This window comes from Gemella sp. zg-570 (assembly GCF_018866345.1).
Lineage (GTDB): Bacteria > Bacillota > Bacilli > Staphylococcales > Gemellaceae > Gemelliphila.
This window is the reverse complement of record NZ_CP076443.1, coordinates 1,185,583-1,300,925: the sequence shown is the minus strand read 5'-3', so window position 1 is coordinate 1,300,925 and position 115,343 is coordinate 1,185,583. Positions and strand designations below refer to the sequence as shown.

Sequence of the window (115,343 nt, the reverse complement as noted above, 5' to 3'; positions counted from 1 at the left end):
AAGAAGTTCGAGCTTGGACTTTTAGAAAAGGAATGCTTGCTCCAGAATGTGCAGGAATTATTCACTCAGACTTTGAGAGAGGCTTTATCCGTGCTGAAACTATAAGCTATGATGATTTACTAGAATACGGCTCTATGCTAAAAGCAAAAGAAGCTGGCAAAGTTCGCCTTGAAGGCAAAGAATACGAAGTAAAAGACGGAGATATAATGTTATTTAGATTTAATGTTTAAAAATTTATTAGTTAAAAAGATTTTTTCTGTAATATTTACTAGAAAAATCACTAAAAAATATATTCTTAAAATTTTAAAATTTCTTTTTATAATAATCGCCCCTATCTAAGGCTAAACAATTAACATCAAAATTAAATTTGTCCACAATATAGTCTAATAAGGACACATAAGGCAGACTATCGTCTAAATTTCTGCTGGGTCTAATAAATAAGCTTACAATAAAATTGTGTTTATCATGCACGTAAGTCTGGGCTAAGTCTATAAATTCTTTTCTTTATGAAGCCATACTAATAACAACTTTCTGGATTAGTCCTACTTTCTTTACTGCTTTTAGAGATAATTTTATGAGTCTAGTTAAAAAGTTTTTTTCAATAGATTCTCGTTGGCCCTTTGAGTGATTTTCTTTATAGGCATAGTTTTCTAGCCCCTTTTTCTTTTCTCTATTATAGCTCTTTTAAGTGTCTTATCGTATCAGATATTGTAATCTAATTATTAGCCTGCCATGACTCCTCTACACCTGGCTAAGCCCTACTACTTAAGGCCTGATAAAAAAAGACTGTTGACACTTTAATTTGTCAACAGTCTCAACTTTCTATAAAATCATACAACTTTATAGAAATTATTATTTTCTTTTAAATAAGGATTTTAAAGAAAGAAATGGTACATTTTTGACTATTTTATCATTACCTAAATATTCACGCATAATTTTTAATGCTTTACCAGCATCTTTGACGACAAAGTTAAAACTACCATTTTTCTTAGTGTCAACGAAAAAACCGCGAATATAACGATTATTGAAGTAAAGTTGAGCTCTTACCTTATCAATTTCTTGCCACGGAATTTGCACAAAATCATTCGGATTTTTTTCATAATAAAACTCAATTGCTTTATCACCAATTAAAATGGAACCATTTTTAGCTGTAATGCCACTGTGAAAAGAATTTGCTTTTGTTTTAAAATCTACTTTTGTATTTTGTGATGCCACCATTTCATATTATCCCTTCAGTCCTATAAAATACCTACTAAATGTCCTAAGATACCCACAATAAATAATCCGAAGATGATAATAATTGGGTTTACTTTTTTCTTCAATAACCACATACATAAGAAAGTTAATAATAAGGCTGCAAAACCTGGAACTAACTGATTCAAGTTATCTTGTAATGTTGTTACTTTTTCTGGAGAAATTGCTTTTCCGCTTGCCACTTCTCCTAAAATTCGTTGTAATTGCTCACTAGAAACGTTACCTTCTGGGAAATTCACATAGGCTCCTTCAGATAATGTTACTTTTGATATTACCGTTGGGAAGTTAATAGACGTCCAACGTTGTACTAAAATCCCCATAACAAACATCCCTAAAATAGATGCTCCTTTTGTAATAGTTTGCAATAAGCCACCAGATAAATCTTTTGTGATTTCTGAACCTTGCTTATATCCAAATTCTTGTGTATACCATAAGAATGATACACGAATAACATTCCATACAACAAAGAAGAATAATGGAGCAATAATAGAACCACCAATGGCCAATGATGCTGCAATCGCACCTAAAATTGGACGTACCGTAAACCAGAATACTGGGTCCCCAATACCTGCTAAAGGTCCCATCATACCGACTTTAACCCCTTGAATAGCAGAATCATTAATATTTGCACCATTTGCACGTTCTTCTTCTAGTGCTAATGTTACCCCTAAAATTGGAGCTGCAATATATGGATGTGTATTGAAAAATTCTAAGTGTCGTTCTAAAGCTGCTGAACGTTCTTCTTTTGAGGTATATAATTTTTTCAAGGCAGGGATTAAAGCATAGGCCCAACCACCATTTTGCATACGTTCATAGTTCCAAGAACCTTGTAAAAGTTGTGAACGAAGCATAACACTACGACGATCTTTTTTTGTTAATATTACTTTATTTTCTGTCATACTCTTACCCCTCTTAATAATCATTCAAAATATCGCCTAAAGGATCACCAGAAGCTTGTGAGCCACCTGAGCCATTTCCACCCTTTTTAGATAAATTCAAGTAGATAACAGCTAGTGCTAAACCGATAATACCTGTTGCAATCAAAGTTAATTCGTTTAACGGTGCTAATGCAAATCCTAGGAAGAAGAATGGCCATACTTCTTTTGTTGCCATTAAGTGGATAACCATTGCATAACCTACGGCTACAACAAATCCTCCACCTATTGCCATACCTTCAGTAAACCATGCAGGAAGTGAACCTAATATATTTTTTACTGTTTCAGAAGGTACAAACAGTAGTAATCCTGACGGTACCATTACACGTAATCCTTGACCTGCTAAGGCAACCAAATGCCACATTGTTACGCCTCTAAAATCACCATTTCTTGCAGCCTTATCCGCTTGATGAACAAGTCCAACAGAAACAGTTCTCATCACCATTGTCAGCACCAGTCCAACTGTTGCTAATGTAATCGCCGAAGCAATCGCTACTTGGCGTCCTGCTAAATCAAAAACACCTGCTTTTACATAAATAATTGCTGAAGCAACAGAAGCAAAGGCTGCGTCTGGTGCAATAGCAGCACCAATATTAGACCATCCCAATGCAATAAGTTGTAATGCTCCACCCAAAATAATACACTCAATTAAATGTCCCGTTGCTAATCCAACTAATGAACATGCAATAATCGGTTGATGAAATTGAAATTGGTCTAAAATACCTTCCATACCCGCTAAAAACGCTACAACGAGTACTAAAATTATTGAAATTAAATTAAAATCCATAAATTCCTCCTATTATAATGATAAGCCTTCAGATGCTTTATCAGAAATCAATTTAAATAAATCTGCTTGTTTATCTGCTGGGACTTTTCTAACATCAAATTTAACCCCTAAATCAGCTAATTTTTTATAGGTGTTGACATCTTCCTGATCAACTGATAAGGAACTACTAATAAGCACTTTTCCAACAGAGTGTGCCATAGACCCAATGTTTAATTCTTTAATATTAACACCTTGTTCAACAACCTCTAGCACATCTTGTGGATTTTCAAATAATAATAATGCCTTTGTATCACCAAAACGTGTATCTTTTGTAACTTCTACTAATTTTTTCAATGGAATAACATGTGATTTTACACCCGGAGGAGTAGCTTGTTCAATCAGCTTTTTGCGTAACTCATCTTGGGATACCTTATCAGAGACAACAATAATACGATCAGGGTTCGTTGTTTTTGTCCATGTTGTTGCAACTTGTCCATGTAATAAACGTGTATCGACACGAGCAAGGACAAATTTAATATTTCCATCACCTAGCACCGTTCCTTCAGGAATAGATCCTAGACCTTCTTCTTTTTGTGCTACTATTTGTTGTTCAACAACTGGTTGTAGTTTTTCAGGTGTTACTTTTACAGATTCTTGAGATTTTAAAAGAATCGCTTTAGCAATATCATGGGCTTTTGTCATTGTAAGACGACTTGCATAAATTTCGATCAACATGGGTAAATTTATTCCTGAAATAATCGCCCTTGTTTCTGGGGATTCTTCAAGCAAAATATTTGCCTGATTAAATGGACTACCACCCCATAAATCCACTAAAAATAATACCTCTTCAGTACCAAATTTAGCAATTGCTTTATGAAGTTTTCTCTTTAAATCTTCAGGACCCTCGTTGGGCATAAATGTAACTGCTTCGACTTTTTCTTGTTCACCAAAAATCATTGCCGCAGATTTTTTTATTCCTAATGCAAAATCCCCATGGCTTGCAATAATAATACCTACCATCAAAATACCTCCTTTAATTTTTCTTCTGAAATCATAAATAATTTCTATATTTATAATATCAAAAAAAAATATAAATGTAAATGCTTTTTTAGAAATTTGATCTTCTAAAATGCTAAAAGATGAGATAAAAATAAGAGAGCAACATAAAATCACTATAAAAATGGATTCAGAAAATGCTTGTTTTTATTTTCTGCAAAGTTGATATATTAAAATTCTATTAAATCAAGCTTTTATCCATTTTTTTCAAATTCTATTTTCAAAAAATCTTTATCTAGTAAAAATCCCTTTTAGTCTAAATGTGCCATTTTTAAATATATCTATGTATTTATAGCAAAAAAGCAAGTAGTTTTAACCTACTCGCCTATTTGGTTTGGATGCAATTAGTTCTAAATCTCCAGTCAATATAATTTTTTGTGTGCCAAATGGTAAAATAAATGAATGAGCTAAAGAGAGCTGATACTCTCTCTTATTTATTCTCATTTTTCCTGCTCCTTTTATTACAGTTACCAAATAATAGCCCTCGTCTAAGCAAATGGACATTTGTCCAGCTACTTGCCACTTCCAAAGACTAAAATAATCATTGCTCAAATAATGGTGGACATAGCCATCTTCTATATCCTGTCTAGTGTCTTTCAAAACAGGATATTGATGTGGAAATCGTGTTACATCTAAGGCTTGTTGAATATGTAAATCCCTTTTACGCCCCTGTTTATCCAGCCTGTCATAGTCATATACACGATAGGTTGTATCTGAATTTTGCTGTGTTTCTAATATCACAATACCTTTTCCAATTGCGTGAATGGTACCATGAGGCACATCAAAAAAATCACCAGCTTGAACAGGCATTTCAATAAATAAATCCTTCCATTCTTGTTTTTCAACTTTTTCTTTAAACTCTTCTTGTGTCTTAGCTGTATGGCCATAAATGATTTTGGATCCTTCTTCTGCTGAAATCACATACCAGCATTCTGTTTTTCCTAATTCTCCCTCATGTTTCAAGCCATAAACATCGTCGGGGTGGACTTGAACAGATAAGTCATCACTAGCATCTAAAATTTTTGTAAGCAGGGGGAAAGGCTCCTCTACCTTACCACCAAAATAATCTGGATATGTTTGATAAAATTTATCCAATCCCATGCCTTCAAACATTTTTGGGTAGCTAATTATTGACACGCCCTTCGGATGGGTGCTAATGCTCCATGATTCTCCTATTTTTTGACTAGGCAAGTTGAGACCAAACTCTGTTTCTAATTTGTTCCCGCCCCATATTTTTTCCTGTAAGACAGGCTTTAAAAAAATTACTTCCTTATTATCTACCATAAAGACCTCCACCTTTTTCTAATAATTTTTTGTAATAGCCTTTCCTCATCTTTACCCAAGTAATTATATCATTCCCAAGCTTTTTTCAAAAGTATTTTTATCTTAAAATGACAAAAGAAAGTAATTACTAGCCATATTTAGTAGTTTCTACTAAAGTATTATAAAGAGTATGAGCTTAAATTAATTACAATATTTATCTATTTAGCACAAAAATCTCTAAATTAGCTAGTGTTAAAATGCTTTTCAATAATAAATCCATGTGCTATATTATACTTAGCCCTAGTAGAAAAAATTAAATTCGAGAAAATAAAGTAACAACCAAGGAATTAAGAAATAATGAAAAGATATAAAAAATATAAGCAAGTAAATTTGCCCTGGTTAAAGGAAGTGCCAGAGCATTGGGAGATTAAAAAGGTGAAATTTTATTTTGAAATTACACGAGGAAGAGTAATTTCAAAAGATGAATTAGACGAAAACGGTAAGTATCCTGTATTTTCCTCTCAAACTGAAAACAACGGAATTATGGGATATTTAAATACTTATGATTTTGATGAAGTAAATTGTATAACATGGACAACTGATGGAGAAAATGCAGGAACAACTTTTTTAAGAAGTGGTAAATATAATTGCACAAATATATGTGGTATTCTATTTATAAAAAAAGAAAAAATTGAAGAAATAAACTTAGGCTATTGTAATTATATTATTGGTTTAGGAAATAAACATACCCGAAGAAAAGATATTAATGGCTATAAAATAATGAATAATGAAATGAAAAGAAATATTATTCTTATACCTCCATTACAAGAACAAACTCAAATATCTAATTTCCTTGATTGGAAGATAGGGGAGATTGATAGGTTGGTGGGGTTGGAGAAAGAAAAGTTATCAAAAATAAAATTAACTAAAAATAAAATTATAGATAGATTTATAAACTTAGAAAAAACAAAATCTATAAAGTTAAAATTTATTGGTTCTTTTATTAAAGGTAAAGGAATTTCTAGAGAAAATTTAGATAAAGAAGGAGAATATCCTGTAATTCTTTATGGTGATATATATACTAAATATAATTTTTCATTTTCTCAAATATCAAATAAAATTAATTATGATATATATAATATGTCAACAAAAATTTCTAAAAACACATTATTGTTTACCACAAGTGGAGAAACTAGGGAAGATATAGGAAAAACTGTACTTTATAGCGGGAAAGATAATGTCGCAATAGGTGGAGATATTCTTTCTTTTGTAGTCAATAATAAAGAAATTGATTCTAAATATCTAATGTATTATTTAAATTCTACTAAATCTCTTGAATATAAGTATATATATGGTAGAGGCGATATTATAGTTCATATTTCTGAACAAAAACTAAAAGAGATTAAAATCAAATATCCTAATATTGATATTCAAAGAAAAGTTGTTAATTTGATAGATAAAAAACTATCAGACATTGATAAATTTATTCTAAAAACCACTCAGCAAATAAATTACCTACAAGAACTAAAACAAAGCCTAATATCTGATGTAGTTACAGGTAAAATAGACATAAGAGATATAGAAATACCAGAGAAATATAGGAGGGACTAAAGAAAAATAAAAAGAATTTTAGAAATGTAAAAAGAAGTATAAACTTGAAAATTTTAAAATTAAAAAATAAGAAAAAACACACTAAATAATTATTATACTATTTTTAAGTTTTTTTTGTTATAATTAGAGAAATTTTAATTTTAGGAGGAATATATGTCTGAACTACTTAGAAAAGATATTAAATTAGAAGAAACATGGGACTTAACAAATATCTATGCCACAGACGAAGATTTTTGGCAAGTCTTTAAAGAAGCGGAAGAGGCTTTAGTAAATATAAAAAATAATCAAAATAAATTAAAAAATAGTGCGGCAGACTTACTAGAAGTTTTAAAAGAAAATGAAGCCTATAGCCTGCGTATTCAAACCCTATTTATTTATGCCCACTTAAAACACGACCAGGATACTACAAATCCAGTTTATAAGGAAATGTATGCCAAAACTTATGACTTGTATGTGAGAACAGATACAGAGTGGTCATTTTTAAGTCCAGAAATAATGGAAGTTGCAGAAGAAAGATTAAATTCTTATGTAGATGAATTAGGAGAACTAGAACTTTATAAATTCACTTTGGAAAAATTAAATAAAAAAAGACCCCACACTCTAGACAAGGAATTAGAAAGAATTATCTCTATGGCAGGGAGTGCCTTGTCAGCTTCGCCAGAAACTTTTTCAGCCTTAAATAATACGGATGTAGATTTTGGAAGTGTCGAAGATAAAGACGGCAAAGTTTTACCCCTGAATTTTGGAACTTACGGCAAATTTATGGAAAGTAAAGACAGAGTCTTGCGTGAAAATTCATTTAGGGCAATGTATAAATTCTATAAAGCCCATATCAACACCTTAGCTTCTACCCTGTCTGGTACCTTGAAAGCTAATAAGTATTATGCAGATACCCACAATTACAAGTCAACACGCCATGCAGCCCTGTCAAATAACCACATACCAGAAGAAGTTTATGACAACTTAGTGGCAAGTGTAAATGATAGTTTAGAAGTCTTGCACAAGTACCACAGATTGCAGAAAAAAGTTGCCAAAACAGAAGACTTTAGGCTATATGACAGGTCGGTATCCATGATAGAGGGAGAACCACCAGTTTTCACATTTGAAGAGGCAAAAAATATAGTTTTAGAAGCTGTCAAACCTATGGGTCAAGATTATGTAAATGATATGAAAAAAGCATTCGATGAACGTTGGATTGATATAAGACCTAACAAGGGCAAACGTTCAGGCGCTTACTCATCTGGAGGCTATGCTACAAGACCCTATATTTTATTAAACTATGACGACACATTAAACTATGTCTATACCCTAATTCATGAGTTGGGGCATTCAATGCACTCCTACTACACAAGAAAACACCAGCCCCAAACTTATGGAAGTTATTCTATATTCGTAGCCGAAGTTGCATCTACTTGCAACGAAGCCCTCTTGTCAGACTACCTATACAAAAAATTCAAAAATGAAGGTAATCGTGATGCCATGTTGGCAGTTTTAAATCAAGAACTATCTAACTATGTAGGAACACTTTACAGACAAGTAATGTTTGCAGAGTTTGAACATTTTATGAATAAGACTTTACAAGAGGGAGGAGTATTAACAGCAGAATTATTAAATGAAAACTACCTAGCCCTAGTTAAAAAATATCACGGCGACGCCTTTGAATATGACGATGAAATTCAATACGAATGGTCAAGAGTACCACATTTCTACTATAACTACTACGTTTACCAATATGCAACTGGTTTTTCGGCAGCCCAAGCCCTGTCTAGTCTAATCTTAGAAGATAATAAAAATGCAGCCCGATATATTGAAGAATTTTTATCAAAAGGAAATTCTAACTATCCAATAGAAGTATTAAAAAATGCTGGAGTAGATATGTCTAAGCCAGAACCTATCCAAAGAGCAATTAAAGATTTTGCTAAAAAAATTGATGAATTTGAAAAAATTTATTTTGAAAAATAAAAAAAGAGCTACAAAATTTTGTAGCTCTTTTTTACTTGAAAATTATTTTATTATTCTTTTTATGCTATAATTTTATAAAAACAGGAGAAAAAAATTATGCCAGAATTGCCAGAAGTAGAAAATATAAAAATAGGATTAAAACCAAGCGTTGTAAATAAAAAAATAAGGGATATAGAATTTTCTGATCTTGTAAAAATTTCTCATGAGCAGGGGAAAAAAGCAATAGTAAAAGATGAATTAGAATATTTTAAAGAAAAAATAAGGGGAAAGGAAATTCTAAATTTAGAGCGTAGGGGAAAATATATTTATTTTACTTTAAATAAGGGATATATGCTTACACACTTTGGGATGACGGGAGCTTATTTTCTAGTAAATGATTTATCAGAAATTACAAATAAAAATTATTACAAGCACAGACATATAATATTTTATTTCAATAGCGGTGAAAAAATGGTCTTTAGTGATATTCGACGTTTCGGAGAAGTTAGGTATCTAGAAGACATATCTTCTTTCAAACCATTTGTTAATTTAGCACCAGAACCTTTTCATAAAAAGGCCCTAGAATATTTTTTAGAAAAATTAGATAGTAAGAGATATAGGGAACAAAAAATAAAGGCCTTATTGCTACAAGGAAGTGTATTTTGTGGTTGCGGCAATATTTATGCCTGTGAAGTTCTTTACAAAGAAAAAATCAATCCCGAGAAGTTGGCAAAAGATTTAGGCTTAGATGAAAAAATAAGCTTATTTAATAGCCTAGTTCATATATTAAAATTTAGTATTAGTCAGGGGGGAAGCACCGTATCTGATTATGTCCATACTGACGGAGCTAAAGGAAATATGCAGAACTTTTTACAGATATACGGGAAAAAAGTTTGTCCCCTAGGTCATACAACAGAAAACATAAGCATTAAAACTAGGTCGACATATTTTTGTCCAATTTGTCAAAAATAATGATAAAAAACTATTTTACTGTATAAAAAATAATAGTAAAGCAATTAAAAATATAACAGCTAAAGTAACAGATAATAAAATAGGAACCAGTCCTTAGAAGGCTTGCTAAAATACCTTTTCCCAAATTTTACAACCCCTTTACAAGTTTTTTCATAGATTTAATTAATAGAAAAGAGGAAATTACATATATATATCAGCTTTTTTGTCTTAGTTGTTATAGATTATTAGTTCACAAAAAATTCACATTTCTCTTTTACTAGTTATTGAAATGTGTACTTGTTTGATGTACACTTAAAGTGCAAAATAAAAAATAAAGGAGTGTGACAAAACAATGTCAACAACAACAAAAACTAAAAAAGCTTTTCTTGGTGGTCTTTGGGAAACAGAAGTAAACTTAGTAGATTTCATTAAATCTAACTACACAGAATATCGAGGAGATTCTTCTTTCTTAGCTGGACCGACAGAAAATACTAAGGTATTAGTAGAAAAGTTCAACGAATTAATGAAACAAGAACGCCTTGCAGGCGGAACTCTTGATATGGATACATCTATTCCATCAACAATTCTTTCTCACGGAGTAGGCTACATCGATAAGGACCGTGAAAAAATAGTGGGTCTACAAACAGACAAACCACTCAAACGTGCTCTTATGACTTTCGGTGGTATTAATATGGCTGTTGCTTCTTGCAAGGCTTACGGATACGAAGTTGATGAAGAGGTAATAAAAATCTTTACCGACTACCGTAAAACTCATAACCAAGGGGTATTCGATGCTTACACTCCAGAAATGAGAGCAGTTCGTAAATCGGGTGTTATCACTGGCTTGCCAGACGCTTACGGACGCGGTCGTATAATTGGCGACTACCGCCGTGTTGCCCTATACGGTGTAGATAAATTAATCGAATTTAAAAAAGCTGATTTAGCCTCTATCGGTGCAGACGGAATTATGACTGAACACATTATCCGTGACCGTGAAGAAGTAAACGAACAAATCAGAGCCTTGGGTCAATTAAAAGAAATGGCTAAAATTTACGGATTTGATATTTCCGAACCAGCTAAAGATGCTCGTGAAGCAGTTCAATGGCTATACTTCGGTTACCTAGCAGCAATCAAACAACAAAATGGTGCTGCCATGTCAATCGGTAACATTGCTACCTTCTTAGACATCTACATTGAAAGAGACCTACAAGACGGTACTCTTACAGAAGACGAAGCCCAAGAATTAATCGACCACTTAGTCTTGAAATTACGTTGCGTTAAATTCGCTCGTACACCCGACTACAACCAACTATTCTCTGGAGACCCAATCTGGGCAACTTTAATCGTTGGTGAAATGCTAGATAAAGAAAAATCACTAGTAACAAAAACAGACTTCCGTTTTATCCACACACTAGACAACATGGGTAACTCACCAGAGCCCAACTTAACAATTCTTTGGTCAACAAAATTACCTCGTGGATTTAAAGAATTCTGTGCCGAATCATCAATCAACCACAGTGCCATCCAATACGAAAGTGATGAATTATTAGCAGACTTCTTACAGACTTGTGATAAGTCAATAGCTTGCTGTGTATCTGGTATGACTACTGGTAAAGATATGCAATTCTTCGGAGCCCGTGCTAACTTAGCAAAAGCCTTACTATACACTATCAACGGTGGACGTGATGAAATCTCTGGAGCACAGGTTGGTCCAAAAACTGAACCAATCCGTGGTGAACTTAAATACGAAGAAGTTATGGAAAAATTTGATGTCTTTATGGAATGGTTATGTAAACTATACATCAATACATTAAACGTTATCCACTACATGCACGATAAATATTCTTACGAATCATTAGAAATGGCCCTACACGATACAGATGTAAGAAGATTTATGGCAACTGGTATCGCTGGCTTCTCAGTAGCAGTCGACTCATTATCAGCTATTAAATATGCTAAAGTTACACCAATCGTAGACGAAGAAACAGGCTTAGCCGTAGACTACAAAGTTGAAGGTGAATTCCCTACATTTGGTAACGACGATGATCGTGTAGATGCAATCGCAGTTGAATTATTAAAAGAATTCATGACAAAACTTAAAAAACATCCAGTTTACCGTGCAAATGAAACTACAACTTCAATTTTAACAATTACTTCAAACGTAGTTTACGGTAAGAAAACAGGTAATACTCCTGACGGACGTCGTGCTGGAGAACCATTCTCACCAGGAGCTAACCCAATGAACGGACGTGACCAATCTGGAGCCTTAGCTTGCTTAAACTCAGTAGCTAAATTACCATATGAATACAGCCGTGATGGAATTTCACTAACTGCCGCCTTTACACCAAATTCACTAGGTAAAAACCACGAAGACAGAATTACCAACCTAGTAGCAATGATGGACGGCTACTTCTTACAAGGGGGATATCACTTAAATACTAACGTATTTAACAAGGAAACCCTGCTTAAAGTTATCGAAGCACCAGAAGAATATCCAAACTTCACAATCCGTGTATCAGGCTATGCAGTGCGTCTAATCAGCTTAACACCAGAACAACAACGTGATGTATTAAGCCGTACAATGCACCAATTCCGCTAATTAATTATTGAAAAATTAAGGAAGGCTATTAAATCGAGCCTTCCTTTTTAAATAAATTTTTATTAGACATGTGAATTTTAGTTAATTATCTTAGTAAAAACTTATTTAAAATATAATTAATGCATGAGGAGGCTAATTTATGACACTTACAGAAAGGACAGAAATAAAAGAGTTAACAGGTCTGGTCCATTCCATAGAATCATTTGGTAATGTTGACGGCCCTGGTATAAGATTTGTAATATTTTTTCAAGGCTGCATGTTACGCTGTAAATATTGCCACAATCCCGACACTTGGAAATTACATAATGACAAGGCAACTAAATATACAGTAAAGGACTTAGTAAAAAAAATAGTTAGGTATCGCCCCTTTTTTGAAGCTAGTGAAGGTGGCGGAGTTACGGTAAGTGGTGGCGAATCTCTACTACAATTAGACTTTATTTTAGAATTATTTAGAGAATTAAAAGCAATAGGTATAAATACTTGTGTTGATACCTGTGGGGGATTTTATGTGAATGCAGCTTCCATGAATAAAAAAATATTAGAACTCATATCTCTTACAGACTTATTTTTAATGGATTTAAAACATATAGATGATGAAGTCCATACTAGATTAACCAAGAGAACCAATAAAAATATTATTCAGTTTACTAATTTTCTAAGTGATAATGGGGCAAAAATGTGGATAAGGCACGTACTAGTTCCTGAGTGGACAGACTTTGATGACGACTTGCAAAAGCTTAGAGATTATATAGATACGCTAAAGGGGGTAGAACGTGTCGAGGTATTACCCTATCACGATATGGCCAAGTACAAATATAAGGAACTAGGAATTGTATATGAGATAGACCACATCGAGCCACCTAGCCAGGATAGAATAGAGAATGCAATTAAAATTTTGGGTGCAAGATATGATTTAAAATAAAATATTTTAGCAAGCTACTTTATAAAAAAATAGTTAGTGAAAATTTCACTAACTATTTTTTTATTACTATTGTTGTTGTCTTGGTTGGATTTTTCCTGCAAGCATATTTGAGATGTAATTTTTAAGGTCTTCAGTGTTTCCTTTTACGTCATACTCTTCAAATAATTTTTTAAGTGCGTCCGTATAAACTTTTGAATCTGCTGAAATTGTTGCAACAGCAAGTTTTTCAACTAATTCAGATTTCATTTCCTCGTAGGTTAATTCTTTTGTATCTAGAACTTTAATAATGTGATAACCGAATGATGTTTTAACTACATCTGAAACCTCTCCTTTTTTAAGTGAGTAGGCAACATTTGCAAATTCAGTTACGAATGATGTGCTAGATTTAGAAGACCAACCAAGCTCTCCGCCTTTTGCGGCACTTGCCGTGTCTGTAGAATTTTCCTTTGCAAGTGTTGCAAAGTCTTCTCCAGCATTTATTTTAGCCTTTATTTCATCAGCTTTTGCTTTTGCTTCTTCATCGCTTAAACCGTTAGGAGCTGTTTCGCTTTTTACAGCAATAAGTATGTGAGCAATATTGTATTGTAATTTTTCTTTTTCGTATTCAGCTTTTATTTGGTCTTCGGTTACGGCTTTGAAGTCGTTAATCATATAAGCTTGGGCAAGGCTGAAATTTATTTCTTCCTTATATTTGTCAAGTGTGTAGCCTTGTTGTTTTAGGTATTCTTCAAATTTTTCTTTGCCACCGTATTGGGCTTGGATAGCGGCTACTTTTTTCTCTACATAAGACTTATCTAGCTTACCCCTATATTTTTCTAGTAATATTTTTTTTGTAGCAAGGCTAGTAGCGGCCTTAGATACTTGTTGACCGCCTATATAGTCAATTACATCTTTTTGGTTTACGTTACCAGCTTTTGTTGTAACGTATGTGTCTCCACCACCAGCTGAACAAGCAGTAAGACCAAGTAGGGACACCGATAGTGCTACTGGCAATATTACCTTTTTTAAGTTTTTCATTTTTTAAGTTTCCTCCTAAATTTAACTACATCTAAATATAACATATTTCATTAGTAAAGACAATAAAAAGTTATAATATGGGTGATATTAATTGAGCTATGGCTTCTTTCATTTTAATTGCTATACTGCGATTTTTATACTTTTCCTTTGTTAGCAGTTTTGATTTTTCCATGTCTTGTAAAAATAAATTTTTAAATTCTTTTGTTGTTTTCTTGTCAAAAATAAAACTATTAATTTCAAAGTTTAATCTAAAACTTCTGTTGTCAAAATTGGCGCTGCCCACACTGGTTACTTCGTCGTCAATTATTATTGATTTGGCATGTAAAAATCCGTCGGCATATTCGTAAATCCTAGCACCAATTTTTGCTAATTTTCCGACATGGGCATAGTTAGCCCAGTGAACGAACATGTGGTCGGGTTTTTCTGGTATCATTATTCTAACATCTATACCCGACAAAATAGCCATGGTTAGGGCGTCCATCATACTTTCATCTGGAATAAAGTAGGGGGACTGAATATAAATATATTTTTCTGCCCGATTTATCATGTGCAAATAGCCGTACTTAATTTGGTCTAGCTGGTCATCGGGTCCGCTGGTAACTATCTGCATGGCAACAGTCTTGTCTAATTTTTCATACTCAACAATCTTATAGTCATCAAGATTAAGATATTCATGTTTTTCATTTTTTAAAACTTGGGAGTTCCAGTCATCGATAAATCTTAAATTTAAAGATGAAACAGCCTGACCCACAATTCTAAGATGCCTATCCCGCCAATTACCAAATTTTTTGTCCCGTCCCAAATACTCATCTCCCACGTTAAAGCCCCCAGTATAACCAACTTTTCCGTCAATAACAACTATTTTTCTGTGGTTGCGATAGTTCATACGAAAATTTATTAGGGAGAAATTAGCCTTGAAAAAACTTTTTGTTTTTGCGCCTGCGTCTATTAATTTTTTAAGGGTGTATTTGTTTAAGGTTCTAGAACCTATATCGTCATAAAGAATATAAACCTTGACGCCCTCATTTAATTTTTTTATGAGTAGGTTAAATAATTCTTTGCCTATCTTATCTTTTTTCAAAATGTAGTATTGAATGTGGATATATTTTTTAGCATTTTCAATATCTTCGAATAATAATTTAAATTTTTCTTTTCCATTTGAAATTATTCTTATTTCATTATTGGTTGATAAAAAGGCCTGGTCTGATTGGTAATTAAGTTCTATTAAATTTCTGTTATTATAGGTTACAGGGTCGTCTTTTGTAATCTTGTAGGCTTCTTTCCGATTAAATAATTTTTTTTGAAATTCAATTTTTTCTTCTTTTGAATAGGGGAATATTTTTTCCCTATAAATTGGACGCCCCAGTAAAAGGTATAGAATAAATCCCAAGTAGGGGATTAGTAATAAAACTAAAATCCAAGACCAAGAAGAAGTGGCTCTTTCAAACTCTAAAAATATAATTGCAAATACAATGGCAATATTTAAGATATAAAAAAATGCTAAGGCGTTAAAACCACTGAAAAAATTAGTGAAGTTAGAAAAATACTCACCAAAACTTATATGTAGTGAATTTACATATGCCATAATGCTACCAACCCTTCCTTAAGTAAACTATAATTGCCTAAGCTACTTACAATTTTATAAAAAATATAGAAATTTAGCAAGTTTTATAATATAATAGTAATTAAGCAAAACAAAGGAGCAGATATGACTACTAATATTTTAGAAGAATTAAAAAATAAATTTGAAAATTTTGCCAGGGAATTAGAAAGTATTGAAGCAGAAAACCTAGATTTAAAAGAGATTGATAGACTAATAGAATTAGTTGAAGAATTGGACAATGAAATAAAGACAATAAAATAATTTTGATGAATTGAAGATTCTAAATGTTTTTTATTAAACTTTTGAATCTTTTTATTTGTAAATAATTGTAAAATTATATTTGAAAAAGGAGAATGCATGGCTAGAAAAATTTTATTAACAATAAAAAAAATAGGAATTAATGGCGAGGGTATCGGCTATTACAAAAAGAAAATAACTTTTGTAAAAGGAGCCTTGCCAAATGAAGTGGTTAATTGTGAAATTGAGGAGGAGACTCCAAAATATATTAGGGCAAAATTATTGAGTATCAAGGAAAAAAGTCCAGACAGGCTTGAGGCTGTGCGTCCTGAATTTTTAGAAAGTGGAGCCTACGGTCTAGTCCATGTAAATTATGCCAAGCAGTTAGACTTTAAGCGTGAAATTGTTATTGATGCCTTTAATAAATACCTAAATATAAAAAATCCAGAAAATATAATTAAGCAAGTCTTACCAAGCCCTAAACAGTATCACTATCGCAATAAAAATCAGTTTCCAGTGGCCATAAATAAAGATGGAAGAGTTGTAGCTGGTCTATACAAAGAGGGAACAAACGAACTTGTGGATATTAAGGATTGTATAGTTCAGCATGAAGACAGTAATAGGATTATAGAAGTCTGTAAAAAATATATAGCAAGATTTAAAATTCCCGTATCAATTTCAAAACGTTTTGAGGGTATAAAATATATTTCAACAAGAGTATCATTTTCCAATGGAGATATGCAGGTAATATTTGTTGCCAATACAAAAAATATTGCTGGTTTAGACAAGTTGGTAAGGGAATTAAAAAGAGAGCGCATTGTTAAAAGTATAGTTTTGAATATAAGAAATGAAAAAAGTCATTTGCTTATGGGAGAAGAAAATATAGTTCTTTACGGTCAAGACCACATCACAGAAAAAATAGGAGATATTGAATATAAACTGTCGGCTAATTCTTTCTTCCAATTAAATCCACTGCAAACTAAAAATCTTTATGACAAGGTAGTAGAATTTGCTGATTTGAAGAAAAATGAACTGGTCTTAGACGCTTTTTGTGGTGTAGGAAGTATAGGACAGTATGTGAGTAAATATTGCAAGGAAGTTTACGGCATAGATATAGTAGAAGAAGCCATAAAAAATGCCAAAGAAAATGCAGAATTAAATAATTTAAAAAACTGTTATTACGAGCTAGGTCATGTTGGCAAAGTTATGCCAAAATTGAAAAAAGAAGGTCATAAATTTGATGTAGCTATTGTAGACCCACCCAGAGCGGGGCTGGGTAATTTAGCCAAATATTTATTGACTGCAAATGCCAAGCGTATAGTTTATGTGAGCTGCAATCCATCGACACTGGCAAAAGATTTAAAAATATTGCTGAAAAAATACAAGTTGGAAAAAGTTCAACCTGTGGACATGTTCCCCCAAACAGCGAGTGTTGAAGTAGTAACCTTATTGACTAAAAGAAAGATATAAAAAACCTTATAAAATTTATTTTAAAGACAAGTTAAAATAGCCTACTTGTCTTTTTTATTAGTGGAAAGTCTTAAATTAAAAATGTTTTGAATATTTTTTTAAAGGAAGACCACATAAAAAGCAAGAACTATTAAAATAAATTATAAAATAAAAGAAACTTAAAAACATTAGCAATATTTTAATTTAGGCTGAAAATCTTGACAAAATCGGGGGGGGGGGTAGAATATAACTAAAACTACTAAATTTTTATACTATTTAAACGAATAAAATAAATAATTAGAAGAAATAAACATATATTTTGAAAAAATCATAGGAGGATATAATGTATCACAAGAAAAAAGACAGGTTTTCAATACGTAAATTCAAGATAGGAGTAGGTTCAATTTTCCTTGGATCTTTCCTCTTAGTTACGCCACAAGTTTTTGCCAGTGAAAAGGAAAATCCAGATACTCTAACAAGTGTCCAGCCCCTAGAAGAAGCAAGTGGGCCAGAAAATCCAACAAGCCCAAAAGCAGGACAGGCAAGAGCTAAAGAGGATAAGAAAGAGGACAAACAAGAAGACAAGGAAAAAGCAAGCGCCCTGCCAAGTGGGGCAGAAGCCAAGACAGGAGACCAGGCCTTAGAAAAGGGGGAGAGTCTGGAGTCGACTGCAGAAAAAAGCCCAGCCAATTTAGGCTCTGAAAATAAAAAAGCTGAGGCTGGAAAAGCTGAAAATAAAAAAGCTGAAGATAGAGAAGCAAGAGAAGAAAAAACAGAGGAAAAAGCAGAAGAAAAAGAGAGGCACATCACCATTGAAGACTTCAAAAACATGGAGCCTGAAGACTTAAAAAAGCTAACACTTAAAGACTTTGAAGACCTAAAGCCTAGTCAAGAGGTGGTAGACAGCCTATCAGATGAGCAACAAAAGGCTCTGCAAGAATCTGTAGCCTACCAGGAATACAAAAAGGCCAACAAGCCCCTAAAAAGAAGTAGAAGGCAGGCTAGTCCAGCTCCAAATAATAATGTTACGAATATTCGTGGGCATGAGTTTAGAAATAATGCGACTACTCTTCCTCAAGATCGTGAAAAAAGCAAGAAAGAACGTCATGGTTCATTTGTTAATGGGAACTTAGACAATCTTCCTGCCTCCCTGAATAACCTGGTTATGCCCAGTCGAGGAACTGGTAATGCTTATGCCGAAAGAGGTGGACAGGCCAAATATCTTGATATTAAGCCTAGTGATTTGACAGAAGACCAGAGGAATGCATTTGGCTGGAAACCCATAGCCCAAGATGGTTATGTAACTGTTATGGAAAACTACATGCAGTCAGCTTTTGATGGGGTATCGGTAAAACCCAATACAAAATACCTATCTCTTGGAAAATTTGCTGAATATTTTAAAAAACAAAATGCCCGTCGAGAAGTAGGTTATGAGGGATTTTATCAGGATGTTGATGTAAATCCAGGTTCAAAGTTTGTTTTTGGTTTTGAGGTAGCCGACTCAGCAAATTTAGTCATTGGTTCTAGTAATACGAGACATCCAGTACATATTAGTATACATTCTGTGGACGCCATGGGAAATGAGCAGGATGCAATTGTTCAGGATACAAAAATAAATCGTGGTAATCAAATAAAATTTGTTTCTATACCTGATAATGTTAATAAAATACGTATTAAAATGTGGGACGACTACTCTGCGGCTGATTGGACTCATAAGTATTCAACCATGCTAGCACGTAATTTTAGAGTTGTAAACCCTGGGGGAGTAACTACGGACTATGTCCCTACAACCAAGTATGCTGTTTCTGGTGGGGCGGCACATAAGGCGACATTCAACGGCGTAAGTGTTAAAGCCTTTGCCGAAGATGCTCCAACCAGGCTTGAAGGTTGGGTTGTTACGGCACCAAATAGTTCTGGATTAAGCTTTGCCGAAGCTGGTCCAAATAATAATAATAATAATGAGTGGAATTCTTGGACTCTTTCTGGGTCTAAGGGAGTAGCGAAAGGAACTCTTACACATGAAAATCCCAAGACTCTGAAGTTTGCAGTAAGTGTTCCTGATAATATTACGGAAAAGAAAGAGTATGAATTGAAGGGAACTCTAAAATATAAAACTTCAGCTACAGATTTTTCTGGTGTTACAGACGCTATAACTGATGTCGACCTTGACCCGGGTTTATTGGTAGTCCTACCCCAAGCCCTGCCAACTACGACTAAGAAGACCGTAGCAAAAAATGCAAGTCTTGGTAATCCAGAAGATTTTATTAGCAATAGAAGTGCTATCGAAGCAGATTCTATGAACAGGACGATCATAAATTACGCTTGGCAAACAGCCCCTGACACAGCAAATGCTGGCACTAACAAGACGGCTAGGATAGTCGTAACCTATAACTTTCCAGATGGTACTAGTGATACCGTAACTAAAAGTATTACTTATGACGTAACAGATAAGGACGACTTAATAGCAAAGGTAACAGAAGGAGATAATCTTAAAAGTCAAACTAAGTACACTTCAGCACATGAAAGTTTTAGGAATGCCTTCGACCAAGCCCTGCAAAATGCTAAACAAATTAAGGATAAACCAGATGCGAGTCAAACAGAGGTAAATGTGGCGGTAACAGCATTAGAAAATGCCAAAAATGCACTTAATGGTGAGAGCGTAAACACAGCAGTACAAGAGCTAGGACAAGCCCAAACAAATGCAGACACTGAAATAGACGGCAAAGCTGGCCTAGAAGACCAAGACAAACAAAAAGCTAAAGACGCAGTAGCTACGGCAACAAATGCAGCCATACTAGCAGCAGGGGCTGCAACAACAGATGCAGACTTAAACACAGCAAAAACAACAGGAACAGACAAAGTAAATGCAATAAAAGCCCTGGCAGAAAAACAAAACGAAGTCAATGAAGCAATAAACAACAACCCAGACCTAAGACCAGAAGACAAATTAGCAGCAAAAGAAAAAGTAGCAGCCGCAACAGCAGCCGCAATGGATGCAGTAAACAATGCAGCAAACACAAACGAAATAAACGCAGCTAAAACCCTAGGAGAAAACAAGGCAGACGCCCTAAAAGACCTAGCAGACAAACAAGGACAAGCAAATAAAGCAATAGACGGCAGTCAACACGTAGGTCCTGCAGACAAAGACTTAGCTAAACAAGCCATAGCAGCAGCAACAGCAGATGCAATGGGAGCAGTAAACGCAGCAGCAGATACAAACGGCATAAACGCAGCAAAACAAACAGCAACACCAGGAATAGACCTGGCCAAAGCCAAAGCAGCCGCAATAGAAGAAGTAGAACTAGCCAGATCAGACGCCAAAGCAGCAATTGAGCAAAATAACCACCTAAGCCCAGAACAGCAGCAAGCAGCCAAAGACGAAGTAGACCAAGCAGCAACTGATGCAATAAGAGACATCAACGCAGCAACAGACAACAACGGAATAAACACAGCCAAAGCAAGCGGCTTAACAGGAATAGACCTAGCCAAAACAAAAGCAGATGCAATAGATGCAGTAGAGGCAGCAGTAGAAGCAGCACAAGCAGATATAGACGGTGATGATCTCTTAAATACTGATGAAAAAGAACAAGTCCTAAATGCAGTAAAAGCAGAAGCAGCAAGAGTAGTAAATAGCATAAAAGCTCAAACAGACAAAAATAATATACCAGATGTAAAAGATGCAGGAATAGAAGATATTGTACTGAAAAAAGCAAAAGAATTAGCTAAAAAACGTGTAGAAAAAACAGCAGAAAACAAAGAACAAGCAATAAGAACCTCAAAAATGACAGACAGCGAAAAACAAGCTGCATTAAGAGATGTAAGACAAGCTAAACAAGATGCAATAGATGCAATAGATAATACACATACAAACACTGAAGGTGCAGCTAAACAAGCAGGAAAACTAGGTGAAACAAACATAAACAACGTCTCAACAGACTCAAGAGCAAAAACAGATGCTAAAAATGCAATAGATCAAAGTAAAGCTGACAAACTAAGAGATATAGACGGTCCAGGAAACAACCAAACAGCTGAAGAAAAAGCAGCGACAAAAGCAGAAGTAGAAAGACTGGCAAGAGAGGCAAAAGCCAATATCGACGCTGCAACTACAGACAGAGATGTAGAAATTGCTAAAACAAATGGAACAAGAGTTATAGAAGGCGTTCCAACAAACTCAGCTAAAAAAGACACAGCAGTACAAGAGCTAGGACAAGCCCAAACAAATGCAGACACTGAAATAGACGGCAAAGCTGGCCTAGAAGACCAAGACAAACAAAAAGCTAAAGACGCAGTAGCTACGGCAACAAATGCAGCCATACTAGCAGCAGGGGCTGCAACAACAGATGCAGACTTAAACACAGCAAAAACAACAGGAACAGACAAAGTAAATGCAATAAAAGCCCTGGCAGAAAAACAAAACGAAGTCAATGAAGCAATAAACAACAACCCAGACCTAAGACCAGAAGACAAATTAGCAGCAAAAGAAAAAGTAGCAGCCGCAACAGCAGCCGCAATGGATGCAGTAAACAATGCAGCAAACACAAACGAAATAAACGCAGCTAAAACCCTAGGAGAAAACAAGGCAGACGCCCTAAAAGACCTAGCAGACAAACAAGGACAAGCAAATAAAGCAATAGACGGCAGTCAACACGTAGGTCCTGCAGACAAAGACTTAGCTAAACAAGCCATAGCAGCAGCAACAGCAGATGCAATGGGAGCAGTAAACGCAGCAGCAGATACAAACGGCATAAACGCAGCAAAACAAACAGCAACACCAGGAATAGACCTGGCCAAAGCCAAAGCAGCCGCAATAGAAGAAGTAGAACTAGCCAGATCAGACGCCAAAGCAGCAATTGAGCAAAATAACCACCTAAGCCCAGAACAGCAGCAAGCAGCCAAAGACGAAGTAGACCAAGCAGCAACTGATGCAATAAGAGACATCAACGCAGCAACAGACAACAACGGAATAGACACAGCCAAAGCAAGCGGCTTAACAGGAATAGACCTAGCCAAAACAAAAGCAGATGCAATAGATGCAGTAGAGGCAGCAGTAGAAGCAGCACAAGCAGATATAGACGGTGATGATCTCTTAAATACTGATGAAAAAGAACAAGTCCTAAATGCAGTAAAAGCAGAAGCAGCAAGAGTAGTAAATAGCATAAAAGCTCAAACAGACAAAAATAATATACCAGATGTAAAAGATGCAGGAATAGAAGATATTGTACTGAAAAAAGCAAAAGAATTAGCTAAAAAACGTGTAGAAAAAACAGCAGAAAACAAAGAACAAGCAATAAGAACCTCAAAAATGACAGACAGCGAAAAACAAGCTGCATTAAGAGATGTAAGACAAGCTAAACAAGATGCAATAGATGCAATAGATAATACACATACAAACACTGAAGGTGCAGCTAAACAAGCAGGAAAACTAGGTGAAACAAACATAAACAACGTCTCAACAGACTCAAGAGCAAAAACAGATGCTAAAAATGCAATAGATCAAAGTAAAGCTGACAAACTAAGAGATATAGACGGTCCAGGAAACAACCAAACAGCTGAAGAAAAAGCAGCGACAAAAGCAGAAGTAGAAAGACTGGCAAGAGAGGCAAAAGCCAATATCGACGCTGCAACTACAGACAGAGATGTAGAAATTGCTAAAACAAATGGAACAAGAGTTATAGAAGGCGTTCCAACAAACTCAGCTAAAAAAGACACAGCAGTACAAGAGCTAGGACAAGCCCAAACAAATGCAGACACTGAAATAGACGGCAAAGCTGGCCTAGAAGACCAAGACAAACAAAAAGCTAAAGACGCAGTAGCTACGGCAACAAATGCAGCCATACTAGCAGCAGGGGCTGCAACAACAGATGCAGACTTAAACACAGCAAAAACAACAGGAACAGACAAAGTAAATGCAATAAAAGCCCTGGCAGAAAAACAAAACGAAGTCAATGAAGCAATAAACAACAACCCAGACCTAAGACCAGAAGACAAATTAGCAGCAAAAGAAAAAGTAGCAGCCGCAACAGCAGCCGCAATGGATGCAGTAAACAATGCAGCAAACACAAACGAAATAAACGCAGCTAAAACCCTAGGAGAAAACAAGGCAGACGCCCTAAAAGACCTAGCAGACAAACAAGGACAAGCAAATAAAGCAATAGACGGCAGTCAACACGTAGGTCCTGCAGACAAAGACTTAGCTAAACAAGCCATAGCAGCAGCAACAGCAGATGCAATGGGAGCAGTAAACGCAGCAGCAGATACAAACGGCATAAACGCAGCAAAACAAACAGCAACACCAGGAATAGACCTGGCCAAAGCCAAAGCAGCCGCAATAGAAGAAGTAGAACTAGCCAGATCAGACGCCAAAGCAGCAATTGAGCAAAATAACCACCTAAGCCCAGAACAGCAGCAAAGAGCCAAAGACGAAGTAGACCAAGCAGCAACTGATGCAATAAGAGACATCAACGCAGCAACAGACAACAACGGAATAGACACAGCCAAAGCAAGCGGCTTAACAGGAATAGAACTAGCCCAAACAAAAGCAGATGCAATAAGTGAAGTAGAAGCAGAAAAAGCCCAAGCTCACCAAGACATAGACAACACACCAGGCTTAAGCGACAAACAAAAAGCAGACGCCAAAGCAAAAGTAGACGCAGCCGCTAAAGAAGCAGAAGCCAACATCAACGCTGCGCCAGACACAAATGCAATAACACAACCAAAAGAAAATGGTAAAACAAAAGTTGAGCTAGAAAAAGAAAAAGCAGACGCAATAGGTAAAATAGAAGTAGAAAAACAAGCATCAAACGACGCAATAGAAGCTGACAACAACCTAGACAGAGATCAAAAAGACGCAGCAAAAGACAAGATAACAAAAGCTGCTAAAGAAGCAGAAGACAACATCAACGCTGCGCCAGACAAAGACGGAATAACACAACCAAAAGAAAATGGTTTAGAAAAAGTCAAACTAGAAAAGCCAAAGCAGATGCAATAAGTGAAGTAGAAGCAGAAAAAGCCCAAGCTCACCAAGACATAGACAACACACCAGGCTTAAGCGACAAACAAAAAGCAGACGCCAAAGCAAAAGTAGACGCAGCCGCTAAAGAAGCAGAGAAGCCAACATCAACGCTGCGCCAGACACAAATGCAATAACACAACCAAAAGAAAATGGTAAAACAAAAGTTGAGCTAGAAAAAGAAAAAGCAGACGCAATAGGTAAAATAGAAGTAGAAAAACAAGCATCAAACGACGCAATAGAAGCTGACAACAACCTAGACAGAGATCAAAAAGACGCAGCAAAAGACAAGATAACAAAAGCTGCTAAAGAAGCAGAAGACAACATCAACGCTGCGCCAGACAAAGACGGAATAACACAACCAAAAGAAAATGGTTTAGAAAAAGTCAAACTAGAAAAAGCCAAAGCAGATGCAATAAGTGAAGTAGAAGCAGAAAAAGCCCAAGCTCACCAAGACATAGACAACACACCAGGCTTAAGCGACAAACAAAAAGCAGACGCCAAAGCAAAAGTAGACGCAGCCGCAACAGAAGCAGAAAACAACATCAACGCTGCGCCAGACACAAATGCAATAACACAACCAAAAGAAAATGGTAAAACAAAAGTTGAGCTAGAAAAAGAAAAAGCAGACGCAATAGGTAAAATAGAAGTAGAAAAACAAGCATCAAACGACGCAATAGAAGCTGACAACAACCTAGACAGAGATCAAAAAGACGCAGCAAAAGACAAGATAACAAAAGCTGCTAAAGAAGCAGAAGACAACATCAACGCTGCGCCAGACAAAGACGGAATAACACAACCAAAAGAAAATGGTTTAGAAAAAGTCAAACTAGAAAAAGCCAAAGCAGATGCAATAAGTGAAGTAGAAGCAGAAAAAGCCAAAGCTCACCAAGACATAGACAACAAACCAGGCTTAAGCGACAAACAAAAAGCAGACGCCAAAGCAAAAGTAGACGCAGCCGCTAAAGAAGCAGAAGACAACATCAACGGAGCAGCAGACACAGACGCAATAAGACAACCAAAAGAAAATGGTAAAACAAAAGTTGAGCTAGAAAAAGAAAAAGCAGATGCAATAAGCAAAATAGAAGTAGAAAAACAAGCCTCACACGAAGCAATAGAAGCTGACAACAACCTAGACAGAGATCAAAAAGACGCAGCAAAAGACAAGATAACAAAAGCTGCTAAAGAAGCAGAAGACAACATCAACGCTGCGCCAGACAAAGACGGAATAAGACAACCAAAAGAAAATGGTTTAGAAAAAGTCAAACTAGAAAAAGCCAAAGCAGATGCAATAAGTGAAATAGAAGCAGAAAAAGCCAAAGCTCACCAAGACATAGACAACAAACCAGGCTTAAGCGACAAACAAAAAGCAGACGCCAAAGCAAAAGTAGACGCAGCCGCTAAAGAAGCAGAAGACAACATCAACGGAGCAGCAGACACAGACGCAATAAGACAACCAAAAGAAAATGGTTTAGAAAAAGTCAAACTAGAAAAAGCCAAAGCAGATGCAATAAGTGAAATAGAAGCAGAAAAAGCCAAAGCCCACCAAGACATAGACAACAAACCAGGCTTAAGCGACAAACAAAAAGCAGACGCCAAAGCAAAAGTAGACGCAGCCGCTAAAGAAGCAGAAGCTAACATCAACGCTGCAGCAGACACAGAGGCAATAAACGCGGCTAAAGCAACAGGAACAAGTAAGATAGTTGCAATAGAGGCTTTAGCAGAAAAACAAAACCAAGTAAATAAGGTGGTAGACAGCAATAACAACCTGGATGACAATCAAAAAGCGACGATAAAAGCAAAAGTAGCTGAAGCAACAGCGGCAGCAATGGATGCAGTAAATGATGCAGCAAACACAAACGAAATAAACGCAGCTAAAAACCTAGGAGAAAACAAGGCAGACGCCCTAAAAGACCTAGTAGACAAGCAAGGACAAGCAAATGCGGAAATAGACGCTAATACAAACGTAAGCCAAGCAGACAGAAACAAAGCCAAAGCAAAAGTAGCTGAAGCAACAGCAGCTGCAATGGATTCAGTAAATGATGCAGCAAACACAAACGAAATAAACGCAGCTAAAAACCTAGGAGAAAACAAGGCAGACGCCCTAAAAGACCTAGTAGACAAACAAGGACAAGCAAATAAAGCAATAGATGGCAGTCAACACGTAGACGGTGCAGACAAAAACTTAGCTAAACAAGCCATAGCAGCGGCAACAACAGCAGCAATGGATGCAGTAAATGCAGCAACAAACACAAACGAAATAAACGTAGCAAAAGCAACAGGAACAAGTAAGATAGCTGCAATAGAGGCTTTAGCAGAAAAACAAAACGAAGTAAATAAGGCGGTAGACGGCAATGGTTTATTAAATGCTGATCAAAAAGATCTAATAAAAACTAAAGTGTTTGCGGCTGTAAGCTATGCAATGAGCGACATAAACAAAGTAGATGAAATAGAAGAAATAGAGAAATCGAAAACTGCAGGTATGTCAAAAGTTGAACTAGAAAAAGCCAAAGCAGATGCAATAAGTGAAATAGAAGCAGAAAAAGCCAAAGCCCACCAAGACATAGACAAGAACACTAGCCTAACTCCTGATCAAAAAGACGCAGCAAAAGACAAGATAACAAAAGCAGCCAAAGAAGCAGAAGATAGCATCAACGGAGCAGCGAGTATAGAAGAAGTTAGGGCCGAACTAAATAAAGCTAAAGAAAAAGTTGAACTAGCCAAAAAAGAAGAAGAAGCCAAGGCGGCAGGAGAAAACGTAGCTAAAGCAATAAACAAGGCAGGTCTACTTGGCAATCCAGGACTAGGAGAACCTGAATTTAACATAGGAGCTGCAGCCCAACCTGAAGAAGAAGCAAATAACTTAGAACTTAAACCAGAAAATAACAATGCAAACCAAGCAAACGCCCAAGAAATAAAAGAAGGCAAGCTTGAAACAAATATTGACAATCTAGGATATGCTTCTACAGAAGAAAAAGAAGCTAAAAAACTTACTAAAGCAGAGCATAAAGGAAAACATGCAAGTAAGAAACTAACAAAAACAGGAGAGGCAGAGAAAAATACAGTAGTTTATTCAACTACAGCCCTAGGATTAGCCTTAATGCTTGCAGCATTAAGAAGAAGAATTGACAAAGAGTCAAAATAAAGTCTAGGAGAGCTAGGATTTAATAGGGTCATAAAATAATAAAATAATTATGACCACAAATAAAAATAAGAAGCCAATATATTGGCTTCTTATTTGCTATTTAGGCAAAAATTTTATTAAATTAAATATAAGTTTTTATAGAAAATATGAATTTTTATTTATTCTCCTCTTGCATTTTTCTTGCTTAATTCTTATTTTTTTAATAATTATTAGCTAATAATAGGACTAGATATAAGTTATCTAAACTTGGACATGTTAATTAATGTTTATAATATTATTTTTCATTAATATTTGACTAATATGTATTACTCTATTTTTATTATATAAAATAGTTATATTTTATTAGAAAGATAAGAAAGTTTTTTAAAAGAACTTATGAAAATTCAGTTAAAAAACAGCTTTAGTAAAAACCAAAGCTGTTTTTTATTTTATTTTAATTTTCTTCTTAAAGCATAAGCTCCTGCTAGCATAGATAAAACTAATAGGGGATAAGTTGAATTTTCTATACCTGTTTTAGTTAGTTTTTTACTTATTTTACTTATTTGTCTTCCTTGCCTGTTAGAAGTATTATTATCAGATAAATTTGAATTATCAGCCATATTTAAATTATTAGATAAGTTTGAATTAGCAGTTGGATCTAATTTACCCTCATTATTAACAGTACTATTATTTGCATATACTAAGGCGTACTTAGATAAGTGGTTGGTAGTGAAAGTTATAGTATCCTTATCTTGACTTGTAATAACTTTTTCTTCTAATTCTCCATTATCTCCTACATAGTAAACTTTTTCTATAGTTTTACCTTGTTTTTTAGGTGCTGTTATATTAATCTCGCCTAAAACATTTATTTTTGAATTGTTGTCTTTATTTTGAATTTCTATATCGTATAAATCATATTCCATATCAGAAATTTTTTCTATTTTTTCATCTAATTTTTTAACATGTAGTTTAGAATTTTTTGGTATTTTGTCCCCCCTAATAGTTACATTATTTACTTCATCTTTTATTGTTATGCCGTCTTCTTTTTCAAGATTTTCTTGTTCAACATTATATTTTTTAAAGTAGAATATAGGGAGTGCATCCTGATAACCTATTTCCTGATTTATAGATGCCATTACTGGCACAAAAACATTTATTCTAGTTTTTAATTTTCCATCAGCCTCAATATCATTTTTATCAAGAGGATAGCTAATTACTTTTGGATAAGCATTTCTACTTGGGAATGCCTTTTTATATATATCAATAAAGTTATCTATTTCATTTTCTGAGTAGTAGCTTAATATTGTTCCCTGCTTTTTACTTCCATTTTTATCATAGTAATAAAGATTTCCTAGGTAGCCTTGCTGTCCTGCAAATCTAAGTGGAGTAAATGTTAGCTCAACATGATACTCTCCATTTTTCACTACCAACTTAGCAGGTTTATTAACCGCTCCATTGGCCATAGATATTTTATCAGGAGAATAGTAGTTGAAGATAGTAAAATCTAAATTATATTCTCCGTCTGGAAGATTTTTAAAGTCAGATGTATAAATATTATTACTACTTGCTTCAGGCTCATAAGTATTGTTAATTAGTCTTGATATGTTGTAAATATCAATATCTGAAGTAGTATTTTTTTCTATTTGAGTTTTGATAACAAGTCTTGCTTGGGGTTTGGCTCCTCCCATGCCGTCATTACCTAGACGAACTACATATTTTTGTTTTGCATCCTTTTCTAATTCAATAATTAGTTTTTTGTCAAATAGGGCTGGCTTACCATTTAGCCCAGTATCTTCAAATTTACCTAGACTATACACATTTAATTCTTCTTCATCTAGTTTATCTTTAAAGATATCTAAATCAGTAAGATGGGCACGTATATTAAAAATAGTCATCGTTTTTAAGTTTACTTCTAAATATGTTTTATCTGGAGCAAAGATTAAACGAGCATTTTTATTGTCAAAGACCCCGCTAGCCATAGATTCTACTCCTGGGCGTGAGTAGTTTTCTATCATGTAGTCAATATCTTGTGTTTTATATTTGTATTCTAAATTGCTTAATTCCTCGTCTAAATTATATAATAGTTCCTGTAATTTTTCATTATTATCTAAGTTGTTATTGATTTCTGATTTTAAGGCTAATAATTTATTATATTTTTCTTGTGTTAATAATTTTTTTAAGATATCCTGGTCAAGTATTTCATTATTTGTAGCTATTTTTCTTTTTAAAAAGATGGTATTAGATTTGGCATTTTCAAGATTTTTTATTGCTCTGTCTATGTTTTGACCAGCTTTTATTAGATTGTATAATTTTATAAATTTTCTATTAAGTAGATTTTCTGCTTTTTCAATTTCTTGATTTAGTCTTATTCTTTCTTTGGAAATACTAGCACTTTCTAAAATTTGTTTAGCTTCTTCAACGCGTTTAGTTAATTTTTCTTTTTCTTTATCTAGGAGTTGCTTATTGTTAGCAGTAGCTATAATATATATGCCTTCTTGCTGGTTTACACTAAAGGAAAACTTAGTACTTGTTACTACTGTCGGAACAAGATTTAAGCTGCCATCTTCAGAATTATATAGATAAACTTGCTTATTAACATCTGAACTATAATTAGAAATATCTACTTTAAGCAGTGGATTTTTATCCTCTAACCAACCTCTTGGATAATCTGGTGTGTAAGGTTTCCCATCTTTTAGTAAAGAAATTTTTGTATAAGTAACATCATTTAAGGCAAGTTGAGCGATCTTGTCTTTTAGCTTCTCTTTTAAATAATCAGCTTTTTCACTTTGTACACTCACTTCATTAGTAAGAACATAGTTGACGTCAGATGATAACTTAGCATCAAAAGTCTTATCTGCTATATTTAATTTAAAAGGAATTTCATCTATGTAATGTTTAGAAAAAGGAAAGGTATAAGTTTGTGTATCTGATACTGGATTACCTTTAGCATTAAAGGCTTTTACTTTTAATGTTACATCTCCGCCATTTTCACTGAAATTTTTTATATCAGCAAGAGGCTCAATGAATATTCTATATAGACTAGATGGAAGAGTTAAATCGGAACTTTGTGAACGCAAATCAGCACTTGAAGAAGAATTTGTTGGTTCGCTACCGTCTAATGTATATTTTAAATATCTTATATCTGTATTTTGAATGTCTGGTCTTTCAAAATTTAATTCTAAAGAAAATCTACCGTCGGCTAATTTGAATTTTGTTCCTTGCTCAGCTGTATAGGGAGAAAAAAGTCTATCACCTTTTTTATAGTCAAATGGTAATTTTTTTTCTGAAAAATCTTTTTCAAAAGCTCCGAATTGACTTGCTCTTAAAAGTTTTGGACTATTATTTTTTGTACTTGCTAAGCTAGTGTCGCCATTTATATTTACTATGGCATATGTAACTTGTGTAGTTCCTGTATAGGCATTTAGTTGTGTTTCTCCAAAAATGTATATTGGCTTATCTTCATTAATAGGGATAGCAAGCTCTGATACTTTATAATGGTCGCCACTTTCTATAATTTTAGATGTCAATTTAGTCCTATTTTGACTGCCATCATAGTTATACCAAACATTCATTAGGCCGTTATCGTAAATATGGTTTACTCCCCATTTTTGCTGGCTATAGTATGTCAGGATTAATTCTTTTTTTCCATTATTTTTTTTGATTTTTCCTATTTTTTCAATAGCTCTCCTAGTAGCTGTTTTAAGAGGGGACTCATCACTTATTTTTAATGATACAAACTTTTCATTTTCACTACTTCGGCTAGCTGTATTAGCTTTATTTATAGCAAGATTAGAAAAATCAAAGTCAATAAGGGCGTCTTGCTCTCCATATTTGCCCATAACAGGCACATAAACGCCTATTTTACTGGTTAATTTTCCATCGGATTTTATAGCTGTTTTATCAATAGGAAATTCAAATTCTTTTGGATAGCCACTTCTATTTTGATACTTTTTTTTGTATTCATCAAAACCTGAATCTTTTTCTTCTGGTGAATAAAATGTTAGGGCACTTGCAGGACTTTTTTTATTTGCTGTATCGTAATAGAATAAATCGCCCAAGTATCCTTTTAGATTACTCACTTCTATAGGTTGAAATTTAATTTTAACCTTGTATTGTCCCTTGCTAACCGTTAATTTTGCTGGTTTTATCATAGCGTCATCAGCCATTGATAGCTGGTTAGAATTACTGGCATTTTTAACTGAGAATGTTAAATCATACTCTCCGTCTTTTAGTGTCTTATAATCTTTTACAAGACTTGAACTTTCTGTTGCGTAGGCAGTATTATATTTGGCTATCTGTGCTGAATAAAGACCAGTAGAAAATAACAAGGCACTAGCGAGGCTTAAAGATATTATTTTATGTTTTTTCATTATAAACTCCTTAAATTTATTTTTATTTTATAATAGAAATTTGAACTGAAAGTACTATTGAGAATAAGTCTCAATGTTTATTTTATCAAAAATGCAAATCTTGTTCAATTATTTTTTATTAAATTACCAACTAATTACAGCTTTTTCTTTTTCTGAAATATTAATTTCTAGTCCGTATAATTCGGATAAGAAATTTTCATCGTAAAAATTACTAGCCTTATCATTTTTTATAACTTTTCCATCTGCTATGGCTATGATATTATCACTATATTTCAAAGCTTGGTTTACATCATGCAGAACCATTACTATCGTTTTTTCATATTCTTTATTAAGTTTTTTTATGAGTTTCATTATTTCTTTTTGATATTTTATATCTAAGTAACTGGTTGGTTCATCTAGTAAAAGTATTTCTGTATCCTGAGCAAGTGCCATGGCTATAAAGACACGCTGTATTTGCCCGCCTGATAAATTTTCTACTAATTCATCTTTTAAATCTATTAAGTCAGTAGCTATCAAAGCCCTATTAATTTTTTCTAAATCAATTTTTGTGTTTTGGCTAAAAATATTTTTTTTGTGGGTCAGTCTACCATAACTTACAGTTTCATATACACTTAGTTGACTGGGTGCTATATTTTTTTGAAAGACAAGAGAAATTTTTTTTGCCAGTTCTTTTCTAGAAAAATCTTTAATATTTTTTTTATCAATTAATATTTGACCGGTAAAATTATTTTTACTTGCTGCAATTATTTCTAGCAAGGTACTTTTGCCACAAGCATTTCTTCCGATTATACTTGTTATTTTATTTTTTTCTATTTCTGTGGAAATATTTTTTAGAATACTTTTATTTTTTTTATAGGAGAAAGAAAGATTTTTAATTTCTATAATATTATTCATATTTCCCTCCTGTTTTTATTAAAATTAAAAAGCATGGTCCACCGACTACCAACATTAATATATCAGCTGGGATTTCTATGGGATTAAATATGCTACGTCCCAGAGTATCAAAACCTAAAAATATTAAAGCACCCACCAAGGCAGAAAAGGGTAGGGAATATATGTGATTTTTTCCGACGATTATTTTGGCAATGTGGGGAGCGATTAAAGATAAAAATGCTAGGACACCGACCACACTTGTTGCAATGGAAGCTAAAATTACAGCAAGTAGTGATATAGTAAATCTTAGTAGGTTTATATTAAGGCCAAGAGAGGCAATAACCTTATCATCTAAAAAGAAAATATTACAAACTTTTGCTAATAATAGGGCTATTACTATTGTTATTGGTATCCATATTAGTAGGAGTTTTACATCTTCCCAACTTTTAATACCTAAACTTGCTCTTGCTAGAGACTTGCTTGTGTTTTCTAAAAAACTTAAACTTGTTAAAAGTCCTGTAAAAAATGAACTTATGGCAATACCTATAAGTATAATACTAACATTATTTTTTATATTTCTAGCAAAAGCAAATATAAGTAGATAACCAACAATTCCACCGACAATTGCAAAAAATGATTTATATATTATGGCACTCGGACTTACTAAAAGCCCCAGATATAAAATAAGATTTGCACCGCCAGAAACGCCGACTAAGCTCGGGTCTATTAGGGGATTTTTTAAAGTCGTTTGTAGGAGTAAACCACTAACTGCCAAGGCTGCACCTACTAAGATAGCAATTATTATTCTAGGAAATCGCAAGTCTAATATGGCTAGAGTGCTGTTACTTGTCTTATTAAATATTAAATTAAAAATTTCTAAAGGACTAGCTTTTATATTACCAGTATTTATGGCTATAAAAATTGTTATAACCAATAATATTGTTGTGCTAACAAAAGCAAGACTTATTTTTTTGTTCATTGTGTTTTTCCTATTTATAGAATATTTTTTCTAAATCTTCTAAAGCGTCTGTATAATCAAAAGAAGCCGTCATACCAAAAATTTTTGAATTTAAGTCTATTACCTTATTATTTTTAACTGCGTAAAAATGTTGCCAAGCTGAATTATTTTTAAATTCTTCTTCAAACATTTGGTTTACAACTTCTGGTATGGCGTGGGCAGTTCTTAATATGTAATCTGGATTTTTTCCTAGAATATATTCTAAATTTACTTGTTCAAATTCTTTGTCGCTTGTGATAATATTTTCAGCCCCAGCTAGTTCTATTAAATTTCCCACATAAGAATTTTTTGTCGCAACAATATAAGAAGCAGGTAGCCCCATTAATACTAAAACTTTCGGTTTAGTTTTATTACTTATTTTTTTATTATATTCTATAAAAAATTTTTCTTTCTCTTCTTTTAAGATATTATATTTTTCTAGTTTCTTAAATTCTGTTGCTAATTCTTTTGTTACGGAGTAAAGACTGTCAACACTTCGTAAGTTGACATACTTGTGAGGTATTTTATGCTTTTCAAGTCCTTCGTCTAGCCAATCTTTCAAGCTATCAGGTGAATATAAGATGGTAGGATTAATTGTTTTGACAACTTCCATATTAGGATTCATTGCTATTCCTATTTGGTATATATGCTTATATCTTTCTGGCATTTTTCCTAGTCTTGTTGTTGGTACTCCAGCAAGTTTTATATCTAGTTTTGCCGCTATATTGGCCAGGGCAACAGAATTCATTATAATTTTTTTGCCTTGTTCTTCTTCTGATTTTTTACCACTATTAATTCCTTTTAGGTCTATACTTTCTTCAAAGGCTTTGTCAGCCGCATCTTTTTGCATAGCTTGATTATTTGTTTTATTGGAACATGATGTCAGGATTAAGCTAAAAATTATTAGTAGATAAATAAAAATATTTTTTTTCATTATTCTTTACCTATATTTTTCTTTTTACTTCTTAAAACATAAGCAAGTAGTAAAATAATAATTGCAAAAACACCTACGACTATATAGTAGATATTATTATTTTTTTCTTCGATAGCTTTCATTCCATCTACGCCACCTTTTTGAATAGTATCCGGATTTACTTCAACAAAGAAGCGAACAGGTCTGTTCATAGGTTCAACAAACATTTGCACCATTGCAGAAAAATTTTCTCTTGGCACTTCAAATGTGTAGTCGGCATAACTATCCTTGTATTGTTCAATGTGTGAACTTGTTTCTTTGGATTCTACTAACTTGTATTCGCCATTTTCCTGTAATACTTTAATAAAGGGTCCTTGTTCTTTATTGCGAGTTACCCAGTTTATTAAATGTATTCTTACGGTTGCGTATAATTTTCCGTCTTTTGTACGTTGTAGTTGGGCTTTTGACCAACGTTTTTCGCCTCCCGATTTTTGATTTTTTATGGCTTCTTCTAAATTTCCTGAATTATTATTTATGGGAGAAATAACTCCTTGGCTCATTCCCTGACCAATTTCTATATTCTTAGTTCCACCATCAGCAGTTACTCCAGTTAAGGGATTTAGGTATTGAGCAGTAATGTCAATCTTATAAAGTCCAACTTCTTTTGTTTTTACATCATTTTTGAAAAAGTCTGCCACTTGTTTTTTAGTAAATTCTGTTTTTGTTTCTTCTTTTTGTTTTTCTTCATCACTAGCTTTTTCTTCATCACTAGCTTTTTTTTCATCATCAGATTTTTCTTCTTGGCTAGTTTGATTTTTTTCTTCTACTGTATTTTCTACTATTTTATTTTCTCCACTATTTTTTTCTACGACTTTTGTTTCTTCATAGCTAGCTTCTTCTTCAGAACCTGATATTAAACTTGCCGCCTTCCAGTTAAATTTTAAAATTGCTTTTTGTGATGCGTCCCCTCCAATGATTTCATTCATAGCGTCGACACTGACCGAAACTCCGATTTTATCTTCTTTTTGTGCAGATCTGTAAAATTGTAGCAGGGCAGGGAAGGTGCTGACACCGCCACTCAAGTCTGTATCTTGATAGCTGCTTATAACACTAGCTTGACTTAAGCCACCAGCAAATAAAGGCCCTGAATAAACTGACATGCTTAAGAGATGACCCTTCAAATTCATAAAGTGCATTGGTATAAATTCTACAGTGTAGATTGAACCCTTGGCATTTTCTTCTACCTGGGCTATACTTGCAAGAGCATTGTTGCCCATGGATAATCTTCCTGAATTTTCAGCATGCCAAAGTTGCACAGGAACTTGGTAAATTTTTGAACTTGCACTAACTTTTTTTTCTGCTTGAAAGTTGAATAAATTTATTAGCAATAAGACTACTATTATTAATTTTAAATAAATATTTTTTTTCATTTGCCCTCCATATTAATTGATAATAATTTTCACTTATTAATTTTATTATAATACAAAATATATTAAATTGAAATAGTTTTCTAAAAAAGAAAAAATAATTCCTTATTGCTAAAGAATTATTTTTTCTTTTTCTTGAGATATATAATATTAAATAGAATAAAAATAAAAATTGTTAGAAAGTATATTAGATAGAATAGGAAAAATATGTGGATAACAAGAAATAATTTTTGAGAAAAATTTATAAAAAAGTAGTGGCTAATTAAAAATAATATGTATAATAAGCTAACTACAATAATTTTTTTCTTAAATGTTTTTGCAAATTCTTTGAATTTTTTTATTTTTTCTTTGGGATTTATTTCAAAATTTTCTTGCATAATATTTTCTCCGATTTTATTTTCAGCTGAATTATAGCAGAGAAAAAATATTTTTTCAAATTTAATTAAGTAAAAGTGAGTAATTATATTAATTTTCTGTTAAATTTAACTTTTGAAATAGCTAGTTTTTATTTTTTTTGTTATAATAAATACTGAATAAGTATGATTTGGAGATTATATGTTCTATACTGTAGATTTTGTAATAGGAAAACTAAAAGAAGATTTGCCCGAATTAGAAATTTTTGTCAGCAAGCAAAATGATAATAATTACTATATTTTAGATTTTAAGGGTTACAAGGCAAAAGTAAATATAGAAAATTTTTTGTTAAGACTAGATAATGAGCAAACAGAAAATAGTGATAGAAAACTCAATGATTTTTTATTAACTATCAAGAAAAATTTAATTTTACAAAGTCAGTTTGATGAAAAAGGTCTAACTAAAAAAGAAATTCTCAGCAGAGTTTATCCTGTACTTAGGGCTAGAAGTTTTGGCAAAAATAGTAAGCAAGATTTTTATACAAAAGAGCATACCAACGAAAGCAAAATTTTTTATTCTTTGGATTTTGAGGATAGCTATAAGATTTTAACAAAAGACTTGTTAAAAAAATTTGTCATATCATCAAAGGAACTTGAAGAAAGTGCCAGGGCTAATTTGGTAAAATTACCACTTAATTACAATACGGATATTGTGGCAGATAATATTTTTTATTTTTTAAATTCTAAGGACGGCTATGACGGTTCAAGGCTACTTGATGAGAAAGTTTTAAATTATTTTTATCAAAAAATCGGTGGTGATTTTTATATCGGATTGCCCCATCAAGACAGCCTAATTATAGCCCATATTAAAAATAAAAAAGGTTTAGAAATCTTGCAAAAAATGATGGTAGACTTTTTTACAGAAGGCCGTGTACCAATCACAACAATTACTTTTAAATATGACGGAAAAAATTTAGAAAGTTTATTTATATTTGTAGAATAGGAGAAGAAAATGTTATTTTTTTATAATAAGGAAATGTTGGGGCAAACACTATTAGTAACAATTAAAAATTCGGAGCAAGTATTTTACGAAAACAAGAAAAATATGGTCTTAATTCGTGATGAAAATAATAGTTTGGTCGGTTTGAATATTTTTAATGTTGAAAACTTAAATTTGACAGGAAGCGGCAATATAGATTTGACAGAAGACCAAAAAGAAAAATTACAGACACGTTTAGAAAAAAACGGAATAAAAATTGACCTAGAGGCCAACAATGATGAATTTTTTGTTGTGGGGCAGGTGCTAACAAAAGAAAAACACCCAGACGCAGATAAATTGTCTGTAAGTAGCGTAAAAATTTCCGAAGACCAAGTCTTACAAATAGTTTGCGGTGCTAGTAATGTCGCTGTCGGGCAAAAAGTTGTCGTTGCGACTACAGGTGCCATGATGCCGAGTGGTTTATTAATAAAAAAATCAAAACTTAGAGGCGTTGAATCAAATGGCATGCTTTGTTCTAAACGTGAACTAGGCTTACCTTATGAAGAGAGTGTCAAAGGAATACTGCTTCTTGATGACAATATAGAAGTAGGAAGAAAATTTAAAGAATTGAATTTATAAGTGGCGGTGAAAGTATGGTAAAATGGAAAAAGTTTTTTTTAGAAAATGACGAAAAAGAACATGAAGAAAATAAAAATATTGAAATAACAGAAGATATTGAAAAATCTGATGAAGATTTTGAAATTTCTGGTCAAGTAGAAGATATTTCAGAAGAAAATAAAACAGAAGAAAATGAAAATATAGAAGAAGATAAAAAAGAAATAGAAAAAAAAGAAGAGCCAGAGGGGCTTCTTGCAAAATTTGTAAATCTATTCTTAACACCAAAAGAAGACAAGGTAAAAGCTAGGGCAGAGGATAAGCCAGAAGACTATAAAACTTATTTTGAACGTCAAAAGAAAGAGCAAGTAGCCAAGGAAGAAATAGAAAATTCTCCTGCTGAAAATTCTCCTAAACTAGATGAAGTTAAAGAAGTAAAAAAGCAGCAAGAAACATCAGAAAAAACGGATATAGACTACTCAAAACTAGATTTACAAGATAGTTATGAAGGCTATGAAGATGACCTATTTGATGATTTTGAAGATGAAGAAATTTTAGAAGAACCTAAAAAGAAATCTATTATTGGCTATTTTAAGGCTAAATTATCCGCCTTTACCCAGTACGGCCTAAAAAAAGATGATGACACAGAACTTTTAGAAGAAGACAAAGCAGAAGAAGTAAGTAGCAAAAAAGAAAGTAAATTTTCTAAACTCATGACAAAAATGACAATTTCTAAAAAAGATGTTGAAGAACTTGATGATGAAGATGAGGACTTTGACCTCTTTGAAGAATTGGATAGGGTAGAAGAAAAAGAATTTTCACAAGAAAAAATTTCAAATGAAGCCATCCAAGAAAAATTAAAATCTATGGGTATAACTTCAAATGACGTTAAAGATGTTGACCTATTTTCAAAAAGAGAAGTTATAAGAGAACATCCAACCCTAGCCTCTGTAAAGGTACGTCGTATATTACAAGAGCATGAAATTGATAATTTAGAAAAAGATGTAATACTCGAGGAAAATAAAGACAGATTTACCAAAGAAACCTTTGAACAAAAGCAGGATTTTGAAATAGAAAAAGAAGAAGAAAAATCAGAACACAAGTCAAAAAATTTAGAAGAAATAGCAAGACTAAATAAGGACTTTAATCAACTTAATAGAAAAGAAGACAAGAAATCATTAGCCCAAAATCACCTAAAAGTAGAAAGTGATAATATTGATAGTGCAATAAATGAAATTAAAAAACAAGAACAACTAGCCTCAACTGACAACAAGGACTATACAATAGTTGTTGAAGAATGCGACTCGGAAAAAGAACGCCGTGATAAATTAAAATACACAAGTATTGATGATATTCTTGACGGTAGGGACGACTTGTTTGAAACGGATATAGAAAGAGCGGCTAAAAAGATAGTTGACACTAGAGTAGACGAAGAAGTTGCTGAAGAAGTAGAAAAATTTAGGCAAGATGTTCACAAGGAGAAAAGTTCAGAAGACTTAGTTGCTGACAAGGACAATAAAACGGCCTTAGATGAATTGATTTTAGAAACAAAACTTGTTGAAAAGAAAAAAGACAAAGAAGAAAATGAAGAAATAAGAAAATTAGAAAAAAATCTGGAAATACTAAAAGAAGAAAATGAATTTAAAGCACAGTTAGCTGCAGAATTTGAAGAAGAAATTTCTATCGAGCAAGTAGCAAGAGAAAGTGAATATAAATTTGAAGCTTATGACGACTTGAAACAAGAGCCAGAAGAAGATGATAAATTATCAGGCTACAGCGATTATAATTTAGACCCAGAAGAAATAGAAGCACTAACTATTCAAAATAAAATTGAAAGTGAAACAGAAAACACAAATATTGAAACACTTAATAAAGAAGTCAACACAGAAAGAGCCAGAAGAAAAATAAGTTTAAATATAGATGAATTTATAAAAGAAACTTCACCGGCAAAAGAAAATATACTTATTAGTCGAGGTGCTAAAAAAGAAGTAAAAAGAGAACCTAAAAAACAAATAGTTGACATTCAAAAAATAAATGGCGACAAAGAAAATTCAAGAAAAAATAGGACAAAACTATATACAGAAGATATGGATCTACATATTGATGGCAGAAATGCTATAATTGCTGGTGAGTATAGAACTAGGGATAGGGGTTATAGACCTGTTAGCAAGGAACAGATAGAGGGGAATATCCGCAAACTAGATGCCATATTTGAAAAATATTCTCATATAAAAATGCCGAGTGCAAGTTCGAAAAAAACAACCGATTTTGCAAAATTAAAGGCTGATGCTACGGCAAGCAAGTATAAGCCAACCCAATTTGTATCAGCCGTACATGGAACTAACATTCCGCAGAACACAAGCTACAACCTAGAAAGAAAAAAAAGAAGAGAGGCTTCAAAATACTTTAAAGAAATAGCATCTCAAGAAGAAACGGTTTGGAATATTGACGTTAGTAGTAGGGCAACAAAGGCAAAACCAAAAGTCAGAAGAACTAGAAGAACAAAAGCTAAAGAAGAATAAAAAGTATATCAATAACAAATAGGAAGCAGTAAAGAAAAATACTAAACAAGGCTAAAAAATAAAAAAACACCAAATTTGGTGTTTTTTATTTGGAAAATTCAATAAAATTCTATTTTATGATACAATAAGAAAAAAGACAGAAAGGAAAAACCATGGCAAACATATCACAACAAAAAAGACAGAAAATGCTAGACTTTTTAAATAAACTAAAAGGGGAACATCAAGATGATGATAGTTTAAGAGCTTTGGGTCAAATTGAAACAGCACTTAACGAGAAAAAATACGGTCTAGTCTGGGAAAAACACACAGAAAAAGTAGATGAAATGTTAGAACACAACATACCCCTATTCTGTGAAGATGAGAATAGAAAAATCACAGCAAAAGAAAATGAAGTTTACAATTTTTTATTAGAGGGGGACAATCTCCACTCCCTAAAACTTCTTGAAAAAACACACAAGGGTAAAATTGATGTTATCTATATCGATCCACCTTATAATACTGGGAATAAAGACTTCATTTATAACGACAGCTTTGTTGATAAAACAGACGGTTATTCACATAGCAAATGGCTATCCTTTATGCAACAAAGACTTGAAATTGCCAGAGAGCTTTTAAGTGATGAGGGTGTTATTTTCATCTCTATTGATGATAATGAACAAGCACAACTAAAATTACTTTGTGATGAGGTGTTTGGGGAAGAAAATTATGTAGGACACTTTATTTGGGTCAGAAAGAAAAAAGGTTCTTTTCTTAATAAAAAAATTAGAAAAATGACAGAATATGTACTATGTTATACCTCTAATGAAAGAATAAAATTTTTTGGAGAAGATGCGTATTCTAATAAAATGCAACCTATTGTAAAAAGAACTAATTCATTAAAAATGCTTAAATTTTCTAAATACACCATAAAAACAAAGTTAAAAGATGGTGAATACAAAAAGGGAAAATATACTAGTGGTAACACAGGAGTTGAATTTTTAAATGATTTTATAGTAAAAGATAGTATTGTTATAAGTGAGTTGTTAGTGAATGGTCGGTTTGTGTGGACGCAAGATTTTTTAGATAACGAATTAAATCAAGGAACATTTGTAGAGTTATCTTCTAAATTTGGATTTAATGTATTACGACATAATCAAGATGAAAAATTTAAAACTCCATCAAGTCTGATAAATTCTGATAATGGGGTTGGTACAAATGAAGATGCAAGTGATGAGTTATCTAAGTTACTTAATTTGGAATTAGAAGATGTATTTAACTATTCTAAGCCAACATCACTAATAAAATATTTAATAAGTTTTATTAAAAAAGAATTCATTAATGCAACCATCCTCGACTTTTTCGCAGGTTCTGGCACAACGGGGCATGCAGTAATGCAACTAAATAAAGAAGACGGAGGAAATCGTAAATATATTCTTTGCACCAATAATGAAAATAATATTTGCGAGGAAGTAACCTACCAAAGATTAAAAAATATTCAAGAAGACTTACCCCATAACTTAAAATACTTTAAAACAGAATTTATTGCTAAATATGAAAGTGATGAAGATGAAAAAACCATCTCTGAAAAAATGCTAGAACATATTAAAGAACTAATTGAACTTGAACATCATATTGAAATAGACAATAAAAAATATATTATTTTAGATGATGAAGATAAACTTGATGAAATAGTTAATACTATAAAAGAATATGGAAAACTATTTATTTCATCGGGTATCTTCTTATCAAGAAGCCATCAAAGAATATTAGACGAAAAAAAGATAAGCATAACAGAAATTCCAGAATATTACTACAGAAGTGAACTTAAGGAGGTTGGAGAGATATGATTGGATTAAAACTTAAAAACTTTCAAGCATAAATTAAGTTCTAAGAAAAGAGATCGAAGAAACAGGGCAAGCAGGGGAATTAGGCGACAAAAATCGAACCTAACAGATTAAGAAAAGAATACATAGAAAACTTAATTAAAATCTTAATATGCAATATAAAATAAGTATTACTAAAAAAAAGCTAGAAGACTATAAAATCTTCTAGCTCCTTTTTGTTTACAAATATTAAATTGCACTATAATTTATTGGCATATTTTTTACTAAGAATTTTCTTTAAAATTATGAGTAATACAAAATAAATTATTAGGCTAATTACTATACTTGCAACTAGGAAAAAGAAAAAATTTTCTGGAAACATTTTTATTAGATTTGACTCGGCAGGGTCTAGTAGCCATAGGTCATTGCTAAATAAAATTTCATGGAAACTTATCCAAAATTTAGTAAAATTTATACTTATGTATAGAGCTAGGCTAAAAATAAGTAGCATAAAAATTGCTAGCAGCCTATTAAATAATTTACTAATAATTTTTAAATAATTTTTTTTAAAAATAAATATATTGCTTATTGTCAAAATTATAAATATAAAAAATAGTAGATACATAATCTTGCTACTGATTAAGTAAAGATTTCTCACATCGACCATGTGGAGAATATCCTTATTAGTAAACCAGCTACTATCAAGGCTTGTATTATTTTTTAAATAGGCAAAAAGATTTTCAGTATAATTTAATAATTGCTCATTACTGACACCAAGCTTATGAGCTAAATTATTTTTCAAATAAAAACTTTTGTAGATAGGAAAGTAAAATGAAATTTTTAAAATAAAAAATAAAATACTGGCTAGGAATAAAGAAAATAATTGAAGAAGAACAAGCAAATTTTTTATAAAATTTTTCATAAACACCTCCTGGATTGTAACTATATAATAGCAAATTTTTACTACAAAATAAATTTTTTTATATTAATTTTAGGAAATATAGAAATCTATTAAAAAGGCTTAACTATTCTTGTAAAACTTGCCAAAAAACACAAGCTACTAAGCCTTGCAGACAATACTTTTATGAAACCCATCTATCAAAAATCCCCTGAATAAATTTCAGGGGATTTTATTTTTAAACTTAAAAATTTACTTGCCCAGCTAAAAAATTATAGTAAGTTCAGCAGAGAATAACATAGCCTATTTAAGCTATTTATAGTATAATTAAAAGTAAATTTTACAATGCCAAAATTTAAAAACATAAAGAAAGTAGAGGAAAACATATGTTAAGTAATACAAGCTACAACGCCCTAAAATCATTTATTTGGGGGATAGCAAATGACTGTTTAGTAGATGTATACGACCTAGGAGATTACCGAAAGATAATACTACCTATGTTTGTAATAAGAAGACTAGACGCAGTCTTAGAAGAAAAACACGAAGAAGTAATAAAAAAGAAAAAAGAACTAATTAACTTAGGCGTAAAAGACAATATGGATGCAGCCCTATTTCAAGTTGCAGGACAAAACTTTGTAAACAAGGCAGACTTCACCCTAAAAGACCTAAAAGGAGTTAGCAGAAGCAAAACACTCAAAGACGACTTTATAGCCTACTTAGATGGCTTTTCATCAAATGTTCAAGTAATCATTGACAAATTTCATATAAGAAATGAAATTGAAAGATTATCTCAGCAAGATAGGCTGGGCATGCTCATAGAAAAATTTGTAGATCCAAAATACAACTTTAACAACAAACCCGTTTTAAATGAAGACGGCACAGTAAAAATTGAAGCCCTAGACAATCATTCCATGGGAACCCTATTTGAAGAAGTAATAAGAATGTTCAATGAAGAAACCAATGTAACAGATGCTGGAAGACACTTTACACCAAGAGATATAGTAGAACTTATTGCCGACTTAGCCTTTATCCCTATTCAAGATAAAATCGACTCAACATCCTATAGAATATACGACGGGGCAGCAGGTACTGGTGGTATGCTGACAGTGGGAGAACAAAGAATATTAGAACTTGCTAGGAAGATAGACAAAAATGTTAATATAAACTTATTCGGTCAGGAAAACTCTGATGAAACCTATGCCATTGCCAAGGCGGATATGCTGGTAAAGGGTGAGGGTATACAGGCTGATAATATCCGATTCGGTTCTACAATATCACAAGATAGGTTTGCAGGAGAAACTTTTGACTTTATGCTATCTAATCCCCCCTTTGGGACTGCCTGGAGGTCAGACTTAAAAACATACGGAGTTAATAAAAAAGAAGAAATAATAGACAGTAGATTTGTTATTAACTATGATGAAAATCCAAGTTTTTCATTCCTGCCTGATATAGGAGACCCCCAAATGTTATTTTTAGCCAATAATATTAGTAAGATGAAAACAGAAACCAGGCTTGGAAGTAGGATTGTAGAAGTTCACAACGGTTCTTCCTTATTTACAGGAAGGGCAGGACAGGGGGCAAGTAATTTAAGAAGATATTTTTTGAACAAGACTTACTAGAAGCTATAGTCGCATTACCAGAAAATCTTTTCTACAATACGGGTATCGGAACATATCTTTGGATTTTATCCAATAAAAAAGAAGATAGGAGAAAGGGCAAAGTCCAGCTAATTGATGCAAGAAATATGAAAGAAGCCTTAAGAAAAAATCTTGGAAGTAAAAATTGTGAAATTCCAGGAGATATTAGAAAAGAAATAGTTAAACTTTATCTGGATTTTGATAAGGCTGATAAGGAAAAAAGCCTTGTCTTTGATAATAAGGACTTTGGTCATATTGCCATAGATGTACTTGTGCCATTAAGACTTAAAATGCTTGTTAGTGATGAAGCCCTAAATAGCTTAAAAGATTTTGACAAGTCCTTATATGAAATTGTAGTAAAAGTATTAGAAATAGAAAGTTCTAGCTTTAACAACTTTATGCAATTAGTAGAAGAAGAAGTTAAAAGTTCTAAACTTAAGTTGCCAGCAAAGGCTAAAAGGCTTATTCGTGATTTATTGACACAGGTAAGTGAAGATGGTGAAATAGTCCTTGATAGTAAGGGAAATCCAGAAAGTAATAAAGAGCTGAAAGATAGTGAAATAATTCCCCTTAATTATGAAGGGGGGATTGAAGCCTATCTTGAAAATGAAATACTGCCATATAAGAAAGATGCCTTTTTTGATATGAAATCAAAACAAATAGGCTATGAAATAAGTTTTACTAAGTATTTTTATAAGCCTAAAGAATTAAGAAATATTGATGAAATTATTAAAGATATTGAAGAAATAGAAAAGAATACTAAGGGATTACTTTCATCTATCTTGGAGGGGATTAGATGAAAAGATATAAAAAGTATAAGCAAGTAAATTTGCCCTGGTTAAGAGAAGTACCAGAGCATTGGGGAACAGAAAAAATTAAAAGATTATTTTATATCAGTAAAGATTTATCAACTAAAGAAAATCCAGTTATTTTATCATTAGCAAGGGATAAGGTAAAGGTAAGGGATATTTCAAATAATAAAGGACAAATAGCTGTTGATTATTCAAATTACAATAAAGTTGAAAAAGGAGATTTACTTTTAAATCCAATGGATTTATACAGTGGGGCTAATTGTAATATTTCTTATATAGAGGGAGTTATTAGCCCAGCATATATAAATTTAAGAAATAAAGTTAAATTAAATAAAAAATATTATGATTATTGGTTTAAAGCACAATACACTTCATTAGCTTTACAATCAGTAGGTAAAGGAGTGTCTAAAGATAATAGATGGACACTAACAAATGAAACTTTATTAAATTATGTTACTTTAACTCCCCCCCTATCTGAACAAAGCCAAATAGCTAACTTTCTTGATTGGAAGATAGGTGAAATTGATAGGTTGGTGGGGCTGGAGAAGAGGAAAGTTGAGAGATTGGGGGAGTTATATAGAAAAATATTAAATAATATATTTGATAATATTATTGGTGAAAAAAAACGATTAAAATATATTTTTAGTTTTGGTAAGGGTTTAGGCATAACTAAAGAGAACTTAGGAGAATATGGGTATAGATGTATTAATTATGGGGAGATACATGGCAAATTAAAGTTTTCTTTTAGTTCTAAAGATAAATTGTTAAAAGGTCTTTCAAATGTAGAAGGAATAACTATAACAGAATTTGCGAATCTTTCTAAGGGGGATTTCATTTTTGCTGATACATCAGAAGATTTAATAGGAAGTGGGAATTTCACTTTTTTAGAATGGTTAGAGAGTGAAGTATATGCAGGATATCATACTATTGTATGTAAACCAAAAATAAAATTCAATAGCAGATTTTTAGCTTATCAATTAGAAAGCGATTTATGGAGAACACAAATAAGAAAAGCAGTAAATGGGATTAAAGTATATAGTATAACTCAACAAATTTTAAAACAAACATCTGTAGTATTTCCTGACTTATCAATACAAGAAAACATAGTATCAAAATTAGATGGAATACAAGATAAGCTAATTGATATGAAAAGATGTACTGAAACCCAAATCACCTACCTTGAGCAACTAAAACAAAGTTTAATATCTGATGTTGTTACTGGTAAAATGGATGTAAGAGAAATAGAAATACCAGAGAAATATAGGAGGGAAAGTTGATTATTAGTATATCAAATAAAAATACTGATAAATTAATATATACACAAAATAAGAAGTGCAACCTAAAATTTTAGGTTGCACTTCTTTACTAATAATTTAAAAATTATTTAGCAGTTAGGGCTGCCATTGTAATGTAGTTGTAGGGTTTGTTGAAGTGTGGTAAGAAGAAGATATCTAATAGGGCTAAACGCTCAATTGTAACTTTTTCTTGAATGGCAAGAGAGAACATGTGGATACCCATTGACATATCTTCTTTACTTGCAATTTGACAACCCAAGACGACTCTTGTATTTTTATCATAAACTATTTTAATAGTTACATCGTGGTTATCATGTTCAATAAAGTCGGGTTTTTGCAAGTCAGAAAATTCTGTAACTACTGCATCATATCCAGCTCTTAGAGCTTTTTCTAGTGTTAATCCAGTTGATACCATTTTTAAGTCGTAGATGCAGATACCATTTGAACCTTGTATTCCGATTGTTTCCAGTGGCTTACCACATACATTGTGGGCTGCTACAAGCCCTGAACGCACAGCATTTGATGCTAAAGCGATGTAGTTAATCGCATCATCTCCTAATGAGTTGTCATAAACTGTGGCACAATCTCCTATAGCATAGACATCTTTTACGCTAGTTTCTTGATGGCGATTTATAACATAAGCACCATTTCTAAATAATTCTAACTTATCTTTTCCTAATTCATTATTCGGTCTAAATCCTACTGCTAGAATTACCATATCCACATCAAAACTTTCTTTATCAGTAACCAATCTTTCTACTTTTCCATTTCCTTGAATTTCAGTTACTGTTTGTCCGAATGCTAATTTAATGTTGTGGTCAGATAAATTTTTATTCATTAACTCTGTTAAGTCTTTGTCGTAGTAACCAGACAAGCAAGTTTCTGCAACGTCAACTAAGACAACCTCTTTGCCAATTCTTTCAAAGGCTTCAGCTAACTCTACCCCAATATATCCAGCACCAACTACTGCAACACGTTGAATTTCAGGATTTTCCAATTTATCAATTACTTCTTGAGCATTTTGGAATAATTTTACAAATTGAACATTTTCTAATTCTACACCTTTGATTGGGGGTATTATTGGTTTAGAACCAGTAGCCAATATTAATTTGTCATAGCCTTCTACATGTTTTCTTCCGTCTTTTAATACAACATGGACTTCTTTTTTGTCATAATCAATACTTTGCACGTCGGCTTCCATATTTACTTTAGCACCAGCTGCTTCTAATGTTTCTTTATTAGAATAGAATAATCCATCAGCCCCGGCAATTTGCTTACCAATCCATAATGCCATACCGCATCCTAAGAATGAAATATTGTTATTTTTATCAAAAACAACCACTTCATTTTCTTTTCCGTAATTACCTAATATTGTATTGATACACGCTGTTCCAGCGTGATTAGCTCCAACAACTACAATTTTTGCCATTGTTATAATCCTCCTATAAGTTATAATTATAATTATAATAAAAAAAATATAAAAAGTAAACAGAAAAAGCTTAAAAATAAACCTTAATTTGAGTTATTATTTTAATTTAAAAATTTTATATGAATTAAATATTTTTTAAAAAATTAAATATTATTCTTATTAAAATTAAATATTCTGATATGATATAATGCTTCAGAATTTATTTTAACAGTAAATTTATCTATTTAGTAAAATATTAAAGTAAAAATTTTAATAAGATTTTTTTATTAATTATCTTACTAAAAATTTAATTCTATAAAATCAGTGTGTTGAGCATTTGATTTTTTCTTAAAATACTTCTAAATATAATTTTATAAAAATAAAAATTTTTAATGCAATATTTATTAAAACTAAATAATCTGAATCTAAAAATAAAAATAAACCCTGGGAACTTGTCCTAAGGTTTTGAAATTTATATTTAAAAGAAGGCTATATACATAAAGTGGGCCAAGACACCTGCCACAAGACCGCCTATTGTATGTGAAATTATTGCTTTAGAAGATAATTTTCTTGCTCCTAATGCGTCCATCATACCGATATGCGTACTTAAGTATCCACTCCAGCACATACCCATTGCTGTAAATACTGCTATTTCGTTACCGCCTATTAAGCCTCTTTCTAAGAGACCAGGTACTAATGACATAGCTCCACCTACGGCTCCAAGGGAAGTTATTGGAAAGGCGATAGCTTCTGCACTTTGGAAACCGAAAAGTGGCTCTACAATAAATGAAATTTTATCTCCTATCCAGGGTAAGAGTTTAATCCCCTCATAAGCCGCACCTGTATAACCAGTTTTACCTGGACCAAAAGTTAGCATCATAACCATGGTACAAATTATAAGGACACCAGGAATAATTGCAAGTCCCAGCTCCACTCCTAACCTACCACCTTCTAAAAGGGTGTCAAGAACACGTTGAAAAATATTTCCTTCACGGACTTCACGATAATTAGCAGGGTCTTCATTAGCTTCTACTACTTCATCAATAAATGCTTCTTCCGCTTCCTCTCCATAATATTTTTTAGTTTGAATTAACATCAAGCGTACACTGACAATACTTCCTAAGATTGCTCCCAAGTCCCCTATTAGAGCAGGACCCCAAAAACCTGGACCTTGTGTTGCCATAAAGACTGTAACTATAAGCCCCATTCCAAATGTTGTTCCTAAGTTACATAAGGCTGGCACTTGATACTTTTTAAAAAATACTGTGAATTTTTTATCTTTTGCAAAAGGAATAATAGCAGGATTATCTGATAAATAGGTTGCTATTGCTCCTGTTACACTGGCACCAGGCAGTCCCCAAAGTGGTTTCATGAGTGGTGCGAATAATTTATTTATGAGAGCTATTACCCCAAATTCTGATAGTAGCATACTTAATGCTCCTGTTACTACGGCCATGGCCATGATGTAAAATACGGTATTTAGTAGTAAGTCATGAGCTGTTGCCATCATACTTTTGAACATATTTCCTAGACCCATTACATAGCTCATACCAGCAAATATTACAACTATAAGCCCAATAAATACAAATGTTTCGGTGCTTATAGCTTTCTTTTTCTTGACTTTTATAATCTTTGACATTTCAATATCCCCCTTTTTGAATGCATTATTAGAGAAATTATTACTTATTATATCACAAATAAAACAAATTGCAATTTTTATAGAACAATAAATTAATTGTATTATTTTTAAATCATTTTCAAATTACGGCACACTTAAAAAGCATGATTTTTATTGCTTAAATTAATCTTCTTTTTGGAATTGTAAAGCAACTTTTGTTTTAATTTATTTTTATTTATTAAAAAAAGGATATATCTAAGATATATCCTTTTTATTATTAACGTACTTCTTTAATACGAGCTGCTTTACCACGTAGGTTACGTAAGTAATACAATTTAGCACGTCTAACTCTACCTTTACGTACTACTTCAATTCTTTCTACTTTTGGTGTGTGAACTGGGAATGTTCTTTCAACCCCAACACCGTTAGAAATTTTACGCACAGTGTATGTAGCAGATATTCCACCGCCACGACGTTTAACTACAACACCTTCAAATTGTTGGATACGTTCACGTCCACCTTCGATAATTCTAACATGTACTCTTACAGTATCTCCTGCTTTAAACTGAGGAATGTCAGTTCTTAATTGTGATTTTGTAATCTCTGCGATTAATTTGTTCATTGTTTTCTCCTTTTTACAAAATGCTCGTTATTAACTCTTGTCAACAGAGGAACATCGTAATTAATGCCATAGCATCTTTAAAATTATAACACTTTTAAGAAGTTATTACAATAGCTTTTTATATTTTTTAAGAATATTTATTAAAATTTTTCTTTTTTAAAGTGTATAGTAAATAAAAAAATAAATTAAATAATTTTTTATTTCAAAATATTTTTTAAAAATTTTCAGGTAAAATATTTTTTAATAGTTTTTTATTCTTATAGAAAATCAAGATAATAAAAAATTATAATCTATAATTTCAAACAAAAATTTATAATTTAATTACTATCTTTTATATTAATTTTCAGCATCATTAAATGAATAGTTTTTACCATAATTATCCCTAACCATCATTTTATAATCTATTAGGTATCTTCTAATTAGAGAGTAGTCTGGATAAATTTCTTTTATGGCTTCATTTAATTCTTTTTCTGTAAAGGTTTCCTGCTTATTTTTTAAAAAGTCTTTTATTATTTCTAATACTAAAATTTTATTTTTTTCTTTTTTAGGTATTGTTGTTAGTTTTTTATCTTTAAAATATTTTATTTTTATCTCTTCCATTTGACTTGACCTTTCCTAATAAATAAGTTATTTGTAAATTTACTTTATTATAATATAAATAAAAATTTTTTCAACTAGGTAAAATAATTAATCTTATCTAGCATATTTTTTTTATAAAAATGATAAAACTTGATTTTATTTTTTTATATGATATAATAACAAAAGAATGTTTATTTCGGTAAATTTTTTTAATCTTAATTGGACTTAAAATGACCGTTAAGGTCGAAAAACGACCAACAAACTTTCTATTACTTAAGGAGCAAAGGAATGGATATTTTACAATTACTACATTTGCAAAGTAAACTTATTCCAGACTTGTTCGAAAAATTTAATAAGAGATATGAGTTGTTAATTTCTATTAAGGTTCACCAACCTATTGGTCGTAAATCTTTAATGGAAATAGTTGGGCTTACGGAAAGACAGTTGCGGACTGAATGTGAAATTTTGGCAAAACTGGGACTCATATCTAAAAGCACTACTGGTATGACTATTACGCCCGAGTGTGATGAATTTTTAGATGAATTAAAGGGAATATTTGCAGAAGACCCTTTTAAACGTGCTAGAAAAATTATTAGAGAACATTTCGGGATAAAAGATATTTTTGTAGTCAAGGGAGATTTTTCAAAAAGTGAAGTTACCAGACAAGAAATGGTACAATTACTTTTTGACAAGGTCAATAGAATTATCAGTAAGGATTGTGTAATTGGTGTTAGTGGTGGTAGCACAATGCAGTACCTAGCTAGCAAGGTTGATAAAACTTTTGGCTATGATAAGAATATAATGATTACGCCAATAAGAGGAGCTTTGACAATATCCAATACTGGTTATCAGTCTAATGATATTGCTACCCAAATGGCAGTTAATTCAAATCATAGATACCAATTATTACATGCACCGGATAATATCGGAAGTAGGACATTAGATGAGCTTTCTAAAGAGCCGATAATGATGCAGGTTCTCGATATTATAAGTAAAACATCTATTATTATTCATAGTATAGGTGAGGCTTATGAAATGGCTAACCGTAGAAAACTTGCCAAAGAAACTATTGAAATTTTAAAAACAAGTAATGCACTTAGTGAAACTTTTGGAAGTTTTTATGACAAGGGCGGAAAAATTATTTATAGCACCCACACAATAGGTATGAATATAGAAGATGTAGAGAAAGTGGCAGATATATTCACAATAGTAGGTGGTAAAGAAAAAGCCGAAGCTGTTTATAGTTATTTAAACAGTAGACCGGCTAATTCAACCCTTATTATTGATGAAGCAATTTGTAAAAAAATTTTAAAAAAATTAAATTATTTTTAGGAGGACTAAATAATATGACAGTAAAAGTAGCAATTAACGGTTTTGGACGTATAGGAAGATTAGCTTTCAGAAGAATACAAGAAGTAGAAGGAATTGAGGTAGTTGCAATAAATGACCTAACTCCAGTTAGACAATTGGTTCATTTATTAAAATATGATACAACTCAAGGACGTTTCAAAGGTGAAGCTTCAGAAGGCGAAGGATTTATCCTAGTAAATGGTAAAGAAGTTAAGGCATTTGCTCAAGCAAATCCTGCTGAATTACCATGGGGAGAATTAGATGTTGATGTAGTTTTAGAATGTACAGGTTTCTTTACTTCTAAAGCAAAAGCAGAAGCACACATCAAGGCTGGGGCTAAAAAAGTTGTTATTTCTGCACCAGGTGGAAATGACATAAAAACTATTGTTTACAACGTAAACCACGAAACATTAGACGGAAGTGAAACAGTTATTTCTGGTGCTTCTTGTACAACAAACTGTTTAGCTCCAATGGCAAAAGCATTACACGACAACTTCGGAGTAGTTCAAGGATTAATGACAACAATTCATGCTTATACAGGAGACCAAAATACACTAGACGCACCACACCGCGGAGGAGATTTACGCCGTGCTCGTGCCGCAGCTGAAAATATTATTCCTAACACAACAGGAGCTGCAAAAGCTATCGGTCTAGTGATTCCTGAATTAAATGGAAAATTAGACGGAGCGGCACAACGAGTTCCTGTATCAACTGGGTCAATTACTGAATTAGTAGCTACACTAGAAAAAAATGTAACTGCTGAGGAAGTTAATGCTGCAATGAAAGCTGCTGCAACTGAATCATTTGGCTACAACACTGATGAAATAGTATCTTCTGATATCGTAGGAAGTGAATTTGGTTCAATCTTTGATGCAACTCAAACAAAAGTTTTAACTGTTGGAGATAAACAATTAGTAAAAGTTGTATCTTGGTATGACAATGAAATGTCTTACACTTCACAATTAGTAAGAACATTAAAACATTTTGCAGGATTAATTAAATAATTAATTAAAAAACTTGATAAGATATAAGCTAAATGCTTATATCTTATCCCATATTATTTTAAAAAAGGAGCCCTTTTGATGAAAAAATCAATCAAAGACTTAGGAAATCTACAGGGGAAAAAAGTTTTAATCCGTGTTGATTTTAACGTGCCATTAAAAGATGGTGTTATTACAAATGATAATAGAATTACAGCTGCTATACCAACAATAAATTATGCCTTGGAGCAAGGGGCAAAAGTAGTAGTATTTTCTCATTTAGGACGTGTTAAAGAAGAGACCGATAAAGCAACAAAATCATTAGCACCAGTAGCGGCTAGACTAGCAGAAGTATTGGGGCAAGTTGTAAAATTCATTCCAACAACAAGAGGAGAAGACCTAGATGAGGCTGTTAAATCTTTAAAAAATGGTGAAATTTTAATGTTTGAAAATACACGTTTTGAAGATCTTGACGGTAAAAAAGAATCTAAAAACGATGAAGAGCTAGGAAAATATTGGGCATCACTCGGAGATGTTTTTGTAAATGACGCTTTTGGAACTGCCCACCGTGCTCACGCTTCAAACAAGGGAATTGCCTCCAACATAGGGGCAGGTAATTCAGCTTTCGGTTTCCTTATTGAAAAAGAATTGAAATTTATTGGAGGAGCTGTTGATAATCCAGTAAGACCTCTAGTTGCAATTATTGGTGGAGCAAAAGTTTCTGACAAAATTGGGGTTATTGAAAACCTATTAGAAAAAGCGGACAAGGTAATTATTGGTGGAGGAATGGCATACACATTCCTAAAAGCAACAGGAAGAAGTATAGGAATTTCACTTTGTGAAGATGATAAAGTAGAATACGCTAGCCAGTTACTAGAAAAAGCAGGAGATAAAATTGTCTTACCTGTTGATACGGTAGCAGTAAAAGAATTTTCTAATGAAGCACCTAGTCGTATAGCAACTGACGATATACAAGAAGATGAAGAGGGTGTAGATATTGGACCAAAATCTGTAGAATTATTCTCAGAAGTATTAAAAGATGCAAAAACAGTTATTTGGAATGGCCCTATGGGTGTATTTGAAATGCCAAATTTTGCAAAAGGAACTATTGGAGTATGTGAAAGTATAGCTAACTTAGAAGACGCTACTACTATTATCGGTGGTGGAGATTCTGCAACAGCAGCTATTCAACTAGGGTATGCAGATAAATTTTCTCATATTTCAACAGGTGGAGGAGCATCTTTAGAATACTTAGAAGGAAAAATATTACCAGGTATAGAATCGTTATCTGATAAATAAAAATTAGGAGAAATATGATGACAAGATTACCATTTATCGCAGGAAACTGGAAAATGAACTTAACTGTTAAAGAAGCAAGAGAATTTGCCAAAGAAGTAGCAGACAAAATACCAGCTACTGATAAGGTAGAAGCTGCTATTTGTGCTCCAGCAACTCACTTAGAAGCCCTAGTTTCTTTAACTGAAAATTCAAACCTAAATATTGGGGCAGAAAATTGCCACTTTGAAAAATCAGGTGCATTCACAGGAGAAATATCTCCTCTGACACTAGCTGATTTAGGTGTAAAATATGTTATATTAGGTCATTCAGAAAGAAGAGAATACTTTTTTGAAAGTGATGAACTAATCAATAAAAAAGCTAAAGCAGCATTTGAGCATGGTCTAGTACCTATTGTCTGCTGCGGAGAAACATTGGAACAATACGAAGCATCTCAAGCAGTAGATGTAATTACAAAACAATTAAAAGTAGATATAGCAGGACTGGAAAAAGACCAAGCAGAAAAACTTGTTATAGCCTATGAACCAATCTGGGCAATAGGAACTGGTAAATCAGCTACAAAAGAAGATGCACAAAAAATGTGTAAAGCAGTGCGTGATGTTGTAGCAGATATTTATGGTCAAGATGTTGCAGATAAAGTTCGTATTCAATACGGCGGTTCTGTAAATCCAACTAATATAGCAGAATACATGGCTTGTCCAGATGTTGACGGGGCTTTAGTAGGTGGAGCGTCATTGAAAGTAGATTCATTTGTTGCCTTACTTGAAGGTGGAAAATTAGCTTAATAAAATTATAAAAATAAAAATTATAGTATAAAAAATAAGGAGAACATATAATGTTACAAAAAAATTTCGATTTTATTTCAGAAGTTTATGCAAGAGAAGTATTAGATTCACGAGGTAATCCTACTGTTGAAGTAGAAGTTACAACAGAATCAGGAGCTTTTGGGCGTGCTTTAGTACCATCAGGAGCATCAACAGGGCAATATGAAGCTGTTGAATTACGTGACGGAGATAAAGAACGTTATTTAGGTAAAGGAGTTTCTAAAGCAGTAGATAATGTAAATGAAGAAATAGCTCCTTTACTAGAAGGAAATTTTGATGTATTTGAACAAGTAGCTATTGACCGTGCTATGATTGAACTTGACGGAACTGAAAACAAGGGTCGTCTAGGAGCTAATGCAATCTTAGGTGTTTCTTTAGCAGTAGCTCATGCCGCAGCTGACTCACTAGGACTACCTTTATATCGTTACCTAGGTGGACTAAATGCAAAAGAATTACCAGTGCCAATGATGAATATCGTAAACGGTGGTTCTCACTCTGATGCACCAATAGCATTCCAAGAATTTATGATTTTACCAGTAGGAGCTCCATCATTCAAAGAAGCCCTACGTTGGGGAGCAGAAATCTTCCACAATCTTGCTAAATTATTAAAAGCTCGTGGCTTAGCTACAGCAGTAGGAGATGAAGGTGGATTTGCACCTAAGTTCGACGGAACAGAAGACGCAGTAGAAACAATTTTAGAAGCTATTAAAAAAGTAGGTTTAGAACCTGGTAAAGATGTATTCTTAGGATTTGACTGTGCAGCTTCAGAATTTTACACTGACGGGCTATATGACTACACTAAATTTGAAGGTGAAGGCGGAGCAAAACGTACTTCGGCTGAACAAGTAGACTACTTAGAAGAATTAGTAAACAAATACCCAATCTTAACTATCGAAGATGGTATGGATGAAAATGACTGGGTGGGATGGAAATTATTAACTGAAAGAATTGGTGACCGTGTTCAATTAGTTGGAGATGATTTATTCGTAACTAATACTACAAAACTTTCTCAAGGAATTGAAAAAGGAGTAGGAAATTCAATCCTAATCAAAGTAAACCAAATCGGTACTTTAACAGAAACATTAGAAGCTATCGAAATGGCAAAACGTGCTAGATATACAGCAGTTATTTCTCACCGCTCTGGAGAAACTGAAGACTCAACAATAGCTGACATTGCAGTTGCAACAAATGCAGGGCAAATTAAAACAGGTTCTCTTAGCCGTACAGACCGTATCGCAAAATACAACCAATTATTACGCATAGCTGATGAACTAAAGGAAACACAAGTTTACGCTGGTAAATCAGTATTCTATAATGTAAGATAAAAAATAAAAATCCCCTAGTATACTTGATATGCTAGGGATTTTTTGCAATATCAGCATTGATAATATTCAAGAAAAATTTTAACAAAACAAGCAAATAAAAATTATATCAAAAAAATATAAGAAAATAAAATTTTTAATGCTTGACTACTAACAAAATAAAAAAGACAAGCAGAGAAGATTTTTTCAATAATCAAGAAAGGAAGAAAAAGGAATATATAATATTTATTGTGTATAAAAAATAGCTACTTAATATTTTTTAATTTTTATAAGAAATTATACTACAAAAATATATTATAAAACTTTGAAAAAATTTAAAAATTAAATCTTAATATAAAATAAAAAAATTAATTTTATAGAAATAAAATTTTTTAAAAATAAGGAATAAAAAATTTTTAAGATTCCTAATAGAATAAAAAGCAATTATTAAAATATAAAGTTAAAATAAAATCTAGCCAATAACTAGTTTATAAAAAATTTTTCTATACACATTTATAAAAACAAGGTTAAAACAAATTCAACCTAGCGTTCTGCACGCTGGGTATTTTTTATTTCCAATTTGACAAAAATTTTTTTGCCATACTTGCTCTTGTTTATAGTTAGCTTATAAATTATAATTTTTAATATATCATATTAAAATAAATTAAAGGAGATACTTATTATGAGTAACAAAAACAATAGCCTAATAGAATAAAAAGCAATTATTAAAATATAAAGTTAAAATAAAATCTAGCCAATAACTAGTTTATAAAAAATTTTTCTATACATATTTATAAAAACAAGGTTAAAACAAATTCAACCTAGCGTTCTGCACGCTGGGTATTTTTTATTTCCAATTTGACAAAAATTTTTTTGCCATACTTGCTCTTGTTTATAGTTAGCTTATAAATTATAATTTTTAATATATCATATTAAAATAAATTAAAGGAGATACTTATTATGAGTAACAAAAACAATAGCCTTAAAGTTTTCGTTCAAAAAATAGGAACTGCACTTTCTGGTATGGTTATGCCAAATATAGGTGCTTTTATTGCTTGGGGACTTATTACGGCTTTATTTATTAAAACAGGTTGGGTACCAAATGAAAATTTAGCTAAATTAGTTGAGCCAATGATTATTTATTTATTACCTTTATTGATAGCTTACACAGCTGGATATAATATTCACAAGCAACGTGGTGGAGTAGTAGCAGCTATATCTACTATGGGGGTAATAGTTGGTACAGGTTCAGTAATGTTCTTGGGTGCTATGTTAATGGGACCTTTAGCAGCATGGCTTATGAAAAAATTTGATGACGCTGTGCAACCAAAAATAAAAACTGGTTTTGAAATGTTAGTAAATAATTTTTCTGCTGGATTTTTAGGTTTCTTCTTATCAATAGCAGGATATTATGCAATAGGACCAGTCGTTAAAGTTTTAAATGACACTTTAGCTGCAGGAGTAAATGCAATAGTTAATGCTCACTTAATTCCACTAGCTAATATTTTTATAGAACCAGCTAAAATCTTGTTCTTAAATAATGCGATTAATCACGGAATTTTAACACCACTAGGAACACAAGCATCAAAAGAAACAGGAAAATCTATTCTATTCTTACTAGAAGCTAATCCAGGTGTTGGTTTAGGAATTTTAGCAGCCTATGTTATTTTTGGAAAAGGCGCCGCTAAGTCATCAGCTTTTGGTGCGGGAATTATTCATTTCTTCGGTGGTATTCATGAAATCTACTTCCCATATATTCTAATGAAACCAGCTCTAATTATTGCGGCTATCTGTGGTGGTGTTTCTGGGACAGCAACAATTCAATTCTTTAATGCAGGTCTTAAAGCTCCAGCTTCACCAGGTTCTATTATTGCAATTTTAGGTCTGACTGCTCAAGATTCTTATATTGGAGTTATTGCTGGTGTTACAGTTGCAGCAGTAGTAACATTTATAATTGCATCAATTATTTTAAGACGTGATACTAATATGACAGGAGATTTAGCAGCTGCTCAAGCTCAAGTTGCAGGAATGAAAGCAGAATCTAAGGGGCAAGAAGTTTCAAGTTCTAATGCACAATCAATTTCTTATGACCAAGTTGAAAAAGTAATTTTTGCTTGTGATGCAGGTATGGGTTCTTCAGCAATGGGTGCTTCTATACTAAGAGATAAATTTAAAAAGGCTGGACTTGATTTACCAGTAACAAATATGGCTATCAGAAATCTACAAGATGGAGAAAAAGCTCTGATAATCACTCAAAACGAATTAACAGCTCGTGCAAAAGGTATGAACTCTTCAGCCCTTCATGTATCAGTAGATAATTTCTTATCAAGTCCACGCTATGATGAAGTGGTAGAGCAACTTAAAAAATAGTAAGACTACATAAAAACTTTTTGGAAAGTTATCAAAAATAATTTTAGTAAATAAAATTTGTCAAGCTAGAAAATATTTACTAATTTTAATCTGAAAAGTTTTAGTCTTGTAATAAAAATGCTAGCTCTTATTTCTGAAAAAGAATTTACTTCTCGAGTTCAAGAAAAAATCAGCAGGCTAGTCATATATCATTATCCAATTTTTATAAACTTGGTAAAAAGTTAAAATAATTTCTAAAGAGAGGGTTTATAGCCTTCTCTTATTGCATTAAATTTATAATGAAATCTTAGAATTTAACTAAGTATATTTAATATGTTAGTATGTAAGTAGTTGAAACTATAATTTATAATTTTAGTAAGTTGAGAAATATTTTATGATATTAACAGAAAAAGAAAAAATAATTTTAAATATTTTCCTTAAAGAAAATAAGGAATATAGTATTAAAGACTTAGTAGCTTTAACAAAAATAAAAGAGCGTACTCTCTACAGAGAAATAAAAAATTTAGAGAAGTCTTTGGAAAATTTGCAGGTAAAACTATTAAAAGAAAAATCAAAATACAGATTGGTTGGAGACTTATCAAGTATTGATTTGTCAATTTTAGATAGTAGTATAGAGCAAATTTATTCCCATGATTTGAAAATTAATTTAATACTCTATAATTTGCTGATAAATGAAGAAATTTCTATTAAGGAAATATCCGAAAAATTATTTATAAGCTATAACACAGTCTTGTCAACCCTAAATACCATAGAAAAAATTTTATCAGACTATAAGCTAGTCTTGCTTAGAAAAAAGGGGCAGGGTCTAACTTTAGAGGGTAGCATAGAAGATAAGAAGATACTATTAATATCTATTTTTTGTAATGAAATAGATGATAATGAATTTTTTTATGTTGTTAATAATGATAATGATTATAGTAGGAATTTATTTATCAAGTTTTTAGATATAGATTTTTTAAGAACTTTATTTAATGAGAATAGGCAATTAGAAATATTTAAACTTTATACAGATTCTAGTATAAAAAAATTATTAATAGCTGTTGATGTAGCTGTAAAAATAGATAATTATAATATTATTGACAAGGAAATATTATCTGAAAATGAAAAAGATAATATTAATACTTTATTAGCTCTTATTTCTAAGTATAGATTGATAAATGACAAGGAAAATTTTATAAATCATATGGCAAAAATTTTAAAAACTTGTAAACTAATAGAGCAGGTTACCTATGTTAATGACAAGTATTCCTACACCTTAATTTATAAGGTGCATAGCCTGATAAGAAATGTTAGTAATAAGAGCCATATTGATTTTTCAAAGGATACAAACTTGGCAAATGGTTTAATAGCCCATATTGAATCAGCCATTAAAAGACATCAATTAAGACTTGTAGAAGAGAATACAGAATTATTAGATTTTGTACTGAAAAATTATAATGAACTTTATTTAATTATTAAGTCTGAATTATTAAAAGTCTTTGATGAAATAAATTTTAGTAGTGCAGAACTTAGTTATATAGTTATTCATTTTGCTTCTAGTTATGAACAAATATATCGTGAGAATTTTATTCGTGCCTTGGTGGTTTGTTCTAGTGGTATAGGTAGTTCAAGGATAGTGGGAAGTTTAATCAGAAAAAATATTCCTGAAATTAAAAATATTGAATATTCTACACCGGCAAAATTAAGAGAAGATAGCAAGAAAAATTTTGATATAATTATTTCAACCATAAGATTAGACGATGATATTGATTATGTTTTGATACCTACTATTTTAAGAGAAGAAGATGTAGCTAAAATCAGAAGTAAATTATTAGAAGCTCGCAGTTTTAAAAGTATTGCTTATGAAGAAGATGATGTATCGGCTATTAATTTTATAGAAAAATTAATGCCTAATATTTATCAAGCTGAATACAGTAAAAAAATAGAAAATATTAAAGACGCTTTGGGTAATATGCTGGCTTCACTAGCCTATACAGATAGGGTCAAATTAGGAATTTTAAATAATTTAGTAGATAGGCACATAAAAAGTTCTGTTGTAATACCTGAAACTAAGATTGTCCTATTTCACACCTTAGATAATAGTATTGAAGAACCTTTTATAAAAATAGTAAATTTAAAACAAGGTTTAGAAATGAATAATGCCCTTTACAAGACAGAAAATGTAGAATTATTTTTTATTATGGTCAGCCCAAATATTAGTGATTATACTGACTTGTTAGGGCAACTAAGTATAGCTATTTTAGAAGATGAAGTTTTTAAGTCAGCCCTATTTAGTAGAAATATAGAATTTATTAAAACAAAAATAGAATTAATACTGATGAAGTATATTGCAAGTAATAATTAATTTAACAAAGGAGATTAGAAAATGTTATTAAAAGAACAAGATATATTATTAGGTCAAGAATTTGCAACAAAAGAAGAAGCTATTAGAAAAGCAGGAGAAGTTTTAGTAGCAAATGGTTATGTAGATAGTGAGTATGTAGATGCTATGTTAGAGCGTGAAAATATTGTATCAACATATATGGGGAATTTTATAGCCATACCTCATGGAACAGATGACGCTAAAAAATCAATTAAGAATACAGGAATTTCAGTCTTGCAGATACCTGGTGGAGTTTCTTTTGCCAGTCCAGAAGACACAGAAGACAAGTTAGTATTTATTATTTTTGGTCTTGCAGGTAAAGACGGCGAACACTTAGAATTACTTTCTAAGATTGCAATTTTCTGTTCTGACCAAGAAAATGTTGTAAAATTATTTAGTGCAAAAACAAAAGAAGAAGTTATAAATTTACTTTCTGAGTAGGAGATATAGATATGAAAAACTTACATTTTGGAGCAGGAAATATTGGTAGAGGTTTTATAGGAGAATTACTAAATAAATCTGGCTACCATGTAACATTTGTTGATATTAATGAAGAAGTAGTAGAAAATTTAAAAAATCGTGATACTTATAAAATAAAAGTTTTAGATAATAAGGTAGAAGAAGTTATTATTGATAATTTTTACGGTCTAAATATTGCAACAGAAAAAGAAAAGTTAGTAGAATATGTAGGGAATGTAGAATTAATTACAACGTCTATAGGTCCTAATGTGCTACCTATTATAGCTAAAGATATAGCAGCTGGACTTAGTAAAAAATACAAGGATAATAATACAAAATTTTTAGACATAGTTGCTTGTGAAAATATGATAGAAGGAAGTAACTTTTTAAAAAATGAAATCTTTAAAAATTTAAGTTCAGAAGAAATTTCATTTGTTGAAAAATATGTAGGTTTTCCTAATTCTGCTGTGGATAGAATAGTGCCAGCCCAAAAACATGATGATGTTTTACTGGTAGAAGTAGAAAAATTCTGTGAATGGGTTGTTGAAGTTGATAAAATAAAAGTTCAAGCAAATAAAAATATTCAAGGTGTAAACTATGTAAAAGACTTAAATCCTTTTATCGAAAGAAAATTATTCACAGTAAATACAGGTCATGCTGCCCTGTCTTATATAGCTAGTTACAAGGGCATAAATTTAGTTTCTGATGCTGCTCAAGCTGAAGAAGTAAGAGAAAGTTTTATTAAAGTTTTAGAAGAAACAAGTGCCTTATTAGTTGCAAAATGGAATTTTGATACGGAAGATATGGACAAGTATCGTAAAAAAACAATCAAACGTTTTGAAAATAAATTAATTGTGGATAATGTAGCCCGTATCTGCCGTACACCTATAAGAAAATTAGGAGAAAATGAAAGATTTATAAAACCTATTAAAGAGTGTATCGAAAGAAACTTAGAATTTGAAAACTTAGCAAAAACTTGTGCTTATATCCTAAAATTTAAGGCTGAAGATGATGAACAAGCTCTAAAATTACAAAATCTATTAGCTAAAAAATCAGTAAAAGAAACTATAAAAGAAATAACAAATTTTGATAATGAACAATTTTTAAATATAATCGAAACTACTTACAAAAATTTATAATAGCAAAACATAAGAATATTATTCTTATGTTTTTATTTTTGGTAAAATTTTTAAATAGCAATATATTTATAAATAAAAAAATGGTATAATGTAAGTAAATAAGAAAAAGGATTTTAATAATGATTGAAAAGAAAATATTAATAGAAAAATTAATGGCTTTGACCTTTGCCGGTTTAACAATTTTTTATACTATTTATGCAATTTTACCATTTGCTATAACTTTATATTATCTTTATAAGTTAATGTATATTAGTGAATATATGAGAATAGAAGTAAAAACTGACCAGATAATTAAATTATTAAAAATAGATTATGTACTAACACCCATAGCATTTTTATTATTAATTTTTTTACTTGGAGTAAATAATCACTTAGAACCTGTGAATAATTTGTTTTATAGTCCCTTACTTTTAATTATAATTGCCTTAATATATATTGATTTGTATAGAAAAAAATTAATTAAAAAATCTACAAAAACTAGATAGGAAAGGAGTTAAAAAATATGACTTTAAAAAAATATTATCTTATACAAGCAGTAAGTGTTTTAACTATGATTATAATATTTGCTTATAATTTTCAAAATTTTGTTGAAAGACCAAAATATTTATTTATTATGCTATTTCCTTTATTCTTACTTAGTTCTTATGTAGCCTATAAGATAGACGTATTAAGAAGTGATGTAGCTAGCCATAAACTATCTAAACTAATATTGTTGGAGAAGTTTAGTTTAATCATAATTATTATACCGATATTTCTGATGAGTAGTAGTAAAGCAGTTACGAGCTATATTGTAGAAAATGGTATTCTTTTATATATTTTCTATGGCTTATTTGTTATATTATTATTTACTATATCTTACTTAAGAAAAAAGGAAGAAAAATTTTTAAGAAGACAACTTATGAAAAAGTTGTAACCTGTAGTAATATTAGATATAAAACAATTATCAAAAATTAGGCTAGGAAACACACAATATCTAGTGCTAGGACTTTATATTATTAGGAATAATCTTACTAACAAGAAAAATACAAAAATAATAAAAACTAGATTAATCTAGTTCTTTTTTTAATAATGTAAATGGTATAGAAGTATATTAATATAATTTTTAAATTTATGTAGATTTAATATTGATAAACTATTTTTTATTGAACTATTTCTTAATTGTTAATAAAATAAAAAACACTCCAACTTATAAAAATTAAGTTGGAGTGTTTAAATTATATTCTAATTAAAATATTATTTAGAATAGTTAGGTGATTCTTTTGTGATTTGTACGTCGTGTGGGTGTGATTCAATAAGTCCAGCAGCGGTCATTTTTATAAATTGTGCTTTTTCTCTTAATTCTTCTAAATTTTTAGAACCTGTATAACCCATACCTGCACGCAGACCACCTACTAGTTGGTAGATTGTTTCGCTTAAGGCGCCCTTGTATGGCGTACGTCCTTCTATTCCCTCTGGAACTAATTTTTTTCCGTCCTCTTGGAAGTATCTATCCTTGGAACCTTTTTCCATAGCAGCTAGTGAACCCATACCCCTATATGTTTTAAATCTTCTTCCTTGGAAAATTTCAAAATCGCCAGGTGATTCATCACAACCTGCCAGCATAGAACCGAGCATAACGACATGACCACCAGCAGCCAGTGCTTTAACAATATCACCAGAATATTTGATACCACCATCAGCTATAATGGCTTTTCCGTATTCTCTAGCAACACTTGCACAGTCATAGATGGCAGTTATTTGTGGGACACCTACACCAGCAATAACACGAGTTGTACAGATAGAACCAGGGCCGATACCAACTTTAACTACGTCAGCACCAGCTTCGAACAAGGCACGAGCAGCTTCTCCAGTAGCGACGTTACCTGCAATTATAGCTAGGTCTGTATAGTTAGTTCTCAATGCTTTTACTAGATTGATCACACCTTTTGAATGACCATGAGCAGTGTCTACGACGATAGCATCTACTCCGGCGGCAACAAGGGCTTCAACCCTGTCGAATGTATCGCCAGTAATACCTACTGAAGCGGCTACTAATAAACGACCGAAGCTATCTTTGGCAGAGTTTGGATATTTTGCTAATTTTTCTATATCCTTAATTGTGATAAGTCCAGATAATTTTCCCTTATCATCTATTAAAGGTAATTTTTCTATTTTATGACTTCTAAGAATGTAGCTTGCTTCGTCTAGGCTTGTTTTAGCTGGAGCAGTTATCAAATCTTCTCTTGTCATCACTTCTGAAATTGGTGTAGAAAAATCTGTCAAAAATCTTAAATCACGGTTGGTTAAGATACCTACTAATTCTTTATCTTCAATATTATTTACGATTGGAACACCAGAAATACGGTAACGTTGCATCAAGTCTTCAGCATCTTCTACCAGATGCTCTGGCGTTAAGAAAAATGGATTAGTTATAACGCCACTTTCTGAACGTTTAACCTTTATTACTTCTTCTGCTTGGTCCTGGATAGACATATTTTTGTGAATTACGCCTAAACCTCCCTCACGAGCTATGGCGATTGCCATTTTATGTTCTGTTACTGTATCCATAGCAGCCGATAAAATCGGAATAGATAATTTTAAATTTCTTGTTAAATTTACTTTTAAATCTACTTTTTTAGGTAGAATTTCACTGTGTGCAGGCACTAGTAATACATCATCAAATGTTAAGCCTTCTTTTTGGAATTTTGTTTCCCACATAATATTTTCTCCTATCTTTTATTTTTCATCATCAGCTAAATTAAATTTAATTTCTTCATTTTCTAAAGATGACAAGCGACATAGCGAACAAACATCAATATTTTCTTCTTCTAATAATTTACGCCCGTCTTGAAAACTTTTTTCTATTAATATGCCAGCACCAACTAATTGAGCTTCAGCTTGAGCTACTAATTTTGCTAAACCTAAAACAGCTTGCCCCTTAGCCAAGAAGTCATCAATAATAAGCACCCTATCTTCTTTTTTTAAGAAATCTTTTGATACTATAATATTATTTGTAACATTTTTTGTGTAACTATGGACTTCTGCTTGATAAAAACTATCTCTAACTAGGGTAGAGGGTAGGCTTTTTTTCGCAAAAACCATAGGTACGTTAAAAAGATTTGCTACAAGGATTGCAGGGGCGATCCCACTTGCTTCGATAGTAAGTACCCTTGTAACATTTTTTTCTTTAAAGTAATTGTGTAGGGCACTTGCCATTTCTATCATTAAGCTTGGGTCGATTTGGTGATTGATAAATGAATCAACTTTTAGTACATTATTCGGATAAACCTTACCGTCTTGTTTTACCATATTTTGAAGTAGCTGCATATTAATTCTCCCTTTTGTATAATTTATTTCTATCTATAATAACAAAATATCCTTTAAAACACAAGGTTTTACAAGAATATCGTAATTTTCAATTTTTTATTATAATTTGTCAATCAATTCTTTTATTTCTTTTTGGGAAAATTCGTATTTTTCATTGCAAAATGCACAGACTGTCTCTATATGTTCATCTTTTAACATATCTTCCAATTCCTCACGTCCAAGAGTAACCAGTGCTTTGGCATATTTTTCTTTTGAACAACTACACTTAAATTCTATTTTATTTTCTTTTAAAATTCTGTAATTACCATCAAAAAGTATTTTGACTATATCTTCTAATGACTTGTCCTCATTAATTAAAGTAGAAATTGGTCTTATATTTTTTAAGACTTCTTCCAGTTTACTTATTGTTTCTTCGCTGGCAAAGGGAAGAACTTGGATAATAAAACCACCAGCCGCAAGTATAGAATTATCTGTATCAACTAAAACTCCTAGGGATACGGCAGAGGCTACTTGTTCACTTTTTGCAAAGTAGTAGGTGAAGTCTTCTGCAATTTCTCCAGACACTAGGGGTGAGCTTGTCGTATATTTTTCTTGCAGACCCAGGTCTTTTATAATTATTATTTCTCCTTCAGTTCCAACCACGCCAGCAACATCAAGTTTTCCCTTGCCCTTGCTAGGTAGGTGGAGTTGCATATTTGTAGCGTAGGCACGAACTTGACCGTCTTCATTTGCTGTTGCTAGTATTTGTCCTATCGGTCCGCTACCCCGTACACGAATATCAACTATATCTCCGCTTTTTTGCATTGCTCCAATCATTGCAGTAGCTGTTGCAGTTCTTCCAACAGCGGCTATGGCAGTTGGGCAAGCATTGTGTCTTAATCTAATTTCTTCGACAAGTTTTGTTGTTCTTGTAGCGAAAAACCTAATTTCGTCATTAAGGGCTAAACCTCTTATCAAATAATCTTTCAAGTTTACTATTTTTCCTTTCTGATTTTATTAAAGTTTTATTTATAAAACTCTATAAGTAAGCTTTATAATTTTTACTGTAAAAGTCTAAGAAAATTTATTAGATTAATTTTTTAGATATTTATTTATAAATACTTTTATAAGGTTGTAGTCTATTATATTATAAATTTTAAAAATTGTTGTAAATTTTACCGTTAAAACTTACTAGAAAATTTTATTTTGAATTTAGTTTATAAAGTTCAATAATTCCTTTTAGGGTTAATTCTTCGTCAACTATATTTACTTGATTACTATATTTGGCAAATAATTTTGATAAACCTCCTGTTAAGACGACGTTGACCTCTTTTTTAATTTCTTTTTTCATATTGACAATAATATTTTCAAATTGACCGATGAAACCAAAAAATAAACCAGCTTGCATTTGGGATACTGTATCCATACCAAGTGCTGAGTCTACTGCTTCTATTTCAACACGAGGAAGTTGGGCGGATTTTTCATATAGGGCGTCAGCACTAATATTTATTCCTGGGCAGATAATTCCACCACGATAAACCATATTTTCATCTACATAGTCAAATGTTGTAGCTGTACCAAAATCAACAATTATGGCAGGCAAATAGTTAAAAACTTTTGCTCCGACTATGTCGACAATTCTGTCAGCCCCCAGTTTATCTGTATAAGGTTCTGGGACTTTAAGCCCTGTATTTATATTATTAGAAACGATAATAGCTTCTTTTTTAAAATATTTTTTACTTAGTAATTCCAAAGCAAATAACATGGTTGGTACAACGCTAGATATTATCACTCCGTCAAAACTTTCAAATTTAATATTTTTGTCGATAAAAAAATTTCTGATGATAACATAAAGTTCATCTTCTGTCTTTGTGCTATCGGTTGAGATACGCCAATAATATTTAAGTTGATACTCCTTGTCAAAAACTCCTATTACTATATTAGTATTGCCAACATCAAGTGCAAAAATCATTATATTACTCCTAAAATAAAATTAAATTTATTATAACACATAAATTAGAAATAAAAAATATTTTAATGTATTTAAAATTTCAAAAAATAATTTTTAAAAACTCTATACTAAGTAGATAGAATAATTTTTTAAAAAATGTTAATATTAATATAGATAGAATAATTTTTAAAAAATATAGGAAGAAATTTTTTATATTAAAATTGGTGGGGACTAGCGATTATGAATAAAATTATTGTAAAAAATTTAGTAAAAGAATATGGCGAAAATGAAAATAAATTTAGGGCAAATGATGATATAAGTTTTGAAATTAATGAGGGAGAATTTGTCGTAATATTAGGACCGTCAGGTGCTGGCAAATCTACTCTTTTAAATATTTTAGGTGGAATGGACAGGGCAAGCAGTGGTTACATAGATATATTTGGCAGTCAGATTACAAATTTTTCTGAAAGAGAATTAACAAAATATCGCAGGGAAATTATCGGTTTTGTTTTTCAATTTTATAACTTAATACCTAATTTAACAGTCTTAGAAAATGTTGAGTTGGCAAGTCAGATAGTAGAAAATCATAAGGACGCAAAAGAAGTTTTAGATAGGGTGGGACTGAAACACAGAAAAAACAATTTTCCCTCGCAAATATCAGGTGGCGAGCAGCAAAGGGTAGCAGTAGCTAGGGCCATTGCCAAAAACCCTAAAATTCTGCTTTGTGATGAACCAACAGGAGCCCTTGACCACAATACAGGAAAAAATATTTTAAGAATTTTGAAAGACTATGCAAAAGATGAGCAAAAAACAGTTATAGTAATCACCCACAACAGCACCATTGCCCAAGTAGCCGACAAGGTTATAGAAATATATGACGCAAAAGTTAGAAATATTATTATTAACGACAAACCAAAAAATATAAATGAAGTTGAGTGGTAGTATGAAAGTTTTAAATAAAGATATACTTAGAGAAATTTGGTCAACAAAATCAAAATTCATTTCTATTATGATTATTATGTTTCTTGGTGTATTTGTTTTTACGGGTTTAAAAGAAACTCCACCCACAATGAAAAATACGGTAAACAAATATTTCAAGGAAATAAATATGTACGACTTGAAGATAACTAATAATTTTTACTTGGATAGTAGCGATATAGAAGTAATAAAAAATTATAAGTGGGTAGAGGCTATTGAGAGTTATTACACTAAAGAAGTAGCCATGTCTAAAATGGAAGATAAAAAAGTCAATATCTATTCAATGCCTGAAAATATAGCCAAAGTTAAGTTAGTTGCTGGTCGTCTACCAGAAAATGATACAGAAATAGTCTTGACCGAGGCCTTGAAAAATAAATTTAATCTTAATGAAGAAGTAAGTATCAGTTATGACAACAAAAAAGATGAATTTACAAGCCTAGAATTAAAAAACAAAGTTTATAAAATTGTAGGTTTTGTTTATGGGGCAGATATGCCAGAAAGTTCTAGCAACAACTCTGCCAATGTGAATTTTTTTGCCTTTGTTAATAAAAATAACTTTGAAGCTGACAAGTATGCCGGTGTCAATATCCTCTTAAAAAATATTGACAGAAAAGATTTTACAAGAGAAGAATACTACACAGAAGTTAATAAATATCGTGATGAATTAGTAGAAATTTTAAAAATAGAACAGACTAAACACGACAAGAATTTTCAAGAAGAAAGTAAAAAAACTATTGCTGAAAATAGGGACAAGCTAGTCAAGGCTAAAAATCAATTAAGTCTTGCAAATGATAACTTAGAGGCAATAAAAAACTTTCTGCCAGCAGAATACGAAGCTAGAAAAATTGAACTTAGCAAATTTGAAAATGAGATAAAAGAACAGGAGGAACTTTTTAATCTTACTTCGGAAAAACTGGCTAAGACTCATTATCCACGCTTTAGTGTTAATAATATCAAGGGCAACAAGCAGTACGCCCAGTTTATCAACTCAACAGCTGGCTTAACCTCCCTAGCAAATATTTTTTCTATTTTCTTATTTGGCGTAGCAATCTTAGTCTCATTAACAAGCCTTACAAGGATGATTGAAGAGAATAGAAGCAACATCGGCACTTTAAAATCTCTTGGTTATGCTAATTCAAGTATTGCCAAAAAATATTATATTTATGGTATGTTATCGGCAGTTGGTGGTGGAATATTTGGAGTTGTTGCTGCCTACTTGGTTATTGTACCTATTGTATACAATTCTTACGCCCGTTTCTTAATTTTTCGCATCCCCCTAATAAGACCTGATATAAAAATTATAGTTTTATCAATTTTTATTGCGGTAGCCTGTGTGATAATTGCAGTTTATCTACCACTTAGAAAAATTTTACAAGAAAAAGCCGCCTACCTACTAAGACCCAAAGCACCAAAAAATGGTTCACGCATTTTTTTGGAACATCTAACATTTATTTGGAAAAGGTTAAGTTTTTTACGCAAGGTAACCTTTAGAAATATTTTTCGCTATAAGCTTCGTATGCTGATGACAATTTTTGGAGTTTTAGGTTGTCTTGCCCTCATGTTTTTAGGGTTTGGTATTCGTTTTGGTGTGCAAAATATTTCCTATGAACAATTTAATGTTATAAGCAAGTATGACCTTATAGCATCTTACAATCCTTATATAACTGCTAGTCAAAAAGAAAAATTGTTTGCTAGCATAGAAAATAATACAAATATTGAAGCCAGTAGCAAGATTAATATCAGTTCAGCAACCATAGAAAAAAATAATGAAATATTGGATAATGTAGCCATATTCACCATAAACAATGACTTAGAAGACTACTTCACCATAAAAAATAATTCTAAGAAGATTAAAATAAATGACAATGGAGTTGTAATAAATGAAAAATTAGCCTATCTTCATAACTTGAAAGTGGGAGATACTTTTAAAATAATTTTAAATGAAAAAGAATATAGTCTAAAAGTTGCGGCAATAAATACAAATTATTTTGGACATACAATTTTTATGACTAAAAATTATTACGAAAAAGTTTTTGCTGATACTTACACAGACAATAGTTTTTTAATTAAGGCTAATCACAATAAGGAGCAAGTAAAAAATATTATTAATGAAATTGAAAAAAATAATAATGTAGTTTATATACAAAATAATCTAAGCTATAAAGATTTACTAAATAATGTAGTTGAAGGAATAGATATTATAGTAGTAGTAATCGTATTATGCTCTACTGCCCTTGCCATTGTCGTCTTGTACAATTTAATTAATATAAATATTTCAGAAAGAATTAGGGAGTTATCAACCATCAAAGTATTAGGATTTTATCCTGCTGAAGTTACCTCCTATGTATTCAGAGAAATTTTTTACCTAGCCCTAATAGGAATTATCCTTGGAAATTTTGTCGGCAACATACTATACAGAGCAATTATTTTAGATTTAACTGCCCGTGATAGCATGTTTGAACCCACTTCATCTATTTGGGTATATATTATTTCTACCAGCATCACCTTAATTATAGTTTTACTGCTCATGTTGGTAATGCACAGTCGCCTAAAAAAAGTAAATATGATAGAAGCCTTAAAGAGTCTTGAATAAAAATGAGGATATTTCAAAATGTAATTAGCCACAATAATAAATATTTTATAAATAAATAATGTAATTGCTAGCATAAACATATAAAATATGTTATAATGAAGTTGATAAAATAAACAGATAAGGAGAAATATATATGAAAATTTTATTTGCAGGAGCAGGTGCTTTAGGTTCACGTTTTGCTTACATGTTACACAAAAATGGAGAAGATGTAACCCTAATAGATTCTTGGAAAGACCACGTTGAAAAAATCAAGACAGAAGGTCTAAAAGTAATCATAGATGACAAAGAACAAGGATATTTTAAAATCCCTATGTTCTATCCAGAAGAATTAACAGGTCAATACGACGTAGTATTTGTAGCGACAAAATCTATGCAGCTACGCTCCATGATGGAAACACTAAAACCATTTTTAAAACCAACAACAAAAATAATCTGTATCCTAAATGGTCTTGGTCATGTCGATACACTAAAAGAATATGTCGACCCAGAAAATATTTTAATCGGAGTTACAGTTTGGACAAGTGGTTTAGGAGGAGCAGGAGTTCTAAATGCTCACGGAACTGGTAAAACAGAAATAAAACAAGTTTCTGAACAAAGTACAGAAGTTGCCAAAGAAATTGTTGAAAGATTTAATAAAGCTGGCTTGAATTTACATTACTCTGATAACGTCTTCCAGTCAATTTGGCACAAGGCAGGCCTTAACTGCGTTTTAAATGCCTACTGTACAATTATCGACTGTAATATTGGTGAATACGGTTCTTACGCCCGCCATCAAGAATTAACAGATATGATTTTAAGAGAAGTAGTAGCAGTAGGACGAGCAGAAGGTGTAGATGTTAAACATGAAGTTATTTCGGCCAACATCAGCAGAATATTCCCAGCCGAATTGGCAGGCTTACACTACCCATCACTAACTCAAGATATGAAAAACGGCCGTTTAACAGAAATAGATTATTTAAACGGAGCAGTATCACGTCTGGGACGTAAACACAAGATAGCAACACCAGTTTGCGATTTAGCAACAGAATTAATCCACATCAAAGAATTTTTAGGTGGTAATAAATAATATTTTAATACTAAGTGGACAAGATAAAAATTATCTTCGCTATATTAAAATAAAAAATTAATAACACAAAAGACAAGCTCTTTGGCTTGTCTTTTTTATTTTCCTAGTAAGTAGAATTAGTTTATTATTTTAAATTTATAAGTTATTAAGTAAATTATTTTATTATTTTTTAATAATATAGTTTTTAAAATAAAATTAATTATAATAATCAGTAAAAATAAAATTTTACTACACCGACTAAAAAAATTAAAGTAGAAAAATTTTCCTACTTTTAAAAAGGTTACCAATATTGATATAAAAAAAATTATAAAGAAATATGATTTTTGTTTTTTTAATTTTTTATATTAAAATAAAATTGAAATATTATAAAATAAAATTTATAAATTTAAAAAGGAGGAGCAATCATGAACTTAGATAAATTACTTAAAATATATAAAATAGCTACTATTATTATAATTCTTCTATTAATTCTATTTTTATTTATACTTAAAATAAAAATTCCTAATTATAATTATATAACTTACTTTGGTTCTTTATGGACTAGTATATATTTAATACTTTCATACAAAAAAGAAAAATATAAAAAGTAAGGAAACAAAAAATAAAAAATATATTTAAAAATTTGTATTTACTTTTTCTATTTAAAAAACATATAATTTATAATACTTAACTTGGAAAAATAAAATCTGAGCTTATTACAGATAGAAAATTATAAAAATTTTATCCACCTTTGAGGTGAAAATTAAATTTTTAAGTTGTAACTACTAAAAATAATTTAGTTACTATGAGACTACATAAAAAATAAAATTCCAAACCATAATAATGGAGCTAGTGAAAAAATAAATTTACTAATTGTTTAAGTATTAAAATATAAATTACAAAAATAAAGCTGGTAAGTAGCCATAAAGATTTTTAAAAAGTTAAATTAATAGAAAATATAATTTGTAATTTACTTATTATAGTATAATTGTTATAATGATTAAGTAGTTTATTAATTTTAGCGACTAACTTACGAATATTTATTTTAAAATTTAATAATTTTATTATTTTTTCTTAATATTAAGTTAGTTTTTATAAATATAATATCATAGGAGATTTTTATGAATAAGCATGAATTTATTTTAGTCCTTGACTTTGGTAGTCAATACAACCAACTTATTACTCGCCGTGTTCGTGAACTTGGAGTTTATTCTGAACTTCATGACAAGGAAATATCAATCGAGAAAATAAGAGAACTTAATCCCAAGGGAATTATTTTATCCGGCGGTCCTAATTCAGTATATGAAGAAAATTCTATGACTCTTGATGACGAAATATTTAATTTAGGAATACCAGTGCTGGGAATTTGTTACGGAATGCAACTTATGCAGCACAAACTTGGTGGTAAAGTCGAATCAGCAACAAGTCGTGAATACGGAGCTCACCCAATTAATGTAAAAGAGGATGCCGTACTATTTAAAGATACGCCAAATACTCAAACTGTTCTTATGAGCCATTCAGACAAGGTGGTTAAACTTGCAGACGGTTTTGAAATAGTAGCATCTAGCCACAACTGCCCAATAGCAGCGGCACAAGACAAAAAACGTAATTTTTATTGTTTCCAATTCCATCCCGAAGTACGCCATTCAGAATATGGTTACGACTTGCTAAGAAACTTTGTGCGTAATGTCTGTGCTTGTAAAGCTGACTGGACAATGCAAGCCTTTATTGAAGAAAATATTGTAAAAATAAGAGAAAAAGTTGGAAAAGATAAGGTGCTTTGTGCCTTGTCAGGTGGAGTAGATTCTTCAGTAGTTGCAGCCTTATTACACAGAGCAATAGGCGACCAATTAATATGTATGTTTGTTGACCACGGTCTGTTGCGTAAGGGAGAAGCGGAAAGTGTAATGGAAACTTTTGGCAAAAAATTTGAAATGAATTTAATGAAAATAGATGCACGCGAAAGATTTTTATCAAAATTAAAAGGCGTAGCCGACCCAGAGAAAAAACGTAAAATTATTGGTAATGAATTTGTCTATGTATTTGATGAAGAATGTGCAAAATTAGATGACGTACCTTGGCTTGCCCAAGGAACACTTTATACCGACGTAATAGAATCTGGAACAAAGACTGCCCAAACTATCAAATCACATCACAACGTAGGCGGTCTGCCAGAAGATATGAAATTTGAACTTATCGAACCCCTAAATACCCTATTCAAAGATGAAGTTCGTGCCTTGGGAGAAGTCCTAGGTCTACCACGTGAGATAGTATGGCGTCAACCCTTCCCAGGACCAGGGCTAGGTATTCGCATTCTTGGAGAAGTAACCGAAGAAAAATTAGAAATAGTTCGCAACAGTGATTTTATCCTGCGTGATGTTATCGCAAAAAGAGGTTTAGACAGTGAGATTTGGCAATATTTCACAGCCCTGCCAAACATTCGTTCAGTTGGAGTAATGGGAGATGTGCGTACCTATGACTACACAGTAGTAGTTCGTGCTGTAACAAGTATCGACGGCATGACAGCTAGCTGGGCACATATTCCATTTGAAGTTCTAGAAGAAATTTCAGCCCGTATCGTAAATGAAGTAGCCCACGTAAATCGTGTAGTCTACGACATAACATCAAAACCACCAAGCACGATAGAGTGGGAGTAGAGCATAAATATTTTTAGTTACTTCATTTTAAAATTTAAAATTATTAATAACCTAGTTACTAAGGCTAGGTTATTTTTATTTTAAAAAGCTTATGAATTTTGGAAAGCAAAGAATAATATACAAACATCTTCTAAAACAATTTTACTTTTAAGGCAAGCTAGTTAAGTAAAAAGAAGTAGAATAAAACTCTTTTTTAATTAAAGTTGACAAAGGAAAATAATTTTAGTATAATGTTAGGTAAAAGCTAACAAGCATTTAATTTTTATTTATTATAAGGAGGAAAACATGGACGAAAGATTTGGAAAATTCGTTAGACAAAGACGAGAGGAAAAGAAGATTAATTTAAGGAGACTAGCTGAAATATTAGATATCGCACCAGCTTATATGAGTGATATTGAAAAATCAAGGAGATATCCACCCGACAGAGAAAAAATTGAAAAAATTTCTAATGCTTTAGAATTAAATCAAGATGAAAAAAATTATCTTTTTGATATGGCAGCACATGCAAAAGATAATACCGTATCTCCAGACTTACCTGATTATATTATGGAAAATGATATTGTAAGAGTGGCACTTAGGAAGGCAAGAGATATTGGTGCAGGTAAAGAAGACTGGGAAAGGATAATTAAATTACTTGATGAAATTGAAGAAAAGAAAAATAAATAATGCGATATAAAGAATATTAAAAATCACAATTTCATTAAAAGACTTAGGAATAAAAAAGTAACAAAAAATTCTGTCAGTAATCAAACCATGATTTATAGATTAAAAAATTTAAAAACATAAAGAAAGCAGAGGAAAACACATGTTAAGTAACGTAACATATAACGCCCTAAAATCATTTATTTGGGGGATAGCAAATGACTGTTTAGTAGATGTATACGACCTAGGAGATTACCGAAAGATAATACTACCTATGTTTGTAATAAGAAGACTAGACGCAGTCTTAGAAGAAAAACACGAAGAAGTAATAAAAAAGAAAAAAGAACTAATTAACTTAGGCGTAAAAGACAATATGGATGCAGCCCTATTTCAAGTTGCAGGGCAAAACTTTGTAAATAAGGCAGACTTCACCCTAAAAGACCTAAAAGGAGTTAGCAGAAGCAAAACACTAAAAGACGACTTTATAGCCTACTTAGATGGCTTTTCATCAAATGTTCAAGTAATCATTGATAAATTTCATATAAGAAATGAAATTGAAAGATTATCTCAGCAAGATAGGCTGGGCATGCTCATAGAAAAATTTGTAGATCCAAAATACAACTTTAACAACAAACCCGTTTTAAATGAAGACGGCACAGTAAAAATTGAAGCCCTAGACAATCATTCCATGGGAACCCTATTTGAAGAAGTAATAAGAATGTTCAATGAAGAAACCAATGTAACAGATGCTGGAAGACACTTTACACCAAGAGATATAGTAGAACTTATTGCCGACTTAGCCTTTATCCCTATTCAAGATAAAATCGACTCAACATCCTATAGAATATACGACGGGGCAGCAGGTACTGGTGGTATGCTGACAGTGGGAGAACAAAGAATATTAGAACTTGCTAGGAAGATAGACAAAAATGTTAATATAAACTTATTCGGTCAGGAAAACTCTGATGAAACCTATGCCATTGCCAAGGCGGATATGCTGGTAAAGGGTGAGGGTATACAGGCTGATAATATCCGATTCGGTTCTACAATATCACAAGATAGGTTTGCAGGAGAAACTTTTGACTTTATGCTATCTAATCCCCCCTTTGGGACTGCCTGGAGGTCAGACTTAAAAACATACGGAGTTAATAAAAAAGAAGAAATAATAGACAGTAGATTTGTTATTAACTATGATGAAAATCCAAGTTTTTCATTCCTGCCTGATATAGGAGACCCCCAAATGTTATTTTTAGCCAATAATATTAGTAAGATGAAAACAGAAACCAGGCTTGGAAGTAGGATTGTAGAAGTTCACAACGGTTCTTCCTTATTTACAGGAAGGGCAGGACAGGGGGCAAGTAATTTAAGAAGATATATTTTTGAACAAGACTTACTAGAAGCTATAGTCGCATTACCAGAAAATCTTTTCTACAATACGGGTATCGGAACATATCTTTGGATTTTATCCAATAAAAAAGAAGATAGGAGAAAGGGCAAAGTCCAGCTAATTGATGCAAGAAATATGAAAGAAGCCTTAAGAAAAAATCTTGGAAGTAAAAATTGTGAAATTCCAGGAGATATTAGAAAAGAAATAGTTAAACTTTATCTGGATTTTGATAAGGCTGATAAGGAAAAAAGCCTTGTCTTTGATAATAAGGACTTTGGTCATATTGCCATAGATGTACTTGTGCCATTAAGACTTAAAATGCTTGTTAGTGATGAAGCCCTAAATAGCTTAAAAGATTTTGACAAGTCCTTATATGAAATTGTAGTAAAAGTATTAGAAATAGAAAGTTCTAGCTTTAACAACTTTATGCAATTAGTAGAAGAAGAAGTTAAAAGTTCTAAACTTAAGTTGCCAGCAAAGGCTAAAAGGCTTATTCGTGATTTATTGACACAGGTAAGTGAAGATGGTGAAATAGTCCTTGATAGTAAGGGAAATCCAGAAAGTAATAAAGAGCTGAAAGATAGTGAAATAATTCCCCTTAATTATGAAGGGGGGATTGAAGCCTATCTTGAAAATGAAATACTGCCATATAAGAAAGATGCCTTTTTTGATATGAAATCAAAACAAATAGGCTATGAAATAAGTTTTACTAAGTATTTTTATAAGCCTAAAGAATTAAGAAATATTGATGAAATTATTAAAGATATTGAAGAAATAGAAAAGAATACTAAGGGATTACTTTCATCTATCTTGGAGGGGATTAGATGAAAAGATATAAAAAGTATAAGCAAGTAAATTTGCCCTGGTTAAGAGAAGTACCAGAGCATTGGGGAACAGAAAAAATTAAAAGATTATTTTATATCAGTAAAGATTTATCAACTAAAGAAAATCCAGTTATTTTATCATTAGCAAGGGATAAGGTAAAGGTAAGGGATATTTCAAATAATAAAGGACAAATAGCTGTTGATTATTCAAATTACAATAAAGTTGAAAAAGGAGATTTACTTTTAAATCCAATGGATTTATACAGTGGGGCTAATTGTAATATTTCTTATATAGAGGGAGTTATTAGCCCAGCATATATAAATTTAAGAAATAAAGTTAAATTAAATAAAAAATATTATGATTATTGGTTTAAAGCACAATACACTTCATTAGCTTTACAATCAGTAGGTAAAGGAGTGTCTAAAGATAATAGATGGACACTAACAAATGAAACTTTATTAAATTATGTTACTTTAACTCCCCCCCTATCTGAACAAAGCCAAATAGCTAACTTTCTTGATTGGAAGATAGGTGAAATTGATAGGTTGGTGGGGCTGGAGAAGAGGAAGATAAAAAAAATTGAAAAATTAAAAAATAGACTAATAAATAAATTAATAAAAGTAGAAAATGGAAATAAGATTAAAATAAAATATTTTTGCAATTTATTTGGAAGAATTGGTTGGCAAGGCTTAAATTCGGGTGAATACAGTGATAAGGGAATATTACTTATTACTGGAACTGATTTTAAAAATGGAGAAATAAATTATGAAACTTGTGTCCGAGTTCCTTATTTCAGGTGGGAACAAAATAAAAATATTCAGATAAAAAATGATGATTTATTGATAACAAAAGCTGGAACAGTGGGGAAATTGGCACTTGTTAAAAATTTAAAAGAAAAAGCTACACTTAATTCAGGAATTATGAAAATAGAATTTTTTAAAGACACTATTGTTACTAAAGAATATCTTTATTATGTATTAAAAAGTGATATATTCAAAGAATGGTTTAATAATTTAAATTTAGGTGTGGCTACAATAATTCACCTATATCAAAGAGATTTTTATAATTTTGAATTTTTTTATCCAGATATTCATACTCAAGAAAAAGTAGTTATAAAAATTAAAAATATAGAAAATAAATTTGATAACTTATTAGCTTATTTAGAAAGTCAAATTCAAAATCTACAAGAACTAAAACAAAGTTTAATTTCTGATGTAGTTACAGGAAAAATAGATGTTAGAGATATAAAAATACCAGAAAAATATAGGAATAATAGATAATTTCTATATACCCTAAAGGAGATGTAAAATAATGGAGAAAAAAGAAGTAAGAATAATGCTTGATATTTGGGCAGGCCCTATTTGGTGGTGCTATTATGATGAAAAAACAAAAACATATGATTATGGAATTGATATAATAAAAAATGATAAAGAAATAATGAAATTACATCAAGAAATACAAGATTTGTTTTCATCATACTACCATTTAGATAAAGATATAGATGATATGTTTGATTTTGAACAAGAAAAAAAAGATAAAGAAAAAATGCTTGCTCTATTTGAAAAATTAATATCAAGATTAAATGAAATAAATGACGGAAGTTTTGAAATAGATGATAGAGAAACTCAGAGAATAAGAAATTTATAATTTTATGAAAGGAGAATGATTTATGAAGTCAACTATGGATTTAAGCGAAAAAGGCTTAGAAACTTTAATAGTAAATCATTTAAGAAATGTTAATGACTTTGAAGAAGGTAGTAATTTTGACTACGACAGAAAATACGCCCTCGATTTAACTAGACTTTTTAGATTTTTAAAAGAAACTCAAAAGGAAAAATTAGAAGCACTTGCTATTAAAGATGGTAGTATCGAAAAAGAAAATTTTTTAGCCAGATTATCTAATCAAATTTTAGATAAAGGGACAGCTCTTCTTTTAAGAAAGGGTATGAAATATAAGCATCTTCATTTTGATTTATATATGCCACTTCCAAGCGTTTATAACGAAAATGCTAAGCAAATGTATTTTAAAAATATTTTTAGTGTAAGTAGACAATTAGCCTACACAGAAGAAGTTTCTAAAAAAGCCTTGGATATGGCAGTGTTTATTAACGGTCTGCCTATTATGACCTTTGAATTAAAAAATAGCTATACCCACCAAAACTATAGAAATGCCATAGAACAGTATAAAAATGATAGATCAAGTAAAGAAATTTTGTTCAGATTTAAAAAATGTTTTGCACATTTTGCAGTTTGTGATAGCGAAGTTTGGATGTGTAGTAAATTAGATGATAAAAAATCAATCTTTTTACCCTTTAATAAGGGTAATGATGGTGGAGCAGGTAACCCCGTAAATCCAAATGGTTTAAAAACTGATTACCTATGGAAAGAAATTCTTACTAAAAATATTTTATCAATTATCACAGAAAGATTTGTACAGATTGTTGATGAAGTTAATTCTAAAACTAAAACTAAAAAACAAAAACAAATTTTTCCAAGATACCATCAATTGTATTTGGTGATGAACTTACTTGAAGATAGCAAGAAAGACGGAGTAGGGAAAAGATACTTAATTCAACACAGTGCAGGTAGCGGAAAATCTAACTCTATCGCCTGGCTTGCCCACCAATTAACAGAACTTAGAAACGATGAAGATAAAAAAGTTTTTGATTCTATTATCGTTGTTACAGATAGGGTAAATTTGGATAAGCAAATAAGAAATACAATTAAACAGTTTATGGAAGTTTCGAGTACGGTAGGTTGGGCAAAAGATTCTAAAACATTAAGAAATTTACTTGAGAAAGGTACAGCTGTTATCATTACAATTGTGCATAAATTCCAATTTTTACTCGATACAATCAGCAGTGATTTAAAAACTAAGAAATTTGCTATTATCATTGACGAAGCACATTCAAGTCAGAATGGAAGTCTTGCATCAAAAATGAATATTGTTTTATCTGGAACTGAAGAAGAAAGTGAAGATATTGAAGATAAAATTATAGCCTTGATTGAAGGTAAAAAAATGGCTAGCAATGCAAGCTATTATGCATTTACAGCAACGCCAAAAAATAAGACTTTAGAATTATTTGGAAAACCTATGACAGATTACTTAGGTAATCCTATATTAAATGAAGATGGCACAAGAAGTTTTACAGCTCATTATACATATACAATGAAACAGGCTATTGAAGAAGGCTATATTTTAGATGTGTTGAAGAATTATACGACCTATAGTAGTTATTATAAGATAATAAAAACATCTGAAGACGACCCAGAATTTGATAAAAAGAAATCACAAAAATTATTGAGAACATTTGTGGAATCTAATGAATATGCTATAAGTAAAAAAGCAACAGTTATTGTTGATCATTTTCACAATGTAGTTTGTAAAAAAATGGGCGGGCTAGCAAGAGCTATGCTTGTAGCTAAGGATATTAAAAGAGCAATAGAATACTATTATGCAATTGACTCAGAAATGAAAAAAAGAAAAAGTCCTTATAAGGCTGTTATTGCATTTTCTGGAGAAAAAGAATACGGAGGAAAAATTTTAACAGAAAGTGGAATTAACGGTTTTGCAAGTAACGAGATAGAGTCAAAATTTAAGCTTGATCCTTACAGAATTTTAGTAGTTGCAAATAAGTTTCAAACTGGTTATGATGAACCCCTATTACAAACTATGTACGTGGATAAGATACTTACCGATGTAAAAGCCGTACAAACCTTGTCTAGACTAAATAGATTTTATCCTGGGAAATCAGAAGTTTTTGTACTTGATTTTGCCAACAAGTCAGAAGATATAGCTAAAGCTTTTGATACTTATTACAAAGGGACAATATTATCCGGGGAAACTGATATTAATAAACTTAATGATTTAACAGATAGGCTAGATGAATTTGAAATATATAATGAAGAAAGTGTAAATGAGTTTATTGAAATATTCTTAAAAGAAGATTATAGAAGTAAAATTGATAAAATTATTGATACTTGTGTAGAAAAATTTAAAGAACTAGACTTAGATGACAGAATTGAATTTAAGAGTAGTGCTAAAAGCTTCGTAAGAACATATAATTTTTTATCAGTCTTGATGGAAGATAGTAAGACCTATTGGGAAAAATTAGGAATATTTTTAACAAATCTTCTAGCAAAATTGCCCAAAGTTAAAACTGAAGACTTTTCTTACGAATTATATTCAAATATAGATTTGGATAGTTATAGGTTACAGGTTAAAGAAAATACAAGCATTTATTTAACTAATGCCGATTCAGAATTAAAACCACTTCCCGTACAAACGGCTGTAGGTATTCCTGTTCCAGACTTGGATAAGTTGTCTAATATATTAGATGAATTTCATAAAGTTTGGGGATCAGTCGAATTTACAAATACTGATAGGGTTATTGATGATATTAAAGAAATTCAAGAAGAAGTAAAAGAATATGAAAAATATAGGAATGCTATTAGGGGTTCTGATGAACAAAATGCTAAAGATGAACTTTCTAAAATAATAAATGAAATTATTTCAGGAAGAGTAACTTCAAATGTAGAAATTTATAAAGCATTTCACGAGGGAAAGAAGAATTATTTAAATCAATCATTTAATACTTGGTTAATAGATTTAGTCTTTAATGCAACTTATGATGCTATAAAAAAAGAAGTAGCTAGACAATAATTAAAATTTTAGGTGTACCAAAATTGGTATACCTAAAATTAAATTGACAAGTTAGAAAAAAGCTAAGATGCTTTTATATTTTTTAATTATATTACTGGAAATTAGCTTAAAAGTAATTTTATAAAAGGAAGGTGATTATTATAGCTAAGACAGTAGTCGATGATGGTTTTGTAGCATATCTAGTAAATGGTGCTGAATTTCATGGTAGATGGGAAATTCCTATAATTAAAAAAGATTTAATAGAGATTCCGAAGGATATTGTTCCTTTTGATAAAGTCAAGAAAATATCTGAAGAAGATAGGAAAAAAGTGTTTGTACATTTTTATATGCACGATCTTACTTTTAGGAGAATTTTATCAGATATAGATAAATATTTTCATCTGCTTAGTGATTTCGGAGGAATTATTTCTCCAGATTTTTCATTGTATATTGACATGTCTTTATGTTTACAGCTGACAAATGTTTATTTAAATAGAGCAGTTGGTTATTATTTTCAAAGCAAGGGTATAAAAGTCATTCCGAATGTTAGATGGGGTGATGAAAGGACTTTTGAGTTTGCATTTTTAGGATTAGAAAAAGAGTCGGTATATGCAATAAGCACAGTTGCTTGTATTAGAAGTTTGGAAGAAAAAAATAGATTTAAGAAAGGTTTAAAAGAGATGATTAAAAGATTAAAACCTAAACAAATTATTGTAAATGGAACAAGACCAGAATATGTTTTTAAAGATTTTTACAAGGATGTTGAATTTATAAATTTTGAATGCTGGACATCAAGAATGAAGCAAGGAAAAGTGAATGGGAACAAGTAGAAGTGGTTTATATTTAAATACAAAAGGAAGCAGGCGAAAAGTTAGTGATTATGCCTTAGTACATTCTAATGAGGGGACATTTAAGAATATAAATAGTCCTAATCCAAAGAAAAGTCCTTTTAGAATGGCAAGTGGAGGACACGGTGAAGATAACATTAAACTATTAAAAAATATGGAATAAAGTATAATATAGTAAAGACTTATCCAAATGGTGTTAGAGTTGGAAATGTAGAAGGCCATAAGAAAAAAGACAAAAGTAAAAATAACGGGCAAACATGGTTTCCAAAGTCGTGGGCAGCTAAAGATATACAAAAAGCTGGAGAACATGTAGCAGCTTTAAAGAGTAATAAGAAGGTTAAAGATGGTCATAATATGTATGGGATGTGGAAAGGTGTTAGAGTTGTTGTGAAGAGAACCAACGGTAAAGTATCTACTATTTTTTCTGATAACAAACAACCTATTAAAAGAACTAACAAGAAATAATAATTTATTAAATTTAAGAGGAGAAAAATAATGATTGAAACTAAAATAAAAGAAATACTAGAACAAAGACTTGACGAAGAACATTTTTACTATGTTGAATGTTGGAAAAAAGAAGTTGAAATTTTAACAGAAGATATAAATGAGACCATAGAATTTGTAAAAAATAAATGTGATGATTATACCTTGTTTTGGATGAGCGAAGTTTTTGAGGATATTATTGAAAAAACAAAAAGTAAAGAATTATTACAAGTAATATTAGAAAGAGCTAATAGAGTGATTGATGAAAATAATCGAAAAGAAATATTAAAGGAAGTTGAATATGCGAAAGGACACTTAATATAGTGTTTCATGGAGGAAATAAAATGTTTGATAAAGATAAATTCAAAGAACTTGCAAAAGAAAGAGAAAATACAGATTGGGATTATAAAATAGAAAAAATATGGAATGAAATGAAATTAATGATTTTAGAGAATGATGATTCTTTTAAGGAATTTATTGAGTATATGAAGATAGAAATGAGTGGAGATGAATATGGAACATTATCCGAGATTTCTGATGATATTTCTCAAGAAAAACCATCATATGAATTTATTGATGCATATAAATTTCTTGCAGAAAAATACCCCGAAGAAACTAAAAAATGGAATATAATATCTTTTATTGCCGATGCTGAAGAAATTGTAAAAGATAGCTTAGAAGAAAAATAATTATATAAAATAGTTATAGACATTTTATATAAAAAGAAAAAGTAAAATATTAATTTTTATAGTGGTAAAAAATAATGATTGAAGGCAAAATAAAAGAAATAATAGAACAAAGACTTGACAAAGAAGATTTTTACTATGTTGAATTTTGGAAGAAAAGTCGAAATATTAACGGAATATATAATTAATACTACTGAATTTATAAGAAATAAATTCAAAAATCGAGCGGTAGTAAAACATAAATATTTTTAATCACTTTATTTTAAAATTTCAAATTATTAATAACCTAGTTAGTAAGGCTAGCTTATTTTTATTTAAAAATTTTTTCATTAAACATCTTATAATTAATATGAAAAAAATTTAAAAATGATAAAATAAGATTATTACTTTTTAATATTATTTTAATATTAAAACAATTTAACTAAAATATAGAATTTTAAAATTAGGGTACAAAAGGAGATCAGTATGCTTGAAGATAATATAAAACATAATGAAAAGATTAAACCAAATAGTAATGAAATAAAAAACTAGAAAATAATTTTTTTCATACTATACTAAGCCAATATGCTAAAATCCTGCTTGTTCCAAACCTAAAGCCAAACCTCCTGCTCCTGCAAAAAGTTATATACTATTATATCTCTTATTCATTTTTAGAATTACCTCCTTATTTACAAAAGCAAAAGCTTGTTATAAATTATAATTCAATTAACTAAACATCTTTTGTGTATTTTTAATTATAAAATATTTAGCCTTAAGATTTATATAAAATTTATAACTAAATTAATTTTAAATTTTACAAGACTAGCTAGTGATCTATTCTTAATTTTATTACTACATATATTGTTATATTATAATAAAAAACTAAATTTCTATCAATCTTTGCAATTTACTTTTAAATTTTATCAAATCTACATAAATATTAAAAAATAAAACCACTATAAATAGTGATTTTATTTTAAATATAATTAATTTTTATAAGATCAGATAAAAATAATTTATCTAGCCTGATTTTCTAATTCAAATTTTAATACTACTGGATTGTGGTCGCTATTTTGAAAATCTTCATCAATAGTTTGAACAGATTTTACTTTTACATTATTACTTACTATAAACCCGTCTATTGTATAGGTATAAGTTCCCTTATTATTTTTATTGTAGGCTTGATTTAATAATCTTGCTGTTGGCTTAGTTTTATCGTAATATAATTTGAAATTTTTACTTAGGCCTTCTAAATCAAATTTTTTAGGTCGCCATAAATTTTCGGGTATGGAATTTAATTCTTCTTCTGTAATATCGTTCAGGGCTTGGTTAAAGTCTGCCCCTAAAATAATATAGTTGCCCTTAGCATATTCTTGTTCTAAAAATTCAAAAACTTTTTTTGTTTGGGCTAGCTTACCCTCATTATCACTGTCATAGGCTTCAAAGTGTACATTTATTAAAACTAAGTTTTTATCACTACCTTCAATCTTGGCATAAGAAGCAGTAAAAGCTCGCTTTAGATTTGCTACTCTTACTGGATAGCTAAAGGGAACTGGTAGTTGATACCTAGTTGAATTTTCTAGGCTATATTTAGAATTTGTATAAATTCCACTGTTAATTTTTCCTAGGGGTGGGAAGGGATAGGGAACATACTTGACCTTATAATTATAGGCAAAAGCAGCCGTACCTTGTAAATTTTTATTAAAGTAGTCTACTTGGTTAATGCCAAAACTACGTTTAGAATTTTCATCAACCTCTTGGAAAAATACCAGGTCAGGATTTTCTTTTATGGTTAAATTTTTTATTTTTTCTAAATTATTTTCTACGTGAGCCTTGTCTATGGGCAAAGAATTTGTGCCACCGTCCATAAAAAAATCTTCGTCCTTATCAAGACCAGCAAAACCAATATTCCAGTCTAAGACCTTGTATTCTCTGTTCAAGGAAAATTTTTCTTCACTCCTACCTGCTAAAGTAATTTTTTCTACATCAGCAGGTTTGTATTCTGTTAAGGTTAAATAGCCTACGCCACCAGCTAATAAAATTAATAAACTTAAAAATATAAAAAAAAGTATCTTTAAAAATTTTTTCATATATATCACCTCTTTTGAGAAATAATTATTCCAATTAATACTAATAGCATTCCAATAATTTCTTTTGTCGTAAGAACTTCACCCAGTATAAAAACACCACCGAGTGCGGCAACAACAGATTCTAAACTCATAATTAATGAGGCTGTGTGGGCTGGTATTTCTCTTTGCCCTATTATCTGCAAGGTGTAGGCTACACCACTTGATAAAGTTCCCAGGGCTAAAAGATGCGGTAGTACCAATATAATATCAGCCATTACAAAACCTTCTAAAAAATATCCTGTTATTAGACTTAGGATAGCAACAACAATTAATTGGCCTATTGATAAAAACATAGAATTTACTCTCACTGCTGAATAGTCAATAATAAGGATATGAACAGCGAATAAAAAGGCACTAATCAAAACTAATAAATCCCCGTATTCTAAAGTGAAATCTCCCTTAATAGATAAAAGATACAGCCCCACAACCGACATGACCAAACCTATTAGAAAATATTTATTAATTTTATGCCCTAAAAAAATTCCTATGATGGGTACTATGCAAATATACAGAACTGATATAAAACCTGCCTTGCTAGCCGTAGTGTGGGCTATTCCCAACTGCTGAATGCACATGGCAAAAAATAAAGCCAAACCGCAAGCTAGAGATAAAATTAGATTTTGATTTTTAAAACTTGCTATTTTAATTTTAGGATTTTGACTTCTGTACAAGTCTGGCAAGATGACAACTACTAAAATTAAAAATAAGAGGGCAATCAAGGCTCTTAGTCCTACAATCGTAAAACCGCCTAGCACCTTACTTGCAATATTTTGCCAAACAAAGGCCATACCCCAAATTATCGTAACTACAAGTAATAAAATTTTTGAAATAAATTTTCGCATAAACAGCTCCTAAATTTTTTCTAAAGGCTATTATAACATTTTATATTTTTTTTATCTAGGAAAAATTAAGGTAAAATTTTTAAAATTATATAATAATATTTTAGAAAAATTTATATTAATTTTATAAATACTTTATAAAAAGACTATTAAATAATCGTTTTTATATTAAAATTAATATTTTCATCTTTTTGAGCAATGAAAAATAAACATATATTAAAAATTTTCATATTTTTGAAATCAAATCCTAGTTTATAATGCCATATATTCTTTAATATAATATTTTATATGCTATATAAAAGATAAATAGAAGTAGTAGACTATTTAAAATATTAATAATTTATTCATAAGGGGAGGATCTTGGAGCTTGCTTTGACTAAAAAATTAATTTTCTATATCTTAATTTTATTGAATATAGTATTTATAATAAATAATTTTTTATAGGGATTATACTTATTAAAAAAATATCATCTATATTCTATATTATACTAGGTACAATTCTTATAATAAATAAATTAAAAAATATTATAAAAGCATACAAAAACAATGACTAAGAGGCTCTTATTTTTTATACTAACTAGCATATAAAAATAATTTTATTTGTAAAACTTTTAACTATTATAAAGATATAAACTAAAAAATTTTTTAATTAATACAGTTTAATTTGAAAAGTGTACTATATAATTTTGCTTTAATTTAATAGTCATGAAAACTTTATAATCTAATGTTAATTTTCCTGTATTATTTAAGTTTTTATCTTAATTAAACAGATGCTTGTTTTTCATGAATATAGAAGTGTTTTTCAGTCTTTTTTCCCTTGTTTTATAATGTTTTATATGCTATGATTAAGGTGTAAGATATATCTTAGTAAAAAATAATTTTAAAATATATTTTCTTGCAAATAAATATATTAAATAAAAAATAAATGAGGGAAATATGATGAATAATATAACTTTATTTTTAGGGGTGTTGTATTTTTATATCCAAGTTTTGTTTTATATATTAGGGATATATACATTTATAAAAATACTTATATATATAAAAAAAAGAAAAAAAGACGACAAGTAGTCGTCTTTTTTAATGAAAAATATTTTTAACTCCCTAAATATCTAAACTAAAAAATTTTTTAATTAATACAGTTTAATTTGAAAAGTGTACTATATAATTTTGATTTAATTTAATAGTCATGAAAATTTTATAATCTGATGTTAATTTTCCTGTATTATTTAAGTCTTTATCTTAATTAAACAGAGTGCTGTTTTTCATGAATATAGAAGTGTTTTTCAGTCTTTTTTTCCTTGTTTTATAATGTTTTATATGCTATGATTAAGGTGTAAGATATATCTTAGTAGTAAAATATTTTAAAATATATTTTCTTGCAAATAAATATATTAAATAAAAAATAAAGGAGGGAATAAAAATTAGGAAACACAAAAAATTTTTATCGGCAATTTTAGCTTCAAGTCTATTAGTTACACCTATTTCTGCTTTAGTTAGCAATTATAATAATGTGGCTAAGGCTGAGAAATTACCGTCATCAATAGATGAAAATTATATCATTAAAAAACTAGATAAATACGTTAAATTTAATAAAGATAAAAAAATTTTCGAATTTGATAAAGATAAAAATTTATCTTTGGAAGAACTTAATTTTTTAGAATCAAAAATTTCAGAAACAAATAAAAGATTAAATAATCTTATTATATCTGATAATGAGCAAATAAAATATTTATCTAAAAAAGTAAAAGTTACATCTACCCCAAATTTAAAAGAGGGAGCTTATCTTCGTTATGCTGAAGGTATAGACGCTATTGATTTTTATTGGTGGGGAATGGATATATGGTTATCTAAAACAACATTAAATAAAGCAGTTGCTACAGGAACAATAATTGCCGGTGTATTTATTTCTAGTGCTAGAATACTGGTAGCATTGCAAATACTAGGAGTTTGGACTCCTGTACCAGGTGGGATATATATGAAAGTTCATTATCCTTTTGGGATTGCAGAAGTAAGATGGCATGGATAAAAATATAAAAAACAAAATACTAATATTTTTAATACTAATATTTTTAATATTATTGGTTTGGATACTTCCTTTTAATAATATAATATATAGAATTGCATTATCTATAATAATATTAGTAGGTCAGTATATAATTTTACTATTAAAAAAGGATAAATAATTATACTATCATTCTATGTTAATAAATTCCTTTATATAAATTTTAAAAATAATTTACATAATATTTTATATATTACTATCACTAGCATTATTAATAAATACACTAATTATTATAAACAAAATAAAAGACGATAAATAGTCGTCTTTTTTCAATTTAATTTTATTTTCCTAACTAATAAAAAAATAATCTTATTTAAAACTTTTTAATACTAGTCTATCTTTGCCATATTATTAGTGTTATAATTAATCTTGATAGTTTTAAAATTATTTTTTACATCTAGCCACACACTTATATTCTAAAAAATAAATTTAAAATTAATTTCTACAACTTTTAAAAAAATCAGCAAATAAGAGGTGATTTTCTACGAATAAATTACACACTATAATTTATATAGTTCTAATTTTAACAACTTTAATATTATTATGGACACTACCATATAATGACATTAAAACAAAAATAATATTGTCAATAATGTTTATTGTACTTATGTTTTTTAGAAAATACACATTTGAGCAAAAAAATAAAAAAGACGATTAAATTTCATCTTTTTAGAATTTTTTACTTTATATATTTTAAAAATAGATTACCTTTTAATTATAACATAATTTTAAAAATAACACAAAGATATTTTTATAATTTTATGTGTAAGTTATTTTAAAAATTTTTCTTTATAGAGGACTTATTATGAAGAATAAAATAAAAAAATTTTTTATATACTCTTTCCTTATCAATACACTAGCTATTATCTTAGAATTGTCATATAGTTTTATATTCAAAAAAGAAATAGACCTATTAACAATGATACCTTTTTTAATAATTATTGCTAGTATTTTTATAATTTTATGTTCTCTATACATTAAATTTAAAAAGAAAAAAGGCAAGTCTTAGCATTGACATAAAAAATTCTCCTAGAATTTAAAAGTTCAAAGCTAAGCTGCCTTTTTTATTTAGCTATATCAACAACTTTTGCCGAAATTAAATTTTCCAAAACTGCTACTCTTATTTCTACCTGATGACCGACCTTGCCAGCTGATACGATAATAGTTTCTACATCAAGACATTTTTTATCAACAAAGGTTGGAAATGATTTTTTCATGGCAAGGGGAGAACAACCCCCCTTTTCATAACCCGTTGTATTTTTTAAATCTTTTAGGGGTAGCATACTCAGTGTTTTTACCCCAGCCTCTTTGGCTAATTTTTTAAAATCAATATTATCATCACTCATTAAAACTGCAACAAAATTATTCCCCTTGACGTCAGTTGTCAAAATAGTTTTGAATACCTGCCTATAATCTTTATTAATTATTTTAGCAACACCTAAACCAGTGCGAGCTTCTTGACTACTTGCATCAAATTCATAATGGTTATAAGTGATATTATGTTCATCTAAAAAACGCATTGCATTTGTTTTGATTTTTTTCTTTGCCATACACAACCTACTTTTTATTTTTTATATTTTTAAATACCCAAGTATATTGTAGTCTATAACTTAGGAAGAATAAAATTGTATCTATTATAATTTTTATTACAGTCTCTGAACCTGACGTCCACTTCCACAATAAATAAACTAGAAATGATGAAAGGAAAATTTTTGAAAGGGAAATAGTATAATACTTATAAATAGTTTTCTTGATATTCTTCTCCTGTTTAAAAACTAAATTCTTATTGATTAAGAAATTGATAAAGGATGAAATTGCCCTAGCTAAGAAAGTAGTTAGCAGTATTAATAGATAGCCTTTTTTTACACCCAAGAATACTAAAATCGTTAAAAATACCCTAAATAAAGAAATATCTACTAGAAAGGCACTTAGACTGGCTAGAGAAAATTTTAAAAATGGTAGTAAAATAACCTTGCAGATACTAATAAGGTCAAAAATTGGATTGAAATTTTTTTCTACATTAGAATAATTAAAGACTGTTTCTATTTCAATTTCTGTTATTTTAATATCTTCTGCAATAGCCTTAGTTAGCATTCTTGTTTCATAGTCAAAACGTTCGCCCTCTACATCAATCATAAGGGCAACCATATTTTTAGGTAGCCCTCTTAGAATTGTCTGAGTATCAGCTATATTTCTGCCATATAAATTTCTAAAGGCTAAACTTGTAACCTTATTAGCAAATTTTATTTTTTGGGGTAGACTAAAGACATTAAAATTTCTAGACCCTAAAACTAGGTTATTAGGATTTTTTTTCATTTCCAAGGCAACCTTGACAACATCTTCTACTATATGTTGACCGTCGGAGTCAGAAGTAACTAGACCGATATAATTATCTAGATTTGGTAAATTTAAAAAATAATTAAAGGCGTTTTTCAAAGCACGTCCCCTGCCTAAAGTTTTGGCATGGGATAAAACTCTACAATTTTTCATAATATTAAGTCTATTAAAAATTGCTTTTGTTTCTGCTTTGCTACCGTCATCTATAACCAAGACATCAAAAGAACCGTAATCTATTAACTCCTCCACATAGTCAATTAATGAACTTGTGGGATTTAAGGCTGGTATTACTACCAAGGTTTTTCTGTTATCATTATCCATTTTCTACCTCCTATCCACTATAGGAATTAATCACCTCGAATAAATAATCTCTTATTTCTTCGTTTGTTCCTGAATTAACAATTTCTTCAAGTTTTTCTAACTTACTATTTAATGCTTTTTCATCAATATTCAAAGTTGTATTTTTAAAAATCATATTGTTGGCAGTTTTTTCACTATTTTCATAGTCTAGGGACAACTCTTCATACATTTTTTCTCCGGGTCTTAAACCTATTTCTTCTATTTCTATATCTTTGTAGGGTTCTAAACCTGAAAGTTTGATTAAGTTGGTAGCCAAGTCAATAATTTTTACAGGTTCGCCCATATCGAGTAGGAAAATTTCTCCACTGCTTGCATAATAACCAGCTTGCAAGACTAATTGCGATGCTTCTGGTATAGTCATAAAGTAGCGAATTATGTTGCGGTGAGTTATAGTTATAGGTCCACCTTTTTTGATTTGCTCTTTAAATATTGGTATTACCGAACCGTTAGAGCCTAAAACATTACCAAAACGAACTGCTGCAAACTTAGTTTTATACTTGTTACCCTTAGCCTGTAAAATAATTTCTGTAAGACGTTTTGATGCCCCCATAGCATTAGTTGGATTAACAGCCTTGTCGGTAGAAATCATAATAAATCTCTCAACTTCTTTTTGAATAGCTATCTCCATAACATTTTTTGTTCCAAAAACATTATTTTTTATAGCCTCCTTAGGTCGTCTTTCCATGAGTGGCACGTGCTTGTGGGCGGCCGCATGAAAGACTACATCAGGTTTATACTTGTCAAAGACTTCTAACAGGGCTTTTTTATCACGAATGCTGGCAATTTCAGAAATATAATTTACCTCTGAAAAACTTTCGTCATGTGATTTTTTAAAATCAAAATTTCGCTCCAGCATATACAGGGCATTTTCATTAATATCTAATAAGATAAGATTGCTGGGTTTAAAATTAAAAATTTCACGAGCCAGTTGACTTCCGATAGAGCCACCAGCCCCTGTGATAAGAACATTTTTTTTACGCAAATATGACTTGATTTCATCTTGGGATAAATTTGCCACACCACGACCTAACAAATCTTCTATGGAAACATCATCTATGTGTCTAGTAATTTTTTCGCCCTCCAATAGAGACAAGCCAGATTTCATGACTTTAACTTGAATACTTTTACATTCTTTTAGGATGTTTAGGATTCTATTTTTGTCATATTTTGAAATAGAAGGTATTGCTAAAAATACCAATTCAACATTATATTTTTCTATTAGTTTAGCTAATTCATAAGTAGTACCTAAAACACTAACTCCATTTACGGTAGAATTTTTTCTATTGTCATCTACTAGCCCCACCACATTCGCCTTGAAACGATTATTTTTATTAAGTTCTTTAAGTAGAACATAACCAGCATCTCCTGCACCGATAATCAAAGTATTTTTATAACTTAGGGTATTAGTCTTATAACGTGAACTTTCATTAAGAGCCTTATAAAAAATTCTCATAAACATCATACCCCCAACAATTAATAAGGGAGCAAAAAATGTAAAACGCAAATTAGAAAAATATTCTGGAAAAATAAAATTATAAGCTATTGTACAAATAAAATCTGCAATAATAACAGAAATACAAATATTAATAATTTCTTTTACGCCGAGATAAGACCACAGGGCCTTGTTAATACCTGCCAACTTGAAACTAATTAGATAAACAATAATTGATATGAATAAAAAGTATAAAATATTCATTCCATAGTAACTTATCATATCTGGAATATAAATTGATCTATCTAAAAATATGGCTATGCAAGTAGCTAATACAACAACCATTAAGTCTAAAATTGTAATAATTGTAAATCTATACTGTGAATAAATTTTTGAATTAAATATTTTCTCCATACTAGCTCCATAAAGTGTTATATAAAGATTTTATCATATTGTAACCATCTTTACAAACTTATTTATATATTAGGTAATTAATATTTATTTTAAAATTTAATTTTGAAAGCTAAAATTTTAAATGTATATTTTTTAATTTCAAAAATAAGATAAGAAAATTTGAATTTATAAATATAAGATTTAAAAGAAGTATTTTTAAGGAAATATTTTATAAAGATTCAAAATTTCTATTATTCAATGTTATTTCATTGCATATTGCTTATAATTTGTTTATAATATGCTTATCTTAAATCAAAGAATTGCTAAAATATCGAGTAAGATGAGAAGATAAAAATTTTTATGCACATAAATAGCATGACAATTCTAGTTAGTAATTTTTAATATCTTTTTAGCAAAAATTAAAAATTATCTAGCATTTTATTTTTATATTTAGTAAACTATTTATTAAGCTAAAATTTTCTTTAATAATTTCTTATGTCTTATGAAATTATTTTTATAAGTACTAGCTAGTTCTATACTACAAATTTATTTTTCTGTTATTTGTAATATTGCTAGTTTTTTTCTTTTTATTAGAGAATAAAATAAGATGTAGAATATCTTTTCTTTGAACCTTGTACCTTTATTGAAATGAAAGGAATTTAAAATAAGTATGAAAAAATTTGATAGGCAGCTCAGCCGTTTTTCAATAAGAAAATTCTCGGTAGGCGTAGCTTCGACTTTATTAGGAATTAGTTTCTTATCTACTGTAGCACCAGAAATAGCACAAGCTGAAGAAATTATGCGTACAAATATAACATATCGTTATGTTAGCGAGGAAGAATTAACTGAAAGTGAGAAAAAGACGATTATAACTTCCTTGCCGTCAGAAAAAGTATCTGGAGATGCTATTTATTATATGGTTTATCGCCCAGATAAAAAAGAAATTTTACCAAAGATATGGCAAGACTGGTCTATAATAGTAGCAGGAGCAGGTGTAGCATTTTTGGTATGTGCATTTTATTGGCACCGCAAGAAAAAAACTTGGATTGCTACGGTTTTTCTTGTAACTAGCTTGGGGCAAACAGTAGTAATTCCAGAAGCATCTGCTTTAACTAGCAATTTGTTTGCCAATTTTACTCAAGAATTTTCTTTAACAAATGGAGAAATTTTACCAGAAACAATCAGAGAAATTGATGGTTATCGTTTTGTAGGTTATATTGTTGAAACAAATATTAATAAAGATATTGAAAAAGTAGGGCAAGCAAGCAAACCAAAAGAAGAAAACCCTGGAGAAAATAAGGAAGTTACACCCGAAAAACCAGCTGAAACGATAGCGACAGAAGAAGTAAGACCCAATGTTGTAGCAGAAGCAGCTAACCCAAAAGAAGACCTAGAAACTAATAAGGAAGTTAAACCAGAAAAACCAGCTGCAACGACAGGGACGGAAGAAGCAAGACCCAATGTTGAAGCAGAAGTAGCTAAAGCAAAAGAAGACCTAGAAACTAATAAGGAAGTTAAACCGAAAAAACCAGCTGAAAATATAGTGACAGAAGAAGTAAGACCCAATGTTGTAGCAGAAGTAGCTAAAGCAAAAGAAGACCTAGAAACTAATAAGGAAGTTAAACCAGAAAAACCAGCTGAAACGACAGGGACAGAAGAAGTAAGACCTAATGTTGTAGCAGAAGCAGCTAACCCAAAAGAAGAAAATACAGAAACTAATAAGGAAGTTAAACCAGAAAAACCAGCTGAAACGACAGCGACAGAAGAAGTAAGACCCAATGTTGTAGCAGAAGCAAGAAACCCAAAAGAAGACCTAGGAACTAATAAGGAAGTTGCACCCGAAAAAGCAACTGAAACGACAGGGACGGAAGAAGTAAGACCTAATGTTGTAGCAGAAGCAGCTAACCCAAAAGAAGAAAATACAGAAACTAATAAGGAAGTTGCATCCGAAAAAGCAACTGAAACGACAGGGACGGAAGAAGTAAGACCCAATGTTGTAGCAGAAGAAACTAACCCAAAAGAAGACCTAGGAACTAATAAGGAAGTTACACCCGAAAAACCAGCTGAAACGACAGCAACAGAAGAAGCAAGACCCAATGTTGTAGCAGAAGCAGCTAACCCAAAAGAAGAAAATACAGAAACTAATAAGGAAGTTGCATCCGAAAAAGCAACTGAAACGACAGCGACAGAAGAAGTAAGACCCAATGTTGTAGCAGAAGAAACTAACCCAAAAGAAGAAAAACCAGTTGCAACTGAAGAAGAAGTATCTCCTGCCCCATCTCTAGAGTCTGAAAAACCTGAATCTGAAAAACACCGTGAAGCTTTAAGCGAGGAAAAATTAACAGTTACGAAACCTTTAGAACCACTTGAGTTGATGGTAGCTGTTGATAAGTTAGATAAAGGCATACAAAAAGAAGTTGATACTAATAAAAAAACCCCAGCAAGTCTAGCAACCTATCAAGCGGCAAAAGAAAAAGCCCTTGCGATTCTAGCTGAGGCAAAGGCTGTCATTGAAGATCAAACAGCTAGTTCGGAAGCTATTACTCAAGCTAAGGAAAAAGCAGAGGAAAGCCTTAAAAAACTTGAAGAGGCAGAAGTGGCACTTGAAAATATGCCTAGCAAACCAATTTTGGAATTGCAGACATTGGAGAAAAAAGAAAAAGAAAAATCAGTTCTAGTGGAGTATCATTTAATTGACCCAGATGCTACATTTATTTCTGCAACTGCCCAAATTTATTCAGGAGATAAGTTGGTTAAAGAAGTTAAACTTTCTAAAGAAAATTTATCTGGAATTAAAATTTCAGGCTTAGACTATGATGTTGAATATCAACTAAAAACTACTTTTGAATATATAAATTTAGATAAAAATGCAAGTGAAACACTTTCAAAAGTTGAAACATTTATCTTAGAGCAAAAACAGATTGAATTGAAAAATTTAAGCAATTTAACACTCTACACTTATCGAAATGGGATTAAAACAAAAGTTATCAGTTTAGCAGAAGTTGGCTCAATTAATGATTATTTTGCTAGTTTTATATCAGAAAGTGGTAAGGAAGTTCAATTGCCAATCAAAGAAATTGTGGCTGAAGGTAATAGTTTTAAAGTAATAGCTAGTCACCCTAATCTTGTTCAGCGTAATGAGGAGGGCTATTATGAGGATAATTACAGTTTTACGGTTGCTAAAATCGCACCAGCACAAAATGGAATTTATACTTCTTTCAAAGATTTGATAAATTCAATAAACAATAATCCGAGTGGTACGTTTACTTTAGGAGCTGACTTGAATGCTGAAGAGATTGAAGATGCAGGTGCAAACTATGTAACAGTACCTTTTACGGGGACTTTAAACGGTTTACATGATGGTGAAAATTATACGATTTACAACTTGAAGGCACCTCTTTTTGATACAACAGAAAATGCGAATATAAAGAACCTTAATTTAGCTGATGTTAATATTCAATCATCAAAAGCTAATGTAGCTAGTCTTGTTAATCAGGCAAGTGGAACAAATATTGAAAATGTTGCACTTGCTGGTAGTATTACAGCTCCTCATAATGTAGCAGGCTTAGTTTATTCTGCCCAAACTAATACAAATATTCGTAATATTGACCTTAAGATGAAAATTTCCACAACAGCAACCAATACAGAAATGAAATCGGGTGGTGTGATAGGAATAATTGGCAATAGTAATCTTGAAAAAGTGCATGCTAATGTGAGGATTGATACGAAGGTAAAAGCAGAACAATATTTTGGTGGTGTTCTAGGTGTAGCTACAAATAATGTGAATATTTCCGATGTTTATGTTGAAGGGACATTAGCTAATAAAGGTGGTGGTCGGGTTGGAGCAATTAGTGGTAGTGCTGGGCGTGCAGTTCTTACTAGAATTGTATCGACGATTCCTGTTACGAATGGATCTACTTTAAATGGTTCAGGAGATGGAATTAGCGTAAGTGAGATTTATGGTCTTGAAGGAAAATCAACAGCAAATGTCAAGTCTAAAAAACTGAATTTGATTTCAGCAGAGGCTCTAGCCGAAAAGGTGAGTTCAATGGGCATAACAGCTACTTTATCCGATAAGAAAACGTCTCTTGGACAAAGCTCAAAAGTGATTGACTATAGTACTCTACCTAACTATGATTTAAATCGCGAAATAGCTTATCGCAATACTGAAAAACTCTTGCCATTTTACAATCGTGAATATATTGTTAAGCAAGGAAATAAGATTGATAACTCAAGTAAACTATTTACAACGAAATTGGTGTCGATTGTACCGATGAAAGATAAGGAAGTTATTGCAAACATTTATAAGAATAAGGATGCAATCAATCGTCTACTCTTGAATTATGCAGACGGAAAAGTCGAATATTTAGATATTACTCCAGCTTCAACTTTTGCTGATAATACGATTCAAGAATATATTATAAACGGCACAGAATTGCTTTATACGCCTGAACAATTTATAACAAACCCAGAAGAAGTTATCAAAACAGCCATGAAGAGAGTTGAAGGACTGAAATACTTTTCAGAAGATGTTTGGAAAGTTACTCAAAACCATCCTGAGATAGAGGCGGATAGTCCAAGTCTTAAACCTATTGAAAAATATCAAAATGATATTTTAGAAGTACTATATCTAAAAGATTCCTTTAAGAAAGTGCATGATCGTGCTCAAGATGTCTTTGAAGCGGCACTTGCTCAAAGTGTCGCTGGTGATTTTACAAGGGAACCTTTAAAAGAGCAGATGAAAGATTATATGAAAAAGAATGCTGTTGCGATTCTTGTAGGAGCAAGCTATCTCAACCGTCTTTATAATATTCAATTTGACCAGATGAATGTTGGGGAACTGGCAACTTTCTACCAAAATTTCTTTGGTAGGCAGGTGAATAGTTTGGAATGGTTAGCAAATCTTGGTCGTATGGGTAATAATGCATTGGAAATTAAGAATAATCCTGCAACCTATAGGAAGTGGATTGCTCCAGTGTCTGGTTATGCTAATTTACGTGAGTATTTGAGTGCTTATCGCACCCGTTTTACAGAACTAGATGAAAATGATTGGTTTAAGTCTGCGACTAAGGCCTACATCGTAGAAGTACAATCGAAAGAAGTGCCGAATGAAAAGTATAAAGTATATGACCAGCTTAATCGTATCGACCACCCCCGAATGATTTTGCCATTGTTGAACTTGACATCTGAGGGCATTTATATAATTAGTAATATGACTACCTTGTCATTTGGTATGTATGATCGTTATATGGACATGTCACTTAAAGACACGAATCCGGATAAATATGCCAGCGAACTTGAGCGTGTCAATAAATTGGTAGACTATTTTGCAAAAACACAAGGAGATCATTTTGATTTCTGGTATCGAATGGCTAGACCAGAAGTGAAAAATCGAATGTATAGTCGTGGTAATATGCCAATTCCAGTATGGGACGGGTACTACATTCCGCATTTTGGTAGAAAGCCTCTTCATTGGATGCCCAAATTTGGAGAGGGTGCTTCTAGTCGTATGACAGACTTCTTCGCACCAATTGGTAAATACTACCTACCAAACGGTGTTGGAGCTTATGCAACGGGGGATTTGGTTCACTATGTTATTGACAAGGCCCTGTCTCATTATGGGCAATCTGTTTTTACTCATGAAATGACACACAACATGGACGGAACGGTTTATCTTGGCGGGTATGGTCGTAGAGAATTCTTTGGAGCAGAAGTCTATGCCCAAGGCCTACTACAAGCTACTACTTCAGCAACGAATCAGATTTTCGCACTCAATACGAATGCAGATTATTCAGTAGTAGAAGGAGGAAAATACGCAAATAATCGTGTTCATAATTTATCCCCAGAACGTTTTAAAAGCCAAGAGGACTTAAAAGAATATCTTCAAGGGCGTATGGATGTGATTTATACCCTGGAAGCCTTAGAAGGAAATGCTTTAGTTAAACTTTCCAAAGCTGATCAAGCCCTGTTTTACAAAAAAATCGAACGCATAAATGATATCGGTGAATCGAGAATTCGTCAATTGAGGGCAGAAGATTTGGAATCTCTAACACTAGATAGCCTTGATAGCTTGGTAGAAAATGATATCTTACTTGGACTTCATGGACTTCACAGTAATAAAAATAAGATTAGCAAAAATGGTTACGACCTTGAACATTTATTCGTTGCAAATTATAGTGGTTTAACTAATCCGCATGGTTCTTCAGATAGTTTGAGCATTAAACGCTTGAGTAATGAATTATTAGCTGAAACGGGTTATGAAGGCTTTATTTCTTATCTGTCTAATAAGTATCGTGCAGAAGCAAGAGCCACAGGCAAGATATTTAATGATGAGTTTATTCTCAAGAAAATTACTAATGATAAGTTTTCAAACTTCCATGACTTTAAAAAAGCCATGTACAAGCGCCGCTTAGATAGGGTAGGGCAGTTGAAACCAATTAGCTTTATCTACAAGCAGCAAACATATACTGCAGATGAAGCAACTTTAAATAACTTGATTAATGCAGCCGTTCAAGCCGATTTAGCAGCCTTAAAAGCTAAGAAAGCAACAACAAATCTTCTTACACTAAAAGAAGCAATTTTCAAAGCCTATCTTTTAGATACTGATGATTTTAGAAGTTCAATTTATCAATAATTGTTTTAAGAAGTAAATAAATTTTAATTTATTATGCTTATACTTAGTTAAGTATTAATTTTTAAAATTTTTAATACTTAATAATAAATATTTGCTAAAATTTCAACTTAATATAATAAAAACGTAGAAAATTTTGATTTGCCAAAAAAATCTATGTTTTTATTATATGATTCTTATTTTTTGCTAGAAAAAGCATTTGAAAAATTTTATCCTATATAAAATAAGGCTATTGTATAGCTAATACTTATGTGTGGAAGACTTATGTCGCTTCTAGTGTTAAGCTTAGCTTTGTTGCAACTGGTATTTTAGGTTTAATAGAAATTAAGTGGAATTTAGGAATTTTAGATAAGGGAGCATATGTGCCTTTTTTGTTTGTATCTAGTACTTGTATAGTTTTTCTGCTAAAGCTATTTATAATATTGATTTTTTAATATTTATAAAGTTAGTATTTAATATATAAATTTAAATAAAATCATAAAAAAGTTCAAAAAACTAGGATTTTTGGAACGATTGTGTTATTATATTTCTATGTATTATTATTTAATAATAAATACTATAAAATAAGACTTTTTAAGTGCCTTATAATTTAATATACAAAAAATTTAATTTATAGATAAAAAGTTCCAAAAATCCTGTTTTTTTGAATGTAATTAAAAACATAAGAAAAAATTGATAATTAATAAATATAATAAGTTATTAAAAAGATAGACTTACAAACAATTAAACATAAGACTTTAAGGCTGTAATTATGGCTATAAGGCTAGCTAAGATAATTTTAATGCAAATCCTTGGGAAGTTAGTTTTGTAAAAAGCTATTTTTATACTTTAAATAGTAATTTTAGAGACCTATAAATAAAAAATATATAGTAGTTATAAAATTTTAATTTATAGAATTTGTTAAAAAAAGATATATAGCACTTAGTCAGACTAGGAAGATAAAAATATATTAAGGAAAAATAACTTAAAAGTCTTTACAAAAAATCTAAAAAATAATATAATGTATTAAATGTATTGAAAGGAGAATTTAAATGAAAAAATACACACTAAGAAAAATAGGAAAAAGATTGCTACCAGTAGCCTTTGCGGTAGCGCTAGGTCTAGGTGTAGATGAAGAGCTTAATAAGGCTCAGGCACAGGAAAATGCTGTAGAAACAAATGCAAATGCAGAAGAAAACACAGCTCTAATCAAAGAAGCAGTAAATAAACAAGCAGAAAAAACAAATAGGGTCAAAGAAGAGTATGATAAGGCAAAGGCAGAATTAGATAAGGCTAATAGGGAAGTAGCAGAAGCTAGGCAGCTAAAAGAAGAATCAAGCCCTGAAAATATAGAAAACACAAAACAAGAAGTAGCAGTTAAAGAAAAAGAAAAAGAAGCGGCACAGGCACAATTAAAAAGCAACCAAGCAGAAGAAACAAAAAAACAAGAAGCATTAAACAAGCAAAAAGAAGAGACAGCAAAACAAGCGAAAGAAGTAGATAAACAAAAAGCAAATGTAGAACAAGCTCAAAAAGAATTAAATAATTCAAATCCGCCTGAAATAGTAAATAAATATAATACGGTCCGAGATAATCTAAAAAAAGCACAGGCCAAATTAAAAGAGGCTACTGAAAACCTAAATAAAGCCAAAGAAGCTGATAAACAAAAAAGCAGTAAACTAGAAAGTCTAAAAACAAAACTTGATTCAGTTACAAAAGAAGAAGAAAAACTTAAAAAAGAACTTGAAAAAGCTCAAACAGAATACGACAAGGCTAAGAAAGAATTAGAAGAATTAGAAAAAGGTCTGGGCTATAATAGAATTGTCTTGTCAGATGAGTATAAAAAAGCAGTAGTAAAAGTGTATGATAAGAATCTTACAGAAAAAGAAAAAAAAGATGCTGAAGCAATATTAATAGGCCAAGCTGATAATCTTAAAGCCTCAAACAACTTTAAGCCTAATCCAAATGATGATAAAACAAAAATTAAAGATATAAATAAATTAACAAAAGATCAGGTAAAAGAATTATCACTCTTTGCAAGTGATATAATAAACGGACTTAGGGATCAACTAGGAGCAGTTCCTACAGTAGTAACATCTTCATCTATTGATTTTGCAATGAAAGTAACAGATGAAGTAAACACTTCAAATCATGACACATGGACGAATAGCCACAATGAAGCTGGAATAAAAAAAGTGGCTAAAGAATATGGTTTACCAGAAGGGCAATATTATGAAAATTGGGCAGGTTCGACTGATGTTTTAACTGAATATACCATGTCAGACTTGAAAAAGAGAATCTATGAATCTTTAAAAAATTTTATGTTTTCTAAAACAGAGTGGTATCATGCTACGGGTATAACTTCAACAGGAATATACAAGATAGAAAATGGGGGTAAATCATATCTTGGAGTTGACTTTGTAGACCACAAGTCAAATAATAGACATTATTACGGAGTGCACTTCTTAACAGTAGGAAGTAACTATCTAAACAGAGCAAATAATAATCATAATAAGAGTAATTTTGCTACAAATCCAGAAGCAAAAACAGGGGCAGAAAATTCTGAAGTTCCAGAGAATATAAAGAATAAAAGAAAAGAAGTAGCAGAAAAAGAAAGTGAAAAAAATAAAGAAGTAGCTAAATACAATACTAAGAAACAAGAACTAGAAGCAAGCAAAAAAGAATTTGCTCAATTAACAGCTAGTAACGATAAAACTGCTACAGCACAAGAGGAATTAGATAAAGAAACTACAAAAACAGCAGAGCTTAATAAAGAATTAGGTAACTTAAAAACAGAATATGATAAAGTAAATGAAGATATAAAAACAAAAAATACTAAGTTAGAAACAGAACAGGATAGTTTAGAAACAGCCCAAACCCAACTAGAAACAAAGAAAAAAGAAGAAGCAAAGAAAGCAAAAGAGCTAGAAAAAGCAAAAACAGAAGTAGCAAAAACACAAAAACAAATAGAAGAAATAACTAAACTAATACAAGAAAAACAAAACTATGTAGAAAAACTAAAAAACGCTAAAGAAATACTAACAAAAGCCCAAGCAACACAAAAACAAGCCCAAGAAAAAGAAAAACAAGCCCAAGCAAAATACAACAAAGAAAAACAAGAACTAGACAAACTACAAGAAAAACTAGACAAGATAGAAGGCAAATACGAAAGAGCCCTAAAAGCCTACCTAGAAAGCCAAAAAAGACAAGAAGAAAATAAAAACAAAGAAGAAAAAGACAAAGAGCCAAAAGCCCAACTAAAAAACAAAGAAATAACAGTAGACTTCAAAGAAAAAATAGGAGAAGGCTATGAACTAAGAACAGAAATAATAGAAGACAAAAAACTAACAGACCAAGTAAAAGAAAAACTAGCAACAAACGATATAAAAATCTACGACCTAAGCATATATAAAGAAGGGCAAGAAACAAAACTAAATGGACAAAGAACAGTAAAAATAGTAATAACAGAATATGCAGACAAAGAAGTAAAAGTATACCACCTAAAAGACAGTGGAGACTTAGAAGAACTAGCATCAAAAAACAACCAAGGAGAAATAACATTCCAAACAAACCACTTTAGCAAATTTGTAATAGCAGCCCAAGAAAAAATGAAACAAGCAGAAAAAACAAACAAAAAAGAAGAAACAAACAAAGAAGAAAAAACAACAAATAAAGAAAAACAAAAAGTAGACAAAAAAACCCAAACAAAAGCCAAAAAACTAACAAAAACAGGACTAGAAAACACAAGCTCTATAGGAATAGGCCTATTTATGTTAGTAGGAACAATACTACTAGCAAGAAGACAACAAAAATAAAAAAATAAAAAGAACTAGATTGATTTCTAGTTCTTTTTCTATAAAAAAATACAAACAACAAAATATTTTCAAGAAAAAGAAGATCTTTAAAACAATAAACTTTATTGACTTAGGACATAGAGATTTAATATTATAGAATTAGTAAATAGAAAAAACATGTTAAGCCTGGCAGCAGAAGATATGAAACAAGGCTTTACTATGAAAGAAGCTACTTATACTTGGGGGAAAGCCTTGTCTATGTATTAAAATGCTGCTAATATACCTATTAGTAATGATATTCTGTATAGAAGCATGTATTTTAAGTTATATATAATCTTGAATATTGCCAATGTAACCTGTGTAATAGATTCAAGTAACAAAGCAAGGATATTTTTTATTATGACTGGCATATTCTTATAATGAAGATTTTAAAATAATAAAAACTTATGTATAAAACTAAAATGAGTAAAATAGAATGTAGCATAAGAAGAAATAAGGAGGAACTGGTTAAAAAATTATACAATTTATATGAGCAAGCAAAAAGAAATTAATAATAAAAAATATCTGAGTTTAAATTATATAATTTAAAAATGAAGTGAAAATTAATTCACTTCATTTTATTTTATATCAAATTCTAATAATTTTTCCCTTGATGAAATAATTTTAAATTTACCATTTGTTGCTTCCCTAATCCAATTTAAAAATACTTCGTCTTCATTTTTTATTACAAAAATTTTGTAATTTATCTTGTCGCTATATATCACATCATCTACTAAAAAATTTGTTTTTGTAATTTCATACTCTATTTTACCATTAAGTGAATATTCAATTTCAAAATTTATTTCTAAAGCATTTTTTCTTTCTATTAGCTTAGCTTTTTTTATTGCTTCTATAAGGCCAGAAGAATAGGCACGAACAAGTCCACCTGTTCCTAATTTTGTTCCCCCAAAATATCTTATGCTAACAGCACAAACATTTTTTATATTATTTTTTAATAGAACATCTAGCATAGGAGTTCCAGCAGTTCCACTCGGCTCGCCGTCATCATTTGCTCTTGTTATTTCGTTGTTGTCGCCAAAAACAAATGCTGAACAAACATGGCTTGCATCATAAAATTTTTTCTTCATCTTTTGTATAAATTCTTTGGCTTCTTCTTGGCTAGATATTCTTATTAGATAAGTAATAAATCTGGATTTTTTTTCTATCAATTCATTGTCTACATTATTTTTAATTGTGATAAATTTTTTTGTCATTTTATCCCACCTATAAAATATTATTTATCCATTATAGCATATATAAGCAATTATATTAAAAAATATAATATTTGTAATAATAGTTTTTTTATATTATAATTAGTTTGTAATTTGTTACCTTGTAAACAAATTAATAATATTGAATGTTGAGAGAAAATATGGCTAGAATAAAATTAATTACTGACAGCACGAGCGACTTAACTCAAGAAGAAATTGAGTTTTACAATATAGCAGTTATACCTATGAAAGTTACTATTGACGGAGAAGATTTTGACGGCATAGATAATGAAGAATATATTTATCGTATGCGTGATGCCAAACAATTTTCTACCAGTCAACCTGCAGTAGGTTTGTTTATGGATGCATATAAAAAATGGACTGAAAAAGGATATGAAATTATATCTTTACATGTTTCTAGTGCTTTGAGCGGTACTTATAATACAGCTTTTTGCGTTGCACAAGACTATAAAGGAGTTCATGTTGTTGATACCATGACGGCTACTTGTGGTATGAAATATTTTATAAAAGATGCTTACGACTATATTAAAGAAGGAAAAAATGTAAAAGATATAGTAGAATTATTAGTAGCAAAACAGAAAAAAGTTTTGACTTATGTTACTATTGATAAACTTGACAACCTAGTAAGAAGTGGTCGTTTGAAAAAAACTGCTGGGCTTATAGGTAATTTCTTAAATCTAAAAATTTTAACAAAATTATTACCCGATGAGCTTGTTGTTCTTGATAAGGTAAGAGGCAAGAAAAAATTAGTTCAGGCCCTAATAAACGCCATAAAAAAAGACGTTGAAAATAAAAAAATTAAAACAATCAGTTTAGTAAATGTACTTTCTTATGAATATATAGACATGGTAAGAGAAAAAATGTTAGAAGTATTTGATTATCAAGTATTGGATAAAAATATTGTAATAACGACACCAGCTGTATCGACGCATGCAGGAGAGGGGGCTGTGGGAGTTATGATAGAAGTTGAATAAAAAAGAATTGTATTTAAAATACAATTCTTTTTTTATGAAAAATTTTATTTTTAAACAAGTTAGAATTTTAGAAAAAATTTTTATTAGTTTAAAAAAATAAGATGTTAAGCAAAGTTGAAAATTAAAAAATAAAAATTTCTATCAGATAATAATAAACAAAAAAATTTACTAAAAAATAAAAATACATTGTAAATTAATAAAATTTATAGTATAATTTCAAATATATTTATCTCTAAGATAAATATATTTTTATATGAGTAAAAAATAAAGTTTATTAATAAAGATGAGAGGACAAAATGACAAAAATAAAATTAATAACTGATTCAACTAGCGACCTAAGAAAAAGCGAAATTGAAAAATATGATATTGAGGTTTTACCAGTAAAAGTTACCATTGACGGGCAAGAATTTGATAGTATAGATAATGAAGAATATATCTATAAAATGCGAGATGCAAAACAATTTTTTACCAGTCAACCCTCGGTAGGTTTATTTTTAGAAGCCTATAAAAAATGGACTAATTTAGGTTATTCAGTAATATCTATTCATATTTCATCAGCAGTAAGTGGAACCTATAGCACAGCAGCATCTGTTGCCAAAGAATTTAATAATGTATTCGTTATAGATTCAATGACAGCCTCTAGGGGTATGCACTATTATATAGAAGATGCCTACAAGTACATTAAAGAAGGTAAAGATGCAGAAGAAATATATAAATTGCTTATTGAAAAACAAAATAAAATAATTACTTATGTTACTATTGACAGGCTGGATAACTTAGTAAAGGGAGGAAGATTAAAAAAATCTGCTGGCCTTATTGGAGGTCTACTTAATCTAAAAATATTAACAAAATTATATCCAGAAGAACTTGCTCCAGTAGACAAGGTTAGGGGGAAGAAAAGATTAATTCAAAGTTTAATTGAAAATTTAAAAAATGATGTGGCAGGTAAAGAAATTAAAAAAATTAGTTTAGTAAATGTCTTAGCCTATGAATACATAGATAGCATAAAAGAAGAAATAGCTAAAGAATTTAATTATAAAATTTCAGATGAAGATATTTTCATTACAACTCCAGCAATTTCAACTCACACTGGCGAGGGAGCCGTAGGAATAATTGTAGAAATAAAATAAAACATCTGCCTAACTTAAAAATATTTAAGCCAGTAGATTTTTAAATTTATGTGTTGTTTATTTTTTATAATAGTGATACAATTAACTAGCTAAAAATTGCTAGGAGGTTAAAATGTCATACGCATCTGAAATGAAAAAAGAGCTAACAATGATTAAAATAAGTAAAGATAAAGAATTTTTGTCAGAATTATCTGCTTTAGTCAAAATGAATGGAATTTTAACCATAGCAAATGGGAGGCTGAGTATAGGTATTCAAACAGAAAATGCAGCCATAGCAAGAAGAATTTTTTCTTTAATAAAACAATTTTACGACGTTAACATAAATATATCGGTAAGAAAAAAAATGAAATTAAAGAAAAATAATGTCTATATTTGTAGACTAGATGAGAAAGTAAAAGAAATTTTAACAGAATTATACATTTTAAGTGATAACTACACACTAAGAACAGACATAGCAAAAGAACTAACAGATACCGACGAAAAAAAACGTTCTTATTTGAGAGGAGCTTTTTTGGCTGGAGGTTCTATAAATAACCCCAGAACCTCAAGATATCACCTAGAAATATTTTCACAATATGCAGAACACAATAAAGAATTAATGAAACTACTAAATAGTTATGACCTCAATGCAAGAAGTCTCGAGAGAAAAAAAGGCTTTATTGTTTATGTTAAAGAATCGGAAAAAATCGCTGATTTTATAAATATTGTTGGAGCCTATCAATCCCTATTCCAATTTGAAGATGAAAGAATAGTTAGGGATATAAATAATTCTGTAAATAGAATGCAAAACTGCGATCTGGCAAATATGAATAAAATGGTCAAGGCTTCTAGCAGACAAGTAGAAGATATAAATATAATTGAAGAAAGACTAGGAATTGAAAATTTAGACGATAAGTTAAGACTAGTAGCAGAAGCAAGGCTGAAAAATCAAGAATTAGCCCTGAAAGAACTAGCAGAACTTATAGAAGACGGAAAATTATCTAAATCTGGTCTTAACCACAGGTTTAGAAAATTAGCAAATATAGCAAAAGAACTAAAAGAGGGAACTTATAAAAAGAATATCTAAAATAGATATTCTTTTTATAATGTAAAATTATCTAACACATATTTACTGAAAAATTTTTAAATTGTTATAATTATAAGTATAGTTTTTGATACTACTATTATGAGGAGAATAAGATGACTGAAAAATTAATTAATCTAATGGAAATAATAAATGATTTTATGTGGACCTATTTTTTAATAGGTTTAATTATTGTTGTAGGTTTGTACTTTACTATTAGCACTAAATTTGTTCAATTTATATATATAAAAGAAATGTTTAAACTTATAGCAGAAAAACCTATTAAAGATACTAAGGGACAACAAAAAGGCGTATCTGCCTTTCAAGCATTCACTATTTCAGCTGCGTCTAGGGTTGGTACTGGAACCATTGCAGGAGTTGCCATAGCTATTGCTTTAGGAGGACCTGGTTCAGTCTTATGGATGTGGATAGTAGCACTTTTTGGTGGTGCTTCATCATTTGCCGAATCTGCCCTTGCACAAGTTTATAAGGTAAGGGATAGAAAGGGAGTTTTTCGTGGAGGACCTGCCTATTACATGGAAAAAGGTCTTGGTCAAAAATGGATGGGTGTATTATTTGCCATAGTCATATCAATAACTTATGGTTTTGCATTTAACTCTGTACAGACTAACACAATAGCTCAATCTTTGGCAATTTATAATATAGATACGAAAATAGTAGGAATAGCATTATTAGTTTTAACTATATTTGTCATCTTTGGAGGGGTAACTAAGATAGTAAAAATTACTCAATGGTTAGTACCCATAATGGCCCTAATATATTTATTAATAGTCTTGGTAATTATGATTATTAATTTTGATAAAATTCCAGGTTTAATATCACAAATTTTTAAATCTGCATTCGGTTTAGAACAAGTTGCAGGAGGAACTATTGGTTTAGCTACTTCTATACTTTTAGGAGTAAAAAGAGGTATGTTTACTAATGAAGCAGGTTTAGGTTCAACACCTAATGCGGCAGCAACTGCTGATAGTACGCATCCAGCTAAGCAAGGTTTTATTCAAACTTTGGGTGTATATTTTGATACTTGTTTGGTATGTACAGCTACGGCCTTTTTAATTTTATTATATCCAGGTATAGAGTATGGCAATGGGAAGTTACAGGGTATTCAATTAACACAAGTAGCCTTAACTTCACAAATAGGTAGTATCGGAACAATATTTTTAATAGTTGCAATATTTTTATTTGGTTATAGTTCTGTTGTTGGAAATTATTACTACGGAGAAACAAATATCCAATATTTAATTCCTAAAAAATGGGCAGTAAATGTTTACAGGGTATTTTGTTGTATATTTGTCTATCTAGGAAGTGTTGCAGACTTGAATATTGTTTGGGGAGCTGCTGATATCACAATGGGAATTATGGCATTATTAAATCTTATTGCAATAGTTGGGCTATCTAGTGTAGTTTATGTAGTCCTTAAAGATTATGTTAAGCAGAAAAAATTAGGTAAAGACCCAGTATTTTATTTGGATAACCTACCAATTAAATTAAATAATGTCGATTGTTGGAAAAATAAACCAAAAGAAAATAAATAATTTTTTAACCTGACTTGTGTCAGGTTATTTTTTATTTTTAAAAAAGACTTTAAAAATTTCTCATAAATTAGTAAAATAAATTTAAGAATAAATTTTGGAGTAAAGATATGAATATTCTAAAAAAAAGACGCAGGGAGATTTTTAGCGAATCATCTCTCTTATTTGATGGTATTATAGTTGGTATTATGGCTGGCATAGTAGGTGTCATATATAGACTAATGATAGGTTATAGTGAAAAAGTTATATATTTTTTTGAAAATAATATTGGGTCAAATAAAATATATATTTTATATCTGATATTATTTTTGCTAGTAATGGGATTTTTATCTGCTTATATGGTAAAAAAAGAACCTTATTCATCTGGGAGTGGCATACCCCAAGTTGTAGCAGAAGTTACTGGTCGAATAGACACCAGACCTTTTAGAATTTTATTTTATAAAATGTTTGGAGGATTTTTTGCAGCCCTGGGTGGTTTGTCCCTGGGTAGAGAGGGACCTTCTATTCAACTAGGTGCAATGAGTGGAAAACTTGTCTCAAAATTATTAAGACGTGATAGTGTTAAAGAAAATTATTTATTAACTTGTGGCGCTAGTGCTGGTCTTTCGGTAGCCTTTAATGCACCACTTGCAGGAGTTATGTTTTCTATCGAAGAAATTCATAAAAATATTTCTAAAAAATTAGTTGTCAGTTGTTTTGCTTCGGCAGTAGTTGCTGATGTCATAAGTCAATATGTATTTGGTTTTGAGGCGATATTCAAATTTTCAAATCTTGCTAGCATAGAATTACAAACTTATATTTTTATAGCCATCTTGGGAATATTTTTAGGACTGTGTGGAACTTTTTATAATCTATTAATGAAATTTTGTTTAAAAATATATAATAAAATTACTCTTAATATATTGTTACGTCCACAAATAGCTATGTTTTGTTCTTTAGTAATGTTTATATTTTTTCCTATTGTATTGGGTAGTGGTCATCACTTGGTGGAAAAATTAATCTATACCACTTATGGAATTTTATTTTTAATAGTATTATATTTTTTAAAAACATTTTTCTCACTAATGTCTTTTTCGTCTGGAGTAGCAGGAGGTATATTTCTTCCAATTTTAGTACAGGGAGCGATTCTAGGAGCCTTATTTAGTAAATTTGTTGGAACAGAATATTTGTCAATATTTATTATATTATCAATGGCTGGTTACTTAACTGCCGTTGTAAGAAGTCCGCTAACTTCGATTATTTTAATTTTTGAAATGACACAAAAGCTATCTTATTTTTTACCACTGGCAATATGTTGTTTAGCCGCTTATTACACTGCTAATATTTTGGGAACTAAACCAGTTTATGAATATTTATTAGGAAATTTACTATCTAAGGAACATATAAAATTTGACGGAGAAAATGAAATAGAATTTGAATTAACTATCGAGGCAGATTCTGCTTTAATAAATAGAAAAATTTGTGAAATAGATTGGGGAAAAAATATTTTTGTTGCAGAAATAGAAAGAAATGCAAAACACATCTTACCTAAGGGAGATACGCTATTAAATCAAAATGACAAATTACTTATCAAGGCTACAAAGGAAAGTTCAGATGATTTTGTAAATAAATTTTTAGAAAAATAGTTGAAAAAGTAGAGAAGTAATAACTAATATGTTAGAATTACATTAAATACTTATAGGAATGTAGAAAAATATTAAGTTCTCCTGGTTTTGAAAAATTGCATCTAGACGACGGTGTAAAAAAGTATAATTATGGAGAAGCAAAATTCAAAAATATTTTAATGGCTAAAATAAAATCTTGATGAAATAAAATGAGAACCAAGGAATTAAGAAATAATGAAAAGATATAAAAAGTATAAGAGAGTAGACTTGCCCTGGTTAAGGGAAGTGCCAGAACATTGGGAGATATTACCAAATAAAGTCTTTTTAAAAAGTAAAAAAAAAGTAGTAGGAAATAAAGAACATGAATACGAATTGTTATCACTAACAAAAAATGGAATAAATGTAAAAGGGAATAATAACTTTACTGGAAAAATGCCAGAAACTTTTGAAAATTACCAAGAAGTTAATATTGGTAAATTAGTTATGTGCCTATTTGATTTAGATCAGTCAGCTGTATTTTCTTCTGTTTCTAAGTATAAAGGTAAAATTACATCCGCCTATGAAGTATTTGAAATAATAGGAGCAAACAAAAAATTTGTAGATTATTATTTTAGATATATTTTTCAAGATAGAAAATATAAAGTGTATTCAAAATCTGTTAGATATACCATAACAAAAGATGAATTTAAAAACATAAAATCTATTATCCCCCCCCTATCTGAACAAAACCAAATAGCTAACTTTCTTGATTGGAAGATAGGGGAGATTGATAGGTTGGTGGGGTTGGAGAAAAATAAAATTGAAAAGCTGGATGAGTTGTTGTTTAATAAATTAAATTCAATATATGATAACTTGAAAAATTATAATTTAGTAACATTAAAAAGAATTAGTAATGTGTATTCTGGAAAAGAAGTCGTAGATGAAATTAAAAAAAGTAGTTCTTCTTTTGAAGTGTATGGTTCTGGCCCTACAGCATTTAAATATACAAGTAATTATTTGTTTGATGGGAAATATATTATATTTGGAAGAAAAGGAACTATTGGGAAGCCTTATATTTTAGATAAAAAATTTTGGCTTGTTGACACTGCTTATGCTATTACAAATAATAAAAAAGTAAGTTTTGATTATTTATATTATATCTTAAGAATATTTAAGTGGGAAATATTTACCACTAATACAGTGAAGCCAAGTGTGGTTGCCGATGAAATTATTAAAACTAAAGTTAAATTACCTACAATTAAAATTCAGAAAAATATCAATAAAAAAATTAATATGTTAGAAAACAAAATTAAAATGTATAAAAGTTTAGTAAATCAACAAATCCAAAACTTACAAGAACTAAAACTAACATTAATTTCTGATGTAGTTACAGGAAAAATAGATATAAGAGAAATAGAAATACCAGAGGAATATAGGAGGGAAATTGATTATTAGACTTAGGGAAATAAATTAATTTTATTGTAAATTTCTAAGATAAAAGACAAAAATTTATAGTTTTAAAAATTATAAATAGCTAGTAAAAAAATGAGAGATTAGTTTCTCTCATTTTTTATTCTCCTATTATCTTAACTTCACGCTCTAATTTTACGCCACTATGTTCAAAAACTTTTTTTTGAACTAGAGCAATTAAGTTTTTATAGTCTTCACAAGTTGCATTATCTATATTTATCATAAAACCAGCGTGTTTAGTAGATACCTGAGCACCGCCGATAGTTAGTCCTTGACAGTCAGCGTCTTGAATTAATTTTCCAGCAAAATAACCCTCGGGTCTTTTAAAGACAGAACCACATGACGGATATTCAAGTGGCTGTTTATCCGAACGCATTTTATTTAAGTCCTCAACCCTAGCCATCATTTCTTTTTTGTTTCCAGGTTTTAGTTTGAAATAAACAGTTGTGATAATATCTTTTGTATCTTGGATAATTGAGTGTCGATATGAAAAATTCATATCACTATTTGAATATTCTTTATACTGCCCCTCTAGTGATAACGTTTCAACCCTTATTACAACATCTTTAACTTCACCGCCATAGGCACCTGCATTCATAAAAATTGCACCACCCACACTGCCAGGAATACCACAAGCAAATTCTAAACCACTCAATTCTTTTTCTATCAGAAAATCGGTCAGTTCTTTTAGAGTTAAACCAACTTGGCACCTAACTATATTATCTTCTAACAGGTCTATTTTATTCAGACCACTGGTAATTATAGTAAGCCCCCTAATTCCCTTATCAGAAATCAGAACATTAG

At 30.9% G+C, this 115,343-nt stretch carries 81 protein-coding genes and 2 pseudogenes (2 of these 83 only partly in view); 54 read left to right on the top strand and 29 right to left on the bottom strand.

Annotated features, from left to right (window positions below):
* Positions 1–230 carry the 3' portion of a redox-regulated ATPase YchF gene (ychF, locus tag KMP11_RS06370; protein ID WP_216279766.1) on the top strand. It extends 871 nt beyond the left edge of the window, so 230 of the gene's 1,101 nt are visible here — the last part of the coding sequence; its start codon lies off the left edge, out of view; its stop codon occupies positions 228–230.
* Positions 231–852: 622 nt separating this feature from the next.
* Here ychF and KMP11_RS06365 read toward each other — a convergent pair.
* From KMP11_RS06365 to manA, 5 genes are all read right to left on the bottom strand, one after another.
* On the bottom strand, positions 853–1,218 hold the full coding sequence (locus KMP11_RS06365; RefSeq protein WP_215756538.1) for a DUF956 family protein: 366 nt from the start codon (positions 1,216–1,218) through the stop codon (positions 853–855).
* A 20-nt stretch (positions 1,219–1,238) separates the two neighbouring features.
* Positions 1,239–2,153, bottom strand: a complete 915-nt coding sequence (locus tag KMP11_RS06360; RefSeq protein ID WP_215756537.1) for a PTS system mannose/fructose/sorbose family transporter subunit IID — start codon at positions 2,151–2,153, stop codon at positions 1,239–1,241.
* A 13-nt stretch (positions 2,154–2,166) separates the two neighbouring features.
* The gene (locus KMP11_RS06355; protein ID WP_215756536.1) at positions 2,167–2,976 is read right to left on the bottom strand and encodes a PTS mannose/fructose/sorbose transporter subunit IIC; all 810 of its coding nucleotides are present in this window, start codon (positions 2,974–2,976) and stop codon (positions 2,167–2,169) included.
* Positions 2,977–2,988: 12 nt separating this feature from the next.
* Entirely contained in the window at positions 2,989–3,975 is a 987-nt protein-coding gene (locus KMP11_RS06350) for a mannose/fructose/sorbose PTS transporter subunit IIA (protein ID WP_216279765.1), read from the bottom strand.
* Between the two features lie 348 nt (positions 3,976–4,323).
* A complete protein-coding gene (gene manA / locus KMP11_RS06345) occupies positions 4,324–5,295 on the bottom strand; it encodes a mannose-6-phosphate isomerase, class I (RefSeq protein WP_216279764.1) in 972 nt (323 codons plus the stop codon).
* A 336-nt stretch (positions 5,296–5,631) separates the two neighbouring features.
* Here manA and KMP11_RS06340 point away from each other — a divergent pair, with 336 nt between their 5' ends.
* From KMP11_RS06340 to pflA, 5 genes are all read left to right on the top strand, one after another.
* Entirely contained in the window at positions 5,632–6,885 is a 1,254-nt protein-coding gene (locus tag KMP11_RS06340) for a restriction endonuclease subunit S (protein WP_216279763.1), read from the top strand.
* 153 nt (positions 6,886–7,038) lie between these two features.
* Entirely contained in the window at positions 7,039–8,847 is a 1,809-nt protein-coding gene (gene pepF, locus KMP11_RS06335; protein ID WP_216279762.1) for an oligoendopeptidase F, read from the top strand.
* Between the two features lie 96 nt (positions 8,848–8,943).
* Positions 8,944–9,798, top strand: coding sequence for a bifunctional DNA-formamidopyrimidine glycosylase/DNA-(apurinic or apyrimidinic site) lyase (gene mutM / locus KMP11_RS06330; RefSeq protein ID WP_216279761.1), 855 nt, complete (start codon positions 8,944–8,946; stop codon positions 9,796–9,798).
* Between the two features lie 331 nt (positions 9,799–10,129).
* Complete coding sequence (pflB, locus tag KMP11_RS06325; RefSeq protein ID WP_216279760.1) at positions 10,130–12,376, top strand: formate C-acetyltransferase; 2,247 nt, start codon at positions 10,130–10,132, stop codon at positions 12,374–12,376.
* Positions 12,377–12,515: 139 nt separating this feature from the next.
* Positions 12,516–13,298 (top strand): pyruvate formate-lyase-activating protein, encoded by a 783-nt coding sequence (gene pflA / locus KMP11_RS06320; protein WP_216279759.1) that lies wholly within the window; start codon positions 12,516–12,518, stop codon positions 13,296–13,298.
* A 66-nt stretch (positions 13,299–13,364) separates the two neighbouring features.
* Here the strand turns inward: pflA and KMP11_RS06315 are convergent, their stop codons facing one another.
* Together KMP11_RS06315 and cls are read right to left on the bottom strand one after the other, a co-directional pair.
* Positions 13,365–14,315: a foldase protein PrsA gene (locus KMP11_RS06315; RefSeq protein WP_215756530.1), complete on the bottom strand. Its 951-nt coding sequence runs from the start codon at positions 14,313–14,315 to the stop codon at positions 13,365–13,367.
* A 70-nt stretch (positions 14,316–14,385) separates the two neighbouring features.
* Positions 14,386–15,900 carry a cardiolipin synthase gene (cls, locus tag KMP11_RS06310; RefSeq protein WP_216279758.1) on the bottom strand — a complete coding sequence of 505 codons (1,515 nt, stop codon included), beginning with the start codon at positions 15,898–15,900 and terminating at the stop codon, positions 14,386–14,388.
* Between the two features lie 123 nt (positions 15,901–16,023).
* Between cls and KMP11_RS06305 the strand changes: the two genes are divergently transcribed.
* From KMP11_RS06305 to KMP11_RS07970, 4 genes are all read left to right on the top strand, one after another.
* On the top strand, positions 16,024–16,179 hold the full coding sequence (locus KMP11_RS06305; RefSeq protein WP_215756528.1) for an SE1561 family protein: 156 nt from the start codon (positions 16,024–16,026) through the stop codon (positions 16,177–16,179).
* Between the two features lie 96 nt (positions 16,180–16,275).
* Positions 16,276–17,625 carry a 23S rRNA (uracil(1939)-C(5))-methyltransferase RlmD gene (gene rlmD, locus KMP11_RS06300; RefSeq protein ID WP_216279757.1) on the top strand — a complete coding sequence of 450 codons (1,350 nt, stop codon included), beginning with the start codon at positions 16,276–16,278 and terminating at the stop codon, positions 17,623–17,625.
* A gap of 322 nt (positions 17,626–17,947) precedes the next feature.
* The gene (locus KMP11_RS06295; protein WP_216279756.1) at positions 17,948–24,592 is read left to right on the top strand and encodes a DUF1542 domain-containing protein; all 6,645 of its coding nucleotides are present in this window, start codon (positions 17,948–17,950) and stop codon (positions 24,590–24,592) included.
* Positions 24,589–24,750, top strand: a complete 162-nt coding sequence (locus tag KMP11_RS07970) for a GA module-containing protein (protein WP_216280194.1) — start codon at positions 24,589–24,591, stop codon at positions 24,748–24,750. Before KMP11_RS06295 ends, KMP11_RS07970 begins: the two co-directional genes overlap by 4 nt.
* Here the strand turns inward: KMP11_RS07970 and KMP11_RS07745 are convergent.
* Positions 24,698–24,868: a hypothetical protein gene (locus KMP11_RS07745; RefSeq protein ID WP_253195953.1), complete on the bottom strand. Its 171-nt coding sequence runs from the start codon at positions 24,866–24,868 to the stop codon at positions 24,698–24,700. The genes KMP11_RS07970 and KMP11_RS07745 overlap by 53 nt on opposite strands.
* Here KMP11_RS07745 and KMP11_RS07965 point away from each other — a divergent pair.
* Both KMP11_RS07965 and KMP11_RS06265 read left to right on the top strand, forming a co-directional pair.
* Positions 24,810–26,267: pseudogene (locus KMP11_RS07965) on the top strand (DUF1542 domain-containing protein); the annotation flags it as partial. The gene KMP11_RS07745 and the pseudogene KMP11_RS07965 sit on opposite strands and share 59 nt — an antisense overlap.
* Before the next feature lie 93 nt (positions 26,268–26,360).
* Positions 26,361–27,758, top strand: coding sequence for a DUF1542 domain-containing protein (locus KMP11_RS06265; RefSeq protein ID WP_216279755.1), 1,398 nt, complete (start codon positions 26,361–26,363; stop codon positions 27,756–27,758).
* Positions 27,759–28,186: 428 nt separating this feature from the next.
* Here the strand turns inward: KMP11_RS06265 and KMP11_RS06260 are convergent, their stop codons facing one another.
* From KMP11_RS06260 to KMP11_RS06240, 5 genes are all read right to left on the bottom strand, one after another.
* Complete coding sequence (locus KMP11_RS06260; protein WP_216279754.1) at positions 28,187–32,107, bottom strand: NEAT domain-containing protein; 3,921 nt, start codon at positions 32,105–32,107, stop codon at positions 28,187–28,189.
* Between the two features lie 123 nt (positions 32,108–32,230).
* Positions 32,231–33,001, bottom strand: a complete 771-nt coding sequence (locus KMP11_RS06255) for an ABC transporter ATP-binding protein (protein WP_216279753.1) — start codon at positions 32,999–33,001, stop codon at positions 32,231–32,233.
* The gene (locus KMP11_RS06250; RefSeq protein ID WP_216279752.1) at positions 32,994–33,959 is read right to left on the bottom strand and encodes a FecCD family ABC transporter permease; all 966 of its coding nucleotides are present in this window, start codon (positions 33,957–33,959) and stop codon (positions 32,994–32,996) included. Before KMP11_RS06250 ends, KMP11_RS06255 begins: the two co-directional genes overlap by 8 nt.
* 10 nt (positions 33,960–33,969) lie before the next feature.
* Positions 33,970–34,911, bottom strand: coding sequence for a heme ABC transporter substrate-binding protein IsdE (isdE, locus tag KMP11_RS06245; RefSeq protein WP_216279751.1), 942 nt, complete (start codon positions 34,909–34,911; stop codon positions 33,970–33,972).
* Positions 34,911–36,320 carry a heme-binding Shp domain-containing protein gene (locus tag KMP11_RS06240; protein ID WP_216279750.1) on the bottom strand — a complete coding sequence of 470 codons (1,410 nt, stop codon included), beginning with the start codon at positions 36,318–36,320 and terminating at the stop codon, positions 34,911–34,913. Before KMP11_RS06240 ends, isdE begins: the two co-directional genes overlap by 1 nt.
* Positions 36,321–36,872: 552 nt before the next feature.
* Here KMP11_RS06240 and KMP11_RS06235 point away from each other — a divergent pair.
* The 4 genes from KMP11_RS06235 (at position 36,873) to KMP11_RS06220 (ending at position 42,612) form a co-directional block, all read left to right on the top strand.
* Positions 36,873–37,673: a DUF1444 family protein gene (locus KMP11_RS06235; protein WP_216279749.1), complete on the top strand. Its 801-nt coding sequence runs from the start codon at positions 36,873–36,875 to the stop codon at positions 37,671–37,673.
* 9 nt (positions 37,674–37,682) lie between these two features.
* On the top strand, positions 37,683–38,288 hold the full coding sequence (gene ytpR, locus KMP11_RS06230; protein WP_216279748.1) for a YtpR family tRNA-binding protein: 606 nt from the start codon (positions 37,683–37,685) through the stop codon (positions 38,286–38,288).
* A gap of 14 nt (positions 38,289–38,302) precedes the next feature.
* Complete coding sequence (locus KMP11_RS06225) at positions 38,303–40,786, top strand: hypothetical protein (protein ID WP_216279747.1); 2,484 nt, start codon at positions 38,303–38,305, stop codon at positions 40,784–40,786.
* A 152-nt stretch (positions 40,787–40,938) separates the two neighbouring features.
* Positions 40,939–42,612 (top strand): site-specific DNA-methyltransferase, encoded by a 1,674-nt coding sequence (locus KMP11_RS06220; protein ID WP_216279746.1) that lies wholly within the window; start codon positions 40,939–40,941, stop codon positions 42,610–42,612.
* A 235-nt stretch (positions 42,613–42,847) separates the two neighbouring features.
* Here the strand turns inward: KMP11_RS06220 and KMP11_RS06215 are convergent, their stop codons facing one another.
* Positions 42,848–43,510 (bottom strand): TIGR01906 family membrane protein, encoded by a 663-nt coding sequence (locus tag KMP11_RS06215; RefSeq protein WP_216279745.1) that lies wholly within the window; start codon positions 43,508–43,510, stop codon positions 42,848–42,850.
* Between the two features lie 362 nt (positions 43,511–43,872).
* Between KMP11_RS06215 and KMP11_RS06210 the strand changes: the two genes are divergently transcribed.
* From KMP11_RS06210 to KMP11_RS06200, 4 genes and pseudogenes are all read left to right on the top strand, one after another.
* On the top strand, positions 43,873–45,105 hold the full coding sequence (locus KMP11_RS06210; RefSeq protein ID WP_216279744.1) for a type I restriction-modification system subunit M: 1,233 nt from the start codon (positions 43,873–43,875) through the stop codon (positions 45,103–45,105).
* Positions 45,081–45,191: pseudogene (locus tag KMP11_RS07960) on the top strand (N-6 DNA methylase); the annotation flags it as partial. The gene KMP11_RS06210 and the pseudogene KMP11_RS07960, both read left to right, overlap by 25 nt.
* 39 nt (positions 45,192–45,230) lie before the next feature.
* Complete coding sequence (locus tag KMP11_RS06205) at positions 45,231–45,923, top strand: hypothetical protein (protein WP_253195947.1); 693 nt, start codon at positions 45,231–45,233, stop codon at positions 45,921–45,923.
* Positions 45,920–47,212 carry a restriction endonuclease subunit S gene (locus tag KMP11_RS06200; RefSeq protein WP_216279743.1) on the top strand — a complete coding sequence of 431 codons (1,293 nt, stop codon included), beginning with the start codon at positions 45,920–45,922 and terminating at the stop codon, positions 47,210–47,212. Before KMP11_RS06205 ends, KMP11_RS06200 begins: the two co-directional genes overlap by 4 nt.
* A 103-nt stretch (positions 47,213–47,315) precedes the next feature.
* Here KMP11_RS06200 and nox read toward each other — a convergent pair whose 3' ends face one another.
* The 4 genes from nox to KMP11_RS06180 form a co-directional block, all read right to left on the bottom strand.
* The gene (nox, locus tag KMP11_RS06195) at positions 47,316–48,659 is read right to left on the bottom strand and encodes a H2O-forming NADH oxidase (RefSeq protein ID WP_216279742.1); all 1,344 of its coding nucleotides are present in this window, start codon (positions 48,657–48,659) and stop codon (positions 47,316–47,318) included.
* A 457-nt stretch (positions 48,660–49,116) separates the two neighbouring features.
* Positions 49,117–50,277: a CD0519/CD1768 family membrane protein gene (locus KMP11_RS06190; protein WP_215756999.1), complete on the bottom strand. Its 1,161-nt coding sequence runs from the start codon at positions 50,275–50,277 to the stop codon at positions 49,117–49,119.
* A gap of 256 nt (positions 50,278–50,533) precedes the next feature.
* The gene (rplS, locus tag KMP11_RS06185; protein WP_215757000.1) at positions 50,534–50,878 is read right to left on the bottom strand and encodes a 50S ribosomal protein L19; all 345 of its coding nucleotides are present in this window, start codon (positions 50,876–50,878) and stop codon (positions 50,534–50,536) included.
* A 336-nt stretch (positions 50,879–51,214) separates the two neighbouring features.
* A complete protein-coding gene (locus KMP11_RS06180) occupies positions 51,215–51,478 on the bottom strand; it encodes a DUF2087 domain-containing protein (protein WP_216279741.1) in 264 nt (87 codons plus the stop codon).
* A gap of 267 nt (positions 51,479–51,745) precedes the next feature.
* Here KMP11_RS06180 and KMP11_RS06175 point away from each other — a divergent pair, with 267 nt between their 5' ends.
* From KMP11_RS06175 to KMP11_RS06125, 11 genes are all read left to right on the top strand, one after another.
* Positions 51,746–52,789: a sugar-binding transcriptional regulator gene (locus KMP11_RS06175; protein WP_216279740.1), complete on the top strand. Its 1,044-nt coding sequence runs from the start codon at positions 51,746–51,748 to the stop codon at positions 52,787–52,789.
* A 14-nt stretch (positions 52,790–52,803) separates the two neighbouring features.
* Positions 52,804–53,811, top strand: a complete 1,008-nt coding sequence (gene gap / locus KMP11_RS06170; protein ID WP_215756825.1) for a type I glyceraldehyde-3-phosphate dehydrogenase — start codon at positions 52,804–52,806, stop codon at positions 53,809–53,811.
* A 78-nt stretch (positions 53,812–53,889) separates the two neighbouring features.
* On the top strand, positions 53,890–55,086 hold the full coding sequence (gene pgk / locus KMP11_RS06165; RefSeq protein WP_371741335.1) for a phosphoglycerate kinase: 1,197 nt from the start codon (positions 53,890–53,892) through the stop codon (positions 55,084–55,086).
* Positions 55,087–55,103: 17 nt separating this feature from the next.
* A complete protein-coding gene (tpiA, locus tag KMP11_RS06160; protein ID WP_216280192.1) occupies positions 55,104–55,868 on the top strand; it encodes a triose-phosphate isomerase in 765 nt (254 codons plus the stop codon).
* A gap of 50 nt (positions 55,869–55,918) precedes the next feature.
* Positions 55,919–57,232, top strand: coding sequence for a phosphopyruvate hydratase (eno, locus tag KMP11_RS06155; RefSeq protein ID WP_216279738.1), 1,314 nt, complete (start codon positions 55,919–55,921; stop codon positions 57,230–57,232).
* A 936-nt stretch (positions 57,233–58,168) separates the two neighbouring features.
* Positions 58,169–59,578 (top strand): PTS mannitol transporter subunit IIBC, encoded by a 1,410-nt coding sequence (locus KMP11_RS06150; RefSeq protein WP_216279737.1) that lies wholly within the window; start codon positions 58,169–58,171, stop codon positions 59,576–59,578.
* A gap of 373 nt (positions 59,579–59,951) precedes the next feature.
* Entirely contained in the window at positions 59,952–61,922 is a 1,971-nt protein-coding gene (locus KMP11_RS06145; protein WP_253195946.1) for a BglG family transcription antiterminator, read from the top strand.
* Between the two features lie 21 nt (positions 61,923–61,943).
* On the top strand, positions 61,944–62,381 hold the full coding sequence (locus tag KMP11_RS06140) for a PTS mannitol transporter subunit IIA (protein ID WP_216279736.1): 438 nt from the start codon (positions 61,944–61,946) through the stop codon (positions 62,379–62,381).
* A gap of 11 nt (positions 62,382–62,392) precedes the next feature.
* Positions 62,393–63,538 carry a mannitol-1-phosphate 5-dehydrogenase gene (locus KMP11_RS06135; RefSeq protein WP_216279735.1) on the top strand — a complete coding sequence of 382 codons (1,146 nt, stop codon included), beginning with the start codon at positions 62,393–62,395 and terminating at the stop codon, positions 63,536–63,538.
* Positions 63,539–63,657: 119 nt separating this feature from the next.
* Positions 63,658–64,023, top strand: coding sequence for a hypothetical protein (locus KMP11_RS06130; protein ID WP_216279734.1), 366 nt, complete (start codon positions 63,658–63,660; stop codon positions 64,021–64,023).
* A 17-nt stretch (positions 64,024–64,040) separates the two neighbouring features.
* Positions 64,041–64,451: a hypothetical protein gene (locus tag KMP11_RS06125; RefSeq protein WP_216279733.1), complete on the top strand. Its 411-nt coding sequence runs from the start codon at positions 64,041–64,043 to the stop codon at positions 64,449–64,451.
* A gap of 320 nt (positions 64,452–64,771) precedes the next feature.
* Here the strand turns inward: KMP11_RS06125 and guaB are convergent, their stop codons facing one another.
* The 4 genes from guaB to KMP11_RS06105 form a co-directional block, all read right to left on the bottom strand.
* Entirely contained in the window at positions 64,772–66,235 is a 1,464-nt protein-coding gene (gene guaB, locus KMP11_RS06120) for an IMP dehydrogenase (protein ID WP_216279732.1), read from the bottom strand.
* Positions 66,236–66,253: 18 nt separating this feature from the next.
* Entirely contained in the window at positions 66,254–66,844 is a 591-nt protein-coding gene (locus tag KMP11_RS06115; RefSeq protein WP_215756817.1) for a xanthine phosphoribosyltransferase, read from the bottom strand.
* A gap of 99 nt (positions 66,845–66,943) precedes the next feature.
* Positions 66,944–67,813: an Hsp33 family molecular chaperone HslO gene (gene hslO, locus KMP11_RS06110; RefSeq protein ID WP_215756816.1), complete on the bottom strand. Its 870-nt coding sequence runs from the start codon at positions 67,811–67,813 to the stop codon at positions 66,944–66,946.
* Between the two features lie 211 nt (positions 67,814–68,024).
* Positions 68,025–68,795, bottom strand: a complete 771-nt coding sequence (locus tag KMP11_RS06105) for a type III pantothenate kinase (protein ID WP_216279731.1) — start codon at positions 68,793–68,795, stop codon at positions 68,025–68,027.
* Positions 68,796–69,014: 219 nt separating this feature from the next.
* Here KMP11_RS06105 and KMP11_RS06100 point away from each other — a divergent pair, with 219 nt between their 5' ends.
* From KMP11_RS06100 to KMP11_RS06040, 14 genes are all read left to right on the top strand, one after another.
* Positions 69,015–69,716, top strand: coding sequence for an ABC transporter ATP-binding protein (locus tag KMP11_RS06100; protein WP_216279730.1), 702 nt, complete (start codon positions 69,015–69,017; stop codon positions 69,714–69,716).
* 1 nt (position 69,717) lies between these two features.
* Entirely contained in the window at positions 69,718–72,345 is a 2,628-nt protein-coding gene (locus KMP11_RS06095; RefSeq protein WP_216279729.1) for an ABC transporter permease, read from the top strand.
* Positions 72,346–72,478: 133 nt separating this feature from the next.
* On the top strand, positions 72,479–73,411 hold the full coding sequence (locus KMP11_RS06090; RefSeq protein WP_215756812.1) for a ketopantoate reductase family protein: 933 nt from the start codon (positions 72,479–72,481) through the stop codon (positions 73,409–73,411).
* Positions 73,412–74,511: 1,100 nt separating this feature from the next.
* Positions 74,512–76,047 (top strand): glutamine-hydrolyzing GMP synthase, encoded by a 1,536-nt coding sequence (guaA, locus tag KMP11_RS06085; RefSeq protein WP_216279728.1) that lies wholly within the window; start codon positions 74,512–74,514, stop codon positions 76,045–76,047.
* A 285-nt stretch (positions 76,048–76,332) separates the two neighbouring features.
* Complete coding sequence (locus tag KMP11_RS06080) at positions 76,333–76,713, top strand: helix-turn-helix domain-containing protein (RefSeq protein ID WP_215757038.1); 381 nt, start codon at positions 76,333–76,335, stop codon at positions 76,711–76,713.
* 139 nt (positions 76,714–76,852) lie between these two features.
* A complete protein-coding gene (locus KMP11_RS06075) occupies positions 76,853–78,904 on the top strand; it encodes a type I restriction-modification system subunit M (RefSeq protein WP_216279727.1) in 2,052 nt (683 codons plus the stop codon).
* A complete protein-coding gene (locus KMP11_RS06070; RefSeq protein WP_216279726.1) occupies positions 78,901–80,181 on the top strand; it encodes a restriction endonuclease subunit S in 1,281 nt (426 codons plus the stop codon). The genes KMP11_RS06075 and KMP11_RS06070 overlap by 4 nt, the downstream gene beginning before the upstream one ends.
* Before the next feature lie 31 nt (positions 80,182–80,212).
* Complete coding sequence (locus tag KMP11_RS06065) at positions 80,213–80,548, top strand: hypothetical protein (protein WP_216279725.1); 336 nt, start codon at positions 80,213–80,215, stop codon at positions 80,546–80,548.
* Positions 80,549–80,570: 22 nt separating this feature from the next.
* Positions 80,571–83,564, top strand: a complete 2,994-nt coding sequence (locus KMP11_RS06060; protein ID WP_216279724.1) for a type I restriction endonuclease subunit R — start codon at positions 80,571–80,573, stop codon at positions 83,562–83,564.
* 131 nt (positions 83,565–83,695) lie between these two features.
* A complete protein-coding gene (locus KMP11_RS06055; protein WP_216279723.1) occupies positions 83,696–84,373 on the top strand; it encodes a DUF4417 domain-containing protein in 678 nt (225 codons plus the stop codon).
* A complete protein-coding gene (locus KMP11_RS07715) occupies positions 84,360–84,554 on the top strand; it encodes a hypothetical protein (protein WP_252344724.1) in 195 nt (64 codons plus the stop codon). The genes KMP11_RS06055 and KMP11_RS07715 overlap by 14 nt, the downstream gene beginning before the upstream one ends.
* Positions 84,536–84,856 carry an EndoU domain-containing protein gene (locus KMP11_RS06050; protein WP_371741378.1) on the top strand — a complete coding sequence of 107 codons (321 nt, stop codon included), beginning with the start codon at positions 84,536–84,538 and terminating at the stop codon, positions 84,854–84,856. The genes KMP11_RS07715 and KMP11_RS06050 overlap by 19 nt, the downstream gene beginning before the upstream one ends.
* A 30-nt stretch (positions 84,857–84,886) precedes the next feature.
* Positions 84,887–85,198 (top strand): hypothetical protein, encoded by a 312-nt coding sequence (locus KMP11_RS06045; RefSeq protein WP_216279722.1) that lies wholly within the window; start codon positions 84,887–84,889, stop codon positions 85,196–85,198.
* 20 nt (positions 85,199–85,218) lie between these two features.
* Positions 85,219–85,563, top strand: a complete 345-nt coding sequence (locus tag KMP11_RS06040; protein WP_216279721.1) for a hypothetical protein — start codon at positions 85,219–85,221, stop codon at positions 85,561–85,563.
* Positions 85,564–86,555: 992 nt separating this feature from the next.
* Here KMP11_RS06040 and KMP11_RS06035 read toward each other — a convergent pair.
* Together KMP11_RS06035 and KMP11_RS06030 are read right to left on the bottom strand one after the other, a co-directional pair.
* Positions 86,556–87,629, bottom strand: a complete 1,074-nt coding sequence (locus tag KMP11_RS06035) for an endonuclease/exonuclease/phosphatase family protein (protein ID WP_216279720.1) — start codon at positions 87,627–87,629, stop codon at positions 86,556–86,558.
* A gap of 5 nt (positions 87,630–87,634) precedes the next feature.
* On the bottom strand, positions 87,635–88,510 hold the full coding sequence (locus tag KMP11_RS06030; RefSeq protein WP_215756787.1) for a DMT family transporter: 876 nt from the start codon (positions 88,508–88,510) through the stop codon (positions 87,635–87,637).
* 1,507 nt (positions 88,511–90,017) lie between these two features.
* On the opposite strand from KMP11_RS06030, the gene KMP11_RS06025 reads away from it, so the two are divergent.
* Positions 90,018–90,533: a hypothetical protein gene (locus KMP11_RS06025; protein ID WP_216279719.1), complete on the top strand. Its 516-nt coding sequence runs from the start codon at positions 90,018–90,020 to the stop codon at positions 90,531–90,533.
* A 1,100-nt stretch (positions 90,534–91,633) separates the two neighbouring features.
* On the opposite strand, the gene KMP11_RS06020 is transcribed toward KMP11_RS06025, so the two are convergent.
* The 3 genes from KMP11_RS06020 to KMP11_RS06010 are packed head-to-tail and all read right to left on the bottom strand — an operon-like array spanning position 91,634 to position 95,112.
* Entirely contained in the window at positions 91,634–92,119 is a 486-nt protein-coding gene (locus KMP11_RS06020) for an aminoacyl-tRNA deacylase (RefSeq protein ID WP_216279718.1), read from the bottom strand.
* Positions 92,120–92,126: 7 nt separating this feature from the next.
* On the bottom strand, positions 92,127–93,227 hold the full coding sequence (locus tag KMP11_RS06015) for a glycosyltransferase (protein WP_216279717.1): 1,101 nt from the start codon (positions 93,225–93,227) through the stop codon (positions 92,127–92,129).
* Positions 93,228–93,237: 10 nt separating this feature from the next.
* Entirely contained in the window at positions 93,238–95,112 is a 1,875-nt protein-coding gene (locus KMP11_RS06010; protein ID WP_216279716.1) for a polysaccharide biosynthesis protein, read from the bottom strand.
* 649 nt (positions 95,113–95,761) lie between these two features.
* On the opposite strand from KMP11_RS06010, the gene KMP11_RS06005 reads away from it, so the two are divergent.
* Together KMP11_RS06005 and KMP11_RS06000 are read left to right on the top strand one after the other, a co-directional pair.
* Positions 95,762–101,725 carry a ZmpA/ZmpB/ZmpC family metallo-endopeptidase gene (locus KMP11_RS06005; protein ID WP_216279715.1) on the top strand — a complete coding sequence of 1,988 codons (5,964 nt, stop codon included), beginning with the start codon at positions 95,762–95,764 and terminating at the stop codon, positions 101,723–101,725.
* Positions 101,726–102,753: 1,028 nt separating this feature from the next.
* On the top strand, positions 102,754–105,516 hold the full coding sequence (locus tag KMP11_RS06000; RefSeq protein ID WP_216279714.1) for an SEC10/PgrA surface exclusion domain-containing protein: 2,763 nt from the start codon (positions 102,754–102,756) through the stop codon (positions 105,514–105,516).
* A 596-nt stretch (positions 105,517–106,112) separates the two neighbouring features.
* On the opposite strand, the gene KMP11_RS05995 is transcribed toward KMP11_RS06000, so the two are convergent.
* On the bottom strand, positions 106,113–106,748 hold the full coding sequence (locus KMP11_RS05995) for a YigZ family protein (protein WP_216279713.1): 636 nt from the start codon (positions 106,746–106,748) through the stop codon (positions 106,113–106,115).
* Positions 106,749–106,891: 143 nt separating this feature from the next.
* On the opposite strand from KMP11_RS05995, the gene KMP11_RS05990 reads away from it, so the two are divergent.
* The 6 genes from KMP11_RS05990 to KMP11_RS05965 all read left to right on the top strand — a co-directional run bounded on the left by KMP11_RS05990 (position 106,892) and on the right by KMP11_RS05965 (position 114,524).
* A complete protein-coding gene (locus tag KMP11_RS05990; protein WP_253195945.1) occupies positions 106,892–107,740 on the top strand; it encodes a DegV family protein in 849 nt (282 codons plus the stop codon).
* Positions 107,741–108,036: 296 nt separating this feature from the next.
* The gene (locus KMP11_RS05985; RefSeq protein WP_216279712.1) at positions 108,037–108,870 is read left to right on the top strand and encodes a DegV family protein; all 834 of its coding nucleotides are present in this window, start codon (positions 108,037–108,039) and stop codon (positions 108,868–108,870) included.
* Positions 108,871–108,982: 112 nt separating this feature from the next.
* On the top strand, positions 108,983–109,936 hold the full coding sequence (whiA, locus tag KMP11_RS05980) for a DNA-binding protein WhiA (RefSeq protein WP_216279711.1): 954 nt from the start codon (positions 108,983–108,985) through the stop codon (positions 109,934–109,936).
* 113 nt (positions 109,937–110,049) lie between these two features.
* On the top strand, positions 110,050–111,489 hold the full coding sequence (locus KMP11_RS05975) for an alanine/glycine:cation symporter family protein (protein ID WP_216279710.1): 1,440 nt from the start codon (positions 110,050–110,052) through the stop codon (positions 111,487–111,489).
* 107 nt (positions 111,490–111,596) lie between these two features.
* Positions 111,597–113,111 (top strand): ClC family H(+)/Cl(-) exchange transporter, encoded by a 1,515-nt coding sequence (locus KMP11_RS05970; protein ID WP_216279709.1) that lies wholly within the window; start codon positions 111,597–111,599, stop codon positions 113,109–113,111.
* 213 nt (positions 113,112–113,324) lie between these two features.
* The gene (locus KMP11_RS05965; RefSeq protein ID WP_216279708.1) at positions 113,325–114,524 is read left to right on the top strand and encodes a restriction endonuclease subunit S; all 1,200 of its coding nucleotides are present in this window, start codon (positions 113,325–113,327) and stop codon (positions 114,522–114,524) included.
* Positions 114,525–114,639: 115 nt separating this feature from the next.
* Here the strand turns inward: KMP11_RS05965 and murB are convergent, their stop codons facing one another.
* On the bottom strand, positions 114,640–115,343 hold the 3' portion of the coding sequence (murB, locus tag KMP11_RS05960) for a UDP-N-acetylmuramate dehydrogenase (protein WP_216279707.1). It continues 193 nt past the right edge of the window; the window shows 704 of its 897 coding nt (coding positions 194–897); its start codon lies off the right edge, out of view; the stop codon is at positions 114,640–114,642.

What these genes read in the sequence shown, in the direction of transcription:
- KMP11_RS06365 (WP_215756538.1), bottom strand. Translation starts at nt 1,218, where the DNA reads ATGGTGGCATCACAAAATACAAAAGTAGATTTTAAAACAAAAGCAAAT.
- KMP11_RS06360 (WP_215756537.1), bottom strand. Translation starts at nt 2,153, where the DNA reads ATGACAGAAAATAAAGTAATATTAACAAAAAAAGATCGTCGTAGTGTT.
- KMP11_RS06355 (WP_215756536.1), bottom strand. Translation starts at nt 2,976, where the DNA reads ATGGATTTTAATTTAATTTCAATAATTTTAGTACTCGTTGTAGCGTTT.
- KMP11_RS06350 (WP_216279765.1), bottom strand. Translation starts at nt 3,975, where the DNA reads ATGGTAGGTATTATTATTGCAAGCCATGGGGATTTTGCATTAGGAATA.
- manA (WP_216279764.1), bottom strand. Translation starts at nt 5,295, where the DNA reads ATGGTAGATAATAAGGAAGTAATTTTTTTAAAGCCTGTCTTACAGGAA.
- KMP11_RS06340 (WP_216279763.1), top strand. Translation starts at nt 5,632, where the DNA reads ATGAAAAGATATAAAAAATATAAGCAAGTAAATTTGCCCTGGTTAAAG.
- pepF (WP_216279762.1), top strand. Translation starts at nt 7,039, where the DNA reads ATGTCTGAACTACTTAGAAAAGATATTAAATTAGAAGAAACATGGGAC.
- mutM (WP_216279761.1), top strand. Translation starts at nt 8,944, where the DNA reads ATGCCAGAATTGCCAGAAGTAGAAAATATAAAAATAGGATTAAAACCA.
- pflB (WP_216279760.1), top strand. Translation starts at nt 10,130, where the DNA reads ATGTCAACAACAACAAAAACTAAAAAAGCTTTTCTTGGTGGTCTTTGG.
- pflA (WP_216279759.1), top strand. Translation starts at nt 12,516, where the DNA reads ATGACACTTACAGAAAGGACAGAAATAAAAGAGTTAACAGGTCTGGTC.
- KMP11_RS06315 (WP_215756530.1), bottom strand. Translation starts at nt 14,315, where the DNA reads ATGAAAAACTTAAAAAAGGTAATATTGCCAGTAGCACTATCGGTGTCC.
- cls (WP_216279758.1), bottom strand. Translation starts at nt 15,900, where the DNA reads ATGGCATATGTAAATTCACTACATATAAGTTTTGGTGAGTATTTTTCT.
- KMP11_RS06305 (WP_215756528.1), top strand. Translation starts at nt 16,024, where the DNA reads ATGACTACTAATATTTTAGAAGAATTAAAAAATAAATTTGAAAATTTT.
- rlmD (WP_216279757.1), top strand. Translation starts at nt 16,276, where the DNA reads ATGGCTAGAAAAATTTTATTAACAATAAAAAAAATAGGAATTAATGGC.
- KMP11_RS06295 (WP_216279756.1), top strand. Translation starts at nt 17,948, where the DNA reads ATGTATCACAAGAAAAAAGACAGGTTTTCAATACGTAAATTCAAGATA.
- KMP11_RS06260 (WP_216279754.1), bottom strand. Translation starts at nt 32,107, where the DNA reads ATGAAAAAACATAAAATAATATCTTTAAGCCTCGCTAGTGCCTTGTTA.
- KMP11_RS06255 (WP_216279753.1), bottom strand. Translation starts at nt 33,001, where the DNA reads ATGAATAATATTATAGAAATTAAAAATCTTTCTTTCTCCTATAAAAAA.
- KMP11_RS06250 (WP_216279752.1), bottom strand. Translation starts at nt 33,959, where the DNA reads ATGAACAAAAAAATAAGTCTTGCTTTTGTTAGCACAACAATATTATTG.
- isdE (WP_216279751.1), bottom strand. Translation starts at nt 34,911, where the DNA reads ATGAAAAAAAATATTTTTATTTATCTACTAATAATTTTTAGCTTAATC.
- KMP11_RS06240 (WP_216279750.1), bottom strand. Translation starts at nt 36,320, where the DNA reads ATGAAAAAAAATATTTATTTAAAATTAATAATAGTAGTCTTATTGCTA.
- KMP11_RS06235 (WP_216279749.1), top strand. Translation starts at nt 36,873, where the DNA reads ATGTTCTATACTGTAGATTTTGTAATAGGAAAACTAAAAGAAGATTTG.
- ytpR (WP_216279748.1), top strand. Translation starts at nt 37,683, where the DNA reads ATGTTATTTTTTTATAATAAGGAAATGTTGGGGCAAACACTATTAGTA.
- KMP11_RS06225 (WP_216279747.1), top strand. Translation starts at nt 38,303, where the DNA reads ATGGTAAAATGGAAAAAGTTTTTTTTAGAAAATGACGAAAAAGAACAT.
- KMP11_RS06220 (WP_216279746.1), top strand. Translation starts at nt 40,939, where the DNA reads ATGGCAAACATATCACAACAAAAAAGACAGAAAATGCTAGACTTTTTA.
- KMP11_RS06215 (WP_216279745.1), bottom strand. Translation starts at nt 43,510, where the DNA reads ATGAAAAATTTTATAAAAAATTTGCTTGTTCTTCTTCAATTATTTTCT.
- KMP11_RS06210 (WP_216279744.1), top strand. Translation starts at nt 43,873, where the DNA reads ATGTTAAGTAATACAAGCTACAACGCCCTAAAATCATTTATTTGGGGG.
- KMP11_RS06205 (WP_253195947.1), top strand. Translation starts at nt 45,231, where the DNA reads ATGAAAGAAGCCTTAAGAAAAAATCTTGGAAGTAAAAATTGTGAAATT.
- KMP11_RS06200 (WP_216279743.1), top strand. Translation starts at nt 45,920, where the DNA reads ATGAAAAGATATAAAAAGTATAAGCAAGTAAATTTGCCCTGGTTAAGA.
- nox (WP_216279742.1), bottom strand. Translation starts at nt 48,659, where the DNA reads ATGGCAAAAATTGTAGTTGTTGGAGCTAATCACGCTGGAACAGCGTGT.
- KMP11_RS06190 (WP_215756999.1), bottom strand. Translation starts at nt 50,277, where the DNA reads ATGTCAAAGATTATAAAAGTCAAGAAAAAGAAAGCTATAAGCACCGAA.
- rplS (WP_215757000.1), bottom strand. Translation starts at nt 50,878, where the DNA reads ATGAACAAATTAATCGCAGAGATTACAAAATCACAATTAAGAACTGAC.
- KMP11_RS06180 (WP_216279741.1), bottom strand. Translation starts at nt 51,478, where the DNA reads ATGGAAGAGATAAAAATAAAATATTTTAAAGATAAAAAACTAACAACA.
- KMP11_RS06175 (WP_216279740.1), top strand. Translation starts at nt 51,746, where the DNA reads ATGGATATTTTACAATTACTACATTTGCAAAGTAAACTTATTCCAGAC.
- gap (WP_215756825.1), top strand. Translation starts at nt 52,804, where the DNA reads ATGACAGTAAAAGTAGCAATTAACGGTTTTGGACGTATAGGAAGATTA.
- pgk (WP_371741335.1), top strand. Translation starts at nt 53,890, where the DNA reads ATGAAAAAATCAATCAAAGACTTAGGAAATCTACAGGGGAAAAAAGTT.
- tpiA (WP_216280192.1), top strand. Translation starts at nt 55,104, where the DNA reads ATGACAAGATTACCATTTATCGCAGGAAACTGGAAAATGAACTTAACT.
- eno (WP_216279738.1), top strand. Translation starts at nt 55,919, where the DNA reads ATGTTACAAAAAAATTTCGATTTTATTTCAGAAGTTTATGCAAGAGAA.
- KMP11_RS06150 (WP_216279737.1), top strand. Translation starts at nt 58,169, where the DNA reads ATGAGTAACAAAAACAATAGCCTTAAAGTTTTCGTTCAAAAAATAGGA.
- KMP11_RS06145 (WP_253195946.1), top strand. Translation starts at nt 59,952, where the DNA reads ATGATATTAACAGAAAAAGAAAAAATAATTTTAAATATTTTCCTTAAA.
- KMP11_RS06140 (WP_216279736.1), top strand. Translation starts at nt 61,944, where the DNA reads ATGTTATTAAAAGAACAAGATATATTATTAGGTCAAGAATTTGCAACA.
- KMP11_RS06135 (WP_216279735.1), top strand. Translation starts at nt 62,393, where the DNA reads ATGAAAAACTTACATTTTGGAGCAGGAAATATTGGTAGAGGTTTTATA.
- KMP11_RS06130 (WP_216279734.1), top strand. Translation starts at nt 63,658, where the DNA reads ATGATTGAAAAGAAAATATTAATAGAAAAATTAATGGCTTTGACCTTT.
- KMP11_RS06125 (WP_216279733.1), top strand. Translation starts at nt 64,041, where the DNA reads ATGACTTTAAAAAAATATTATCTTATACAAGCAGTAAGTGTTTTAACT.
- guaB (WP_216279732.1), bottom strand. Translation starts at nt 66,235, where the DNA reads ATGTGGGAAACAAAATTCCAAAAAGAAGGCTTAACATTTGATGATGTA.
- KMP11_RS06115 (WP_215756817.1), bottom strand. Translation starts at nt 66,844, where the DNA reads ATGCAGCTACTTCAAAATATGGTAAAACAAGACGGTAAGGTTTATCCG.
- KMP11_RS06105 (WP_216279731.1), bottom strand. Translation starts at nt 68,795, where the DNA reads ATGATTTTTGCACTTGATGTTGGCAATACTAATATAGTAATAGGAGTT.
- KMP11_RS06100 (WP_216279730.1), top strand. Translation starts at nt 69,015, where the DNA reads ATGAATAAAATTATTGTAAAAAATTTAGTAAAAGAATATGGCGAAAAT.
- KMP11_RS06095 (WP_216279729.1), top strand. Translation starts at nt 69,718, where the DNA reads ATGAAAGTTTTAAATAAAGATATACTTAGAGAAATTTGGTCAACAAAA.
- KMP11_RS06090 (WP_215756812.1), top strand. Translation starts at nt 72,479, where the DNA reads ATGAAAATTTTATTTGCAGGAGCAGGTGCTTTAGGTTCACGTTTTGCT.
- guaA (WP_216279728.1), top strand. Translation starts at nt 74,512, where the DNA reads ATGAATAAGCATGAATTTATTTTAGTCCTTGACTTTGGTAGTCAATAC.
- KMP11_RS06080 (WP_215757038.1), top strand. Translation starts at nt 76,333, where the DNA reads ATGGACGAAAGATTTGGAAAATTCGTTAGACAAAGACGAGAGGAAAAG.
- KMP11_RS06075 (WP_216279727.1), top strand. Translation starts at nt 76,853, where the DNA reads ATGTTAAGTAACGTAACATATAACGCCCTAAAATCATTTATTTGGGGG.
- KMP11_RS06070 (WP_216279726.1), top strand. Translation starts at nt 78,901, where the DNA reads ATGAAAAGATATAAAAAGTATAAGCAAGTAAATTTGCCCTGGTTAAGA.
- KMP11_RS06065 (WP_216279725.1), top strand. Translation starts at nt 80,213, where the DNA reads ATGGAGAAAAAAGAAGTAAGAATAATGCTTGATATTTGGGCAGGCCCT.
- KMP11_RS06060 (WP_216279724.1), top strand. Translation starts at nt 80,571, where the DNA reads ATGAAGTCAACTATGGATTTAAGCGAAAAAGGCTTAGAAACTTTAATA.
- KMP11_RS07715 (WP_252344724.1), top strand. Translation starts at nt 84,360, where the DNA reads ATGGGAACAAGTAGAAGTGGTTTATATTTAAATACAAAAGGAAGCAGG.
- KMP11_RS06045 (WP_216279722.1), top strand. Translation starts at nt 84,887, where the DNA reads ATGATTGAAACTAAAATAAAAGAAATACTAGAACAAAGACTTGACGAA.
- KMP11_RS06040 (WP_216279721.1), top strand. Translation starts at nt 85,219, where the DNA reads ATGTTTGATAAAGATAAATTCAAAGAACTTGCAAAAGAAAGAGAAAAT.
- KMP11_RS06035 (WP_216279720.1), bottom strand. Translation starts at nt 87,629, where the DNA reads ATGAAAAAATTTTTAAAGATACTTTTTTTTATATTTTTAAGTTTATTA.
- KMP11_RS06030 (WP_215756787.1), bottom strand. Translation starts at nt 88,510, where the DNA reads ATGCGAAAATTTATTTCAAAAATTTTATTACTTGTAGTTACGATAATT.
- KMP11_RS06020 (WP_216279718.1), bottom strand. Translation starts at nt 92,119, where the DNA reads ATGGCAAAGAAAAAAATCAAAACAAATGCAATGCGTTTTTTAGATGAA.
- KMP11_RS06015 (WP_216279717.1), bottom strand. Translation starts at nt 93,227, where the DNA reads ATGGATAATGATAACAGAAAAACCTTGGTAGTAATACCAGCCTTAAAT.
- KMP11_RS06010 (WP_216279716.1), bottom strand. Translation starts at nt 95,112, where the DNA reads ATGGAGAAAATATTTAATTCAAAAATTTATTCACAGTATAGATTTACA.
- KMP11_RS06005 (WP_216279715.1), top strand. Translation starts at nt 95,762, where the DNA reads ATGAAAAAATTTGATAGGCAGCTCAGCCGTTTTTCAATAAGAAAATTC.
- KMP11_RS06000 (WP_216279714.1), top strand. Translation starts at nt 102,754, where the DNA reads ATGAAAAAATACACACTAAGAAAAATAGGAAAAAGATTGCTACCAGTA.
- KMP11_RS05995 (WP_216279713.1), bottom strand. Translation starts at nt 106,748, where the DNA reads ATGACAAAAAAATTTATCACAATTAAAAATAATGTAGACAATGAATTG.
- KMP11_RS05990 (WP_253195945.1), top strand. Translation starts at nt 106,892, where the DNA reads ATGTTGAGAGAAAATATGGCTAGAATAAAATTAATTACTGACAGCACG.
- KMP11_RS05985 (WP_216279712.1), top strand. Translation starts at nt 108,037, where the DNA reads ATGACAAAAATAAAATTAATAACTGATTCAACTAGCGACCTAAGAAAA.
- whiA (WP_216279711.1), top strand. Translation starts at nt 108,983, where the DNA reads ATGTCATACGCATCTGAAATGAAAAAAGAGCTAACAATGATTAAAATA.
- KMP11_RS05975 (WP_216279710.1), top strand. Translation starts at nt 110,050, where the DNA reads ATGACTGAAAAATTAATTAATCTAATGGAAATAATAAATGATTTTATG.
- KMP11_RS05970 (WP_216279709.1), top strand. Translation starts at nt 111,597, where the DNA reads ATGAATATTCTAAAAAAAAGACGCAGGGAGATTTTTAGCGAATCATCT.
- KMP11_RS05965 (WP_216279708.1), top strand. Translation starts at nt 113,325, where the DNA reads ATGAAAAGATATAAAAAGTATAAGAGAGTAGACTTGCCCTGGTTAAGG.